At 75.9% G+C, this 115343-nt stretch carries 62 protein-coding genes (2 of these 62 cut by a window edge); 31 read left to right on the top strand and 31 right to left on the bottom strand.

All coding sequences use genetic code 11. The features are described 5' to 3' along the window. The 7 genes from OSB71_RS10845 to OSB71_RS10815 form a co-directional block, all read right to left on the bottom strand. Positions 1 to 902, bottom strand: the 5' portion of a protein-coding gene (locus OSB71_RS10845; protein WP_265946940.1) for a type VI secretion protein. It extends 667 nt beyond the left edge of the window; the window shows 902 of its 1569 coding nt (coding positions 1–902); it begins with the start codon at positions 900 to 902; its stop codon lies off the left edge, out of view. Between the two features lies 1 nt (position 903). After that, positions 904 to 2325: an ATP-binding protein gene (locus OSB71_RS10840; RefSeq protein WP_265946938.1), complete on the bottom strand. Its 1422-nt coding sequence runs from the start codon at positions 2323 to 2325 to the stop codon at positions 904 to 906. Then, positions 2322 to 3866 carry an SCO6880 family protein gene (locus tag OSB71_RS10835; protein ID WP_265946936.1) on the bottom strand — a complete coding sequence of 515 codons (1545 nt, stop codon included), beginning with the start codon at positions 3864 to 3866 and terminating at the stop codon, positions 2322 to 2324. The genes OSB71_RS10840 and OSB71_RS10835 overlap by 4 nt, the downstream gene beginning before the upstream one ends. Next, a complete protein-coding gene (locus tag OSB71_RS10830; RefSeq protein ID WP_265946934.1) occupies positions 3863 to 5182 on the bottom strand; it encodes a hypothetical protein in 1320 nt (439 codons plus the stop codon). The genes OSB71_RS10835 and OSB71_RS10830 overlap by 4 nt, the downstream gene beginning before the upstream one ends. After that, positions 5172 to 5996 (bottom strand): DUF8175 domain-containg protein, encoded by an 825-nt coding sequence (locus OSB71_RS10825; protein WP_265946933.1) that lies wholly within the window; start codon positions 5994 to 5996, stop codon positions 5172 to 5174. Before OSB71_RS10825 ends, OSB71_RS10830 begins: the two co-directional genes overlap by 11 nt. A 343-nt stretch (positions 5997 to 6339) precedes the next feature. Beyond that, positions 6340 to 6990: an O-methyltransferase gene (locus tag OSB71_RS10820; protein WP_265946931.1), complete on the bottom strand. Its 651-nt coding sequence runs from the start codon at positions 6988 to 6990 to the stop codon at positions 6340 to 6342. A 45-nt stretch (positions 6991 to 7035) separates the two neighbouring features. After that, positions 7036 to 7344, bottom strand: a complete 309-nt coding sequence (locus tag OSB71_RS10815) for a DUF8827 family protein (protein ID WP_265946929.1) — start codon at positions 7342 to 7344, stop codon at positions 7036 to 7038. A gap of 103 nt (positions 7345 to 7447) precedes the next feature. Between OSB71_RS10815 and OSB71_RS10810 the strand changes: the two genes are divergently transcribed. Together OSB71_RS10810 and OSB71_RS10805 are read left to right on the top strand one after the other, a co-directional pair. After that, a complete protein-coding gene (locus OSB71_RS10810) occupies positions 7448 to 8401 on the top strand; it encodes a C40 family peptidase (RefSeq protein ID WP_416237241.1) in 954 nt (317 codons plus the stop codon). A gap of 334 nt (positions 8402 to 8735) precedes the next feature. Then, positions 8736 to 9425, top strand: coding sequence for a phosphatase PAP2 family protein (locus OSB71_RS10805; RefSeq protein ID WP_265946925.1), 690 nt, complete (start codon positions 8736 to 8738; stop codon positions 9423 to 9425). Positions 9426 to 9446: 21 nt separating this feature from the next. Here OSB71_RS10805 and OSB71_RS10800 read toward each other — a convergent pair whose 3' ends face one another. Next, the gene (locus OSB71_RS10800; RefSeq protein ID WP_265946923.1) at positions 9447 to 9629 is read right to left on the bottom strand and encodes a hypothetical protein; all 183 of its coding nucleotides are present in this window, start codon (positions 9627 to 9629) and stop codon (positions 9447 to 9449) included. Between the two features lie 88 nt (positions 9630 to 9717). On the opposite strand from OSB71_RS10800, the gene OSB71_RS10795 reads away from it, so the two are divergent. Further along, entirely contained in the window at positions 9718 to 10638 is a 921-nt protein-coding gene (locus tag OSB71_RS10795) for a hypothetical protein (protein ID WP_265946921.1), read from the top strand. 179 nt (positions 10639 to 10817) lie between these two features. Then, on the top strand, positions 10818 to 10976 hold the full coding sequence (locus tag OSB71_RS10790) for a hypothetical protein (protein WP_265946919.1): 159 nt from the start codon (positions 10818 to 10820) through the stop codon (positions 10974 to 10976). Between the two features lie 109 nt (positions 10977 to 11085). On the opposite strand, the gene OSB71_RS10785 is transcribed toward OSB71_RS10790, so the two are convergent. Continuing rightward, positions 11086 to 11433, bottom strand: coding sequence for a metal-sensitive transcriptional regulator (locus OSB71_RS10785; protein ID WP_265946917.1), 348 nt, complete (start codon positions 11431 to 11433; stop codon positions 11086 to 11088). A 214-nt stretch (positions 11434 to 11647) separates the two neighbouring features. Here OSB71_RS10785 and OSB71_RS10780 point away from each other — a divergent pair, with 214 nt between their 5' ends. Further along, on the top strand, positions 11648 to 12268 hold the full coding sequence (locus OSB71_RS10780) for a DUF47 domain-containing protein (protein ID WP_265946916.1): 621 nt from the start codon (positions 11648 to 11650) through the stop codon (positions 12266 to 12268). Between the two features lie 5 nt (positions 12269 to 12273). Continuing rightward, a complete protein-coding gene (locus OSB71_RS10775) occupies positions 12274 to 13272 on the top strand; it encodes an inorganic phosphate transporter (protein WP_265946914.1) in 999 nt (332 codons plus the stop codon). Positions 13273 to 13388: 116 nt separating this feature from the next. Here the strand turns inward: OSB71_RS10775 and OSB71_RS10770 are convergent, their stop codons facing one another. Next, complete coding sequence (locus OSB71_RS10770) at positions 13389 to 14330, bottom strand: ScbA/BarX family gamma-butyrolactone biosynthesis protein (RefSeq protein ID WP_265946912.1); 942 nt, start codon at positions 14328 to 14330, stop codon at positions 13389 to 13391. Positions 14331 to 14487: 157 nt separating this feature from the next. Here OSB71_RS10770 and OSB71_RS10765 point away from each other — a divergent pair, with 157 nt between their 5' ends. From OSB71_RS10765 to OSB71_RS10755, 3 genes are all read left to right on the top strand, one after another. Then, positions 14488 to 15105, top strand: coding sequence for a ScbR family autoregulator-binding transcription factor (locus tag OSB71_RS10765; protein ID WP_265946910.1), 618 nt, complete (start codon positions 14488 to 14490; stop codon positions 15103 to 15105). Further along, positions 15105 to 16016 carry an NAD(P)H-binding protein gene (locus OSB71_RS10760; RefSeq protein WP_265946957.1) on the top strand — a complete coding sequence of 304 codons (912 nt, stop codon included), beginning with the start codon at positions 15105 to 15107 and terminating at the stop codon, positions 16014 to 16016. Before OSB71_RS10765 ends, OSB71_RS10760 begins: the two co-directional genes overlap by 1 nt. A gap of 130 nt (positions 16017 to 16146) precedes the next feature. Beyond that, the gene (locus OSB71_RS10755; protein WP_265946908.1) at positions 16147 to 16902 is read left to right on the top strand and encodes an SDR family NAD(P)-dependent oxidoreductase; all 756 of its coding nucleotides are present in this window, start codon (positions 16147 to 16149) and stop codon (positions 16900 to 16902) included. A gap of 442 nt (positions 16903 to 17344) precedes the next feature. Here the strand turns inward: OSB71_RS10755 and pstB are convergent, their stop codons facing one another. The 4 genes from pstB to pstS form a co-directional block, all read right to left on the bottom strand. Next, the gene (gene pstB, locus OSB71_RS10750; RefSeq protein ID WP_265946906.1) at positions 17345 to 18121 is read right to left on the bottom strand and encodes a phosphate ABC transporter ATP-binding protein PstB; all 777 of its coding nucleotides are present in this window, start codon (positions 18119 to 18121) and stop codon (positions 17345 to 17347) included. A gap of 51 nt (positions 18122 to 18172) precedes the next feature. Next, positions 18173 to 19252, bottom strand: a complete 1080-nt coding sequence (pstA, locus tag OSB71_RS10745) for a phosphate ABC transporter permease PstA (RefSeq protein WP_265946904.1) — start codon at positions 19250 to 19252, stop codon at positions 18173 to 18175. Next, positions 19249 to 20247, bottom strand: a complete 999-nt coding sequence (pstC, locus tag OSB71_RS10740; protein WP_265946902.1) for a phosphate ABC transporter permease subunit PstC — start codon at positions 20245 to 20247, stop codon at positions 19249 to 19251. Before pstC ends, pstA begins: the two co-directional genes overlap by 4 nt. A gap of 148 nt (positions 20248 to 20395) precedes the next feature. After that, a complete protein-coding gene (gene pstS, locus OSB71_RS10735; RefSeq protein ID WP_265946900.1) occupies positions 20396 to 21523 on the bottom strand; it encodes a phosphate ABC transporter substrate-binding protein PstS in 1128 nt (375 codons plus the stop codon). Positions 21524 to 21832: 309 nt separating this feature from the next. Between pstS and OSB71_RS10730 the strand changes: the two genes are divergently transcribed. Together OSB71_RS10730 and OSB71_RS10725 are read left to right on the top strand one after the other, a co-directional pair. Then, positions 21833 to 23068: a C40 family peptidase gene (locus OSB71_RS10730; RefSeq protein WP_265946898.1), complete on the top strand. Its 1236-nt coding sequence runs from the start codon at positions 21833 to 21835 to the stop codon at positions 23066 to 23068. Between the two features lie 230 nt (positions 23069 to 23298). Then, positions 23299 to 24513 (top strand): PP2C family protein-serine/threonine phosphatase, encoded by a 1215-nt coding sequence (locus OSB71_RS10725; RefSeq protein WP_265946896.1) that lies wholly within the window; start codon positions 23299 to 23301, stop codon positions 24511 to 24513. 185 nt (positions 24514 to 24698) lie between these two features. Here the strand turns inward: OSB71_RS10725 and OSB71_RS10720 are convergent, their stop codons facing one another. The 3 genes from OSB71_RS10720 to OSB71_RS10710 all read right to left on the bottom strand — a co-directional run bounded on the left by OSB71_RS10720 (position 24699) and on the right by OSB71_RS10710 (position 26238). Further along, positions 24699 to 25055: a DUF2516 family protein gene (locus OSB71_RS10720; protein WP_265946955.1), complete on the bottom strand. Its 357-nt coding sequence runs from the start codon at positions 25053 to 25055 to the stop codon at positions 24699 to 24701. 120 nt (positions 25056 to 25175) lie between these two features. Next, on the bottom strand, positions 25176 to 25847 hold the full coding sequence (locus OSB71_RS10715) for a hypothetical protein (protein WP_265946895.1): 672 nt from the start codon (positions 25845 to 25847) through the stop codon (positions 25176 to 25178). 19 nt (positions 25848 to 25866) lie between these two features. Beyond that, positions 25867 to 26238 (bottom strand): helix-turn-helix domain-containing protein, encoded by a 372-nt coding sequence (locus OSB71_RS10710; protein ID WP_265946893.1) that lies wholly within the window; start codon positions 26236 to 26238, stop codon positions 25867 to 25869. A 327-nt stretch (positions 26239 to 26565) separates the two neighbouring features. On the opposite strand from OSB71_RS10710, the gene OSB71_RS10705 reads away from it, so the two are divergent. Continuing rightward, positions 26566 to 26745 (top strand): hypothetical protein, encoded by a 180-nt coding sequence (locus OSB71_RS10705; RefSeq protein ID WP_265946891.1) that lies wholly within the window; start codon positions 26566 to 26568, stop codon positions 26743 to 26745. Positions 26746 to 26966: 221 nt separating this feature from the next. On the opposite strand, the gene OSB71_RS10700 is transcribed toward OSB71_RS10705, so the two are convergent. Together OSB71_RS10700 and OSB71_RS10695 are read right to left on the bottom strand one after the other, a co-directional pair. Beyond that, complete coding sequence (locus OSB71_RS10700) at positions 26967 to 27176, bottom strand: DUF397 domain-containing protein (protein ID WP_265946889.1); 210 nt, start codon at positions 27174 to 27176, stop codon at positions 26967 to 26969. Next, on the bottom strand, positions 27173 to 28012 hold the full coding sequence (locus tag OSB71_RS10695; protein WP_265946953.1) for a helix-turn-helix domain-containing protein: 840 nt from the start codon (positions 28010 to 28012) through the stop codon (positions 27173 to 27175). Before OSB71_RS10695 ends, OSB71_RS10700 begins: the two co-directional genes overlap by 4 nt. A 92-nt stretch (positions 28013 to 28104) precedes the next feature. On the opposite strand from OSB71_RS10695, the gene OSB71_RS10690 reads away from it, so the two are divergent. The 6 genes from OSB71_RS10690 to OSB71_RS10665 all read left to right on the top strand — a co-directional run bounded on the left by OSB71_RS10690 (position 28105) and on the right by OSB71_RS10665 (position 33132). Beyond that, complete coding sequence (locus OSB71_RS10690) at positions 28105 to 28356, top strand: hypothetical protein (RefSeq protein ID WP_265946887.1); 252 nt, start codon at positions 28105 to 28107, stop codon at positions 28354 to 28356. Next, the gene (locus OSB71_RS10685) at positions 28353 to 28622 is read left to right on the top strand and encodes a DUF7848 domain-containing protein (protein WP_265946885.1); all 270 of its coding nucleotides are present in this window, start codon (positions 28353 to 28355) and stop codon (positions 28620 to 28622) included. The genes OSB71_RS10690 and OSB71_RS10685 overlap by 4 nt, the downstream gene beginning before the upstream one ends. A 677-nt stretch (positions 28623 to 29299) precedes the next feature. Then, positions 29300 to 29533, top strand: coding sequence for a putative ATP-grasp-modified RiPP (gene tgmA / locus OSB71_RS10680; RefSeq protein WP_265946883.1), 234 nt, complete (start codon positions 29300 to 29302; stop codon positions 29531 to 29533). 1 nt (position 29534) lies between these two features. After that, the gene (gene tgmB / locus OSB71_RS10675; protein ID WP_265946881.1) at positions 29535 to 30482 is read left to right on the top strand and encodes an ATP-grasp ribosomal peptide maturase; all 948 of its coding nucleotides are present in this window, start codon (positions 29535 to 29537) and stop codon (positions 30480 to 30482) included. Further along, complete coding sequence (locus tag OSB71_RS10670) at positions 30479 to 31636, top strand: methyltransferase domain-containing protein (protein WP_265946879.1); 1158 nt, start codon at positions 30479 to 30481, stop codon at positions 31634 to 31636. The genes tgmB and OSB71_RS10670 overlap by 4 nt, the downstream gene beginning before the upstream one ends. Before the next feature lie 422 nt (positions 31637 to 32058). Next, positions 32059 to 33132, top strand: coding sequence for a methyltransferase domain-containing protein (locus tag OSB71_RS10665; protein WP_265946877.1), 1074 nt, complete (start codon positions 32059 to 32061; stop codon positions 33130 to 33132). 355 nt (positions 33133 to 33487) lie between these two features. Here the strand turns inward: OSB71_RS10665 and OSB71_RS10660 are convergent, their stop codons facing one another. Next, entirely contained in the window at positions 33488 to 34435 is a 948-nt protein-coding gene (locus OSB71_RS10660) for a methionyl-tRNA formyltransferase (protein ID WP_265946875.1), read from the bottom strand. A 247-nt stretch (positions 34436 to 34682) separates the two neighbouring features. Between OSB71_RS10660 and OSB71_RS10655 the strand changes: the two genes are divergently transcribed. Further along, the gene (locus OSB71_RS10655) at positions 34683 to 36029 is read left to right on the top strand and encodes a lysine N(6)-hydroxylase/L-ornithine N(5)-oxygenase family protein (protein WP_265946873.1); all 1347 of its coding nucleotides are present in this window, start codon (positions 34683 to 34685) and stop codon (positions 36027 to 36029) included. A 172-nt stretch (positions 36030 to 36201) separates the two neighbouring features. Beyond that, positions 36202 to 36411, top strand: coding sequence for an MbtH family protein (locus OSB71_RS10650; protein WP_265946871.1), 210 nt, complete (start codon positions 36202 to 36204; stop codon positions 36409 to 36411). A gap of 179 nt (positions 36412 to 36590) precedes the next feature. On the opposite strand, the gene argB is transcribed toward OSB71_RS10650, so the two are convergent. From argB to OSB71_RS10595, 11 genes are all read right to left on the bottom strand, one after another. After that, on the bottom strand, positions 36591 to 37520 hold the full coding sequence (argB, locus tag OSB71_RS10645; protein WP_265946952.1) for an acetylglutamate kinase: 930 nt from the start codon (positions 37518 to 37520) through the stop codon (positions 36591 to 36593). 319 nt (positions 37521 to 37839) lie between these two features. After that, complete coding sequence (locus OSB71_RS10640) at positions 37840 to 39240, bottom strand: MDR family MFS transporter (protein WP_265946869.1); 1401 nt, start codon at positions 39238 to 39240, stop codon at positions 37840 to 37842. Next, positions 39237 to 49259, bottom strand: a complete 10023-nt coding sequence (locus OSB71_RS10635) for a non-ribosomal peptide synthetase (RefSeq protein WP_265946868.1) — start codon at positions 49257 to 49259, stop codon at positions 39237 to 39239. The genes OSB71_RS10640 and OSB71_RS10635 overlap by 4 nt, the downstream gene beginning before the upstream one ends. A gap of 1 nt (position 49260) precedes the next feature. After that, on the bottom strand, positions 49261 to 50046 hold the full coding sequence (locus tag OSB71_RS10630) for an ABC transporter ATP-binding protein (protein WP_265946866.1): 786 nt from the start codon (positions 50044 to 50046) through the stop codon (positions 49261 to 49263). Further along, on the bottom strand, positions 50043 to 51038 hold the full coding sequence (locus tag OSB71_RS10625) for a FecCD family ABC transporter permease (protein WP_265946864.1): 996 nt from the start codon (positions 51036 to 51038) through the stop codon (positions 50043 to 50045). The genes OSB71_RS10630 and OSB71_RS10625 overlap by 4 nt, the downstream gene beginning before the upstream one ends. Continuing rightward, entirely contained in the window at positions 51035 to 52060 is a 1026-nt protein-coding gene (locus tag OSB71_RS10620; protein ID WP_265946862.1) for a FecCD family ABC transporter permease, read from the bottom strand. The genes OSB71_RS10625 and OSB71_RS10620 overlap by 4 nt, the downstream gene beginning before the upstream one ends. After that, entirely contained in the window at positions 52057 to 53055 is a 999-nt protein-coding gene (locus tag OSB71_RS10615) for an ABC transporter substrate-binding protein (RefSeq protein WP_265946860.1), read from the bottom strand. The genes OSB71_RS10620 and OSB71_RS10615 overlap by 4 nt, the downstream gene beginning before the upstream one ends. Before the next feature lie 137 nt (positions 53056 to 53192). After that, positions 53193 to 54041, bottom strand: a complete 849-nt coding sequence (locus OSB71_RS10610) for a siderophore-interacting protein (RefSeq protein ID WP_265946858.1) — start codon at positions 54039 to 54041, stop codon at positions 53193 to 53195. Further along, the gene (locus OSB71_RS10605; RefSeq protein WP_265946856.1) at positions 54038 to 54277 is read right to left on the bottom strand and encodes a phosphopantetheine-binding protein; all 240 of its coding nucleotides are present in this window, start codon (positions 54275 to 54277) and stop codon (positions 54038 to 54040) included. The genes OSB71_RS10610 and OSB71_RS10605 overlap by 4 nt, the downstream gene beginning before the upstream one ends. Positions 54278 to 54371: 94 nt before the next feature. Then, a complete protein-coding gene (locus OSB71_RS10600) occupies positions 54372 to 55979 on the bottom strand; it encodes a (2,3-dihydroxybenzoyl)adenylate synthase (RefSeq protein WP_265946855.1) in 1608 nt (535 codons plus the stop codon). Positions 55980 to 57317: 1338 nt separating this feature from the next. Then, positions 57318 to 57668, bottom strand: a complete 351-nt coding sequence (locus OSB71_RS10595) for a winged helix-turn-helix transcriptional regulator (RefSeq protein WP_265946853.1) — start codon at positions 57666 to 57668, stop codon at positions 57318 to 57320. A 56-nt stretch (positions 57669 to 57724) separates the two neighbouring features. Here OSB71_RS10595 and OSB71_RS10590 point away from each other — a divergent pair, with 56 nt between their 5' ends. The 11 genes from OSB71_RS10590 to OSB71_RS10540 form a co-directional block, all read left to right on the top strand. After that, a complete protein-coding gene (locus OSB71_RS10590; RefSeq protein ID WP_265946851.1) occupies positions 57725 to 58606 on the top strand; it encodes an NAD(P)-dependent oxidoreductase in 882 nt (293 codons plus the stop codon). Between the two features lie 141 nt (positions 58607 to 58747). Further along, positions 58748 to 59914 (top strand): hypothetical protein, encoded by a 1167-nt coding sequence (locus OSB71_RS10585; RefSeq protein ID WP_265946849.1) that lies wholly within the window; start codon positions 58748 to 58750, stop codon positions 59912 to 59914. 246 nt (positions 59915 to 60160) lie between these two features. Continuing rightward, positions 60161 to 60412 carry an MbtH family protein gene (locus OSB71_RS10580; RefSeq protein ID WP_265946950.1) on the top strand — a complete coding sequence of 84 codons (252 nt, stop codon included), beginning with the start codon at positions 60161 to 60163 and terminating at the stop codon, positions 60410 to 60412. 58 nt (positions 60413 to 60470) lie between these two features. Beyond that, positions 60471 to 61352, top strand: coding sequence for an aspartyl/asparaginyl beta-hydroxylase domain-containing protein (locus OSB71_RS10575; RefSeq protein ID WP_265946847.1), 882 nt, complete (start codon positions 60471 to 60473; stop codon positions 61350 to 61352). A 708-nt stretch (positions 61353 to 62060) separates the two neighbouring features. After that, positions 62061 to 71228, top strand: a complete 9168-nt coding sequence (locus OSB71_RS10570; RefSeq protein ID WP_265946845.1) for an SDR family NAD(P)-dependent oxidoreductase — start codon at positions 62061 to 62063, stop codon at positions 71226 to 71228. Beyond that, positions 71225 to 80521, top strand: coding sequence for a non-ribosomal peptide synthetase (locus tag OSB71_RS10565; RefSeq protein ID WP_265946843.1), 9297 nt, complete (start codon positions 71225 to 71227; stop codon positions 80519 to 80521). The genes OSB71_RS10570 and OSB71_RS10565 overlap by 4 nt, the downstream gene beginning before the upstream one ends. Before the next feature lie 108 nt (positions 80522 to 80629). Then, positions 80630 to 95989: an SDR family NAD(P)-dependent oxidoreductase gene (locus OSB71_RS10560; RefSeq protein WP_265946841.1), complete on the top strand. Its 15360-nt coding sequence runs from the start codon at positions 80630 to 80632 to the stop codon at positions 95987 to 95989. Further along, the gene (locus OSB71_RS10555) at positions 95986 to 99675 is read left to right on the top strand and encodes an amino acid adenylation domain-containing protein (RefSeq protein WP_265946839.1); all 3690 of its coding nucleotides are present in this window, start codon (positions 95986 to 95988) and stop codon (positions 99673 to 99675) included. The genes OSB71_RS10560 and OSB71_RS10555 overlap by 4 nt, the downstream gene beginning before the upstream one ends. Positions 99676 to 99731: 56 nt before the next feature. Further along, on the top strand, positions 99732 to 100865 hold the full coding sequence (locus OSB71_RS10550) for an adenine nucleotide alpha hydrolase family protein (RefSeq protein ID WP_265946837.1): 1134 nt from the start codon (positions 99732 to 99734) through the stop codon (positions 100863 to 100865). Positions 100866 to 100888: 23 nt separating this feature from the next. Continuing rightward, positions 100889 to 103522, top strand: a complete 2634-nt coding sequence (locus tag OSB71_RS10545; RefSeq protein WP_265946835.1) for a type I polyketide synthase — start codon at positions 100889 to 100891, stop codon at positions 103520 to 103522. A gap of 66 nt (positions 103523 to 103588) precedes the next feature. Beyond that, positions 103589 to 115343, top strand: the 5' portion of a protein-coding gene (locus OSB71_RS10540; protein WP_265946833.1) for a non-ribosomal peptide synthetase. 6893 nt of this gene lie beyond the right edge of the window; only the first 11755 of its 18648 coding nucleotides appear in the window; its start codon is at positions 103589 to 103591; its stop codon lies off the right edge, out of view.

Genomic DNA, 115343 nt, shown 5'->3' with positions numbered 1-115343 from the left:
GGGCCGCGCACCGGTGCGAGCAGGGCGGTGGCCCGGGCGCGTGCCGTGCCGGGGTGGGTGCAGCCGTGCTCCGGGGCCCAGCGCAGTCGTTCGGGAGCGTCGGTGCGGTGGGTGGGGTCGTAGACGTGGGTGGGGCCCAGCTTGGCGCGGGCTCCGACGGTCGTGGCCCACAGGCCGGGATCGGCGGTGACCACGACGGCGGCGCCCTCGGCCGTGGCGAGCACGGTGGCCGGGTCGGCGTCGCGCCGCAGGTACAGGCCGCCGGCAGCGCCCGGGAGGGGCGGCTCGGCGATGACCGACGCGACGGGGCGGGGAAGAGGATTCGTCAGTTCGGGTGGAGTGGGTGGAGCGGACGAGGAGTGCGCGGTGATCGCCGGGGGCGTTCCGGCGACGGTCGGGCGCGCGGACGAGCGCGGGCCGGCGGACGGGGGGCGTGTCGCCGTGCCGTCCGTCGTCGCCTGCGGTCCCGGTGCGTCCGTGGCCGGTGCGCCCTCCGCGAGTTGGCGGGCGGCGGTGCGGGCGCGGCGGCGGGTGCGGCGCCGCGCCAGGGCGGTCAGGGCGGCCAGGGCCACGACGCCCGCCACCATCGCCTCGCCGACGAGCAGGCCCCAGAACAGGCCGGGGCCGGAGAGCGTGGCCGGGTCGGCGTCGGGCCAGGCGGCGGCGAGGTCGGCCGGAGCGGCGACCAGCTCGCGGAGGGCCAGCGGGGTGCGGGCGAAGGACAGCCCCGCCGGCCAGGCGCCGTGGGACAGGAGCCCGGCGAGTCCGGCGGCCGTCCAGGTGAGCACCGTGCCGATCAGGAGCACGGCGAGCAGGCCGATGAGCAGGCCGTCCGGGACGCCGCCCCCACCGGGCCCGCGGGCGGGGCCGGCGGCCGGGCCGTGCGCGGTGCCGCCGGCCATCTCAGGCCACCGTTCCGTCGGCGTGGCTGAGCTTGTCGAAGGTGAGGGCGCGGCGTTCGGTCTCCGTCTCCAGGGCGATGTCCAGGTCGTCCAGTGCGGCCTCGCCCACCTCGGTGTTGTGCGCGGCGGCCTCCGTCATGGCACGGTCGGTGAAGACCAGAGGCCGCTCGGACTCCGTCACCAGGTGCTTGACCACCTGCACGTTGCCGTTGACGTCCCACACGGCGATGCCCGGGGTCAGGGTGGGGATGATCTCCACGGCCCAGCGGGGCAGGCCGAGCATCTGGCCCGTGGCCCGGGCCTCGTCCGCCTTCTGGGCGTAGATGGTCCGGGTGGAGGCCATCTTGAGGATCGCCGCGGCCTCCCTGGCGGCCGCGCCGTCCACCACGTCCGAGAGGTGGTGGACGACGGCGACGAAGGACAGGCCCAGGCGGCGGCCGAACTTCAGCAGCCGTTGGAAGAGCTGGGCGACGAACGGGCTGTTGATGATGTGCCAGGCCTCTTCCACCAGGAAGATGCGCTTCTTGCGGTCCGGCCTGATCCACGTGTGCTCCAGCCACACGCCGACGATGGCCATGAGGATGGGCATGGCGATGGAGTTGCGGTCGATGTGGGAGAGGTCGAAGACGGTCAGCGGGGCGTCCAAATCGATGCCGACGGTGGTGGGGCCGTCGAACATGCCGCGCAGGTCGCCGTCGACCAGCCGGTCCAGGACGAGGGCCACGTCCAGGCCCCAGGAGCGCACGTCGTCCAGCGCGACGTTCATCGCCCGCGCCGCCTCCGGTTTGGGGTGGCGGAGCTGTTCGACGATGTCGGTGAGCACCGGTTGCCGCCCGGTCACGGTGGCGTTGACGTAGGAGTGGGCCACCTTGAGCGCGAAGCCGGCGCGCTCGTCGAGGCCGTGGCCCATGGCGACCTCGATGATGGTGCGCAGGAGGGCGAGCTGCCCGGTGGTGGTGATGGCCGGATCGAGCGGGTTGAGGCGGATGCCCTGGTCGAGCGCGGCCGTGGGGTCGAGGCGGACGGGGGTGATGCCGAGCTGCTCGGCGATGAGGTTCCACTCGCCGACGCCGTCCTCGCCCTGCGCGTCGAGCACGACCACCTGGCGGTCGCGGAAGCGCAACTGGCGCAGCACGTAGGTCTTCTCCAGCGCGGACTTGCCGTTGCCCGACTCGCCGAGCACGAGCCAGTGCGGGGCGGGGAGCTGCTGGCCGTAGAGCTGGAAGGGGTCGTAGATGTAGCCCTTGCCGCTGTAGACCTCGCGCCCGATGATCACGCCCGAGTCGCCCAGGCCGGGGGCGGCCGTCGGGAGGTAGACGGCCTGGGCCTGTCCGGTGGAGGTGCGCACGGGCAGCCGGGTGGTCTCGGTCCTGCCGAACAGGAAACTGGTGAACGCGTCGGTGACGGCGGTGAGCAGGCTCATCGGCGGATGCCCGTCGCGAACGGCAGCGTGTTGACGAAGGCGCGGTGGTGCTCGCGGTCGCACCACTCCAGCTTGAGGTAGCTCTTGCCCGCCGCCGCGCGGATGGTGCGCTTGTCCCGGGCGAGGGCTTCGGGGGAGCGCGCGGAGACGGTGAGGTAGCCGACCAGGTTGACGCCGGCGGCGCCGCTGGCCAGGTCCTCGCCGCGTTGGTCGACACGGCCGGAGGCGGCGATGTCGCGCGGGTCGACGGTGCGGTTCATCTTGGCCTGGCGGCTGGCCTCGGCCGAGTCGTTGGTCTTCTCCGTCAGCATCCGCTCGATGGCCAGCTCTGTGGGCTCCAGGTCCATGCAGACGGCGACGGTGCGGATGACGTCGGGGGTGTGGACGAGCAGCGGTGCGAGGAAGTTGACGCTGACGGGCGTCATCGGCCACTCCTTGACCCAGGCCGTGGCGTGGCACCACGGTTCGCGGGTGGCCGACTCGCGGGTCTTGGCCTGGAGGTAGCCCGGCTCGGTGGCGTCCAGCTCGGCGGGCCAGGCGTTGCGCTCGGTCATGGCCTGGATGTGGTCGATGGGGTGGTCGGGGTCGTACATGGCGTGGATGAGCGAGGCGAGCCGGGCCTGGCCGAGCGGTTGGCGCACGCGGATGTCGGCCTCGGCCAGCCGGGCGCAGATGTCGGTGAGCTCGCGCGTCATGACGATGGCCAGGCCCTCGTCGCGGGAGAGCCGGCGGCCGGTGCGGCGGTTGGCGCGGGCGATCGTGGTGGCCTCCGCGGCCAGTTCGCGGCCGTGCTGCATGCAGGCGACGAGGTAGGCGCGGTGCTGCTCGCTGGAGGTGGAGACCATGGACTGCAACTGGTCGTAGGACTCCGCCAGCCAGGGTGGGGCGTGGGCGTCGCCGCGCTGGGCGACGTCCTTGGCGTGCGCGTCGGGGTCGGCGGGGAGGGTGCGGGCGAGCATCTGCAGCCGCGTGACGTAGCCGTCGCCGTTGGCCACGTGCTTGAGGAGGGTGCCGAAGCGGTCGACCAGCGCCTCCTGGTCCTCGCTGTCGCGCAGGCCGACGCCGGGGCCCTCGATCTCGATGGCGGCGGTGACGGTACGGCGGTCGGCGTGCAGGAGCACGGCGATCTCGTCGGGACCGAAGGGCGCCGTCAGCCAGGAGATGCGGCCGACGCCCGGCGGCGGCCCGATGGCGACCTCACGCCCGTCCAGGGCGACCCCCGCCTCCGGGGCGGCCGAGCGGTAGGTCGCGCCGTGGCGCAGCAGCCGCCGGTAGGAGCGGTCGATCTCGATCCAGCGGAAGTAGGTGCGACCCCGGTAGGGGACGTAGACGGCGGCCAGCGCGAGCATCGGGAAGCCCGCGAGCAGGGTGATGCGCAGGGAGAGCAGGGGGACCAGCAGGCCGCTCATCATGCCCAGGAACGCGCCGACGACGATCAGCGCGATCTCGCCCGTCTCCCGGTTCTTGCCGATGACGGCGTTGGGACGGGCCCGGCCGATGGTGTACGTGCGGCGCGGCGCGACGGCGTGGGGTGTCGTCACCTGCGGTCACCTCCGGTGCGGTTCTCTGGCCCGCGGGTGTGCGTGCGGGGCGGTGGGGGCGTGGCCGTGCGGGTGCTGTGGGCGGCGACGCCGCCGGCGACCGGGTTGGGCTGCTTGGCCTGGCCGCCCCCGGCTGCCTGGGCGCCGTTCTGGGCGCCGGTCGGTGCGCTGCCGCGGGTGCTGTGCGTGCTGATGCCCTGGCGCAGCATCGCGGCGGGCGTGGAGACGGCGGCGACGGCCTTGCGGGAGGCGGGGTCGGCGGAGGCGTTTCGGTGCTGGACGATGTCGTCGCCGAAACCGGGCACGAAGCGGTAGATCATCGCGGAGGCGAAGATGGCCAGCAGGATGATGGCGAGCCCGGCGACGATCGCGCCCAGCGCGCCCGGGCCCTCCTCGGCGGAGAGTGCTCCGGCCAGGCCCAGCACGATGACGATCACCGGCTTGACCAGAATGACGGCGATCATGATCCCGGCCCAGCGGCGCACGTGACCCCACAGGTTCCGGTCGACCAGGCCCGAGTAGACGACGACGCCCAGGAGCGCGCCGACGTAGAGCAGGGCGGCGCGGATCACCAGTTCCAGCCAGAGCACGCCCGCGGCGAGCACCGACACCAGCGAGACGACGATGAGCATGATCGGTCCGCCGCCGATGTCCTCCCCGGAGCGCAGGGCCTCGGCGAAGGTGCCGAAGAAGGTGTCGGTCTGCGAGCCGGTGGCGGAGGCGATGACGTCGGTGACGGCGTCGGTGGCGGAGACGAGCGTGTAGAGGATCAGGGGGGTGAAGGCGGACGCCAGCACGACGAGCCACAGGAAGCCGACGGCCTCCCCGATGGCGGTCACCAGCGGCACCCCGCGGACGGCGCGCTTGGTGACGGCCAGCAGCCACAGCACGAGCGTGAGGATCGTGGAGGCGGCGAAGACGACGGCGTACTGGCGCAGGAAGGTGGTGTTGGTGAAGTCGACGTCGGCGGTGGCCTCGACGGCTTCGGAGAGCTTGCCGACGATCCACGCGGCGGCGTCGGCGCAGCCGCTTGCCAGCGAGGCGAGCGGGTCCAGCGTGTCCAGCGTCTCCGCCCGCGACCCCCCGCCACTCCCGCCGGCCCCTTCGCCGCCTTCGCAGAGTTCACGTGCGGTGCCGGAGACCAACTCGCATTCCGGTTTGTTCTCTTCGGCGGTGGGGGAGGGCTCGGCTCCGGTCGGGGCCGGGGTCGGCTCGGCGGCGGCCGGGACCGCCAGCAGCAGCGTGGCGGCGGGCAGGAGCATGGCCAGCCCGGCCGCGCGCGGTGCCGGGAGCTGAGAGGAGCGCTTACCGGGCATAAGTGAAGCCTCCGTATCCTTCCACCGCTTCCGCGATCTCGTCCGCGCTCGATGCGCGCAGGTCACCGTTGACCGGGGCGGGGCCCGGCTGCTGGGTGAACTCGGCGACCTTCCAGTCGCCTTCGGACCACCGCAGCGTCAGGGTCATGGTGAACCAGTCCGTGGTGACCGGGGTGCGGGACTCGGGCCCGGCCATCCCGTACACACCCGTGCACCACACCTCCAACCGCGCCGTGTCCTCGGCGTAGTCGACGACCTTGGTGCCGACGGGCACGGTGCGCGAGACGTAGGTGTACCCCTGCGGGGCGTCGCCCTGTGCGTCGAGGCCGATCTGCTCCAAGAACTCCGGTGTGTAGGAGCGCTCCATCTGCTCCGTCATGGTGTCGACCTGGTCTGGCGTGAACACCTGCGCCACGATCGACCGGCGCTTCTCCGGTTTGATGATCTCGGCCGAGATGAGCGCCACGACGTAGTTCGCGGCGGCGCTCTGGGCGCCTTGGGGGGTTCGGGGGAAGCCGGAGGGGAGGGTGCCGGGGGGCGCGTCGACCGGGGTGGTGCCGGTGGGGGCGGTGGGGTTCGCCTGGGCGCCGCCCGCGCCGTCGTCCCCGCCGTCCCCGCCGCCACGGGTGGCGAAGGCGATGGCGGCGATGAGGAGCACGACGACGCCGACGACCGTCAGCAGGCTGCGGCCCGGCCGGACGGTCGGGGTGCGGGCGTCCGCCGGGAGCTCGTCGTTGGGCAGGCGGACGCGGGTGCCCGCGCGGCGTGGTGCGCCGTACGCGCGCTCGTCGCCGTAGCCGTCGCCGCTACTCATGGAAGGCCGCCCCTCGCCCCGTCGCCGTCAGTGTCAACCATCAACCGTCTTCCGCTTATTGTCCCCTCACTCGAAGGTAGCGGGGTCTCGCTGTCCACGGGCGGGGTGTGACGATATGACTGCAAAGTGACACGGGGGCGCCCAGCAGTGCGGGGCAAGGGCTGTGGTGTCCACACCTGTGGATAACTCGCCGGGAGTCTGCCCCGGGCGCGCGGGCGGGAATCCGCGAGGCGCGGGGAACCGCCGTCCGCCCGCGCGGCGAGGCCGCCCGCGCGGCGAAGTCGGCGAGGCCGCCCGCGCGCCCGCGGGTGCCCCGGAGGCCGGGCCGTGCGGGTGGGCCCGGTCAGCGCTTGCGCACGACCGTGACGCCGTCGCGCAGCGGCAGCATCACGGAGGTGACGCGCACGTCGGCCGCGATGGCGTCGTTGACGGCGCGGATCGCCTTCACCGGCTCGCTCTGCTCCGCCTCGTCGACCACGCTGCCGCCCTGCAGCACGTTGTCCAGGGCGATGACGCCTCCCGGCCGCAACCGGGTGACCAGCTCCTCGTAGTAGTCGGGGTAGCCGCCCTTGTCGGCGTCGATGAAGGCGAAGTCGACGTTCTCCTCGCGCGGCAGGGAGCGCAGGGTCTCCAGGGCCGGGCCGAGCCGCAGCTCGACGCGGTCCGCGACGCCGGCGCGCTCCCAGTAGCGGCGGGCGGTCGCCGTCCACTCCTCGCTGCGGTCGCAGGCGATGAGCTTGCCGCCGTCGGCCAGGCCGCGCGCGATGCACAGCGAGGAGTACCCGGTGAAGGTGCCGACCTCCACCGCCAGGCGCGCGCCGGTGAGCTGGGTGAGCAGGGTGAGGAACGCGCCCTCGTCCTGGGTGATCTGCATGGACGTCAGGTCGGGCACCGCCTGGCGCGTCTCCTCGGCGAGATCCCGCAGCACGTCGTCGGCCGCGGGGCTGCAGTGCTCGAGGAGGTAGGTGTCCAGGTCGGGGTGGACGATGTGCACGGAAGCTCCCGGTAGGGGCGGTGTGGTGCGGTACGGCCGGTTTCGCTAGATGGCCATACCGTAGACGATCGTGAACAGGGTTCCCAGCGAGCCGATGATGAAGACGCCGGTGAGCCCCGCGACGATCAGACCCTTGCCCTGCTCCGCGCTGAAGGTGTCGCGCAGCGCCGTGGCGCCGATCCGCTGCTTGGCCGCGCCCCAGATGGCGATGCCGAGGCAGATGAGGATGGCCACGGCCATGATGACCTCGATCATCAGCCGCGCCTCGGTGCCCAGGGAGCCGAACGGACCCCAGTCGGGCGCGATGCCACCGATGATGGAGGTGATGTCGCCTTCGTCAGCCGCGAGAAACATGTGAACTCACCGCCCGGGGTGGGATGTCGGTCATGATGATGCGCTGTCCTTCCCGAATTCTGCCATGGAATGGGATGGTTGGGACGTGCGGAAAGCGGGCTGGATGGCCGTGGGGGCCATGGGACTGGTGCTGGGGTTCATGGCGCTGCTGGTGGCGGGCACCTTTCTGTCGGCGTCCCGGTTCGGCGGAGTCGGCGGTGCGTCGGTGGCGCTCGCGCCCGGCTCGGTGCCCGCGCAGTACGAGCGGCTGGTGCGGGACTGGGGCGGGCTGTGCCCCGAGCTCAGCCCGCCGCTGCTGGCCGCGCAGCTCTACCAGGAGAGCGGCTGGAACCCGCAGGCGCGCTCCCCGGCCGACGCGATGGGGATAGGCCAGTTCATCCCCGGCACCTGGGCCACGCACGGCCTGGACGCCAACGGGGACGGGAAGGCCAACGTGTGGGACCCGGAGGACGCCATCCCCTCGGCCGCCTCCTACGACTGCGCGCTGGCCGGATACGTCGACGACGTGCCCGGCGACCCGGTGGCGAACATGCTCGCCGCCTACAACGCGGGCCCCTACGCCGTGATCAAGTACAACGGGGTGCCGCCGTACGCGGAGACGCAGAACTACGTCAAGCGCATCCGGAGCCTGGAGACGTCCTTCGCCCAGCAGCGCGAGCGGCTCTCCCCCTCGCGGCAGGCGGCCGGGGCCATCCACTTCGCGCAGGAGAAGCTGGGCACGCCGTACCTGTGGGGCGGTGACGGCACGCCGGAGGACGGCGGGCGCTTCGACTGCTCGGGGCTGACGAAGGCGGCCTACGCGTCCGTGGGCATCGAGCTGCCCCGGGTGGCGAACGACCAGTGGAACAGCGGTCCGCATCCCGCGCGGGACGAGCTGCTCCCGGGCGACCTCGTCTTCTTCGCGCACGACCGCGGCGACTCGCGCAGCATCCACCACGTGGGCATCTACGTCGGCGGCGGCTACATGATCGACGCGCCGTACACCGGCGCGGTGATCCGCTTCAGCCCGATCGACTCCCTTCCGGACTACTTCGGCGCGACCCGCCCCACGGCGTGAGCCCGCGCGCCGGGCGGCCGCCGCACGGCGCCGGACGCGTTACCGGCCCCGGGGACCGCACGGCCCGGGCCCGGAAGCCGCACGGCCCGGCGCGGGGACCGGACGCGGGCCCGCCCCGGGGCCGGAGGCGGGTGGCCCGACCTGTCGCCGGGCGCGTACCCTGAGTGAGACAGGGGCGTTGAGCTGCGCTGACCGGTCACCCTTCGGTAACGTCGCGGTGATCTTTCAGTGGAGAGCGGAACGGCGTGGCCTGTCCCGGCGTTTCCTGGCAAGGATCGGTTCGTCCGACACCACGGGGGCAGCGACGAAGACGCGTACGTAGCGAGTGAGTGGAATGCGAGGCCAGGACGCCATGGGTGACTGGGACAGTCCCGACGTCGACCTGCTCTACCGAGTCAACGGCTGGGCGGCGTCCGTCCCGGACTGGGCGAACTCCACGCTGGCGTTCCTCAGCGAGTACGGCGTGATCTTCGGCCTGATGGTGCTGGGCCTGTGGGCCTGGTGGACGGCCCGCCGCGGCGCGGACCCCGTGCACGCCGTCGCGGGGCTGCTGTGGGCACCGCTCGGGGCGTCCGCCGCGTACCTGGTCAACTACCCGATCCGCGAGCTCGTCGCCCGGCCCAGACCCTTTGTCGACCACGACGGCCTCCAGGTGCTGGTGCCCGGCAAGGACGGCTTCTCGTTCGTCAGCGACCACTCGGCGCTGGTCATGGCCCTGGCCGTCGGCATCTTCCTGGTCAACCGGCGGCTGGGCGCGCTGGCCGTGCTGCTCGCGCTCTTCCAGGGCTTCGGCCGCGTCTACACGGCTGTGCACTACCCGACGGACGTCGTGGGCGGTCTGGCGCTCGGCACGGCCGTGGTGCTGCTCCTGGCCCCGGTCGCGCTCGCGCTGCTCACGCCGCTGACCCGGGCGGTGGCCGCGTCGCCGCGCGCGGGCCGGCTGGTGTGCGCACCGCGCGTCCCGGCGGAGCCGGAGCCCCGCGAGGAGGAGCCGGCGCCCCACCGCCGCGATCTCGCGGCCTGATCCCCGGGCGGTCCGGCGGCCTCACGCCGGTGCGGCCGCGCGGTCGCCGTGGTGGGCGGTGGCGTCGTCCTGGGCGCGGGAGCGGGCCCGGCGGGCGGGTCCCCGCCAGCCGCAGTGGCAGTGGGCGCTGACGAAGGCGCCGCTTTCGCGCAGGGTCGTGCGGTGCTCGCCGGGAAGGGCCGGCGCGGTGAGCGTTTCGGGCACGGCACCACGCTACCGGGGCGTAACGGGCTTTGGGGACCCTCGTTAAGCGGAGCGGGTTCCACGAACGGTCTGTTGGGGGTCTGTTGCGATGGACAGGCGGAAGGCCGCGGGCGCCGGGCTCGCGGCGCTCGTGCTGACGGCCGTGGGTGGTACCGCGTGCACCCGGCGCACGGTCGCGGTGGAGGAGCCGCCCGGGAGCGATCCGGCCGCGGTGGTGCGGCGTGCCGCGCAGGCGCTGGTCCGGGCGGGGACGTCCGACGTGCGCACCGGGATGGAGCTGGTCAGCGGCGGCACCCGGCTGACGGTCCGCGGCGTCGGCGTCTTCGACTACGGGCGGCGGCTGGGCCGGCTGGAGGTCAGCCTGCCGGACGGGCGGCAGCGCCCGGTGACGCAGGTCATCGCGCCGGGCTCGCTCTACATGAAGCACCGGGGGGCGGGTGTGCCGGCGGACAAGTGGGTGGAGGTCGACCCGCGCCGCCTGGCGGACGGGAACCTGGTCGCCAACGGCGCCACGGACCCGTTGACGGCGGCCGAGCTGCTGCGCGGCGCCACGGCGGTGCGGTACGCGGGCGCGGGGGCGGCCGAGGGCGAGCCGGTCCGGCGCTACACGGGCACCACGGACGTGGCGGCCGCCGCCCGCTCGGCCACCGGGCGCACCCGCGAACAGCTCGCCGCCGCGGCGCGGGGCTTCCCCTCGGACGCCGTGCCCTTCGAGGTGTGGCTGGACGCCGCGGGCCGCCCCCGCCTGCTGCGCTACACCTTCGCCTTCTCCGGTGCCGGTGGTGCCGACGGCGGCGCACGTGGCGGCAGTGCGGGCGGTGCCGGCGGTGCGGGCGGTGCCGGCGGTGCGGGTGCGGTCGGCGGTGCTCCGGGGGAGGGCGGCGGTGGGCCGGTGGAGGTGGTCTCCACGACCGAGCTGCACGGGTTCGGGCGCCGGGTCGCCGTACGGCTGCCGCCGCCCGGGGACGTCTACACCGGCGCCATCGCGGTCCCGGGCCAGCGGCCGTAGCGCCCCGGCCGCGGCGGCCCGGGCAGGCGGTGCGGCCGCGGTGCGGGGTGCGTGAGTCGGCAAGTGCCCTGTGCGGCCGGGCGGATCGTCCTACTCTGGGGCGATGCGGGTGAGCGGCCGGGTGGCTCCTGCGCGGGAGCGCCCACCGTTCGTGGCCCAGCGGCGAGGAGGTGGCCAGGATGCCGAGGGAAGCGGCGGCCCAGGAGCGGGAGGCGCTCGCGGAGATCGAGCTCTACGGGGAACTGATGATCGCGGCGTCCGCGGCGCCGGAGGAGCGGCTCAGCGCGGACCGCATAGACGAGGTGCTCGGCACCCGGACCCCGGTGCGGGACGGGTGAGTCCTGCCACACGGGCGCCGGTGGGCCGCATGTTTTCGGCCAGTCGCCGACGCGCGGCGAGACCCGGCCGGACGCGGCGGTGTGCGCGGGATTGTCTGGTTGGTCCGGCTCAGGTGCGCAGGAGGCGGGCGATCGCGGCCGTGGCTTCCGCCACCTTGGCCTCCATCTCCTCGCCGCCGTCCAGCGCGGCGGCGGCCACGCAGTGGCGCAGGTGCTCCTGGAGCAGTTGCAGGGCGAAGGACTGCAGGGCCTTGGTGGAGGCGGAGACCTGGGTGAGAACGTCGATGCAGTACACGTCCTCGTCCACCATGCGCTGCAGGCCCCGGATCTGGCCCTCGATGCGGCGCAGCCGCTTCAGGTGCGCGTCCTTCTCCTTGGCGTACCCGTGCGGGCCGGGCGGTGCGGCCGCCTCGCCGGGCTCGGCGGGGGCCGTCGGCGTGGGCTCCACGGTCGTCATCGTCACTCTCCCTCGTCGCCGCGGGGTCATACCCCGTGTGGGTATATTGTACCGATTGCCCCGGCGGCGCCGCGACGCCACGGAACTGCCGGTTTCGGCCCCGGTGCCCGTGGCCGCGCACGATGGGCGACACTGGTGACCGCCGGTTCGCTGTGGCCGGATGATGCGCCTAGCATCAAGCAAACTGTCGCCCGAGCACCCCCGAGGACCTGAAGTGCGCTTTCGTCTGACCCCCAGGGAGACGAGCTTCTACGACATGTTCGCAGCGTCCGCGGACAACATCGTGACCGGTTCGAAGCTCCTCATGGAACTGCTCGGGGCGGAGACCTCCGCTCGGACCGAGATCGCCGAGCGCATGCGCGCCGCCGAGCACGCGGGCGACGACGCCACGCACGCGATCTTCCACCAGCTCAACTCCTCCTTCATCACGCCGTTCGACCGCGAGGACATCTACCGCCTCGCGTCCTCGCTCGACGACATCATGGACTTCATGGAGGAGGCCGTCGACCTCGTGGTCCTCTACCAGATCGACGAACTGCCCAAGGGCGTGGACCAGCAGATCGAGGTCCTGGCGCGGGCGGCCGAGCTGACCGCCGAGGCGATGCCGCATCTGCGGACGATGGAGAACCTCACCGAGTACTGGATCGAGGTCAACCGGCTGGAGAACCAGGCCGACCAGGTCCACCGCAAGCTGCTCGCCCACCTGTTCAACGGCAAGTACGACGCCATCGAGGTGCTGAAACTCAAACAGGTGGTGGATGTGCTGGAAGAGGCCGCGGACGCGTTCGAGCACGTCGCCAACACGGTGGAGACCATCGCGGTCAAGGAGTCCTGACCGCCGTGGACACGCTCGCTCTCGTCGTCGTGGTCGGGGTCGCCCTCTTCTTCACCTACACCAACGGGTTCCACGATTCCGCCAACGCCATCGCGACGTCCATCTCCACCCGGGCGTTGACGCCGAAGGTGGCGCTCCTGATGGCCGCCGTGATGAACCTCGCGGGCGCCTTCATGGGCAGCGGCATCGCGGAGACCGTCAGCGAGGGCCTGATCGAGACGCCGAGGGGCGACCACGGGATGATCATCCTGTTCGCCGCGCTCGTCGGGGCGATCGCGTGGAACATGATCACCTGGTATTTCGGCCTGCCCTCGTCCTCCTCGCACGCCCTGTTCGGCGGCATGGTCGGCGCGGCACTGGCCGGGGCCAGCACCGTCTACTGGGACGGCGTGCTGGAGAAGATCGTCATCCCCATGTTCGTCTCCCCGCTGGTGGGGCTGGGGCTGGGGTACCTGGTGATGACGGCGATCCTGTGGGTGTTCCGCCGCACCAACCCGCACCGCGCGCAGCGCGGCTTCCGGGTCGCGCAGACCGTCTCGGCGGCGGGCATGGCACTCGGGCACGGCCTCCAGGACGCGCAGAAGACGATGGGCATCGTGGTGATGGCCCTGGTCATCGCGGACGTGGAGGACTACGGCGACCCCATTCCGGTGTGGGTGAAGGTGGCCTGCGCCGTGATGCTCTCGCTCGGCACGTACGCGGGCGGCTGGCGGATCATGCGCACCCTCGGCCGGCGCATCATCGAACTCGACCCGCCGCAGGGCTTCGCGGCGGAGACGACGGCGGCGTCCGTGATGTACGCGACGGCCTACATCTTCCACGCGCCGATCTCCACCACGCACATCATCACCTCGGCCATCATGGGCGTCGGCGCGACGCGGCGGGTGAAGGCGGTGCGGTGGGGCGTCGCGAAGAACATCGTCGCGGGGTGGTTCATCACCATGCCGGCCGCGGCCGCGGTCGCCGCGCTCGCCTACTTCGCGACCCACCTGGTGTTCGGCTAGCGGCGCGCGGACGCCGTCCGGCTGGCGGCGCGCGGACGCCGTCCGGCTGGCGTGTGCGGTACCCGCGGCGTCCGGCCCGCGCGTGCCCGCCGTGTCCCGTCTCCGCCGGGGCCGGGTCAGCGTGTGCGCGGGTCGAGGACGGTGAGGGAGGAGAACACCTCCTGGTCGTTCTGCGTGCCGCGCACGCGCACCCGCTCGCGGCCGGAGGGGTCGCGCGGCTCGGGCCGGACGTCGAGCCAGCAGGGCGCGTCGAACTCGACGTAGCGCGAGAAGGTGCTGTCGAAGTCGACCGGCAGCACGCGGCGGGGCCGGGCCTCCGCCTGCGCGGCCTGTGAGACGGCCTCCAGGAGCACCATGCCGGGCACGTGGTCGTGCGGGTGGTCGAAGAGCACCGAGTGGGCGGTGTCGGTGCGGAGCTGGTAGCGGTGCCGGGTGGCCGTCGGCGCGATGACGACGTCCCGCGGGTCCGCGCGCCCCACCAGGCTGGGGGCGACGGGGGCCGGCAGCGGCAGCGCGTTGGCGAAGGCGCGCCGGGCGTCGGCGTACTCGCGGCGCAGCCGGTCGTAGATGGCCGGCGGGTGGGTGGTGTAGCGGATCTCGGCGGTGCCCAGGGGGTCGCCGTCGCGGGTGCCGGTGACGTGCGCCGTCAGGTGGACGGAGCCGCCGCGGCGGCGGGTGACGCCGGTGTGGGTCACCCGGAGTTCCACGGCCGGGGCCCGGGCCCCGTCGCGCAGGGCGGCGGTGGTGACGGTGGAGTGGACGTACTCCCAGCCCAGGCGGTGGCCGAGCGGGATCTCGTGCACGGTGTGCGACAGGACGGCCAGCGCCTGCCGCACCGACTCGGTGAACAGCAGCGGGCTGGTGAGCCCGGAGTCCAGGGTGTAGAAGGCGTGGGCGCGGGGCCAGCTCAACGTGACGACGTGGGTGTGCGCGGACACGGTGTGCCAGGCGCGGACGAAGACCTCGGCCGGCTCCGACTTGCGCACGTAACCCCCCAGCGCCGGGTCCGGTGGCGGAGTGACGGCGGGCGTGGGCGTGCGAGCGGTGCCGGTGTCCATGCGTTCTCTCCCCGTTGGAACGTGTCAACCTGCCGTGCTGTCGACGCGTGCTGAAATGCGAAAACCTTCCGTGCTGTCAATCGGAGGGCCGCCGATCATAAAATAGAGAACACTCTTTTCTTTGTCGAGGGAGATCGGACGAGCGGTGGCCGGAAGAATGGTGAAGCAGGACCGGGCGGTGCGCACCCGCGCGGCGCTGGTGCGCGCGGGGGCGGAGGAGTTCGCCGCCAGCGGGTTCGCCGGGGCGAGCGTGGCGCGGATCGCCGTCCGGGCCGGGCTGACCCTGGGCGCGATGTACTTCCACTTCCAGAACAAGGAGGACCTCGCCCGGGAGATCGTCCGCAACCAGCCGAACCTGGTGGTGACGCCGCACGCCTCCCAGGGGCTGCAACACGCCGTCGACATCACGCTGACCTGGGCCTGCCGTCTCCTGGACGACCCGGTGCTGCTGGCCGGGGCCCGCCTGGTCATGGACCAGGAGCACTTCATCGACCCGGCGGAGAACTCGCACCGGCAGTGGGCCGACGTGCTCGCCCGCGACCTGCACGTCGCGGACCGCAGGCGCGAGTTGCGTGCGGGCGTCGACGTGGACGCGATGGCCCGGCTGCTGGTGAACGCCTGTACGGGGGCGCAGATGCACGCCAGGATGGAGTCCGGCCACCAGGACCTGCCGCAGCGCGTCGCGGAGACCTGGCGCTGCCTGCTCCCCGCGCTGGCGGTGCCGAGCGTGATCAGACGGCTGGAGTTCGGCGAGGAGCGCGGGAGGTGCGCCTGATGGAACGGGCGGTGGAACCGGCGGCGGAGCCGGTGGCGGAACCGGTGGCGGGGCCCGGCGGGCGGCCGCGGATCGTCGTGACGGGGGCGACCGGCGCCGTGGGCCGCCACGTCGCGCGGCTGCTGGCGCCGGTGGCCCGGACCCGGCTGGTGGTGCGCGATCCGGCCAGGGCGGCGGATCTCCGGCTGCCGGGCGAGGTCGCGGTCGCGGACTACCGGGACGCGCCGGCGCTGGAGCGCGCGATGGCGGGGGCCGACGCCGTCTTCGTCGTGACGGCCGACCCGATGCGCCCCGCCGACGACGAGAACATCCTGGCCGCGGCGCGCTCGGCCGGGGCCCGGCACGCGGTCCGCCTCTCCTGGCTGGCGGTGGCGGACCCGGGCGCCGACGACCTGATCGCGCGCTGGAACCGGAACGGGGAGCGCCTGCTGCACGCCTCCGGCCTGTCCTGGACGGTGCTGCGGATGCGCACCCCCATGTCCAACGCGCTCTCCTGGGCCGCCTCCGTGCGGGCGGAGGGCGTGGTGCGGGCGCTGGGCGGCACCGCGCGCACCGCCTGCGTCGACCCCCGGGACGTCGCGGCGGTCGCGGTGCGGGCGCTGACCGAGCCGGGGCACGCGGGCCGCACCTACGCGCTGACCGGGCCGGAGCCGCTGTCCGCCCGGGAGCAGACGCGGGTGCTGTCCCGGGTGCTGGACCGGCCGCTGCGCTTCGAGGAGCTGACGGCGGAGCAGGCGCTGCGGCGGTGGCGCGCGCGGCTGCCCGAGCCGGTGGCGCAGGCGCTGCTGGAGGCGGCGCGGCGGCGTGGTGCGGGGGAGGCCGCCGCGGTGGCGCACACCGTGGCCGAGGTCACCGGGGAACCGGCGACGCCGTTCGAGACGTGGGCGAAGGAGCACGCGGAGCACTTCTGAGCCCGGCGGCTCGGTGCGCCGCCGGGGCGCCGCGGCCGAGGGCCGTCCGCCTCGGCGGCGCGGGGCGGCTGGCGTGGCCCGGGCCCGGTGGGGGCCGCGGGGAAGGCGTTCGACGAAGGGTGAGGGTGCTGTGCTGAGCGGCAAGACGGTGATGGTCACGGGGGCGTCCAGCGGCATCGGCGCGGCGGCGGCCCGGCTGCTGGCCGCCGAGGGCGCGGCGGTGGTGGTGATGGCGCGGCGCGCCGACCGCCTGCGGGAGCTGGTGGAGTCCGTCACCGCCTCCGGCGGGCGGGCGGTGGCGGCGGCGGGCGACGTCTGTTCCCCCGCCGACGTGGCGCGCGCGGTGTCGGTGGCGGTGGAGACCTTCGGCTCGCTGGACGCGGCCTTCAACAACGCCGGGTGGGGGACGCTGGGCACGCCGCTGCACGCGATGGACGACGCGGACTACGACCGGATCATGGACGTCAACGTGCGCGGGGTGTGGAACTGCCTGCGGCAGCAGATACCGGTGATGCTGCGCCAGGGCCGGGGCGGGTCCATCGTCAACACCTCCAGCACGGCGGGGCTGTTCGCCACCGGCGCGGCCGCGCCGTACGTGGCGGCCAAGCACGCGGTGGCCGGGCTCACCAAGGCCGCGGCCGCCGAGTACGGCGCGCGGGGCATCCGGGTCAACGCGCTGATGGTGGGCAGCACGCGCACCGAGATGCTGGCGGACGCCGCCACGCGGGTGCCGGGTCTTGAGGAGCACGCCGTGGCGCGGGCGATACAGCGGCGCCTCGCCGACCCGGAGGAGGTCGCGCAGGCGGTGGTGTGGCTGTGCAGCGACCGCGCCTCCTTCGTCACCGGCGCCTCGGTGCCGGTGGACGGCGGCTGCAGCGCCGTGTGACGGCCGCGCGCGGCCGGTGACGGGCCCGCACGCCGCCGACCGCCGGTTGGTCAGTCCGGGGGGCGGCGGCGCGCGGGGGTCGGGGGCCGACGGAGTGGGGGGCGCTGCCGCGCGCACGGCGCGGGCGGGGGCGGGGGCGCGGCGTGCGCGGTGCGGGCATACGTCCCCCTGGTCGGCAGCGTCCGTCGGCAGCGGAAAGATAGCATTCTTTTTTTTCTGAGGGCACCCCGCCGACGCCCCGCTCCCGTCCGGCACGCCGCTTCCGCCGCGTACGCCGCCCGGCGGGACGGGGCCGGGGCCGGGGCCGGGGGCCGGGGGCGCCGTCCCGAAGGGTTCCGCCTCCCCGGCCGGGCGCGGAATGGGGCGGGCCCGCCTCCGGGGCAACGGAGGCGGGCCCTTTCGTCCTGCGGTGGCACCGCCATGCAGCACCGCAGACGTCTGCTCAGCCGAAGCGGCCGGAGATGTAGTCCTCGGTGGCCTGCACCGAGGGGTTGGAGAAGATGCGCTCGGTGTCGTCGATCTCGATGAGCTTGCCGGGCTGCCCGATCGCCGCGAGGTTGAAGAACGCGGTGCGGTCGGAGACGCGCGCGGCCTGCTGCATGTTGTGGGTGACGATGACGATCGTGTACTGCTCCTTGAGCTCCCCGATCAGGTCCTCGATGGCGATCGTGGAGATCGGGTCGAGTGCGGAGCAGGGCTCGTCCATCAGCAGCACCTGCGGTTCGACGGCGATGGCGCGGGCGATGCACAGCCGCTGCTGCTGCCCGCCGGAGAGGCCGGAGCCGGGCTTGTTGAGCCGGTCCTTGACCTCGTTCCACAGGTTCGCGCCGCGCAGCGACTTCTCGACGACGCCGTCGAGCTCGCTCTTGCGGTACGCGCCGTTCAGCCGCAGTCCTGCCGCGACGTTGTCGTAGATGGACATCGTCGGGAACGGGTTCGGCCGCTGGAAGACCATGCCGATGGTGCGCCGGACGGCGACGGGGTCGACGCCGGGTCCGTACAGGGACTCGTCGTCCAGCAGCACCTTGCCCTCGACGCGGCCGCCGGGGGTGACCTCGTGCATGCGGTTCAGGGTGCGCAGGAAGGTGGACTTGCCGCAGCCGGAGGGGCCGATGAAGGCGGTCACCGAACGGGGTTCGACGGTCATCGAGATGTCCTCGATGGCCTTGTGGGAGCCGTAGTAGGCGGTGAGGCCGCTGACGTCGATGCGCTTGGCCATGTCAGATCACTTCTCTTCTGGTGCTTCGTCTACGTCGTGGGTCCGCCGGGATCAGCGACCGGCCTTGGGGGCCTTCCAGCGGGCGATGCCGCGGGCCAGCAGGTTGAGCAGCATCACGAGACCGATCAGCACGAGCGCGGCGGCCCAGGCCCGGTCGTACGCGTACTGGTTGCCGGCCTTGAACTGCTGCCAGATGAAGTACGGCAGCGAGGACTGCGGCCCCTCGAACGGGTTGTTGTTGATCGACGCGGCGCCGAACACCAGCAGCATCACCGGTGCGGTCTCGCCCGCGATGCGGGCGACGGCGAGCATGACGCCGGTGGTGATGCCGCCGATCGCGGTGGGCAGCACCACCTTGAGGATCGTCCGCCACTTGGGCACGCCCAGGGCGAGGGAGGCCTCGCGCAGCTCGTTCGGGACGAGCTTGAGCATCTCCTCGGTGGAGCGCACGACGATCGGCATCATCAGGATGGCCAGCGCCATGGCGCCCGCCCAGCCGGAGTAGCCGAAGTCCAGCAGGATGATCCAGAAGCTGAGGACGAACAGGCCGGCCACGATCGAGGGGATGCCGGTCATGACGTCGACGAAGAAGGTCACGGCGCGGGCCAGCTTGCCGCCGCCGTACTCGACCAGGTAGATCGCCGTCAGCAGGCCGATCGGGGCGGCGATCAGCGCCGCCAGGCCGACCTGCTGCACGGTGCCGATGAGGGCGTGGTAGACGCCGCCGCCGGGCTGGAGGTCGCGCAGGCCGCTCATCGAGTGCGTCAGGAAGTAGCCGTCGAGCAGCCCGATGCCGCGGACGACCGTCTCCCACACCAGGGAGGCGAGCGGGACGAGGGCGGCGATGAAGCAGACCCACACCAGGCTGGTCGCCAGCCGGTCCCGGGCCTGGCGGACGCCTTCGACGGCGGTGGTGAGGGCGAAGGTGATCCCCACGAACAGCAGCGCGGCGATCAGGCCCCACTGGGCCTTGCTGCTCAGGTCGGCGACCAGGCCGACGGCGCTGCCCAGCGCGGCGGAGAGCACGGCGATGCCCAGCGGCGCCCAGCGCGGCAGGCGGGCGTGGCGCAGGGAGTCGGACCCGCGGTCGGCGGAGTCGACGGGGGAGGTGTCCAAGACGGCGTTGCTCATGCGTTGGCCCCCGAGTACTCCTTGCGGCGAGCGATGATCATGCGGGCGCCGCCGTTCACCACCAGGGTGATGACGAACAGCACCAGGCCGGAGGCGATGAGGGCGTCGCGCCCGACGTCCCCGGCCTCGTTGAAGCCGGCGGCGATGTTCTGGGCGAAGGTGCCGCCGCCCGGGTCGAGCAGGCTGAGCTTGATGACGAAGCTGGGCGAGAGCACGGTGGCCACCGCCATCGTCTCGCCCAGCGCGCGCCCCAGCCCGAGCATCGAGGCGCTGATGACGCCGGAGCGGCCGAACGGCAGCACCGACATGCGGATGACCTCCCACCGGGTCGCGCCCAGCGCGAGCGCGGCCTCCTCGTGCATCTTGGGCACCTGGAGGAAGACCTCGCGGGAGACGTTGGTGACGATCGGCAGGATCATGATCGCCAGCACGATGCCGACGGTGAACAGCGAGCGGGCGGCTCCGCCGGAGTAGTCGAAGACGCCCGTCCAGCCCAGGTAGTCGTCCATCCAGTAGAACAGCCCCGACAGGTGCGGCACCAGGAAGAGCGCGCCCCACAGGCCGTAGACGATGGACGGCACGGCCGCCAGCAGGTCGATGACGTACCCGAGCGGGGTGGCCAGCCTGCGCGGGGCGTAGTGCGAGATGAACAGCGCGATGCCGACGGCGATCGGCACGGCCAGCGCCATGGCGATCACCGAGCTGACCACCGTGCCGAAGGCGAGGACGGCGATGCCGAAGACGGGCGGGTCGGCGTTGGCGTTCCAGTCGAAGGTGGTGAAGAAGTTGCCCTCGTTGACGGCGAGCGCGTTGGCCGTCCGCCAGGTCAGGAAGGCCGCGATGGCGGCCATGATGACCAGCAGCGCGATGCCGGAGCCCCGGGAGAGGCCCAGGAAGATCCGGTCACCGCGGTGGCGGGCGGACTTCGAGGGCTTCGGCGCCTGGGGCGGCAGCTCCTGCTGTGGGGGCGGGGCGATGGTGTCGGCTATTTTCATGATCTCTCCGGTCTGGTGCGGGGCCGGCCGCTGAGCGGGGCCGGTCCCTGGCGGCGGTGCACCGGATGGTTGACGAGCGGCTGCACGGGGCGGGACACGCCTGAGCCGGTGCGGCCCCCTTGGGCTGGGGAGCCGCACCGGCGTCAGGTCAGGAGAGGGAGTCGATCTTCTCGCGCACCTTGGTGATGACCTCGTCGGGGATCGGGGCGTACTCGATCTCGGCGAGCTGGTCCTGGCCCTCCTCGCTCGCGGCGTAGGTCAGGAAGGACTTCATCGCCTCCAGCTTGTCGGGCTTGTTGCCCTTGTCGCAGGCGATCTCGTAGGTGACGAGGATGATCGGGTAGGCGCCCTCCTCCTTCGTCGAGTAGTCCAGCTCCATGGCCAGGTCGCCGTCGGTGCCGACGATCTTGCCGGCGGCGATACCGGTGGAGGAGTTCTCGACGGTGGCCTCGACGGGCGCGCCGGCGCCGGTGTCCAGCTTGACGGTGTCGATGTCGTTGCCGGTGGCGTAGGAGAGCTCGAAGTAGCCGATCGCGCCGTCGGTCTGCGCGACGTTGGTGGCCACGCCCGCGGAGCCGTTGGCCGACTGGCCGCCCTTGGCCGCCCAGGCCTTGGCCGGCTCGTACGGCCACTCCTCGGGAGCGGCCTCGTTGAGGTAGGTGGTGAAGTTGTCCGTGGTGCCGGACTCGTCCGAGCGGTGGAACGCCTGGATCTTGGTGGCGGGCAGTTCCACGTCCGGGTTCAGCTTCTTGATCGCCTCGTCGTCCCACTGCGTGATCTTCGTGTCGAAGATCTTCGCGATGGTGGGCGCGTCCAGGACGAGCTCCTCCACGCCGGAGAGGTTGTAGCCGATGGCCACCGGGCCGCCGACCATCGGCAGGTTGATCGCCTTGCCGCCCTCGCAGACCTCCTTGGACTGCTCGACCTCGTCCTCCTTGAGGGCGGAGTCGGAGCCGGCGAAGGCGGTCTTGCCCTGCAGGAACTCCTGGATGCCGGCGCCGGAGCCCGTCGGGTTGTAGTTGACCTTGGTGTCCGGGCAGGCCCGCTGGTAGTTCTGCACCCAGGCGTCGACGGCGTTCTTCTGGGCGCTGGAACCCGAGGCCAGCAGGTTGCCCTCCCCCTGGCACTCGATGTTGCCCGAGGCGGCGCTCTCCGGGCTGTCCCCGCCCTGCGTGGTGTTGTCGTCCGAGCCGCAGGCGGACAGGACCAGAGCACTGGTGACCGCCAGCGCGCCGACGGACAGGGCGCGAAGCCGGTTCGTGCGCTGAAGCTTCACTTCGGTTCAGTTCCTTCCTGAGCCCGCCGGTGGGGGGATCGGCAAGCGATGGAGTGTGGAGTCTCTCTTGATCAGCTATGGGGGTGAACCCTGCGCCTCGCGAGGTGGCACACCCTCCGTACGGCCGAAATTAGGCAGGACAGGTGAAGCGCCCGACCGTCGAGAGTGAACGGGAGGTGAACCTCGCCCGGCAGAGCGGTGTCCGTGTTCGTCCCGTATTCCGGTCGTTGCCGGGGCGTGACCCTGTTACCACGGGTAGGGCCGTGGCATGATCTCGTGAGGTGCCCGCCGCAGGGGGAGGAAGCGCTGGTGATACGCAGGGGACGCGCCCGGACGGCGCTGTGCGTGCTGGGTGTGCTGGGTCTGCTGGCCGTGCCGGGCCCCGCCCACGCGGACCCGGCGCCCGCGCCGGGCGCTCCGGGCACCCCGGCCGCTTCGGCCCCTCCGGCTACTCCGGCCGCTCCCGCGCCGTCGGCGGAGGCCGAGCCGACGGGCGAGCCCGCGCCGCCGGACGCGTTCCGTGGCGCCCCCTCGGACGGGGCCCCGGCGGCGCCGTCCGACCCGGCGGCGCCCCCGGCCCCCGGCCCGGAGGGCGGCGCGCCGTCCGCGGCCGCCGACCTGGAGGCCGTGCGCCAGCGGATCGAGGACCTGCACGACGAGGCCGGGTCGGCCACCGACGCCTACAACGCCGCGGTCGGACGCGTCGCGGAGCAGGAGGAGGCCGTCGCGGACCTGGACCGCCGCATCGAGCGCAACGAGGAGAGCCTGCGCACCCTGCGCGACCAGGCCGGCGCCATGGCCCGCGCCCAGTACCGGGGCGGCGGCCTCCCGGCCGGCGCGCGGCTCGCCCTGGGCGACGACCCGGAGCGGTTCCTGCACTCGCTCAGCCTGTTCCACAAGGGCCAGCGCGCCGCCCTCGGCGTCCTGGGGGACCTGGACCGCGTCGGCGCGGAGCTGGGCGACGACGCCGAGGAGGCCGCGCGCACCATGGCGGCCCTGGAGGCCACCCGCACCCGGCGGGCCGAGGCCAGGGAGCGGATCGAGGCCCGGCTGGAGGAGGCCCGCGCACTGGAGTCCGAGCTCGCCGCGGACGAGCGCGAGCGGCTGCGCGAGCTGGAGGAGCGCACCGCCCGGCAGCGTCAGCTCCGGTGGCTGCGCACCGGGGTGCTCGACGAGATCGGGGACCGGGCGAGCGAGGCCGGCCAGCGGGCCATCGCGTACGCCACCCAGCAGCTCGGCAAGGACTACGAGTGGGGCGCGGAGGGCCCGGACACCTTCGACTGCTCGGGCCTCACCCAGCGCGCCTGGGAAGCCGCGGGCCGGGCCATCCCGCGCACGTCGCAGGAGCAGTGGCGGCGGCTGCCCCGCGTCGCCGTGGCGGACATGCGCCCCGGCGACCTGATCGTCTACAAGGAGGACGCCAGCCACGTCGGCCTCTACATCGGCGACGGCGAGATGGTGCACGCCCCGCGCACCGGCCGCCAGATCCGGGTGGAGGGCGCGGGCGCCCTGCCCATCCTCGGCGTCGTCCGCCCGGACGCGTGACGGCCCGCCCGCGCGGCCGGGCGGTCCGTGGCGCTCCGCCGGACGCGTGACGGCCCGCCCGCGCGGCCGGGCGTCCCGGCAGGCGGACGCGCGGCGGTGCGCGCCCGGGCTGTGATCCACGGCATACGCGGGGCCCGCGGGGGCGCGAGGCGTTCCGCACGGGCCCCCGGGGCGGCTAAGGTCACCTGCGGCGGCGAACGCCCTCGGGGGAGAGGGAAGAGGACGACGTGATGCCCGTACCCGTGGGCGAAGGGCGCGAGAGCGCGCCGCGGACGGCGCAGGCGGTCGTGCCGCGGCAGGCGGGCACGCTGCTCGTCATCGCCCCCGACCCCGCCCGGGCGCCGCTGCCGGAGCTGAGCGACGCCCAGGGCGTGCGCTTCCGCGTCCGCACCGCGCGCAATCTCACCGAGGCCGAGCGGCTGTTCACCGACGACGTCGACTGCATCCTGCTCGACCTCGCGCTGGCCGGGAACCAGGCGCAGGACCTGCTGCGCCAGGTGCTGCGCCTCGCCCCCGGGCACGCCGTGCTCGTCCTGGCCGGCGAGGACGACGCCGAGCGGGCCGCCGAGGCGGTGCGCTTCGGCGCGCAGGACTACCTCTGCCGCGACGAGCTTGACGCGCGTCAACTGGGCCGGGCCATCCGCTACGCCGTGGAGCGCAAGCAGGCCGACCGCGCGCAGCGCCAGCTCACCGAGTCCCGGCTGCGGGCCCAGGAGAACGCCCGGCTGGAGCGCGGGCTGCTGCCCACGCCGCTGCTGGCGGGCAGCCCGCTGCGGTTCGCCGCCCGCTACCGCCCCGGCCGCTCCCGCGCCCTGCTGGGCGGCGACTTCTACGACACCGTGCGCACCGCCGACGGCACCGTCCACGCCATGATCGGCGACGTCTGCGGACACGGCCCGGACGAGGCCGCGCTCGGCGTGGAGCTGCGCATCGCCTGGCGCGCGCTGATCCTCGCGGGCCTGTGTGGGGACGAGCTGCTGGCCACGCTCCAGCGGGTGCTGGAGCACGAGCGCGACAGCGACGAGCTGTTCGCCACGCTGTGCATGGTCGACATCGCCCCGGACGGCCGGCGCGCCGGGGTGTGCCTGGCCGGGCACCCGGCGCCGCTGGTGGCCCGCCCCGACGCGGCGCCGCGCCTGCTGCCGCAGACCGGCGCCGGGCCCGCGCTCGGCCTGCTCCCGCGCGCCCGCTGGGCCCGCACGGGCGTCGAGCTGGGCGGCGCGTGGAGCCTGATGCTCTACACCGACGGGCTGATCGAGGGCCGCACGGCCGCCGACTCGCGGGAACGGCTCGGCCAGGAGGGCATGCTCCGGCTGGTGGGCCGGGGCCTGGCGGCCGGGGTCACGGGCGAGGCGCTGCTGGACGCCGTCCTCGCCGACGCCCGCGACCTCAACGGCGAGGAGCTCGCCGACGACGTGGCGGTCGTGCTGCTGGACCGCGGCTGACCCGCGCGCCGCTCGCGCTGGCACGCGGCGGTGTGGCGGGCGCGGTACCGCTGGCGCGGCCGGCGCGGTACGCCGGCGCGACGCGGCCGGAGGGGGCGGGGTGCGGCCCGGGTGCCGGCGGCGAGTGGGCCGAGCGGGCGCTCAGCCGCCGTCCGGCCCGGGTCCGGGCGCCGCCCGGCCTCCGCTCAGCGTCCGCCGTTGTACGGACCGTACGGTCCGTCGCTGCTGCTGCCCCGGTACCCGCCGCCCCGTCCACCGCGTCCGCCGGTCACCTGGATCAGCGCCGGACGTACGTCGACCAGGTACACGATGTTCGCGATCACGACGACGATCGTGAGCAGGAAGCCCAGACCCGGTACCCCGACGAGGTGCACCGCGACGCCGACGCCCAGCAGGATCAGCCAGAAGTTCTTCGTGTTCTTGTCCGCCGCGCGGAAGGCGTCCTCGCGGCGCAGCACGGCGTCCACGAAGCAGAAGACGGCCAGCACCAGGAGGCCGATGTACACCAGCGACATCAGGGTGGTGAATCCGGACAGAATCACGCTGCTCATCCTCCTGGGTCAATGCCGTCCCGGCAGCCCACGCTACCGGCACGGGGGCCGGGCGGGTAACCGCGCACGGGGCGTGCCCGGCCGTGCCGTCCGCCACAGCGGTGCCGGCCGTCAGGAGGCCGGCGGCGGCGTGTTCCGGCGGGGGCCCGAGGGCTTGGCGTCGGCGGAGCCCTTGGCCGCGCCGCCCGCGGGCTTCGCGGTGGCGCTCTTCGCGGTGCCCTTGGCCGCCGACCCCTTGGCGCCGGACGCCTTCCGTTCCGAGGCCGCCGTCGAGGCCGCCTCCGAGGTCGCCGCGGAACCGGACGGCTCCGCCTTCCCGGTCTTCGCCGCCTCGGTCTTCGCGGCCTCGGTGTCCGCCGTCCCGCTCCGTGCCTCCTCGGCCGCGGGCTCCTCGACGCTCACCGGCTCGCGCTCCACCGTCGCCTCGTAGCCGAAGCCGCCGACGCCCTCCTCGCCGTCGGCGCGGCCGCGCCAGCCCTCGACGACGACCTTGCCCTGCTCGGCGAGCGCGTCGTAGCCCTCCTTGGCCTTCACCGCGGCCTCGGCGGCGTAGCCGACGCCCTGAAGCGCGAAGGTCTGGGCCTGCTCGCGCCACTTGCGCACGTCGGAGTCGAGCGAGGCGAGGACCTCCTGCACCCGGGTCTGCATCGCCCTGGTGTCGGTGTCGCGCAGCTTGGCGATCCGCTCGGGCGCCTCGGTGCGCAGCTTCTCGATGACCCCGGCGGCGAAGTACAGCGGCGTCGGGTCGGTCAGGACCTTGCGGAAGTCGGTGTTGGTCGGCATGTGCGTCCCTTTCGACGTCTCAGGGGGCGGCGTCGGTCACGCCGCCGCCGTCGTTCTGCGCACGGAACGACGCGTAGATCTGGAGCAGCGCCTGCCTCTGCTGTTCGGTGAGCGACGGGTCGGCCAGGATCGCGGCCGCCACGTCGATCTCCGCCCCGGCCCGCTCCTCCAGCATCCCCGCGCGCACGTACAGCGTCTCCGCCGAGATCCGCAGCGCCTTGGCCAACTGCTGCAGGATCTCGGCGCTGGGCTTGCGCAGCCCGCGCTCGATCTGGCTCAGGTACGGGTTCGAGACCCCGGCCGCCTCGGCGAGCTGCCGCAGCGAGAGCTGCGCGTTGCGCCGCTGCTCGCGCAGGAACTCCCCGATACCGCCCGGACCCAGCGAACCCATGCCCCCACCGTGCCCCACCCCGCTAACAATTGCAAGCACCCCGCTTGCAACCGTGTCGCCCGCCCGCCGGGACGCCCGGTCACGCGAGGACCTGTCGCGCGTCCTGGTGACGCGAGGGGGCGTGTGTCCCGGCTGCTGCGCAAGCGCGGACCGGCCGTGCGCGGCTTCCGGCCTCCGGCCCCGCGAACCTCGGACGTGCGCTCTGACGGGCATGGTCCGGCGGGTCCGCCAGGACTGCGGGTTGTGGGTGCGGCACGACGCCGCCGTGACCGCGTGCGGCTACGGGCGGCACCGCCCCGTGGGCTCCTGCCGGCTGGAGCTGGTCGCATGAGCGCCAGCCCCAGCGGACGGGCGTTCGTGGACGGAGCCCCGGACAGGAGCGCCGCGTACGCCTCGCCGCACGGATGGCCGACGTTCTACGCCGAGCCGGGATCACCGAACGCAACGGCGTGCCTGTCCGTCGCCTCCCCGCGTCCCGCGGTGACGAAGGTCGGGGCGTCCTCCTGACCGACCGGACGCCCTACGAGCCCCCGCCTGTCTGCCTGTCCTTGATGCTCTCGCCCGCCGCGCGGCGGACCACCAGGCCGCGTGACCATACGCTCCGCCATGCCTCCCGCCCCGGAAGCGTGGCAGGGTCGTCTTCTCCGTGTGCTTCGCACGCGGCGAAGCCCCACCATGCAGGGCACGATGGGGCAGCCTCTTGGCCGTGCGCGTATTCGGCCGGGGGCTCAGACGTTGCCCACCTGTCCGGCCTTGACGCCCGCCACGAACGTAGCGAAGGCTGCGGCGGGGACGTGCAGCACCGGACCAGCCGTGTCCTTGGAGTCACGGACAGGGACGACGCCACGGGACGCGGCAAGGTTGGCCGCAACCTCCACGCAGTCGCCGCCGTTGCCGCTGTAGGAGGACTTGAACCAACGGGGGGATTCGGTCGTCAAGGGGTGCCCTTTCGAAACTGATTGATCATGGCCACAGACGCTGCTGGAGACAGTGCCTCGCCCTGAAGTTGATGGTATGCCGTCAGCATGGGCAGCACGGACGTGCTGTCTCGGTCCAAGTGCCCCTGCGTCTGTGACTCGGCGTAGCAGAGCACGGAGCGGTCCGCAAGAGTGAGTAGGTTGACCGGAAGGTTGAAGGCACGCCGGGCGCCGAGGTCGGACGGCGCGACCTGGATGATCCAGTTCGGACGGGCGGCGACTTCGACGAGACGCTGAAGCTGCGCGTCCATGACCTCTGCGCCTCCAACTGCGTGGCGGAGACAGCTTTCATCCATGACGACGAACACCATAGGCGGCCGAGACCGCATTAGAGCTGCTTGGCGCTCCGCTAGGAACGAGACACGTTCCGCCGCCTGTTCGGGCGTGATGGCGCCACGCTCCACATGGCCGTCTTCTTGAGCCTGCGCGTACTCCGATGTCTGCAACAGTCCGGGGATGATCCCAACGTTGTAGAGCCGGATTTCAACCGCTCGCCCTTCATGTGTGACGTACTCGGGGAATCCCTGCAACAAGACTCCATGCTCGATCTCCCCCCACTCGCGTTCGAAGGAATCGGCCGTGCCTTCGAGTCCGAGCACGGAGTCAACAGCCGCCGAAAAGCGCCGAGTCGGCGGTTTGCGTCCGGTTTCCACCCCCGATACGTGCCGTCCGGAGTACCCGATCCGTGCGCCTAGATCATCTTGCAGCCATCCCCGCGATTCTCGCGCGCTGCGCAAACGCGCACCGTACGCCGCTTCCGGGCTTTCCGCGGGGTTCAACTCCTTGCGGTTTACCAATGTGTTCTCCGCCCGTGGAACGTTGATTGGCTGCCGACTGTAGGCCACGCTGGGCCGCCTTGGTAGTGGAGTCACTACGGAGAGGAGCGGTCGTGCCTGCGCAGAATCTTCCCGCAGACGGACTCACCCACGTACCGAAGCCCGGCACGCTGGTGGTGGACACCCACCGGGGCCAGGTCGCGGAGTTCCGCGGCGTCGCCGGGCCGTATTGGTCGCTACGCCCGGTCTGCGGCGGCGCCGAGTGGGACGCGGAACCCGCGCACGTTCGCCCCGCCGAGCCGATAGAGCGCCTGCGTGCCGAAGTGGCCCGAGCGAACGCCCGAGCTCGCGGGGAGCTGCTGTGACCACAGCGGCCCGTCGCGTGTTCCGGTACGTCAACTGGACGTTGCGGCCCGACCAGGACGACGACGCCCCGCCGCTCGCCTACGCCTTCCGGTGCCTGACACTCCGGGACGACGGCACCGAGTGCGACGCGCGCTCCAAGACGAGCACCGATCCGGCCGAGCCGCAGGAGTGGGCGTTCGGCCACATGCGCGAGCACCCGGACCACGTCAGTTTCGCCGAGGTCATCGAACGCCCGTGGGTCATGTGGCGGGGTGGGGCCGTATGAGCGGCCGACCGGTTCCGGCGGGCTACCGGTGTGAAGTGCTCGCCGAAGGGCTCGTGTACGGCACGGGCGAGACCGCGCCCTACGTCTTGGGGACGTTCCAGACCATTTCCCCGGTGCTCGCTCTTCGGTGGCTGCGCGGGGAGGCACGGCGCATCGCGGACCGACTCGACCCCGACCCGCAGCGTTCGGCGTGGGTGCGGCCGACCATGCGCAGAGCCGTCGTGCCCGTCCCCGACTGTCCCGCAGAACTCCGTGCGTGGGCCGCTGGGCCGGAGGGGCCACGGGCAGCACGTGAGCACCTCAAGGCCGGGCACCCGCTGTTCGCCGCGTTCACGGATGAGGACTGTACGTACACCCTGTCTGCCTGGCCGGTGCGGCTGCCCGCCGACGAGCCCGACCAGGTGCCGCCCGAGCCGGCAGCCCACCGAACCGGCGGACCGTCGCACTCCCTGTACGTCCTCGCCGCGGTCCCGAGGACGTGGCGCGCTGATACTCCCGCCCCCGCCACATAGGACCCGAACCAGGACAGCGCGGGTCCGCGATCCGCTCTGTGGCAGGGGGCGGGGTCCACACCCGGTCGGCCGTCGTGCGTGAGGGTCTGGCGGCCGACCGGTGCTGTAGGAGCACGACGAGCACCACGCTCACCGCGACAACCGACTACACAGGAGGAACGCAGCATGAGCACCGCAGCGGCTACACCCGTCCCCTTCGGGGTCCGGCACCTTGTATCACCGGCGCCGACGCACGGCGAAGCGCCCGTCATCACGTACAGCGAAGGGCTTCAGCTCAACGTGTCAGCCGAAGGCAACCCGTGGCACGCGCTCACGGCGGAGATGCCGGAGACGCAGACGGAGACCAGCAACGGCGACGGTAACGCACCGGGCTCCGACAGCGGGACCGACCTGTACTGACATGCGATCGATCCTCATCCTGACCGGCCGGGACGACCTCACGGCCGACGCGGTGGTTGAGGAGCTGGTGACACGCGGGGAACACGTCGTCAGGTACGACACTGCCGACTTTCCCACCGCTTCCCGTCTGGCCGTCTCCCTCACCGGGGACGGCTGGACGGGATCTCTCGCCGGCTCCCGCACGGTACGCCTGGAATCCGTCAAGTCGGTGTGGTGGCGTCGCCCCAACGAGTTCCGCACCCCCGACAACTGGCCCGGACACGCTCGCGCGCTCGCGGTCTCGGAAGCACGCTCCGGGCTGCTGGGCGTGCTCGGCTCGCTGCCCGTCCGATGGATCAACCATCCGAGCAAGGATGCCGCCGCGAACTACAAGCCCGTTCAACTCGCCGTGGCCGCCCGCTGCGGACTGCACGTGCCCCGCTCCGTGATTACGTCGGAACCCGAGCACGCCCGCACGTTCATGGGGGACGACGCGGTCGTCTACAAGGGGCTCGGCGGGGGTGTGCTCGGCCCGGAGGGGAGCCGGCAGTTCCTTCCCGTGGCGCTCGTTTCCGCGGACGAGGTGGACGACGGAGTGCGCGGCACCGCGCACCTGTTCCAAGAGCGCGTGGACAAGGCGTACGAAGTGCGCTTGACCGTGATCGGGGAGCGCGTGTTCCCCGTCGCCATCCACACCGACAGCGAAGCCGCGCGGCTCGACTGGCGGACGGACTACCGGTCCCACCGGTACGAAGTGGTCGACATGCCCCCGGCGGTCGAACAGGGGGTGCGTCAACTCATGGACCGGCTCGGCTTGTATTTCGGCGCGCTGGACTTCGCCGTCACGCCGGGCGGACGTTGGGTGTTCTTCGAGGTGAATCCCAACGGTCAATGGCACTGGCTCGCTGTTCGGGCCGGTGTGCCGCTCGTGGAAGCCATGGCCGATGCCCTGCAAGGAGACACAGCATGACCGAAGCGCCCCCCTGGACCGGAGCCGCCAAAGCGCTCGCCGACAAGGTGACGGCCGAAGCCCCCGCGTGGCATGACGCCGTGAGCAACACCCCCCGCCACCGGCTTGTCCCGCGCTGGTGGCAGCGCATCCCCGACAGTCCCACGCAGGAATGGGAGTTGGCTGACCTCCCCGAAAACTCCCCCGAGCGCCTGCACGCCGCGTACACGGACGAGACGCTGGTAACCCGTGTCGGCCCCACGCACGCCGACCACGCCACCCCCGGCGAGCACGGCAAGGGCGACCCAACGTCGTCGTCCACCCTGCCGGGACTCATCGTGTCCATGGCGCACCGACTCGACGCGAAGCCCGGCCACCATGTGTTGGACGTGGGCACGGGGTCCGGATACTCCGCTGGTCTGTTCGCCCGTCGCTTCGGAGACGACAACGTGACCAGTGTGGACGTGGACCCGTATCTAGTCGAGGTTGCCCGGACCCGGCTCGCCGAGTTCGGACGTTCGCCGCGCGTGGAAGTCGTCGACGCTACCGGGGAACTCCCCGAGCCGGAATACGACCGCATCATGGCGACCGTTTCCGTGCGCCCCGTCCCTCCGTCATGGCTCCGCGCGCTCCGCCCCGGCGGACGGCTTGTGACGACCATCGCCCAAACCGCCCTGCTGATCACGGCGGACATGGGGGCCGACGGCATCGCGCGGGGCACCGTCCAGCCCGACCCGGCAACGTTCATGGAAACCCGGCAGGGAGCGGACTACCCGGCAAAGCTGAACGACGTGTTCGTGTCCGCCCGCGTACGAGAGGGCGAGGACGTACGGCCCCCGGACGGGGCGATCCCCGATCTGTGGCAGGAATGGCCCCTCCGGTGGCTCTACGAGCTGGACACGCCCGGAATCGAGACCCGGGCGGCAACGTACCCGGACGACGGTGGGCGCGTGGTGTGGCTGCTCGCCGCTGACGGGTCATGGGCGCGAGCTGAGGACGGGAGGTCCCCCGTAGTCCACCAGGGCGGCCCCCGCCGGCTCTGGGACGACCTGGAACGCGTCCGCCGCAAGTGGGAGGAGAACAACCGATTCTCTCTCCACGCGATGCGCGCGGAACTCTCGCCCGAGGGCAGCCGCCTGCTGTCCCCGGACGACTCGTGGCGCTTCCCGATCTGACCCCGCCCTCCTCGGACGCTGGCAGGGCGGACGTGACGACTGTCCGATACTCCCCCCTGGCCGGCTTGGTGGCACTCCCGACCGGATCAGCCGTGAAGCACGGGCAGACGTGTCCGCACGAGTGGACGCGCTCGGCTTTTCGCCCCGGTCCGCCCCTTCACTGGGATGCCGCTCCCCCGCAGCGGCGAGGGTGCCACCACTTCGCCCCTCCCGTGTGCTGCCCCCGTAGCGCATGGGCGGGGCTCCCTCACACCAGGACCAGACGAAAGCCCTGTTCACGAACCAGTGCGCCGCCACCGCGCTCCTGCAACCGCCCGAAGCGGTGCAGCGCTCGGCCCCGCCGGAACGTGGTCATGGGTGGAGAACCGCACGGGGCTGCCTATCGCCGCAGCGCACGCAGATTACCTACAAGGGGAGTAGCCGTGACCGATCCCGAGAACACCCGCGCCAGGGAGTTCGCCGCACGTCTCACCGGTGCGGATACCAGCGCATGGGCCTCCACGTTCGCCCAAGTGCCGCGCCACCACTTCGTCCCGTCCTTCTACACCACTACCGGCGACGGTTGGAAAGAGGTCAGGGACGGTGATCCCGGCTACCTCGACGGTGTGTACTCGGATACCGCGCTCACCACGCAGACCGACGACAGGGGAATCCCGAACTCGTCGTCGAGCGAACCCTCACTCATGCTCGCCATGCTCGACGCCCTGGACGTGCGGCCAGGGAACTCCGTGTTCGAACTCGGCACCGGTACGGGCTACAACGCGGCACTTCTCTGCGCGCGTCTCGGCGATGAGAGAGTGGTCAGCGTCGACGTGGACGAAGAACTCGTCAGAGTCGCTCGTCACCGGCTGGCCGAACTCGGATACTCCCCGACTCTGGCGGCCGGGGACGGGGCAGCCGGTTATCCGGAGAAGGCGCCGTACGACCGTCTGATCGCCACGGCGAGGCTTCGGTACATCCCTCGCGCGTTCCTTGAACAGTCGGCGGACGGGGCGGTCATGGTGCTGCCGGTCGGCTTCGGTGTCGCCCGGCTTTCCGTGACCGGCAAGGCGGAAGCACACGGCCGCTTCCTGCCGGTACCCGCGTATTTCATGCCGCGCCGAGTGGAGGGTGTGGCACCACGCTTCGCTGAACTGGAGACCCGAGAAGCCCGCCCCACGTCGGTCGACGTCGCCGAAGTGCTGGATCGGTTGAGCTTCCCTGTGTCGCTCGCCATGCCGGACTACACATCCTGTACGTGGGTGGACGACGACGGCAGCCCGAACGCGCTCGGACTCTGGACCGGCGACGGGTCCACGGCTACGGCCACCATGACCGGGAGGGTTCGCCAGATCGGCCCGCGTCGACTGTGGGATGAGCTGGAACAGCTCGCCGTCACCTTCGGAGGCATCGACAGCGTGTCGCGGGAGGACTTCGGGATCACCGTCACCCCGGACGGTCAGCGCGTCTGGTACGGCACTGAAGACGGTCCTTCCTGGGCGTTGCCCGCGGAGTGACACGCGAGGGCCGCCCGTCCCCGCACTGCGCCGCTTCCGTGCACGCCGTGGAGGCGGCTGCCTACGGGCGAGCGGGACGGTGCGGGCGCGTGTGTCCCGCTCAGCCGTGAGTACAGCAGGGCGGCCCGCACCATGCCAGCAGTCGACCGGGTCAGGGCACCGGGCCCGGGGGATGACGGCGGGCCTGTGGCCCCCGACGCGGATGTCGGGGGACCGCAGGCCGTGGTGTGGGGCGGGGTGTCCCGGGTGGGGTGTGCGGTGGCGCGGGGCGGTGTGCGCGGCGCGCTTCGGTCGGACTCCGTGCCGGGGCGGGGGCCGGGTGGGGTGGCCGGGTGGGGTGGTGCTCGGTGCCGGCTCAGGGGTGGGTGGTGAGGTAGCCGCCCATGGAGGTGAAGTACTCGGTGGCGGGCAGCTCGCGGCCGTCGTCGGTCCGGACGCGGGTGATGGCGAGGCCCTTGTTGCGGCCGGTGCGGGCGTCGGCCCCGGCGACGATCACCACACCGTCGCCCTCGCGGTAGAAGACGCGGCCGGGCGTGCCGCCGTAGCGGCCGCGGGAGACGGTGGCGGTGAGGATCTCCAGGCGCCTGCCCCGGTGGAAGGTGAACGCGGCGGGGTAGGGCGCGGACTGGGCGCGGACCAGGCGGTCGAGGTCTTCGGCGGGCCAGTTCCAGTCGACGCGGATGTCCTCCTCGGCGCGCTTGTGGAAGAAGGTGGCCTGGGAGCGGTCCTGCGGGGTGAACTCGGTCTGTCCGGAGGCGATGAGGTCGAGCGCGCCGATCGTCACCGGGGCGATGAGGTCGACGGTCTTGTGGAACAGGTCGGTGGCCGTGTCCGTCGGTCCGACGGTGACCGCGCGCTGGAGCACGATGTCGCCGGCGTCCAGCTCCTCGTCCATCATGTGGGCGGTGACGCCCACTTCGCGCTCCCCGTTGACCAGCGCCCAGATCAGGGGGGAGAAGCCGGCGTACTTGGGGAGCAGCGAGTCGTGCACGTTCAGCGTGCCGTGGCGGGGGAGGGTGTAGATCCGCGGGGGTATCCACGTGCGCCAGTTGTTGGCCACGATGAGGTCCGGGTCGGCGTCCTTGAGGCGCGCGAACAGCTCGTCGTTGTCGGGCCGGTTGCGGATGACGACGGGGACGCCGTGCCGCTCGGCCAGCTCGGCGACCGAGTCGCTCCAGATCTTCTCGTAGGCGTGCTCGCTCTTCGGGTGGGTCACGACCGTCACCACGTCGTGTCCGGAGTCCAGGAGCGCTTGCAGGGTGCGGTGGCCCCAGGTCTGGTAGCCGAACATGACGACCCGCATGGAGGTTCCTCCTCGGAAGAGCGAATGACCGGGTTAGTAAAGCAAGCCTTACCTAACTTGGCAACGAGGGCGAGTGGCCCGCGCGCCGCTCCGGAGCTGCGGCTCCCGGGTCGCCCGGGCCGTCGACAGCGCCACGTTAATTAGGTTAGCTTTACCTAAGTTGCGCTCGGTGGTCCGTCGTCAGCGGCGTGCCGTGGTGCCCTGTTCCCGCGCCTGACAGGCGGCCGTCCCGCACGAGGGGAGTGACATGTCTCCGGTTCTTCCTGGCGACGCACCCGTGGTCCACGACCTCATAGGCATCGGCTTCGGGCCGTCCAACGTGGCCATGGCCATAGCGCTCAGCGAGCACAACGCGCGCGTCGGTCGGCGGGAGGCGGTCACCGCTCACTTCTTCGAGCGGCAGCAGGGCTTCGGCTGGCATCGCAACATGCTGATCGACGACGCCACCATGCAGGTGTCCTTCCTGAAGGACCTCGTGACGCTGCGGAACCCGGCCAGCGAGTTCAGCTTCCTGTGCTACCTGCAGAGCAGGGGGCGGCTGGTCGACTTCCTCAACCAGAAGAACCTGTTCCCCCTGCGGGTGGAGTTCCACGACTACCTCGAGTGGGCCGCCGCCAGGGTGGACGACATGGTCTCCTACGGCCACGAGGTCGTCGCCGTCGAGCCCGTGACCGTCGACGGCGTGGTGGAGTACCTGGACGTGACGGCTCGTTCGGGGCCGGAGGCGGTGGTGCACCGGGCGCGCAACGTCGTCATCGGCACGGGCCTGCGGCCCCGCATGCCGGAGGGCGTCGACAGGACGGACCGGATCTGGCACACCTCCGACCTGCTGGGCAGGGTGGAGGCGCTGCGCGGCCGGCCGTCCCGCTTCCTCGTCGTCGGCGCGGGCCAGAGCGCCGCCGAGAACGTCGCCTACCTCCACCGCCGCTTCCCCGACGCCGAGGTCTGCGCCGTCTTCTCCCGCTACGGCTACAGCCCCGCCGACGACAGCAGCTTCGCCAACCGCATCTTCGACCCCGCCGCGGTCGGTGACTACTTCTCCGCTCCCGACGCCGTCAAGCGCAGGCTGATGGACTACCACGGCAACACCAACTACTCCGTGGTCGACGTCGACCTCATCGACGCCCTGTACCGCGAGGCGTACCGGGAGAAGGTCCTGGGCACCGAGCGGCTCCGCTTCCTCAACGTCTCCCGGCTGACCGGGGTGGAGGAGGGCCGAGACGGGGTGCGCGCCACCGTCACGTCCCTGGTCACCGGCGAGGAGACACCGCTGGACGCCGACGCCGTCGTCTTCGCCACCGGCTACCGCCCCGCCGACCCGCTCGCCCTCCTCGGCCGGGTGGCGGACCACTGCCACCGCGACGACCAGGGCCGCGTCCGCGTCGAGCGCGACTACCGCGTCGCGACCGGCCCCGGGTTCCGCGGCGGGATCTACGTCCAGGGCGGGACGGAGCACACCCACGGCATCACCTCGTCCCTGCTGTCCAACACCGCCGTCCGCGTCGGCGAGATCCTGGAGTCCCTCCTCGCCCGGGGCCGGGGAGCGGCCCGCGCGGCGGGGCCCGTCCCCGACGAGGTCGGTTCGGCCCGCTAGGCCGCCGCGCCCCGCGCATCCCGTCCGACCACCCAGTCCCGACCACCCCGCCCGCGCCGCCGGGGCGCGACGACCCGCCGACGCACGCGGGGAGCGCCGCGCGCGGTGGCCGCCGAGCCGGCCCGCCGCGCCCGGCACCGCTCACCGCACCGCCCGCAAGGAGTGACCACGCATGGCCATCAATCCGTTCGACGACCCGCAGGGGCGCTTCCTCGTCCTGGTCAACGACGAGCACCAGCACTCGATGTGGCCCTCCTTCGCCGAGGTGCCGGACGGGTGGCGCCCCGTCTTCGGCGAGGACACCCGTGAGGCGTGCCTGGCCTACGTCGAGGCGCACTGGACCGACCTGCGGCCCGTGAGCCTGACCGGAGGGCGCGGCTGACCCCGCGCCGCCGACGCCCCCGCCGCGCCCACCGTGCGGCGTCCCAGGGGGCGGCGCGGCCCGGGACGCCGCCGCTCGGACGCCGCCGCTCGGACGCCGCCGCTCGGACGCCGCCGCTCGGACGCCGCCGCTCGGACGCCGCGCCGGGTGCCCCGCCACCGTGCCGGGCGCCGACGGCGTCAGGGCCGTGGGCCGCGCCGTGCCTCGTCCCGGTCCGCCGTCACGGTGGTGCCGGGCCCGGCGCCGTCGGGGGCGAGGACCCCCCTCAGCACCGAGTGCGGCACCCGTCCGTCCAGCACGTGTGCCGTGCGCACGCCCGCGCGGACGGCCCGCAGGCAGCCCTCCATCTTCGGGAGCATGCCGCTCGACAGCTCCGGCAGCAGCGTCGCCAGCTCACCGGCGGTCAGGCGGGTGATGATCTCGGTGCTGTGCGGCCAGTTCGCGTACAGCCCCGCGACGTCGGTGAGCACCACCAGCTTCTCGGCTCCCAGGGCGGCGGCCAGCGCCGCGGCGGCGAGATCGGCGTTGACGTTGTAGACCTGCCCGTCCGTTCCGCGCGCGAGGGGGGAGACCACCGGGACGCGGCCCTGCTCCAGCAGGGAGCGCACGGCGTCCGGGCGCACCGCGACGACGTCGCCGACCAGCCCGAGGTCCACCGGCTCACCGTCCACCCGGGCCCGCCTCCGTACGGCGGTCATGGTGTGGGCGTCCTCGCCCGTCATCCCCACCGCCCACGGGCCGTGGCGGTTGACGCGGCCGACCAGTTCGCGCTGTATCCGGCCCGCCAGCACCATCCGCACCACGTCGAGCACCTCCGGCGTGGTCACGCGCAGGCCCGCCGCGAAGCGGACCTCCAGGCCGAGCCGGTCGAGCAGGGCGCTGATCTGCGGCCCGCCACCGTGCACGACGACCGGGCGAAGGCCCGCGCGCGCCAGCTCCACCACGTCCTCGGCGAACGTCCGCTGCACGTCGTCGTCGGCCAGGGCGTTGCCGCCGAGCTTGATCACGACGGTCCGGCCCCGCAGCCGCCCCGGCCCGGGGAGCCCGTCGACGACCGGACGCGCGGCGGGGGCGGAGTGCGGCGCTCCCGGTGCGCCGGGCGGCCTCATGAGCGGCACGCGCCGTTCTCGTGCGCGGACGTGTTCCCGCGGCCGGAGCCGTGCCCGTGCCCGGAGCCTGGCCCGTGCCCGTGCCCGGCGGTGCGCTCGTGGACCGAGGCCACCGCCGGGGCGGCGCCGGGCCACCGTCCGGTGGTCCGCCCGCTCCGCGGCGGCGGCGCGGTGCGTGCCGCCGTCCCGCCCCCGCCCCCGTCCCCCGCGGTGGGCGAGGACGGCGGCGAGGGCGGCGCGGTGCCGGGCGGCGGCTCCGGCCGCCGCCGGGGCAGCGGGCGGGCCCCGGTCGGCTCGGCCGGTGCGGGCCGGGGGCGCATCACGGCCTCCCGGCGGGGGTGCGGGGCAGCCTCGTGGCCCCGGCGGCGGCGACCAGGCAGAATCCGAGCACCCACCAGAAGGTGTCGGCGAAGGCCCAGGAGACCTCCGCCCCCCGGGCGGCCAGCCGGCCCTGGAGGACGACGGCGAGCACCGCGGTGCCGACCGAACCCCCGACGGTGTTGAGCAGGCTGAGCGCTCCGGACGCGCGGGGGAGGTGCTCGGGCTCGATGCGGCTGTAGACGATGTTCATCACGGGAGCGCCGATCATGGCCATCCCGACGCCGCGGACCGCGAGCGCCGAGGCGATCACGGCGTCCGGCGGCGCGTGGCCGAGCTGGGTGAACGGGACCGTGCCCACGAGGATCAGCGCGATGCCGCCGACCACCAGGGTCCGGGGCGCGACCCGGTCGATGGTGCGGTTGACCAGCACCGAACCGGCCGCCGCGCCCAGCCCCTGGGGGGCGAGCAGCAGTCCGGCCTGCCAGGCCGACAGCCCGCGGCCGGTCTGGAGGTACAGCGGCAGCAGGAACATCGTGCCGAAGACCGACGCGCCCAGGACGAGCAGCGCGAGGGCGGCGGCGCCGAAGGGCGGCCTGGCGAACAGCCGGGGGTCGATGAGCGGTGTGCGGCGGGTCCGCAGCCCGTGCGCGGTGAAGCCGGCCAGCATCGCGATCCCCGCCGAGACGCCGATCGCGGCCGGGAGGGCGCGGCCGTGGGCCACCTCGGTCAGCCCGAGGACCAGCACGGCGAGGCCCGGCGAGAGCAGCGCGGCGCCCCGCAGGTCGAACGCGGTGCGCCGCGTCGACGGCGGCACCGCGGGCACGTGGCGGTGGGCGAGCAGGATCGCCAGCACCCCGACCGGCAGGTTGACCAGGAACAGCCACGGCCAGGGCGCCACGCCGAGGATGGCGCCGCCGGCCAGCGGACCGAGCACCGGCGACAGCAGCGGCACGACCGCGACGACGCTGAGCACCCGCCCGGTGCGCCCGGGCCCCGCCACGCGGGCGAGCAGCGCCTGCCCGGTCGGGGGCAGCAGCCCGCCGCCGAGCCCCTGGACCACCCGGAACGCGATCAGGCTCGGCAGCGACCAGGCCAGCGCGCACAGCGCCGAGCCGAGCACGAACACGCCCACGGCGACGAGCCACGTCCGGCGGCCGCCGAACCGGTCCGCGAGCCAGCCGGACGCGGGCACGGCGGTGACGACGGCCAGCAGGTAGGCGGTGGTGACCCACTGGACCCCGGTGACGTCGGCGCCGAACCCGTCGGCCAGGGTCTCGATGCCGACGCTGACGATCGTGGCGTCCACCGTGGCCATGAAGGTGCCCAGCACCAGGATGAACGCGACGCGCAGCAGCCGGCCGTCGACCCGCTCGGCCGGGGGCGCGGCCTTCCCGCTCACCGGCGCTCCAGGAGGTCGAGCACGTCGTCGTCGAGGTGGTCGCCCAGGGTGCGGAGCAGGTCGAGCAGCTCCTCGGCGAGCCCGTCGGCGTCCACCCCGGCCCGGTGGGCGAGCACGCCGGTCCACCCGTCGCCGTCCGGCATGACGGTCAGGGTCACCGGGTGGTGGGTGGCCTCGCGGAACCGGGTGCCGACGACGGTGAGCCCGGGCGCGGGTTCGCGGAGGCGGTCGGGGTCGACCGGGTAGTTCTCGAACACCACGAGGCTGTCGAACAGTCGCCGCCGCCCGGTCAGCCGCTCCAGGTCGGTCAGGGCGACGTGGTGGTGCTCGACCAGCGCCCGCTGCCGGGCCTGGAGCTCGGCGAGCGTGGCGGCGAGCGTGCCGCTGAGCCGGGCCCGGACGGGCACGGTGTTGGCGAGCAGCCCGATGATCTCCTCGACGCCCGCCAGCTCCGGGGGCCGGCAGGCGACCATGGCGCCGAAGCAGACGTCCGTGCGCCCCGAGCGCCGCGCGAGCAGCACCGCCCACGCCCCCTGCACCAGCGTGTTGCGGGTCAGGCCGCGCTGGGCGGCGAGCCGGGTGAGGTCGGCCACCAGCGCCGCGTCGAAGGTGAGGAGGCGCGGCTCCTGCCAGGCGGGGCCGGGCTCGCCGCCGCCCAGGTGGTCGCCGGGGGGCAGGCCGTCCAGCTCGGCGGCCCAGGCGGCGAGGTCGGGCTCGTGGTCGGCGCGCCAGCGCAGGTAGTCGGAGAACGGCACCGGGGCGGGCAGCTCGGGTGCCGCGCCGCGGACGCGCGCGGTGTACAGGGCGAACAGCTCGGTGAGCAGACGCGGGGCTGACCAGCCGTCGGAGAGCACGTGATGGCTGGTCAGCACCAGGTCGGCGCGTTCGGGACCGCGGCGGAGCACGGTCAGCCGCAGGAGCGGGCCGCCGGCGAGGTCGAACGGCTCGGCCAGGTCGGCCGCCAGCACCTCCTCGGCCGGCCCGTCGGACACCCGGCAGTCCGGGCGGGGCGAGACGGGGATCACCGCCAGGTCGGCGGGGAACACGGCGCCCAGGTTCGGGTGGCGGGCCAGCAGGTCGGCGCCCGCGGCGTGCAGGGCCGCCACGTCGAGCGGACCGGCCAGGGAGAACACTGACTGCACGGTGTACGGGTCGGGCCGCTCGGTGCGCGAGTGCCGCAGCATCACCTCCTGCAGCGGGGTGAGCGGCTGCACCTCGGCGACCGGGCGGCCGCCCTCCAGCGCCCTGGCCTCCGGCGCGGCGGCGGTGCGCAGGAGCGCGGTGCGCAGGTGCTCGGCCAGCTCCTCGACCTCGGCGGGGGCGAACAGCGCGCTCGGCCACGTGATGCGCACCCCGAGCGCGTCGTCGCGGACCAGGGCGCTGATCATCAGGCTGTGCGGCAGGGGCAGCGCGTCCGCGCCGCCCGAGCCGAGCGGGTCGGCGTCCGGGGGCGCCTGCCACGGCGTCTCCTGCGCCGGGGCGCCGGGGAAGTGGCCGAGGTAGTTCCAGGCGACCTCCGGCGCCACGGGCTCCAGCAGTCCGGCCGTGGTGAGGACGCCGTAGCCCAGGCCGTCGCCCTGGGCGCGCAGCCGCTCCGCGACCGCCCGCACGTCGTCGTCCGCGGCGAGCCGGACGGGGTGGACGGCGGTGAACCAGCCGACGGTCTGGGAGAGGTCGACCTGCGGCGGGCGGCCGTGGCTCTCCAGCGCGACCAGCAGCTCCGGCGTCCCGCGCCACGCCCGGACGGCCTTCGCCAGCGCGGTGAGCAGCACGGCGTCCGGGGTGGTGCGGTGGGCGGTGGGCAGGGTCGTGACCAGGGCGCGGGTCGCGTCGGCGGCGAGGTGGAACTCGTGGTGCGCGGCGGTGGCCACGGTGTCCCGGGCCGGGTCGAGCGGAGGGGCGAGGGCCGGGGTGGCGGTCACGCTTCGCCAGTGCGGCAGTTCGGCCCGCCGGTCGGCGGCGCGCAGGGCGCGAGCCCAGCCGAGGAACGACTGGCCGTGCCGGGCCAGCGACCCGCCGCGGTGGGCGTGCTCCACGTCGTCCAGCAGGACGCGCCAGGAGACGGCGTCGACGACCAGGTGGTGCGCGATCAGGACGAGCCTGCCCGGCCGCGCCGGGCCCGCGTCCACCCACACCGCGCGCAGCAGCGGACCGGTGCGCGGGTCCATGGTCGCGCGCACCTGGGCGGTGTGGGCGTCGACCAGGGGCCGCGGGTCGCCGGTCGCCCGCACGCGGGTCAGCACGTCGGCCCCGGTGACGGCGCCGACCGGCGGCACGCGCAGGGCGTCGTCGGCCAGGTGGGCCCGCAAGGCGTCGTGGCGGGCGAGGACCGCGTCGAGCACGGCCCGCCAGGCCGCCTCGTCGCCGCCCGGGGGGACGCAGACCTCCACCCACTGGCAGAACCCGTCCGCGGCGGCGCCGGCGCGGCGCAGCAGGTCGCGCATGACCGGGGTGAGCGGCGCGTCCCCGACGGCGGGGGCCTCGCCCCGGTCGAAGGGGCGGGCCCGCGCGGCGATCCCGGCGACCGTCTCGCCCTCGAAGACGTCCCGCGCGGTCAGGCCGAGCCCGTGGCGCCGGGCGCGCGAGACGACCTGGAGCGACACGATGCTGTCCCCGCCGATGGCGAAGAAGTCGTCGTCGGGGCCGACCGCTTCGGTGCCCAGGACGCCGCGGAACACCTCCAGGAGCACCGCTTCGGCCGGGGTGGCGGGCTCGCGCCGCGCGGCGGCCGCGGTCTCGGGGGCGGGCAGGGCGGCGGGGTCGAGCTTGCCGCTGGGGCTCAGCGGCAGCCGGTCGATCGGCACGAGCGCGGCCGGGACCATGTGGTCGGGCAGCTCGGCGGCCAGGTGGTCGCGCAGCCGCGCGGTGTCGGGGGCGGCGCCGTCGACCGGGACGACGTGTCCGACGAGCCTGCCCTCCCGCACGGTCACCGCGCAGGCGCGCACGTCGGGGTGGCGGTTCAGGGCGGACTCGATCTCGCCCAGCTCGACCCGGAAGCCGCGGATCTTGACCTGGTGGTCGGCGCGGCCGAGGAACACGAGCCGCCCGTCCGGCCGCCACCGCACCAGGTCCCCCGTGCGGTACATGCGCCGGCCCGGGGGCCCGAAGGGGTCGGCCACGAACGCCGCCGCGGTCAGGCCGGGGCGGCCGACGTAGCCGCGGGCCAGGCTCGGTCCGCCGAGGTACAGCTCGCCCGTCACGCCGACGCCGACCGGCTGGAGTCCGGCGTCCAGCACGTAGGCGCGGACGTTGGGGTCGGGGCGGCCGATCGGCAGCGGGCCGGGGTCGTCCGGCTCGTACCGCCAGGTCACGGCGTTGATGGTGACCTCGGTGGGTCCGTAGGCGTTGAACAGCGCCCGGCGTCCTTCACCCCAGCGCCGCGCCAGCTCCGGGTCGAGGCGCTCGGCGCCCACGACGAAGAACACCTCGGGGTCCACCGTGCGGTCGTCGGGCATCGCGGCCAGGAACGACGGCAGCAGGTTCACCCCGGTCACCCGGTGCTCGGCGATGTAGTCGAGCAGCTCGTCGCCGGGGACGCGCACCTCCTCGGGCGCGATCACGGACGTGCCGCCGGAGAGCAGCGGCACCATCGTCTGCCAGAACGCGACGTCGAAGCCGGTCGACGCGAAGTGCAGGTACCGGTCGTGCTCGGTGACACCGACGACCTCCTCCTGGAGGGCGATCAGGTCGGGCACGCCCCGGTGGGTCACGCCGACGCCCTTGGGCCGCCCTGTGGTGCCGGAGGTGTAGATGACGTAGGCGAGGGCGTCCGGTGTGAGACCGGCGCGGGCCTCGGCCGGGTCGGTGTCGGGCACGGAGGCGAGCGTGGCCGGGTCGTCCAGCCGCAGCACTGGGACCTCGCGTGCGCCGGGCAGCTCGGCGCCGGTCGTCACGGCGGCGGCCGGGGCGATGTCGTCGAGCATGTAGGCCAGCCGCTCGCGCGGGTAGCCCGCGTCCATCGGCACGTACACCGCGCCCGCCTTGGCGACGGCGAACAGCGCCACCGTCATCTCGACGTCGCGGCCGAGCAGCACGGCGACCGGGTTCTGGGGCCGGACCCCGCGCCGGATCAGCGCGTGGGCGAGCCGGTTGGCCCGCCGGTCCAGGTCGGCGTAGCTCAGGCTGCGGTCGCGGCAGACCAGCGCCTCGGCGTCGGGCTTGCGGCGCACCCAGGCGGCGAACTCCTCCAGCCAGTGCCCGCGGGTCCGGGCGGGGACGGCCCCGGCGCCGGTGCGCAGCATCCGCTCCCGCTCCCCGGCGTCGAGCACCGGCAGCCTGAGCACGGGCCGCGCGGGGTCGGCGACGAGCTCCCGCAGGAGGTGGTGCAGCCAGCGGCCGTAGTCGCGCACGGCCGCCTCGGTGAAGGCGCCCGGCTGGTAGCCGAGGCCGATCGTGATCGCGTCGTCGGGGAGCACGATCACGGTGAGCGGGTAGTGGGTGGCGTCGGTGATGTCCACCCCGGCGAGGTCGAGCCCGGGGGCGAGCGGGGTGCGCCCGCGGGTGGACAGCGGGAAGTTCTCCACTACCAGCATCGTGTCGAACAGCTCGCCGACGCCCACGGCGCGCTGGATCTCGGGGAGGCCGACGTGGTGGTGCTCGCTCAGCGCGACGCTCTCGGCGTGCACGCGGGCCAGCACGTCCCGCGCGGTCTGGTCCTGGGTGTGCCGGACGCGGACGGGGACCGTGGTGCCGAGCTGGCCGATCATCGACTCGACGCCGTCGACCTCGGCGGGCCGCCCGGACACCGGGCAGCCGAACACGACGTCACGGCGCCCGGTGAGCCGGCCCAGCAGCAGACCCCAGGCCGTCTGGAGCACCGCGGACAGGGTGACCCCCTGCTCGCGGGCGAACGCGCGCAGCCGGTCGCTGAACTCCCGGCCCAGCTCCACGGTGACGCGGCCGGGGCGCTCGACGCCGGTCCGCGCGCCCGCCGGGGCCAGCAGCGTCGCGTCGTCGACGCCGGCCAGCGCCTCCCGCCACCTGGCCAGCGACGCCGCGCGGTCCCGGCCCGCGAGCCACCGGAAGTACTCCGACAGCGGCGGGGCGAGCGGTGCGGCGGGGCCGCCGCCCAGCTCGGCGTAGAGGGCGAGCAGCGTGCGGCCGACCAGCGGCATCGACCAGCCGTCGAGCAGGGCGTGGTGGTTGGTGATCACCAGTTTGTGCTCGGCCGGGCCGATGCGGGAGAGCAGGAAGCGGATCAGCGGCGGCCTGGCCGGGTCGAACGGGCGCTCCAGCTCGGCGCGGGCGGCCTCGGCGAACCGGTCGTCCCGCCGCCACTCCAGGCGGACGTCGGCGGGCACCACCTGCACCACGTCGTCCCCGGCCGGGGTCAGGTACACGCGGAGCGCGGGGTGCCGGCGCAGGAGTTCCCGCGCCGCCTCGGCCAGCCGCCGCGGGTCCAGCTCGCCGACCAGCGTCGTCACGGCCTGGACGACGTAGACGTCGGTGTCCCGGTCGTCGCGGAGCAGGGTGTGGAAGGCCAGGCCCACCTGGAGCGGGGTGGCGGGCAGGACGTCGGCGACGGGGCCGGTCCGTTCGAGGGCGTCGATGGCGGCCTGGTCGAGTCCGACCAGTGCGAGGTCGGAGGGGGTGAGCCCGCCGACGGCGCCCGCCGCGTGGTCGGCCAGCGTCTCCAGCGCCGCCGCCCAGGCCGTCTGGAGGGCCGCCACGGCGTCCGGTCCGAGCACCCCGGTCGCCGCGGTCCACTCGACGGCCAGCCGGGGCCCTCCCTTCCCGGGCTCCCCGTGCTCCTCGGGCTTCCCGTGCTCCTCCCGCCCCTCGGGCTCCTCGTGGACGAAGCAGTTGAGGGCCAGCACCTGCTCCAGCGCCTTGGCCCGGGGCTCGATCACCGAGAAGGCGTCGCGCTCCGGCAGGCGCCACCCGGTGCCGGGCGGCGCGGTGAACCGGCCCAGGTAGTTCAGCAGCACGTCCGGTGGCGGGATGGCGGCCAGCTCGGCGCCGGCCCGCGGGTCCAGGTGGCGCAGGACGCCGTACCCCACGCCGCCGTCGGGCACCGCGCGCTTGGCCTCCTTGGCCGCGCGCAGCACCTCCCGCACGTCGCCGCCCGCCGGGACGCGCACCGGGTACTCGCTGGTGAACCAGCCGACCGTGCGCGACAGGTCGAGGTGCTCGCGGCCGTGGCCCTCCAGCGTGACGGTCACCGCGTCCCCGCCGGTTCCCCGGCTCCGCAGCGCGAGCACGAGCGCGGCCAGCAGCACCTCGTCGACCCCGGCGCGGTACGCCGCGGGCAGGGTGGTCAGCAGCGCCTCGGTGACCTCGGGGGTGGCCACGGTGACCGACCGGTGCGCGGTGGCCACCGTGTCCCGCGCCTGGTCCAGCGGCCGGGCGCCCAGGCGGGCGGCGGAGCCGAGCGCGGCCCGCCAGTGGTCGAGTTCGCCCCGGCGCGCGCCGCTCTCGCCCTGCTCGGCGAGCAGCCGCGCGTGGCGCCGCCACGACGCCCCGGCCGGCTCCAGGACGCCGCCCGTGCAGGCGGTGTGCAGGTCGGGCAGGAGGACGCGCCAGGACACGCCGTCCACGGCGAGGTGGTGCACCACGAGGACCAGCCGGTCCGGCGTCCCGTCGCCGGTGCGCACCAGGGCCGCCCGCACCAGGTCGCCCGAGCGCGGGTCGAGCTCCCCGGCCAGCCGCCGGGCCAGCGCGGCCACGTCCCGCGCCCGGCTCAGCCGGGTGACGGCGCGCACCGCGCCCCTGGGCAGCACGGTGAGGCCGTCGTCGGCCACCCGGAGCCGCAGCGCGTCGTGCCGGTCGAGCACGGCCCGCAGGCCCGAGGCGAGGTCGGCGGGGGAGAGCGCGCCGACCCGCAGGGCGGTCCACTGGGCGTACCCGGCGACGGTGGCCACGTCCGGGTGCGGGTCGAGCAGGCCGCGCACGATGGGCGGCGCGGGCACCGACCCGGTGGGGTCGTCCTCCGGCTCGGGGGCGTCCCCGAGCCACTCGGCGGAGGCGGCCAGGGCGGCGAAGCTGCGGCGGGCCAGCAGGTCCCGTGGCCGCAGTCCGACGCCCATCGCCCGCAGCCTGCCGCTGACGGTGATCGCGGTGATGCTGTCCCCGCCCAGGGCGAAGAAGTCGTCGTCCACGCCGACCCGCTCCACCTCGAACACGTCGGCGAGGGCCGCGCACAGCAGCCGCTCCCGCTCCGTGCCCGCCTCCCGGCCGCCCGCGGACACCGCGGGGGCGGGCAGCGCGGCGCGGTCGAGCTTGCCGTTGGGCGTGAGCGGCAGCGCGTCCAGCACGACCACCGCCGCGGGCACCAGGTGCTCGGGCAGCCGCGCGGCCAGGTGGGCGCGCACCGCCTCCCCGGTCACGGACGCGGCCACCACGTAGCCGACCAGCCGGGACGAGCGCAGTACGGCCGCCGCCGCGCGCACCCCGGGCACCGCGCCGAGCGCCGCCTCGACCTCGCCGGTCTCCACCCGGTGACCGCGGATCTTGACCTGCCCGTCCCCGCGGCCCAGGTACTGCAGGCCCCGCCCCGGCACCCACCTGGCGAGGTCGCCCGTGCGGTACATCCGCTCGCCCGGCGCGCCGAACGGGTCGGCGACGAACCGCTCGGCGGTCGCCCCGGGCCGGCCCAGGTAGCCGCGGGCCAGGTGGGGTCCGGCCAGGTACAGTTCGCCCGCCGTGCCGTGCGGCACCGGTTGCAGCGCGGCGTCCAGGAGGCGGACCCGGGTGCCCGCGAGCGGGTGGCCGATCGTCGGCTCCTCGCCGCCGATCCGGGCGGTGGTGCTGTCCACCGCCGCCTCGGTGGGCCCGTACATGTTGCGGGCGGTGACCCCCGACGCGGCGACGCGCCGCCACAGCGCGGGCGGTGTGGCCTCGCCGCCGAGCACCAGCAGCGTCGGCCGCAGGTCCAGCAGGCCGCCGTCCACCAGCGGTCCGGCCATCGACGGGGTGGTGTCGACGACGTCGATGCCGTCCCGGGCGTACGCGGCGAGCAGGGCGTCGGCGTCGCGGACCGTCTCGGCGTCGTAGACGTGCAGTTCGTGCCCGCACAGCAGCCACACCAGGTGGTCGAGTGCGGAGTCGAAGGCGAACGAGTAGGTGTGGGCGGCGCGCAGCCGCCGGCCCGCGGCCCGCTCGGCCTCGGCGACGACCGTCGACCGCTGGTGGTGCAGCAGCGCGGCGAGGCCGCCGGCCCGGCCGAGCACGCCCTTGGGGCGCCCGGTCGACCCGGAGGTGTGGATGACGTAGGCGAGGTGCTCGGGGTGGCGCGGCGCGGCCAGCTCGTCGGCCCGCAGCGGCGCGCCGGACCGCCCGGCCGCCTCGTCGACCAGGGTGTCCCAGGCCAGGCCGTCGACGGCGCCGGAGGTCAGCACCAGCGCGGGGCGGGCGTCGTCGAGCAGCTCGCGCAGCCGCTCGGCGGGGTGCGCGGTGTCCAGGGGCAGGAACGCGGCGCCCGCGTCCAGCACCGCCAGCAGGGCGGTGACCAGCTCGGCCGAGCGCGGCAGCGCCAGCGCCACCACGTCGTCCGGGCCGACGCCGCGGGCCCGCAGCGCCCGGGCGAGCCGGTGCACCCGGGCCGCCAGCTCGTCCGTGGACAGCCGGTCGGCGCCGCACACCAGGGCGGTGCGCCCGGGGTGGGCGGCGACCATGGCGTCGAACGCGGTGGGCACGTCCACCGGGGTGCCGGGCAGGGCGGGCGGCGCCCAGCCGGCCGGCAGCCGGTCCGCGTCGCCGGTCAGCGGGACGCGCCCCACGGCCAGGCCGTCCGTCAGCCCGGCCAGCAGGGCCCGCAGCCCCGTCAGCTTGCCGTCGACCGCGGCCTGGTCGTCGGTGCGGGCGTCCACCTCGAAGCCGAGCAGCAGCCCGCCGTCGCGGGTCGGCAGGACGCTCAGCCCCATGTCCTCCGGCGGGCCGCCCGCGACGTTGCGCAGCACCCCGGTGGCCCCGGCGAAGTCGATCGCCAGGTCGAACGCCTTGAGGTTGATCCCGCGGCCGTGCAGCAGCGCGCCCGCCCCGGGCACGCCGAGGTCCCGCGGCAGGTCCTCGCCCCGGTAGCGCTGGTGGTCGCGCATCTCCCGCATGGCGGCCGCGACCCGCGCGCTCAGCTCCCCGAGCCCGTCCTCGCCGCGTACGGTCACCCGCAGCGGCAGCACGTTGACCGCCATGGCGGGGGTGCGCAGTGCGGTCGCGCCCACCCGGCACATCAGCGGCAGCGCGAAGACCACGTCGGTGTGCCCCAGCACGCGGTGCAGGAACGCGGCGTAGCAGGCGATCAGCGCCTCGCCCCAGGTGACGCCGTGCGCGTCGGCGAAGGCGCGCAGCCGGGCCGTCTCCTCGGGCGTGACGACGGCACGGGCCGTCACGGTGCGCTCCGGCGGGCCCGTGGTCGTCTCCGCGTCGCCCAGGTCGGGCAGCGGGGTGAACCGGTCGACCCAGTACGCGCGGTCCTCGGCGAACCGGTCGCTGTCCCGGTAGGCCCGGTCGGCGGCGACGAGGTCGGCGAGCGTGCCGAACGTCGGCCTCGGCGGCTCGGTGCCGCGGACCAGCGCGGTGTAGCGGGCGGCGGTCCGGCGGGCGAGCAGCGCGGCCGTGTAGCCGTCGAAGACCAGGTGGTGGCCGAGCTGGGTGTACCAGACCTCGCGGTCGGACAGCCGGATGACGGTCCGCGCGTACAGGGGCCGGTCGGTCATCCCCCGGCACGCCTCGGCCGCCCGCGCCCGCTCCGCGTCGACGAGCGCGTCGGCCGCCGCCCTGGGGTCGGCCGCGCCGCTGACGTCGACCACCCGCGGCGGCGCGACGGGCTCGCCGCCGACCGCCTGGCGCGGGCCCGACGCGGTGTCGTACACCCGCAGCCGCAGGGTCTCGGCCTCCTCGGTGGTCGCCCGGACGGCCTCGGCCAGCGCCTCGGCGTCGACCGGGTCGCCGCCGGATATCTCCACCACGTCGCCGACCAGGTAGTACGGCGAGTCCGGTTCGAGGCGCTGCGCGTTCCAGATGCCCGACTGGGCGCTGGTGAGGGGAAGCAGTCCGTCCGTGGCACCACTCGCGCTGCTCAACTCATTCTCCTTGCAGTGTGGGGACGACCATCGGCGTGCCGGTCACCGGGTCCGGGACGATGACGCTCGGGAGGTCGAAGACCTCCGTGACCAGGGCCGCGTCGACGACGTCCGCGGGCACGCCCTCGGCCACCACCCGGCCGCCCTTCATGGCGACCAGGTGGTCGGCGAACCGGCACGCCTGGTTGATGTCGTGCAGGACGGCGATCACCGTGTGGCCCGCGTCGCGCAGCCGGGCCAGCAGGCCGAGTAGCTGGTACTGGTGGGTGATGTCCAGGAAGGACGTGGGTTCGTCGAGCAGCAGGTAGGGCGTCTGCTGGGCGAGCACCATGGCCATCCACACCCGCTGCCGCTGGCCGCCGGACAGCTCCTGGACCGGCCGGTCGGCCAGGTCGGCGACGCCGGCGGCGGCCAGCGCCGCGGCGACGGCCGCCTCGTCGCGGGGCGACCACATCGCCACCAGGGACTGGTGCGGGAACCGTCCCCGGCGCACCAACTGCCGGACCCGGATGTCGTCGGGGGCCAGCGGGTCCTGCGGCAGAAAGCCGAGCTCCCGGGCCAGCGCCTTGGTCGGGTAGCCGGCGACCTCGCGGCCGTCCAGTTCCACCCGCCCCGCCCCGGGGCGCAGCAGCCGGACGAACGCGCGCAGCAGGGTGGACTTCCCGCAGGCGTTGGGCCCCACGATGGCGGTGAACGCGCGGTCGGGGACGTCGAGGCTGAGCCGGGTGGAGACCACCCGGTCGCCGTAGCGCAGGGTGATGTCCCGCGCGGCCAGGCGTGCGGTCACGCGCGCCCCACCTCCTTGGTGAGCAGCCAGATCAGGTAGCAGCCGCCGATCGCGGTGCTCACCACGCCGACCGGCAGCGCGGCGGGCGCCAGCAGCATCTGGGCGAGCAGGTCGGCGCCTTGGAGCAGCACGGCCCCGGTGAGCGCGGCGGGGAGCAGCGGCACGCCGGCCGCTCCGGCGAGCCGGCGCCCGATCTGCGGGGCGGCCAGGGCGATGAAGGCGATGGGCCCGGCCACCGCGGTCACCGTGGCCGTGCAGCCGACGCCGATGAGCACCATCAGCAGCCGCAGCCGGCCCAGCCCGACCCCGGTGGTCACGGCGATCGCGTCGCCGAAGGAGGTCTGGTGCATGGCGTGCGCCCGGGCGGCCGTCAGGACCAGCAGCACGGCGATCACCGAGAACGGAAGCCGCACGTCCGCCCAGCCCACGCCGTTGAGCGAGCCCGCGCTCCAGCCGACGGCGGCGATGGCCACCTCCAGCTCGGCGCGCAGCACGATCCACGAGTTGACCGCCGTCACCATCGCGTTGACCGCGATGCCGATCACCACGAGCCGCAGCCCGGAGAAGCCGCGGTCGAGCGAGAGCAGGTAGATCGCGGCGGAGACGAGCAGCCCGCCCAGGACGGAGCCGGTCGCCAGTTGCGCGGAGGTGCCGGACAGCACGGTGATGGCGAACAGGGCGCCGGTGTAGGCGCCCGCGTCGAGGCCGATCACGTCCGGGCTGCCCATCGGGTTCCGGGTGAGGTTCTGGAAGATCGCCCCGGCCACGCCCAGGGCGGCGCCGAAGACGACCCCGGCCAGCACCCGGGGCAGCCGCCAGTCGGAGATCACCACGGAGCGCTCCGCCCCGGTCAGCACGGCGACCACCTCGCCGGGGCTGGACCAGGACGCGCCGAAGCACAGCCCCAGCAGGCCCAGGCCCGAAGCCAGGCCGACCAGCGCCGTGGCGAGCAGGACCGTCCGGCGTTCGGCCCGCAGCCGAAGGACGTTCACAGCGCCCCCGCCCCGTACCGGCGGACGGCCCAGATCAGCATGGGGCCGCCGAGGAACGCGGTCACGATGGCCACCGGCACCTCGCCGGTGGGCAGCAGCACCCGCGATCCCACGTCGGCGACCAGCAGCAGGATCGGGCCCAGCACCATCGTGTAGAGCAGCAGCCACGGCACCGAGCCGCCGGCGGGCCGGCGCGCCAGGTGCGGCACGATCAGGCCGACGAACAGGATCGGCCCGGCCACCGCCGTCGCCGCCCCGCTGAGCACGGTGATCAGCACCAGGGCGGCGGCCCGCACCCGGTGCACGCCCGCGCCCAGCGTGTGCGCCACGCTCTCGCCCAGCGTCAGGGCGTTGAGCGCCCTGCTCAGCAGCAGGGCGCCGAGCAGGGCGAGCCCGATCGCCGTCAGCGGCAGGGCCAGCGGCGCCTGTTCCCGGGCCGCCAGCGACCCGACCGACCAGAACCGGTAGGCGTCGAAGACGTCCGGCAGGACCAGCCGCAGGCCCAGCCCGACGCCGCTGAGCACGGCGGTCAGGGCCACGCCGGTGAGGACCAGGCGCAGCGGCGAGCGGCGGCCGACCGCCGCGACGAGCAGGGCCGCGGCCACCGAACCGAGGACCGAGAAGAGCAGCTCGCCCGCCTGCCCGGCGGCCAGGCCGAGCGCCGAGCCGAGGGTGATGGCGAACCCGGCCCCCGCGGTGACCCCGAGGATGCCGGGCTCGGCCAGCGGGTTGCGGGCCAGCGTCTGGATCAGCGCGCCCGCCACCGCCAGCGCGGCGCCCACCGCGACGGCCAGCAGCGCCCGGGGCGCCCGGACGTCCCGCACGATGACGTGGTCGTCGGTGCCCTGGTGGTCCAGCAGCGCCCGCACCACCTCGGCGGGCGGGACGGCGCGGGCGCCGACGCCGACGCTGAGCACGGCGACCACCGCGAGCAGCGCCACCGCGCCGACGAGCAGGGCGGACCGCGGGACGGTCCGCCCGCCGCCCGTCGTCGCCCCGGGTGCGGGGCCGGCGGCCGTCACCGGCCGAGCAGCGGCGCGAACGACTCGTCGATCGCGTCCAGGGTCTGCACGGCCTGCCCGTAGGTCGCGGCCTCGGTGTAGCGGACGGGGAAGACCTTCCCGGCCTGCACGGCGGGCAGGTTCCGCCACAGCGGGGAGTCCATGACGTACCGCACCGGCTCCGGGACGCTGCCGTCGGCCGCGACCGAGTAGGTGATGGCGTCGGCCTCACCGAGCGAGGCCGGCAGCTCCTCGATGGACGGGTACTCGCTGACCGCGCGCGAGCCGGGGCCTGGCTCCTTGACCTCGCCGTAGTACGTCGCGCCGAGGTCCTCGGCGACGTTGGTGCCCCACGAGCCGCTGAACTCCCGCTGGAAGGTGCCCTTGGCGACCTCGCCGTACGCGCCGACGTGGCCGAGCTTCAGTCCGGGCAGCACCTCCGCGTACTTCTCGGCCAGCCCGGCGGCCTTCTCCTCGTACGCGGCCTGCTGGGCGTCGAACCGCTTGAGCGCGCCCGCGGCGTCGGCCTGCTTGCGGGACAGCTCGCGCCACGCGGAGGGCACCGTCGGCCCGATCGCCACGACCGGGGCGATGGACTCCAGCCGTTCGACGTCGATGTCGCCGAGCACCGGGGCGGGCACGCCGATGACGATCAGGTCGGGCTCGGCCTCGGCGACGGCCTCGTAGTTCGTCTCGGCCGCCTGCTCGCCCGCCACCTTGGGGAGTTCCTTGTAGGTGGCCAGGTCCTCCTTGCTCATCATCGGCTCGCCGCGCTGCCACGACGAGATCCCGACCAGCGGCGCGTCGGCCTCGATCAGCGCGGGCACGGCGTAGCCGGTGGCCACCACGCGCTGCGGGTCGGCCGGGATGGTGACGTCGCCGTTGTCCGCGGCGAACACCCGGGTCTCGTCCGACCCGGCGGCGTCGGCGCCCGCTTCGGACGACGCGCCGCACCCGGTCAGCGCCAGGGCCAGGGCCAGGGTTCCGACCAGGCCCGAGGATCTACGTATCGACATGCGAGAACTCCCTTTCGAGTCAACGGACTCGACCTTGCTTGGTTAGGCAAGGCTTACCTTATTAGATGATCGGGTGGCGCGTGGCGCCGGGGGAACGGCACCGGGCCGCCCCGCCGCTCCCCGGGCCCGTCCGGCCGTCAGTGGCCGTCGTCGAAGTCGGCGACGCCGCGCTTCCAGTAACCGGTGATGTCGTGGTCGGCCTTCTCCAGCCGCAGCACGTCGCGGACCCACCGGCGCAGCGGCTTGACCTGCCCCGCCTCGCCCGCGGCCCACACGAACACCCGCTCGCCCGCGGGCACGCGCACCGCGGTCACCGCCCGCGCCAGCGCGTCACCGGTGCCCGCCGGGCGCTCGCCGCGGTGCAGCCAGCACACCTCGAAGCCCCCGGGCGCGGCCAGCGCGATCTCCTCCGTGGCGTCGGCGACCTCGACGAAGGCCCAGCCCCGCGCGCTCCCGGGCAGCTCCTCCAGCCACCGCGCGATCGCGGGCAGCGCCGTGATGTCGCCCGCGAGGAGGTACCGGTCGTAGGCGTGCGGGACGATCAGCCCGCCGGGCGGCCCGGCGACGTGCACGACGGCGCCCGGCCGGACCGCGCGCGCCCAGTCCCACGCCAGGCCGCCGTCGTGCCGGGCGACGTCGATGTCGATCTCGCCCGCCACCGGGTCGTGGCGCCGCACCGTGTACTCCCGCGTGGTGGGCGACGGCCGCGGCCAGCGCAGCATCGCCCCGTGCGGCTCGGGCAGGCGCAACGAGCCGTCCGGTTCCGGGAAGACCAGCTTCACGTGCTCGTCCGGCGCGTGCGCCTCGAACCCGGCGGCGCCCGCCCCGCCCAGGGTCACCCGCAGCAGGCCCGCGCCGACCTCGCGGGTGCGCACCACCTCGGTCTCCCGGATGCCGATCGGGTAGCCCACCTTCTCGGGCGTGCGCCCGGCCCGGACCTCCGCGATCCGCTCCAGGTGCCGGTGCCGGTGGTCGACCCGGGTCATGCGTCCTCCCCGGCCACGAGTGCCGTCCAGTGCGCCAGCACCGGCCGCTCGGCCAGGTCGGGGAACTCCAGCGTCGCCGCTCCGGCGGCCCGCCAGCGCTCGACCAGCGTCATCATCCGCACCGAGTCCAGGCCGCGGTCGACCAGGTCCTCCTCGGGCGTGATCTCGGCGGGCTCGACGCCCAGCAGCTCCGCGACGTCGGCACGGACTCGTTCGGGCGACAGGGACTGGCTCATCGGGGGGCTCCTGCGGGGGTCGTGGGCGGCTCGGCGGCCGCGGTCAACGGGTACGGCCGGCTCGCGGACCGGGTCGGGGGCGGGGGCACGCGCGTCACTCCTTCCGCGCGAGCGCGGCCAGGGCCGCCCTCAGCTCGCGCTTGCTGGTCTTGCCGACGCCGGTCGTCGGGAACCGCTCGACGACCCGGACCAGGTCCGGCACCTTGAACGCGGCCACCCCGCGCTCCCGCACGAAGGCGCGCAGCTCCGCACCGGAGGGGGACGCCTGCGCGGTGGGCACGACGTAGGCGCAGGTCCGCTCGCCCAGGTAGGGGTCGGGCACCGCCACGACGGCGGCGTCGAGCACGCCCGGGTGGGCCATCAGGTGGTTCTCGACCTCCTCGGCCGCGACCTTCTCCCCGCCCCGGTTGATCTGCTCCTTGGCCCGCCCGACCACTTCGAGCCGGCCCGAGGGCGTGCGGCGCACCAGGTCGCCGGTCCGGTAGAAGCCGTCCGGGGTGAACGCGGCGGCGTTGTGCTCCGGGGCCCGGTAGTAGCCGCGGATCGTGTACGGGCCGCGGGTCAGCAGGGCGCCCGGCTGCCCCGGTGCCACGTCGGCGCCGGTCTCCACGTCCACGACGCGGACCTCGTCGTCGGGGGAGAGGGGGCGGCCCTGCGTGCCGAGCACCACCTCCTCGGGGTCGTCCAGCCGGGTGTAGCAGACCAGGCCCTCCGCCATCCCGAACACCTGCTGGAGCCGGCAGCCCAGCGCGGGACCGATCCGCTCGGCCAGCTCGCGGCCGCACTTGGCCCCGCCGACCAGCAGGACCTCCAGGGAGGACAGGTCGCGGTCGGTGCGGGCCGCCGCCTGCACCCACGCGGCGGCCAGCGGCGGCACCACCCCGGTGATGGTGACCCGCTCCTCCTCGATCAGCCGGAACGCGGTGTCCGCGTCCGGCCGCGGCGCCATGACCGTCGTCGCCCCCGCGTGCAGGGCGCCGAGCACCCCCGGCGAGCTCAACGGGTAGTTGTGCGCCACGGGGAGCGTGGCCAGGTACACGCTCTCCGGGCGCAGCGCGCAGATCCGGGCGCTCTCGCGGACGCTGTAGAGGTAGTCGTCGTGGGTGCGCGGGATCAGCTTCGGCAGCCCGGTGCTCCCCCCGGAGAGCTGGAGGAACGCCACGCCCTCCGGATCGGGGTCGGGCAGCTCGCGCGGCGCCGTCGCGGCCAGGTCGGCGAACTCCGCCGAGTCGAGCGTCAGCACCCGCCGCACGGAGCCCACCTCGGAGGCGACGGCGCGGGCGGTCGCGGCGTGGTCGTGCCGCTCGTGGGTGCCGACGGTGACGATGGCGGCTGCTTCGCTGTGCGCGGCGAAGTGCCGCAGCTCGCTGTGCCGGTGCGCGGGCAGCGCGAACACCGGCAGCACGCCCGCGCGCCACATCCCGAACACCACCGGCAGGAACTCCGGGACGTTGGGCAGTTGCAGCACCGCCCGGTCGCCGGGCGCGAGCCCGGCGTCGAGCAGCCCGGCGGCGATCCGGTGGGCGCGCTCGTCGAGTTCGGCGAAGCTCCACCGGCGGTCCCCGCCCACCACGGCGGTGCGGTCGGCGTACGCGCTCGCCAGCGCCGTCAGCGTCGTCCCGAAGGTCCGGCCGCGCCAGTGGCCCGCCGCCCGGTAGCGCGCGGCGACCTCCGGCGGCCACGGCACGTGGTCCGCGCTCACGCCGCCCCCTGCCCGTCGAGGCCGCGCGGCGGGCCGAACGCCGCCGCGCCAACGGCTCGTTCGGCCGCCGGAGCGCGGCCCGCGGCGCTCCCCGCGACGGTGCGCGGGCGCACCGTCCGTCCGCGCTGGCCGGGGCCACGGAGCGGCACCGCCCCCGTGCCGTCGGGGCGCCGCGCGCCCCGGAGCGAGGAGGAGCGGAACGGGCGGGGCGGGGCGGGGGCCGGCAGGTCGGTCGCCTGGCACCCGGGGCCGGGGCGCACCGGAGCGGAGGGGGACACGTCAGCGTTTCCTTTCCGGCGCGGGGGTCGCGCCGCCGTCGTCGAACGGGTTCTGCGGGGCGGTGGGGTGGCGGGCGCGGAGGGTGCCCGGGGCGGCGTGGTGGGCGGGGCTCCCGGTGGGACGCCCCGCGGGGAACCGCTCGGGGTGCCCGCGAGGGCCCCGGGCGCGGTCGTCCTCCCCGGCCACGGCCGACGCCGCATCCGGTGGCGGTCGCACCGGGTGGGACCACCGCCGGCCGAGCCGCCGCTGCCGCCGTGACCCGCGGACCGGGGCGGGGGTGACGGGGCGGCCACGTCGCTGCCACCGGCGTACGCGGCCCTGCCCGGACGTGGCGCGCCCGCGGCGGTGGACGCGTGCGTCACCGGCGGTCCGTGCCCACCGCGGCGTGCGACACGTCGGCACCGGTCCTCCGGCCGCGCCGGCGACCGGCGTCACCGAGTCCGGTGACCCCGTGGACCGGGCCGGGATGCGCTCCCTCCTCCCGCTTGGCAAGGTAAGCCTAACCTAACCAGGTGGGAGGTTGCGTGGCAAGGGCGGGTGGTTTCCCGTGGCCTCGCACGGGCCGACTCCGCGCCGGGTGACGCCGCGTCACGTGACGGGAGGGCTCGGGGATCGGCCGGGAGCGAGGCGCGTGGCGGCCGGCGCGGTGGCCGACGGCTCCGGGGCGGCGGCTCCGGGTCGGCGGCGCGCCAGGTGGCTTAGGGGCCGCGTGGCGGGCGCGCGGCGGCGCTTCCGCGCGGGCCGCCGTCAGACCCCCGGGCACCGTCGCGGAGGTCTCCGCCGGGCGTCGGGGCGGGTCGTGTGGTCGCGGCCGGGATGGTTGGCCGAGGAGGCCGCCCGCCGCGCCGGGGCCGCCCGGACCGGGGCCCGGGGAAGGCCCCTCCCGCTCAAGGCGTCGGCCCGGCCCCGACGCGGCGGCCGCCCGGTGCGTCGGCGCGGTGGGCCGTCACCGGGGCGGCGTGGCGGGCCGCCCCGGGGTGGGGCACAGAACGCCGAGGTGGCCACTTTTTTGTGGGTACTTGGCGGGCGCGCGGGGGTGGGTCAGGGTGGAGGAGGCGGTCAGGAGGCCGCCGGGGGATCGGCAAGGCGTTCCAGGCGGCGGTGGCCCCAGTCCGAGAGGGGGGCCAGCGCGTCGGCCAGGTCCTGGCCGAACGAGGTGAGGGAGTAGACGGTCTTGAGTGGGAGGACGTCGTGCACCTCGCGGTGCACCAGGCCGTCGGCCTCCATCTCCCGGAGCGCCTGAGTCAGCACCTTCTCGGTGAGGCCGGGAATCTGCCGACGCAGGGCCCCGGGACGCTGCGGACCGGACTCCAGGAGCCACAGCAGTGTCGTCTTCCACTTGCCGTCGATCACGTCGATCGCGGCGGTGACACCGCAGACGTCCGGGTCCAGGGCGCGGCTGCGCGTCATGACCGGTCCCCTTGTCACTAGTCGTCAGTGCGTCACGAGTCGTCAGGAGTAGAAGTATGTCCGAACAGTCTGCCGTCACGGTGCTGGGCCTGGGACCGATGGGGCGTGCCCTGGCCGGTGCCTTCCTGGAGGCGGGGCTGCGCACCACCGTGTGGAACCGCACGCCCGGCCGGGACGGGGAGCTGGTCGAGCGCGGCGCGGTGAGCGCCGGCTCGGCGGAGGAGGCGGTCGCCGCCAGCCCGGTGACGGTGGTGTGCGTGGTGAACTACGACGCCGCGGACGCCGTGCTCCGGCGCGACGCGGTGACGGCGGCGCTGAAGGGGCGCACCGTCGTCAACCTGACGGCCGACCTCCCGGGGCGCGCGCGGGACAGCGCCGAGTGGGCGGCCGAGCACGGCATCGGTTACCTCGACGGCGCGATCATGACCCCGGCCGTCACCATCGGCACCCCGGACGCGGTGTTCCTGCACAGCGGCCCGGAGGAGCTGTACGCGGCGCACCGGCCCGTGCTGGACGCGCTGGGCGGCACCCACACCCACCTGGGCACCGACACCGGCCGGGCCGCCGCCTACGACATCGCCCTGCTCGACATCTTCTGGACGGCGATGGCGGGCTACGCCCACGCGCTGGCCGTGGCCCGGGCCGAGGGCATCACCGCCGGTGAACTCGCCCCGTTCGCCCAGGGCATCGCCGAGATCCTCCCGCCGGTGTTCGCGGAGGGCGCGGCGGACGTCGACAGCGGTGCCTTCTCGGGCCTGGACAACCCGATCAGTTCGGCCGTCTCCTCGATGACGCACATCGTGCACGCCTCCGAGGCACACGGGATCGACGCGGGGGTGATGCGCGCGGCCGAGGGTCTCGCGCGCCGGGCCATCGCGCACGGCAGCCCGACGGACGGCTTCCTGCGCATCACCGACCTGCTGAGCAGCCGCCGCTGAGCCGGGATTCGGACGCGCCCGGGTCCCGCCGGGCCGGGCGCGTCAACGCGTGGGCGGGGTGTCCCGCCCACGGGGCCGGTCCGGGGGCGGCGCGGTGCGGCGGGGCGGTGCGCGGCCGGGGGATGCGTAGGGTGCGGCGGCATGGTGAGGCTGTGGAGGCGGGAGCGGCGCGGCGACGCGGCCGGGCGGCTGGCCGGTGCCGTGCTGCGGCGGGAGCGGCTCGCGCGCGACCGGCTGCTCGGCGGCCGGGAGCCGATGGACCTGCGGTACGCGTGGACGGTGGCGGGCGCCGCGGAGCCCGCCGTGCCGCCGATGCGCTCGTGCGCCGTACTGGAGCGGTACGCCGGGCGGCGTCCGGCGCGGCTGCTGGTGACCGGCGCGCCGGGCAGCGGCCGGACCCTGCTGGCGGTGGACCTGGTGCTGCGCCTGCTGGAGCAGCGCGGCCCGGGCGACCCGGTGCCCGTCCGGCTGGCCGCGACCCCCGCCGACGCGGAGGCGGACGCGGCCGGGGACGCGGACGTCGCGGCGCGGTTGGCCCGGTCGGTCCGGGCGGCGTACCGGGTGCCGCGTGCGGCGGCCGAGGAGCTGGTCCGGGAGGGCCGCCTGGTGCCGGTGCTGGCGGCCGGAGCCGTGGCGGGGTGGACCGGCGCGGTCGGCCCGGAGGCGGAGGGGCCGACGCCCGCGGGGCGGAGACTGGAGGGTTCGGCGGCCGAGGGTTCGGCGCCTGCTGGTGCGGCGCCCGAGGGTCCGGCGGCCGAGGGGCGGGTGGCCGACGGCCCGGCGCCCGCGGGGCGGGTGGCCGAGGAGGGGGCGACGCCCGGGGGGAGCGCGGCCGCGGGGCTCGCGGCGTTCGACGCGTACCTGCGGGCGGTCGGGGCGCCCGGCGCCGTCCTCCTGCACGACGCGGGCGACCCCGAAGCGGCCCGCGCCGTCGGCGCCGTGCCGGCGTGGCGGGACGGCGCGGACCGGGTCGGCGTCCTGCCCCTGCGGGCCGTGGACGCCCGCTCCTACCTCCGCGCGCACGTGGCCGGCCCCGACCGATGGCGCGCGGTGTGCGACGCGCTGACCGCCGCGCCGGACGGCCCGTTGGCCGGCGCGCTGAGCAACCCGGCCCGGCTGCTGGCGGCCGTGCGCGCCTTCGAGGCCCGCACGGCGTCCGGCGGCTTCGCCCGTCACCCCCGGGAACTGCTGGACCCCGCGCTGGACGGCGTGGAGGCGATCTGCGGGCTGATCGCCGGGTGCCCGGTGGCTGATTCCCGCCCCGGGGCCGCGGCCCCGGCCGCCGCCACCGCCGGGAGCCGCGGGTAGGGCGGGCGGCCCCGGTCGAGGCGGCGCGGCGGGACCGCGACACGGCGGCCCACCTGCGTGCCTGGTGCCGTGCGGGTGTCGGGCGGGAGGCGCCGGGCCGACGCGTGTGTGGCGTAACGGTGATGTGCCGGACGTGTGTTGACCGCCCCCGAAGACCTGGCGTACGCTTTCGGCCATTCGATCATGGGTGCGAGCGCTCCTCCGGGTCGCGCCGACCATGGCGATCGAGTAACGGGGGTCGTGGACATGTTGCAGTCGTCGCGACAGGAAACAGAGCGCCGGCGTTCTCATCCTTTCGATGACGCCGAGGCCGCCTATCTCGTCCTGGTGAACGAGGAAGGCCAGCACTCGCTGTGGCCGAGCACGCTGGACGTGCCGGCCGGCTGGCGGGTCGCGCTGGCGGAGGCGAGCCGTGACGCCTGCCTGGCGTTCGTCGAGGAGAACTGGACGGACCTGCGCCCCCGCAGTCTCCGAGCAGCGACGGCCCCCGGCTCCTGAGGATCAAGCCGGCCGCGCGCGGCGAACAGCTCGACACGTCCGCGATCATGGAGGACACATGCGCTCCCGCATTCTCGGGAAGATCGAACTCGACCGGGCCCGCCTGGCGCCGGACCTGGAGTACCTCGCCGCGGTGCCCACCGTGGAGGAGGAGTACGACGAGTTCAGCAACGGATTCTGGAAGAACATCCCGCTGTGGAACGCGACCGGGGGCGGCGACGACCGGCTCTACCGCGACCTCGACGGCGCGGCCGCGCGGCCGACGCGGCACGCGGAGCGGGTGCCGTACCTGCGCGAACTCGTCACCACCGTGTTCAACGTCGAGCGGGTGCAGATGGCCCGCAGCAGGAACCTGAAGAACGCCGTCGTCATCCCGCACCGCGACTTCGTGGAGCTCGACCGGGACCTCGACAGCTACGTGCGCACGTTCATGGTGCTGGAGGACAGCCCGCTGGCCTTCCACTCCAACGAGGACACCGTCATCCACATGCGGCCCGGCGAGATCTGGTTCCTGGACGCGGCGACGGTGCACTCGGCCGCCAACTTCTCCGACGTCAGCCGCCAGTCCCTGTGCGTGGACCTGGCCTTCGACGGCGCGTTCGACGAGACGTACGAGAAGGAGGTCTTCGCCGACCCCACCGTCTACGCCCCCGGCGCCACGCCCGACCTGCCCGAGCGGCGGCCCTTCACCACCGAGCGCCGCGACGCCCTCCTGGGCCTGGCGGGCGTGATCGGCCGGGAGAACTTCCGCGACATCCTCTTCCTGCTCTCCAAGGTGCACTACACCTACGACGTCCACCCGGCGGAGACCTACACGTGGCTGGTCGAGATCGCCCGGCGCGCCGGGGACGACAAGATGGTCGAGAAGGCGGAGCGGATACGGGACTTCGCCATCGGTGCCCGGGCCCTGGGCGAGCGGTTCTCCCTCACCGCGTGGTGAGCGCGGGGGCCGCGCGGCGAGCGGGGCACGTCGTCGCCGGTGCGGAACCGCACGGCGAGCACGGCGCGTCGTGGTGAGTACGGAAGCCACGGTGCGGACGCGGTCGTGCGCGGCGGCCCGGCCGGGTGCGCCGGCCGGGTCCGGCGCGTGGCGGTTTCGGCACGGGCCGGAGCCGGTGCGGGCCGGCCCCGGCGCGAGGGGCGGGTGACGGGCGCGCGGCGCCGCTCGGAATAACGTTTCCGGAGTGGTCAACCGGTTTTTCCTTGCGTCTCGCGGAGCACGGCCGGTAGGCTTCAAGCAGTCCAGTAAGCGTTCGATAGGGCATCAGGTTTCCTACCGCGCAGGACTCGAAGATACGGGGCGACAGGCCGACGCATAGTCGGGAGATACTTCGAGGGAGAACGTAGTGAATTTCCGCGGGTTTTGACGAAACCGTTTTCGGTGCTGCACGACGCGCTGTGGCCGGGCTTCGCACCGCTGCCAGCAGGGGTTCGGTGAAAGCTCCCTCCATGAGCACACCGCCGAACTGTTCCGGAAGTGTGTATTCGGGCCTGCTTGTCGGCGAGCGGTGAGCTCCTTTTGCGGTGCTGTCCGACGTGCTTATCGAAACGCGTCTTCCGGTATTTTCCGTGAGGCCGGAAGAATCATTCGACGGGAGTCCCCTGCGGCCCCGTCGGCCCTTTCGACGCTGCTCTGGGATGGATATCGATGACCGCACCGTCCACGTTCACCGAGACCTTCACGGTCACCGCCGAGAATTCGCTGCTGCACGGTCACGTGGTGTACGGGCGCAGCCTTCTGCCGGGCGTCGGTTACGTGGACCTGGTGCTCCAGGTGCTGGCCCGGCACGGCCACGCGATGGCGGACGTCGAGCTGCGCAACCTCACCATCCTGGCCCCGCTCGTCGCCGCGCCCGGGGAGTCCGTGCTCACCACGGTCGAGGGCCGGCCCGCCCCGCGCGGGGGGTGGCGCGTCGAGGTGCGCAGCCGGCGCCCCGGGGACGCCACCGAGGTCGTCCACGCGGTGGTGGCCGCGCACCCCAGCCCCGTGCGGCCCTACGCCGAGCGGCTGGCGCTGCCGCTCGCCGGGGCCGAGCGGGTCACCCGGCTCACCGACATCTACACCTGGTGCCGGGAGAACGACCTGCGCCACTCGGGCCTGATGAAGATCGAGGGTGCGGTCCACCACCGGCCGGACGACTGGGTCGCGGAGCTGGCGCTCGCCCCGGAGTACCGGGGCAGCACGGACGCCTTCCTCTTCCACCCGGCGCTCTTCGAGGCCGGGCTGCTCGGCGGCGGGGTGGGCATCGGCATGCTGCACGACGGCAACGAGGGGCCGGGGCTCTACCTGCCGCTGATGTTCGAGTCGTTCCGGGCGGCGGGCGGGCTGGGCGAGCGCTGCTTCGTGCGGGTGCCGGCCGCCTCGGTGCGCCGGGACGACGAACTGGTGCGTCTGGCGGTGGAGTTCTACGACGCGTCCGGGGCCAAGGTCGCCGAGGTGGGGCAGTTCGTCGGCAAGCGGGTGCGGGAGGTGGCCTCGCTCGACGTGCGCGAGGACGCTCCGCGGGCCACCCCGGCGGCGCCGGGTGCGCCCGCCGCGCCCGTCGCGTCCGCCGCGCCTGTGGTGTCGGGTGCGCCGGGTGGCGGTGACCTGGTGGTGGTGTTGCGGGAGTTGGTGGGTGCGCGGTTGGGGTTGGCGGTCGGGCAGGTGGATGAGGGGTTGGGGTTTTACGAGTTGGGGTTGGGTTCGGCGGATTTGTTGGCGTTGGTGGGGGAGTTGGAGGATCGGTTGTCGGTGTCGTTGTCGCCGACGGTGATGTTCGAGCATCGGACGATCGCGGAGTTGGCGGGGTGGCTGGCGACCGAGGTCCCGGCGTCGGGTGCGGCGTCCGCCCCGGCCCTGGAACCCGCGCCCGCCGCGCCCGCCGCGCCTGTCGCGCCTGTGGTGTCGGGTGCGCCGGGTGGCGGTGACCTGGTGGTGGTGTTGCGGGAGTTGGTGGGTGCGCGGTTGGGGTTGGCGGTCGGGCAGGTGGATGAGGGGTTGGGGTTTTACGAGTTGGGGTTGGGTTCGGCGGATTTGTTGGCGTTGGTGGGAGAGTTGGAGGATCGGTTGTCGGTGTCGTTGTCGCCGACGGTGATGTTCGAGCATCGGACGATCGCGGAGTTGGCGGGGTGGCTGGCGACCGAGGTCCCCGCTTCGCGCGCGGCGTCCGCCCCGGCCCCCGCGACCGCTACCCCGGCACCGGCCCCCGCGTCCGCTTCCGCGTCGGCCCCGGCGTCGGCACCGGCTCCGGTGGAGGTTGACGCTCCCGCGGCGGCCCCGGCTCCGGCGCCCGCCCTGAGCCCGGCGCCCGCGCCCGCCCCGGCTCCCCGGCCCGCTCCCGCGTCCGCTCCCGTCTCCGCTCCCGTGTCGCGGCTGCCGGAGGGGGTGGAGGAGGTGTGTGCGGTGCTCACCGAGGAGGTCGCCGGGCTGCTCGGGGTGCCGGTCGGTGAGGTGCGGCCCGAGGTGGGGCTCGCGGAGTTCGGCCTCGACTGGGCCGCCACGGCCAAGCTGGCCGAACGGCTCGGTGACCGCTACGGCCTGACGCTCGACTCCGGAGCACTCGGCGGCCACCAGACCGTGCGGGCGCTGGCCGAGCACCTCGCCCGGCCCCACGGTGGCGCCGCCCCGCACCCGATGCTGCACCGCGTGGTGGCCGAGGACGGGACGACGACGTACGCGGCGCGTTTCGTGGGCGACGAGCCGTTCCTGCGCGACCACCAGGTGCGCGGCAGCCGCGTCCTGCCGGGAGTGGCGCAGTTGGAGATGGCGCGCGCGGCGGTCGTCCGCACGCTGGGCGGCGCGCGGCCGGAGCGGGTGTCCCTGGTGAACGTGGTGTGGCTGCGCCCGGCGGTCTGCGGTCCCGCCGGGCTGGAGCTGCGCGTGGACGTGCGCCCGCTGTCCGACGGCGACCTGGAGTACACCCTGTGGGAGCCGGGTGCGGAGGGCGAGCGGGCGGTGTGCGGGCAGGGCCGCGCGAGCGTGCGCCCGGCCGCCGCCCCGGGGGCGCCGGGCCTGGCGGACGTGCGGGCGGCCTGCGGGGACGCCGCGCACCGCCCGGACCGTCTCTACGCCCTCTACGCCCGCCTGGGACTGGACTACGGCCCGGCGCACCGGGCCCTGGCGGAGCTGGCCGTGGGCACGGACGCGGCGGGCCGCCGGCAGGTGCTGGCCGAGTTGCGGGTACCCGCCGAGGCGCGGCACCTCGACGGCTGCGAGCTGCACCCGAGCATCCTCGACGGGGCGTTGCAGGCGACCGTCGGCCTGTGGCTGCCCACGGACGGCACCGAGGGGGCGGACGGCCGACTGGCGCTGCCGTTCGCGGTCGACCGGGTGCTGGTGTGCGCCCCGGTCCCGGAGCGGGCGTACGCGTGGGTCAGGTACCAGCCCGACAGCGGGACGGACGCCGCGGCGGCGCGCCTGGACGTCACCGTCTTCGACGCCTCGGGCGGCGTGTGCGTCGAGCTGACCGGTCTGACGACGCGCGCCCTGCCGGGGCCCGCGGCACCCGAGCCGTCCGCGCCCGCCCACGACACCCACGAGCCCCGCGCGACCCACGGCGCCGACCGGCCCGCCGAGGTCGGGGACATCGCGATCGTCGGGGTCGGCGGCCGCTACCCGCAGGCCCCGGACCTCGACGCGTTCTGGCGCAACCTGCGGGCGGGCCGGGACTGCGTGCGCGAGGTCCCGGCGGAGCGCTGGGACCCGGCCCGGCACGCCGGAGCGGACGGCGCGGGCACCACCCGGTGGGGCGGTTTCCTGGACGAGATCGACCGCTTCGACCCGCTGTTCTTCCAGATATCCCAGCTTGAGGCCGAACACCTCGACCCGCAGGAGCGGCTGTTCCTCCAGTGCGCCCACCACACCCTGGAGGACGCCGGGTACACCGGTGCGCGGCTGGGCCGGTCGGCGAAGGTGGGCGTGTTCGTCGGCGTGATGTACCAGGAGTACCAGCTCTACGGCGCGCAGGCGCAGGAGCGCGGGGAGCCGGTGGCGCTGTGGGGCAGCGCCTCCACGGTCGCCAACCGGGTCTCCTACTTCTACGACTTCCACGGGCCGAGCCTGGCCGTGGACACCATGTGCTCCTCCTCGCTGACGGCCATCCACCTCGCCTGCGAGGCCATCCGCGGCGGCCAGTGCGACGCGGCGCTCGCGGGCGGCGTCAACCTCACGCCGCACCCGAACAAGTACCTCGTCCTGGGGCAGCGCCGGTTCCTCTCCAGCGACGGCCGGTGCCGCAGCTTCGGCGCGGGCGGGGACGGGTACGTGCCCGGCGAGGGCGTCGGGGCGGTGCTGCTGAAGCCCCTGCACCGGGCGGTCGCGGACGGCGACCAGATCCACGGGGTGATCAAGGGGACGGCCGTCAACCACGGCGGCCGGACCACCGGGTACTCGGTGCCCACGCCGGTGGCGCAGGGCGAGGTCATCGCGGACGCGCTGGCGGCGGCCGGGGTCGAGCCGCGCGCGCTCAGCTACCTGGAGGCGCACGGCACCGGCACCTCGCTGGGCGACCCGATCGAGATCGACGGACTGGGCAAGGCGTTCGACCGGCTCGGTGGTGCGCCGCCGAGCTGCGCGATCGGCTCGGTGAAGTCCAACATCGGGCACGCCGAGAGCGCGGCGGGCATCGCCGGCGTCACGAAGGTGCTGCTCCAGCTCCGCCACGGCGAGCTGGTGCCGAGCCTGCACGCGGAGCCGCTCAACCCGCACATCGACTTCGCCGCCACCCCGTGGCGGGTGCAGCGGCGCACCGAGCCGTGGCGGCGGCCGACGCTGGAGGCCGACGGGCGGCGGCGGACGTACCCCCGGCTGGCCGGTGTCTCCAGCTTCGGGGGCGGCGGCTCGAACGCGCACGTCGTCATCGAGGAGTACGTGCCCGAGCCCGCGCCGCAGGCCGGGCCGGACGGGCGCCCCGCGCCGCTGGTGCTGTCGGCGCAGAGCGAGGGCCAGCTCGTCGAACTGGCGCGCCGGACGGCGGACCGGCTGGCCGAACTGGACGAGGGGCGGCTGCACGACGTCTCCTGGACGCTGCGGACGGGCCGGGAGGAGCTGGACGAGCGGCTGGCGTTCGCCGCGACCTCCCTGGCGGACGCGCGCGCCCGGCTGACCGCGTTCGCGTCCGACCCCGGGCGGCCGGGCGCGTGGCTGCGCGGGACCGTGCGCCCGGGGCGGCGGCCGGACGCGGCGGCGGTCCGGGCGGCGCGGGCCGACTGGGCGGCGCACGGCACGGGCGACGCCCTGCTGCGGCTGTGGGCCGAGGGGGCCGCGGTGGAGTGGGAGCCGCCGTCCCCGTCCGCCGGGGCGCGGCGGGTGAGCCTGCCCGGCTACCCCTTCGCCCGCGAGCGGTGCTGGCTGGACACCGGCGCGTCCGCACAGCCCGCCCCGGCGCCCGCGCAGCCCGCGCCCGCGCCGGCTCCGTCCCCCGCCCCGGCTCCGTCCCCGGGCGCGCCTTCGACCCCGCGCGCGGAGGGCGACGCCCTGGTGCTGCTGCGCCCCGGGTGGACCGCCCGGGACGGCGGGCCCGCCGCGCCGGAGTACGCCGAGCACCACGTGGTGGTGGTCGGCCCGCTGGGCGACGCCGGGTGCGACGCGCTGCGCGCGGCCCTGCCCGACGGCGCCGCGTGCCACGTCCTGCCGTCCGCCGACGGCTCGCCGGACCAGCGCTACACCGAGGCGGCCCGGCGCCTGTTCACGGTGGTCCGCGGCGTCCTGGCGGCCGGGGTGCGGCGGCCCGCGCTGCTCCAGGTGGTGTGGGCGGGCGCGCCCGGCGCGGACACCGGCGCCGAGCGCGCGGCCTGCTACGGCGCGCTGACCGGCCTGCTGCGCACCGTCACCCTGGAGGAACCCCGGCTGCGCACCCAGTACCTGGAGTGCCTGGACGGCGCGGAGCCCGCGGCGGTGGCCGCCCGCCTGCGGGCGGAGGCGGCCGTCGAGGGCGCGCCGGAGGTCCGCTACCGCGGCGGTCGCCGGTACGTGCGGGAGCTGCGCGAGGTCGCCCCCGCCCACCACGCCCCGGCGGCGTGGCGGGAGGACGGCGTCTACCTGATCACGGGGGGCGCCGGCGGGCTCGGGCTCGTCCTGGCGCGGGACATCGCCGCGTCGGTCGCGCACGCCACCGTGGTGCTCACCGGACGCTCGCCGCTGGACGAGGCGCGGCGCGGCGCGCTGGCCGCCCTGCGGGGCGCCGGGCTGACGGTGGAGTACCAGCGCGTGGACGTGACCGACCGTGCCGCCCTCGCCCGGCTCCTGGACCACGTGGCCGACCACCACGGCCCGCTGACGGGCGTGGTGCACGGGGCCGGGGTCGTCGACGACGCCTACGCCGTGCGCAAGACCCCCGAGGCGTTCGCGGCCGTCCTCGCGCCCAAGGTGACCGGGCTCGTCCACCTGGACGAGCTGACGCGGGACCAGCCGTTGGACCTCTTCCTGTGCCTGTCCTCCCTGGCCGGTGCCTTCGGCAACCCGGGCCAGGCCGACTACGCCGCCGCCAACGCGTTCCTGGACGCCTACACCGTCCACCGCGCGGACCTGGTGGCCGCCGGGCTGCGCGGCGGCACCACGGTGTCGGTGAACTGGCCGCTGTGGGACGAGGGCGGCATGGGCGGCACCGCGCGGGTGCGCGAGCACCTGCGCGACGCCGGGCTGGCCCCGCTGGACACCGCGCGGGGGCTGCGGGCCCTGCGGTGCGCGCTGGCGCCCGAGGCCAACGGCCTGGACGAAGGCCGCCTGCTGGTCGCGGTCGGCGAGCGCGCGGGCCTGCTGGACCGGCTGACCGGACGGGCCCCGCACGCCGAGCCCGCCGAACCCGCCGCCGAGCCCGCCGCCGCGGAGGCCGGGCCGCGTGCCGACGCCGGGCCGGGGGCCGCCGTGCCCGGCGCCGGGGCGGAACCGGCGCTGGAGGAACGGGCGGTCGGCCACCTGCGGCGGCTGCTGGCGTCGGCGCTCAAGCTGGACGCCGGACGCGTCGACGCCGACACGCCGCTGGAGCGGTACGGGATGGACTCCGTGCTCGCGGTGAACGTCACCGCCGAGCTGGAGCCGGCCTTCGGGGCGCTGTCGCGCACGCTGGTCTTCGAGCGGCCGACGGTCCGCGAGCTGGCGCGCTACTTCGCCACCCACCACACCGACGCCCTGCGCACGCTGCTCGGCGACCCGGCCCCGGCGGCCCCCGCCCCGGCGGCCCCGGCCTCCCCGGCCCCGGCCGCCGCGGCCCCGGCCTCCCCGGCCCCGGCCGCCCCGGCCCCGGCCGCCCCGGCCCCGGCCGCCCCGGCCCCGGCCGCCGCGCGGACCGAACCCCCGGCCGGGCCCACCCCCGTCCCGGCCCCGTCCGCACCGGGCACCGGGCGGCCCGAACGCGCCGGTGACGTCGCGATCGTCGGCGTCAGCGGACGGTACCCGCAGGCGGCGGACGTGGACGCGTTCTGGGCCAACCTCCGGGCGGGCCGGGACAGCGTCACCGAGGTCCCGGCCGACCGGTGGCCGCGCGAGGCGCTCCCGGCGTCCGAGGGCGCGCCGTCCGACGGCCCCTGGGGCGCCTTCCTCGACGGCGTCGACCGGTTCGACCCGCTGCACTTCGGCGTCTCCCCGCGCGAGGCCGCCGCGATGGACCCGCAGCAGCGGCTGTTCCTGGAGACCGTGTGGCACCTGCTGGAGCGCGGCGGTGTGACCCAGGAGGTCATCGAGCGGCGCTACGGACGCCGGGTGGGGGTGTACGTCGGCGCGGCGTACCAGATGTACCAGGCGGACGCCGCGGACCCGGCGCTCGCGGCGCTGACCGCCTCGGCCTCCTACAACCTGATCGCCAACCGCGTCTCGCACTTCTTCGGCCTGGAGGGTCCCAGCCTGGCCGTGGACAGCATGTGCACCTCCTCGGCCATGGCGATCCACCTGGCCTGCGCCGACCTCCGGCGCGGCGAGGCGGAGCTGGCCGTGGCCGGCGGCGTCAACCTGACCGTCCACCCGGACAAGTACCGGGCCCTGGCCGAGATGGGGCTGCTGGGGACGGGGCCGGGCGCCCGCAGCTTCCGCGACGGGGACGGCTACCTGCCCGCCGAGGCCGTCGGGGCCGTGCTGCTGAAGCCGCTGGAGGCGGCGCTGCGCGACGGCGACCCGGTGCTCGCCGTCGTCCGGGGGAGCGCCTCCCTGCACGGCGGCCGGTCGAACGGGTTCATGACGCCCAGCCGCCGGGCCCGGGCGGAGGTCATGCGGCGGGCGCTGGAGCGCGCGGGTGTGGCGCCGGAGTCGGTCGGGTACGTGGAGGCCGCCGCCAACGGGGCCGCGTTCTCCGACGAGATCGAGGTCGCCGCGCTGCGCGAGGTGTTCGGCGGCGTGGCCGACCCGGTGGCCGTGGGCACGGTGAAGTCCAACCTCGGGCACCCCGAGGCGGCCGCGGGGATCGCGCAGCTCACCAAGGTCGTGCTCCAGTTGCGCCACGGCGAGCTGGCCCCGCTGGTGGCGGTCGGCGCGCCCAACCCGCACCTGGCGGTCGACGGCGGCCCGCTGCGGCTGTGCGACCGGCTGACACCGTGGGAGCCGCGCGGCGCCGGGTCCGCGCCGCCGGTCCGCCGGGCCCTGATCAACTCGGTGGCCGCGGGCGGCAGCCACGTCAGCCTGGTCGTCGAGGCGCCGCCCCGGCAGCCGGCCGACCCGGCGGGCGAGCCCGACGCGGGCCCGCAGGTGGTGCTCGTCTCCGCCCGGGACCGGCGGCGGCTGCGCACGGCGGTGCGGCGGCTCCACGACTTCCTCGACGGCGACGCCGGGGCGGCGGTGAGCCTCGCCGACGTGGCCTACACCTCGCAGGTGGGCCGCGAGGCGCTGCCCGAACGCCTCGCCGTCGTCGCCGACTCGCCAACGGAGCTGCGCGGCGCGCTGGCGGACCTGCTGGCCGACGACCTGGAGCCGGCCGGCGGCGCGGAGGAACGTGCCGCACGCGCGGGCCGGGTCCACCTCGGGAACGCCGAGGACGACGCGGGGCCGCTGGGCGCGGTGCTGACCGGGGCCAGGGGCGAGGCGTTCCTCGCCGGGCTCGTCGAGGACCGGGACCTGGAGCACCTGGCACACCTGTGGGTGCGCGGCGCCCGGGTGCCCTGGCGCGGCCTGCACCCCGCGCGGCGCGCGCTGGTCGCGCTGCCGGCGACCGCGTTCGAGGCGGGCCGCTACTGGGTCGGCCGCGACGCCTCCGGGGCCCCGGCCGCACCCGTGCCCCCGGCCGCGCGGGAGCCGGACGCCGGGCCGGAGCCGGAGGCCGACCGGGCCGCGGAGGCCGACCCGGCCCCCGGGGCGGGCGCGCGTCCCGGCGCGTCGCTCGGTGCGGCCGAGCGGACGATGGCCCGGGCCTGGGCCGCCGTCCTCCACGTCGACGCCGGTGACCTGACGGGCCGGAGCGACTTCTTCGCCCTCGGCGGCACCTCGCTGATGGCCACCCGGCTGATCAACCACCTGACGCGGGAGACCGGGGTGGAGCTGCCCGTGCAGGCCGTCTTCAGCGCGCCCCGGCTCACCGCGATGGCCGCGGAGCTGACCCGGCGCGGCGCGGCCCTCGACGGCGCCCCGGACGGCGGCGTCGCCGACGGCACCCCCGCCGACGGCACCCCCGCCGACGGCACCCCCGACGGCGGCGCCCCGGCCGACGGCGGCACCGAAGACGGCGGCACCGAAGACGGCGGCACCGAAGAGGGCGGCACCGAAGACGGCGGCGGCGGTGACGGCGGTGCGCTCGACGTGGAGCGCATCCTCCGGGGCCTTGAGCTGATCGAGGGCATGAGCGACGAGGAACTCGACGCGCTCGGCGCGCTGGACGCGCCGGACACGCGGGACCGGACGAGAGGGCGAGGATGACCACCACGCGTCGGGACGGCGGAGCCGAACTGGTCCGCAGGGTCCGCGCGCTGCCCGCCAGGCGGCGGCGCGCGCTGCTCACGCTGCTGCGGCAGCAGGGCGTGGACCTGTCCGCGCTCGACACCGTGCCGCCCCGCGACCTGCCGGACGGCGAGCCCGTCGCGCTCTCCTTCGCCCAGCAGCGGCTGTGGTTCCTGGCGCAGCTCGACGGGTCCAGCGCGGCCTACAACATCCCCGTGGCGATGCGGATGCGCGGTCCGCTGGACCGTCCCGCGCTGCTGCGGGCCCTGACCGCGGTGGTGCGCCGCCACGAGGCCCTGCGCACCCGCTTCGTGGAGCGCGACGGCGTCCCCTACCAGCTCGTCGGGGACGCCGGGGACCTCACCGTCGAGGAGGAGGACCTCGACGACCCGGCGGAGCTGCCCGAGCGCTGCGCGCGGGAGGCGGCCACGCCGTTCGACCTGACCCGGGACCCGCTGCTGCGGGTGCGGCTGCTGCGCCACTCCGAGCGGGACCACGCCCTGCTGGTGACGATGCACCACGCCGTCTCCGACGGCTGGTCCGTCGGCGTGTTCGTGCGCGAGCTGGGGGAGTGCTACGCGGCGTTCAGCGCCGGGGAGCCCGCGCCGCTCGCGCCGCTGCCCATCGGGTACGCCGACTACGCCCACTGGCAGCGGCGGCGGCTGGACGCGCCGGGGCGGGACCGGCACCTGGACTTCTGGACGGAGCGGCTCGCCGGCGTCGACCCCCGGCTGACGCTGCCGACCGACCGGCCGCGCCCGGCCGTCAAGACCTACCGGGGGGCGCGGGAGCGGTTCCGCTGCCCGGCCGCGCTGCTGGAGCGGCTGCGCGCGGTCGGCAAGCGGTACGACGCCACCGCGTACATGACGCTGCTGGCCGCGTACCAGCTCGTGCTGCACCGCTACACCCACGCCACCGACATCGCCGTGGGCACCGTCGTGGCGGGGCGCAACCGGGCCGAGCTGGAGGGGCTGGTCGGCTTCTTCGCCAACACCCTGGTGATGCGCACCGACCTCTCCGGGGACCCGGACTTCCCCGAGCTGCTGGACCGGGTCCGGGCGGGCGCGCTGGCCGCCTACGAGCACCAGGACGTGCCCTTCGAGGCCGTGGTGGACGCCCTGGGCCTGGAGCGCAGCCTCAGCCACGCCCCGGTGTTCCAGACGCTGTTCGTGCTCCAGGAGGCGCAGCGCGAGCGCACGGCGCGCGTCGGCGGGCTGGAGGTCACCCCCGTCGAGTCCGACGTGGACGCCACCAAGTTCGACCTGACGCTCGACCTCACCGAGACCCCGGACGGGCTCGTGGGCACCGTCGAGTACAACACCGACCTGTACGACCGGGAGACGATCACCCGCTTCGTCGGCCACTACACCCGGCTGCTGGACGCCATCGCACAGACCCCCGACGCCCCGCTCTCCCGGCTGGAGATGCTGCCGGACGAGGAGCGCCACCGGGTCCTGCGGGAGTGGAACGACACCGAGCGCCCGTTCGCCGACGACCGCTGCCTGCACGAGATCTTCGAGGACGCCGTGCGGCGCCACCCGGAGCGCACCGCCCTGGTGACGGAGGACCGCTCCTGGACCTACGCCGAGCTCAACGCCTGGGCCAACCGCGTCGCGCACGCGCTGCGCGGCGCGGGGATCGGCCCGGACGGCCTGGTGGGCCTGTGCGCGGAGCGCTCCGCCGAGATGGTGGCCGGCATCCTGGGCACCCTCAAGGCCGGGGGCGCCTACGTGCCGGTCGACCCGGCCTACCCGGCCGAGCGGATCGGCGGCCTGCTCGGCGGCTCCGGCACCGAGGTCGTGCTCACCCAGCCGCACCTGGACGCCGCCCCGCTCGCCGCCGTGCCGCACGTGCTGCTCCTGGACCCCGGGGGCGCGGTGCGCGACCGCGAGGGGCGGAGCCTCCACCCGCTGCCCGAGGACGACCTGCCGGCCGCCGGGCTCGGCCTCGGCCCGGCGCACCTGGCCTACGTCATCCACACCTCCGGCTCCACCGGCCGCCCCAAGGGCGTCATGATCGAGCACCGCGCTGCGGTCAACCGCGTGGAGTGGATGCAGAACGCCTACGGGCTGACCGAGGACGACGTGGTCCTCCAGAAGACGCCGTTCAGCTTCGACGTCTCGGTGTGGGAGTTCTTCTGGCCGCTGCTGTACGGGGCCCGGCTGGCCGTCGCGGCGCCGGGGGGCCACCAGGACCCGGCCTACCTGGTCGCGGCCGTCCGGCGGTTCGCGGTGACCACGCTGCACTTCGTGCCGTCCATGCTCCGGGCGGTCGTGGAGGACCCGGGCTGGCCGGAGTGCACCTCCGTGCGCCGGGTGTTCGCCAGCGGGGAGGCGCTGCCGCCGGAGCTGTGCGCGCGTCACGCGGCCCGGCACCCGGCGCCGCTGCACAACCTCTACGGGCCCACCGAGGCGGCCGTCGACGTCAGCCACTGGACCTGCCCGGCCGACGAGGTGCCGCGCGTCGTCCCCATCGGGCGGCCCATCCAGAACATCCGCCTCTACGTGCTCAACGACGCGCTCCGGCCGCAGGGCGTGGGCTGCGTCGGCCAGCTCCACATCGCCGGGGTCGGCCTCGCGCGCGGCTACCTGCACCAGCCGGAGCTGACCCGCGAGCGGTTCGTCCCCGACCCGTTCGGCGGCCCGGGGGAGCGCCTGTACCGCACCGGCGACCTGGCGCGCTGGCGGGCCGACGGCACCCTGGAGTTCCTGGGCCGCGCCGACGACCAGGTGAAGCTGCGCGGCTTCCGGATCGAGCTGGGCGAGATCGAGCACCGGCTGGCCGCACACCCGGGGGTGCGCGCCTGCGCCGTCGTGCTGCGGGAGGACCGGCCGGGGCAGCCCCGGCTGGTGGCCTACGTCGTCCCGGCCGACGCGGACGGGGCGGCCGTCCCGGCCGACGCGGGTGACGCGGCCGACGCGGGCCGGGCCGCCCCGGGCGCCCTGGGCGACGACCCCCGCGCCGCCCTGCAACGACACCTGGAGCGTGCCCTGCCGGAGCACATGGTGCCCGGCGCCTACGTGCTGCTGGACGCCCTGCCCGTCACCGCGCACGGGAAGCTGGACCGCAAGGCCCTGCCCGCCCCGGGCGTCGACGCCTTCGCCCAGCGCGCCTACACCGCACCGCGCACCGGCACCGAGCGGCTGCTGGCCGGACTCTGGGCCGAGCTGCTGGGCTTCCCCGCCGACCGCGTCGGCGCCGAGGACGACTTCTTCGCGCTGGGCGGCCACTCGCTGCTCATCACCGTGCTGGTGGCACGGCTGCGGGAGAGCGGGCTGCGCGCCACGGTCCGCGACGTGTTCGGCGCCCCCGTCCTGGCCGAGCTGGCGGCCCGGCTGGACCAGGCGGAGGACGGACCGGAGTTCACGGTGCCGCCCAACCTCGTCCCGCCCGGCTGCACCCGCCTGACCCCCGCCATGCTGCCGCTGGTCGAGCTCACCCAGGAGCAGGCCGACACCGTGGCGGACGCCGTGCCCGGCGGCGCGGCCAACGTCCAGGACGTCTACCCGCTGATGCCGACGCAGGAGGGCATCCTCTTCCACCACCTGCTCGACCCGGACCACGACCCCTACCTCGTGTCCACCCTCTACGTCGCCGACGACGAGGCGGCGAGCACCGCCTTCGTCCGGGCGCTCCAGAGCATCGTCGACCGGCACGACGCCATGCGCACCGCCGTCCTGACCGACCGGCTCCCGGCCCCCGTGCAGGTGGTGCACCGCACCGCCCGCCTGCCGGTCGAGCACGTCCGCCTGGACCCGGACCGGGACGCCGAGGAGCAGGCCCGCGCGCTGCTGGACCGGCCCGGCCGCCTGGCGCTCGACCAGGCCCCGCTGCTGCGGCTGGTGGTCGCCGAGGACCCGCGCTCCGCGCGCCGCTACCTGGTGCTCAACGCCCACCACCTCATCGAGGACGCCACCTCGCTGCGGCTCACGCTGCGCGAACTGGCGCTGCGGCTGGCGGGCCGGGCGGAGCTGCTGGCCGACCCGGCGCCCTACCGCGACTTCGTCGCCCACACCCTGCACCAGCAGGACCTCGCGGACACCGAGGCGCACTTCCGGGCCGTGCTCGGCGACGTCACCGAGCCCACCACCCCGTTCGGCCTGGACGACGTGCGCGGTGACGCCCGCCGGGTCCGGCAGCTCCGCCGCACCCTGCCCGAGCCGCTGACCGCCGGGCTGCGGGAGCAGGCCCAGCGGCTGCGGCTGAGCCCGGCCTGCCTCTTCCACGCGGCGTGGGCCCGCGTCGTCGCCGCGACGAGCGGACGCGACGACGTGGTGTTCGGCACCGTGATGTCCGGCCGCCTCCAGGGCGTGCCCGGCGTGGAGCGCATGCTCGGCAACTTCATCAACACCCTGCCCATGCGGGTGCGGCTGGCCGGGCGCAGTGTGCGCGAGCTGGTCGCCGACGTGGACGCCGGGCTGCGCGAGCTGCTGCCGCGCGAGCTGAGCCCGCTCGGCCTGGTGCAGCGGTGCAGCGGCCTGGACGGCGACGCCCCGCTGTTCAGCGCGGTGGCCAACTTCCGGCACTTCGAGCCCGAGCACGGCCCGGCCGCCGGCGTCCGCACCGACGACCACGGCGTGCGCTTCCTGGCGGCGGCCGACGGCATCAACTACCCGGTGTCGGTGTCGCTGGACGACTTCGGCACCCAGATGTCGCTGGACGTGCAGGTCGACGACGCGATCAGCGGCGAGGCCGTCACCGACTACGTGCAGACGGCGCTGGCCGGGGTCGTCGCGGCCCTGGCGGCCGACGACGGCCGGACCACCGCCGCCCTGGACGTGGCGGTGCTGCCCGAGGACGAGCGGCACCGCCTGCTCGTGGAGTGGAACGACACCGCCGCGCCGGTGCCCGCGCCGACGCTGCCGGCCGCCTTCGCCGCCCAGGTCGCGCGCACCCCGGACCGCACCGCGCTCGTCCACGAGGACGCGACGCTCAGCTACGCGGAGTTCGACGCCCGCGCCAACCGGCTCGCCCACTGGCTCATCGAGCGCGGCGCCGGCCCCGAGGTGCTGGTGGCCGTCCGCATGCCGCGCTCGTTCGACCTGCTCACCGCGATCTACGGCGTGCTGAAGTCCGGCGCCGCCTACCTGCCCGTCGACACCGACCTGCCCGACGAGCGGGTGGAGCGCATGCTGGCCGACGGCAGGCCGCTGCTGGTCCTGAGCGAGCTGCCGGACACCGCGGAGTACCCGGACACGGCCCCGGACGTGGCCGTGCTGCCCGACCACCCGGCCTACGTGCTCTACACCTCCGGGACGACGGGCCGCCCCAAGGGCGTCGTCATCACCCACCGGGCGAGCATGAACTGGCTGGCCTGGGACCAGCAGGCGTTCGCGATGGCCGAGGGCGAGCGGGTGCTGCTGAAGACGTCGGTCAGCTTCGACGTCTCCGTCAAGGAGCTGTTCTGGCCGCTCCAGGTGGGCGGCAGCGTGGTCATCGCCCGGCCGGGCGGCCAGAAGGACCCCGAGTACCTGGCCTCGGTCATCCGCGACCAGGGCGTCACCGACGTCGACTTCGTGCCGTCCATGCTCGCCGAGTTCCTCTCCGAGCCCGCCGCCGCCCAGTGCACCGGGCTGCGCCGCCTGGAGGCCACCGGCGAGCCGCTGCCCGTGGAGCTGGCCGAGCGGGTGTGGCGGGTGCTGCCGGACGTGGCGCTGTTCAACATCTGCGGGCCCACCGAGGTCGGCGCGGCGCTGGGCTGCCGCTACCACCCCGAGCCCGGGGCGCGCCGGGTGCCCATCGGCGCACCGGTGTGCAACACGCAGGCCTACGTGCTCGACGGGGACCTGCGCCCGCTGCCGCAGGGCGTCCCCGGCGAGCTGTACATCGCCGGCGACCAGCTCGCCCGCGGCTTCCTGGGCCGCCCCGCGCTGACCGCCGAGCGCTTCGTCGCCAACCCGTTCACACCCGGCACGCGCATGTACCGCACCGGGGACCTGGCCCGCTGGCGTCCCGACGGGCTGATCGAGCACCTGGGCCGCGTGGACGACCAGCTCAAGGTGCGCGGCTTCCGCGTCGAGCCCGGAGACGTGGAGAACGCGCTGCACACCCACCCGGCGGTGCACCGGGCCGTCGTCGTACCGCGCGCGTCGGGGGCCGAGCGGGCGCTCGTCGCCTACGTCAGTCCGACGCGGGAGTGGCTGGTGGACGCGGCCGAGGAGGAGAGCGCGGCCCACCTGGAGCGGTGGGAGCGCCACTTCGACGGTCAGCGCGCCACCGCCACCGCCGAAGGGGAAGCCGACGCCGACGCCGACGCCGACGCCGGGACGGAGCCCGGGGCGGGGGCCGGCGCCGAGGCCGGTGCCGGCGCGGACCCGCTGGGGACGCTGCGGCCCAAGCGGCTGCTGGTGATCGGCTGCGGCCCCGGCTCGCTGCTGTTCCGGTACGCCGAGGAGTGCGCGTCCGTGCACGCGGTCGACCTCTCCGCCGCCGCGCTCGACGCCACCCGGCGCCGCGTGGCCGCCCGCGGCTGGACGCACGTCACCCTCCACCGGGCCGACGCGCTGGCCGCCGTGCAGGAGCTGGCCGGAACCACCTTCGACACCGTCGTGCTCGACTCCGTCGTGCGCTGCTTCCCCCACGAGCGCCACCTGGACGCGGTGCTGGCCGGGCTGCTGCCGCTGCTGGCGGACGGCGGCCGCGTCCTCGTCACCGACGTGGGCAACCTCGACCTGCTCCCGGCCCGCGCGTGCGCAGCCGAGCACCGCGCCGCCGCGGGGCCGCTCACCGCCGCCGAGCTGGCCGCCCGCACCCGCGAGGCCGTCCGCGCCGAACCGCACCTGCTGGTGAGCCCCACCCACTTCGCGCGGCTGCCCGAGCGCTTGACCGAACTCGGCTCCGTGGAGCTGCCGGTGCGGCGCGGCGACGGCATGGAAGGCGCCGGCGGAGCGTCGGACTACCGCTACGACGTGCTGCTCACCAAGGGTCCCGCGGCCCCGGCCGAGCCGCACCCGTGGCTGGCGGCCACCACCGCGGCCGGGCTGCGGGAGCTGCTGGACGGCGACCCGCCGGCGCGGTTCGGGGTGAGCGGTCTGGCCCACCCCCGCGTCGCCGACGCCCTGCGCCTGCACGCCGACCTGGCCCGCTGGGCCCCCGGCCGCGAGGTCCCGGCCCCCGGCGACGCCCGTGCCGGGGAGACCGGGGCGTCCGAAGCGGCGGCGCGGGAGCTGGAGTCCGCGCTGCGGCACGCCGAGTCGCTCGGCTACCAGGTGGCGCTGACCTGGTCGCAGGAGACGCCCGGCGCGCTGGACGCGGTGTTCGGCCTGGGCGAGCTGCCGCCGGTGCGGGCCCGCGGCGCCTACCGGGCGCCACGGTCGGCCAACGTCCCGCAGCTCGGCCGGCTCGGCCCGGCCACCGCCCGGACGCTCAAGGAGCACCTGGCGGCGCGGCTGCCGGAGTACATGGTGCCCAGCGCCTTCGTGGTGCTCGAACAGCTCCCCGTGACGCCCAACGGCAAGGTCGACAAGCGGGCCCTGCCGGAGCCGGGCGAGGACGACGTGGCCAAGGAGACCTACGTCGCGCCCCGCACCGAGGCGCAGCGCACGCTGTGCCGCCTGGTCGGCGAGGTGCTCGGCGTCGGCCGCGTCGGCCTCCAGGACACCTTCCTCGACCTGGGCGGGCACTCCCTGCTCGCCACCCGTCTCACCCTGCGGGTGCGCAAGGAGACGGGCGCCGAGCTCCCCCTCGCGGCGATCTTCGCGGGCGCCACGCTGGAGGAGCTGGCCGCCGCCCTGGAGCGGGAGCCCGAGGCCGCGCCGGAGGTGCCGCTGCCGGCGGGCGACCTGGTCCGGGAGGGCCAGGAGGCGCCGCTGAGCCTCCAGCAGCGCGACGCGCTGTGGTTCCTGCACCGGCCCGCGCACCTGGGCAGCGGGCACGAGAACGTCCAGCTCGCCTTCCGGGTCGACGGCCCGCTCGACCGCGACGCCTTCGCCGGTGCCGTCCGGACGCTGGTCGAGCGGCACGCCGTCCTGCGCACCGGCTACGTCCGGCGCGCGGGTGGCGAGTGGGTCCAGCGCGTGGGCTCCGCCGAGGGGTTCGAGGTGGCCGTCACCGAACTGACCGGGGACGCCGGGCACGCCGAGGACACCGGGCCCGCCGACGGCGCCGTGGATACCGACGACGCCGTGGGCGCCGAGGTGACGCAGTGGCTGCGCGCCGAGCGCACGCTGCCCTTCGCGCCGGAGGGACCGCATCAGCTCCGCGCCCACCTGCTCGCCCTGTCCGACGACGCGCACGTGGCCGTCCTCACCCGCCCCTGGGGCGTCTTCGACGGCTGGTCGGTGCACCTGGTGCTGGGCGAGCTGATGGCCGGGTACGAGGCGCTGCGGCGGGGCGAGGCACCCAGCGTGGAGCCGCCGCCGCTGGGCTACGCCGACTTCGCCCGCTGGCAGCGGCGCGCGGTCGGCACCGCCGAGCTGCGCCGCCAGCTCGGCTACTGGCGCCGCGCCCTGGCGGGCCTGCCCGCCCGCCCGGCGCTGCGCACCGACTTCCCGCGCGGCCCGGTGAAGTCCTACCAGGGCTCCTCGGCGGAGTACGCCGTGCCCGAGGAGCTGCTGACCCGGCTGCGGGCGGTGGGCCAGGAGCGGGGCGCCACGCTCTACACGACGCTCCTGGCCGCGTTCGCCGTGCTGGTGGGCGGGCAGTCCGAGGACGACGACCTGGTGATCGGCTCGGCCGTCTCGCACCGGCCGCGGGCGGAGCTGGAGCCGGTCGTGGGCTACTTCGTCACCCTGGTCGCGCTGCGGCTGGACGTGGCCGGGGACCGGCCGTTCGGCGAGGTCCTGGAGCGGGCCCGGCGCGTGACCACGGAGGCGCACGAGCACAAGGACGTGCCGTTCACCGACGTCGCGCGCGCCGTCGGCCCCACCCCCGACCCCGCCCACACGCCGGTGTTCCAGACGATGTTCAACCTGCTCCCGCCCGAGGAGCCGCCACCGGCGGCCGCCGGGGAGACCGGCGGCACCGGGACCGCCGGGACCGCCGGGACCGCCGGGGAAGCCGCCCCGGCGGTGCGGCAGCTCACCGTCGACCACGGCACCGCGCGGTACGACCTCAACCTCGTCGCCCGGGAGACGGCCGGCGGGCTGCGGGGCTACCTGGAGTACAGCACCGACCTGTTCACCCGGCGGACGGCGCAGCGGCTGGCGCGGGGCTTCCCGGCCCTGCTGGCGGAGATCGCGGCCGACCCGGCGGCCGACGTGGCGGCCCTGCGGTCCCGGGCGGCCCGCCCCGCCCCGCCCGGGCGCCCCGCGGGCCCGGAGCCCGCGGACTGAGCCGGCCCCGGGCGACGAGCGCCCGGCGGCCAGGCGTCCGCACCGACGCGCAAGCACGCCGCCGCACCCCGCAGGGGCGCGGCGAACGGAAGAGGAGAGTTTGGGCCAGTGAGCAGCCCCGACGGCCACAGCGGCCAGGAGATCACCGGGCCGGGAACCACCGGGCCGGAGAGCGCCGAGACGGCGATCGCCGACCTGGAGGTCGCCGACACGGACATCGCGATCGTCGGCATGGCCGGCCGCTTCCCCGGCGCCGACGACCTGGACGCCTTCTGGAGCCTGCTCAGCGAGGGCCGCGAGGGCATCCGGCGCTTCAGCCGCGCGGAGCTGGCGGCGGCCGGGGTCCCCGCGGCGCTGCTGGACGACCCCGGCTACGTGCCCGCGCACGGCGTCATCCCCGACGTGGACCTCTTCGACACCGGGTACTTCGAGTTCACCCCGGCCGAGGCGGAGTTCACCGACCCGCAGCACCGCGTGCTGCTCACCGCGGGGCACGCCGCCCTGGAGCACGCGGGCTACGACCCGGCCCGGTTCGACGGGCTGATCAGCGTCTACGCGGGCGCGGCCATCAACACCTACCTCCAGCAGCAGGTCCTGCCGAACGTCGACCAGACGACCACCTCCCGCCACTTCGCGGTGATGGTCGGCAACGACAAGGACTTCCTGGCCACCCGGCTGTCCTACAAGCTCGACCTCAAGGGCCCCAGCTACACCGTGCAGACCGCGTGCTCCACCTCCCTGGTGGCGCTGCACCTGGCCTGCCAGGGGCTGGTCAACGGCGAGTGCGACATGGCCCTGGCCGGTGGCGTCACCGTCAAACTGCCGCAGACCAAGGGCTATCTGTACGAGGACGGGGCGATCCTGTCCCGGGACGGGCACGTGCGCACCTTCGACGCCGAGGCCAGCGGCACCGTGCTCGGCAACGGCGTGGGCGTGCTCGTCCTCAAGCCGCTGCGGGACGCGCTCGCCGACCGGGACACCGTGCACGCGGTGATCAAGGGCACGGCGACCAACAACGACGGCTCCGGCAAGGTCAGCTTCGCCGCCCCCGGCGCGGCCGGGCAGAGCGCCGTCATCCGCGAGGCGCACGCGGTGGCCGGGATCGACCCCCGCACGATCACCTACCTGGAGGCGCACGGCACCGCCACCCGGCTGGGCGACCCGGTCGAGGTCTCGGCGCTGACGAAGGCCTTCCGGGCCGCCACCGCCGACACCGGCTTCTGCGCCATCGGCTCGGTCAAGTCCAACATCGGGCACCTGGACGCCGCCGCGGGCGTGGCCGGCGTCATCAAGACCGCGCTGATGATGCGGCACGGCACCCTGGTGCCCACGCTCAACCACCACACGGCCAACCCGGCCATCGACTTCGCGCGCAGCCCCTTCAGGGTGAGCACGGACACCGCGCCGTGGCGGGCCCCGGGCCCGCTGCGCGCCGGGGTCAGCTCCTTCGGCATCGGCGGCACCAACGCGCACGCCGTGCTGGAGGAGGCGCCGCCCGCCCCGGCCACCGGCGACTCGCGTCCGGCGCAGGTCCTGGTCGTCTCCGCCCGCACGCCCAGCGCGCTGCGCACCGCCGCCGACGAGCTCGCCGACCACCTCGGCGGCGCCGCCCCGGCCGACCTCGCCGACGTCGCCTACACCCTCGCCGTCGGCCGCCGCGCCCACGAGTACCGGCTCGCCGTCTACGGCGGCGACCCCGCGGCGCTCGCCGACGCGCTGCGCGCCGCCCCCGCTCCCGGAGCGCCGACGTCCCGGCCGCCGGTGTTCGCCTTCACCGAGCGGGTGGCCGACGCCGCGGAGCTGGCCGCCCGGTGGTGCGCCGCCGAACCGGCCTTCGCCACCCACCACGCGGCGGCGCTGGCCGCGGGCGCGGACGCGCACGGGGAGCGCGGCCAGGCGTTCGCGCTCCAGTACGCGCTGGGCCGGTGCTGGCTGGGCTGGGGCCTGCGTCCCTCGGCCGTCCACGGCGACGGGGCCGCCGCCCTGGCCGCCGCCTGCGTCACGGGGGCGCTGCCCCTGGCCGACGGTGCCGCCCGGCTCGGGGCGGACGAGCCCGCGACCGGCCCCGGACGCCCGGCGGACGGCGGGGACGCCGCGCGCGGGGACGCCGTGCGGGGGGACGCCGCGCGCGGGGACGGCATCGCGCTGCGCGGCGCCGCGGAGGAGCCGCACGGCCTGGTCCTGGGCGCCGCCGACGGGCTGTGGGAGGCCGTCGGCCGTGCCTGGGCCGCCGGGGCCGACGTGGACTGGGTCGCCTGGTTCGCCGGCGAGGAGCGCGGCCGGGTGCCGCTGCCCACCTACCCCTTCGAGGGCCGCCGCTGCTGGATGACCGGCGCGGAGGCCCGGGACACGGCGGCCGCCCCGGCCGCGGGGGCCGCCCCGGCCGCCCCGGCTCCCGGCGACGGGCACGGGCCGCACCCGATGCTGGACGAGAACGTGTCCACCCTGGACGCGGTCGCCTACCGCAGTGCCCGCACCGGCACCGAGTTCTACCTCGCCGACCACCGGGTCGCCGGTGAGCCGGTGATGCCGGCCGTCGGCTTCCTCGAACTGGCCAGGGCGGCCGGGGAGCTGGCCTGCGGCGGCCCCGTCCACCTGCGCGACGTCTCCTTCGACGCCCTGCTCTCCTACGCCGGGGGGCCGCGCACCGCGCTGGTCTCCGTGCGGCGCGCGGGCGACGGGGTCGGCTTCGAGGTCACCGAGGGCGAGCGCGTCCACGCCGCCGGGCGGCTGCGCACCGGAGCCGCCGAGCGGCCGGAGCCCCGCGACGTCGGCGCGGTGGCCGACCGCTGCGCCGACACCGTGCCGCACGACGCCTGCTACGCCGCGCTGCGCGCGCGGGGCCTGGACTACGGGCCGCGCATGCGGGCGCTGACCGAGGTGGCGCTCGGCGAGGACGAGGCGCTGGCCCTGCTGGCGGTGCCGGACGGCGCCGCGCTGGACGGCGCGGTGCTCCACCCCGCCCTGCTGGACGGCGCCCTGCACGCCCTGGTGGTGTTGCTGGACCGCTCCTACGGCCCGGCCGCCGACGGCTTCCTGCCGCTGGCGCTCGGCGAGCTGACCGTGCACGCCCCGGTCACCGGGGCCTGCTGGGTGCACGTGCGCACCGGACGGCTCGGCGCCCGCTCGGCCCGCGCCGAGCTGACCGTGCTGGACGCCGACGGAGCCGTGCTGGCCCGGCTGGGCGACCTCACCGTGCGGGTGCTGGGCGGCTCCACCGGCCCCGCCCTGCTGGCCCGCCGCTGGTCCGCCGCCCCGGCGCACCCCGACGGCGCCGGGGCCGACGGCGCGGGCGCCGCGCGGTCGGTCACCGTGCCGCGCGCCGCCGTCGTCGCGGCCGACGCGGAGCGCCGGACCCGGCTGGCCGACACGCTCACCGCGCTGGGGGCCGAGGAGGTCACCGCCGTGCCCCCGGAGGCCGAGCCGCCCGCGGACACGGCCCTGTTCGTGGTGGACGAGCCCGGGCCCGCCCAGGCGCTCGCCCTGGTGCGGCGGCTGCTGCGCGCGCGGGTGACCCACCCGGTGCGGGTGCTGCTCCTGCACCGGCACGACCCGGCCGGAGCCCACCCCGAGCGCGCCGCGCTGGCCGGCTTCGCCCGCGCCGTGCGCGCGGAGAACCCGCTGCTGGCCGTGCAGGCCGTCGGACTGGCCGACGGCGTGGCCGAGGCCGCCGCGCTCGCCGCCGAACTGGCCGCCCCGGGCGCCGAACCGGAGGTGCGGCACACCGCGGCCGGGCGGGAGCTGCCCGGCGTCGCCCCGCTGCCGTCCGCCGCGCCGGTGGCCGTCCGCGACGGCGGCCACTACCTCGTCACCGGGGGAGCGGGGGGCCTGGGCCGCCGCGTGGCCGAGTGGCTGCTCGGCCGGGCGGACGCGCGCGTGGTGCTGCTCGGGCGCGGCGCGGAGCCGGGCGGCCCCGCGCTGGACGAGCGGCTGGTCTACCGCGCCGTCGACGTGTCCGACGCCACAGCGCTCACCGCGTGCCTGGACGCGGTGCGGGAGGAGTCCGGCCCGCTGCACGGCGTCGTCCACGCCGCGGGGGTGCTGCGCGACGGCTTCGCGCTCACCAAGTCCGACGCGGACCTCGACGCCGTGCTGGCCCCCAAGGTGGCGGGCCTGCGCGCGCTGGACGCGGCCACCGCCGACGACCCGCTGGACTTCTTCGTCGCCTTCTCCTCCATCGCCGCGCACGTCGGCAGCGCCGGGCAGAGCGACTACGCCTACGCCAACGCCTTCCTCGACGCCTACGCCGAGCGGCACCGGGCGCCGTCCGGGCACCGGGCCGGGCTGGTCTCCGTCGCCTGGCCGATGTGGGCCGAGGGCGGCATGCGCCAGACCGCCGAGGCCGCCGAGGACCTCGCCGCCCGCACCGGCTTCGGCGTCCTGCCCACCGAGACCGGCCTCGACCTGCTCGGGCGGGCGCTGGGCGCCTCGGGCGCCCTCGTGGCCGCCTACGGCGACACCGCGCGCATCACCGACACCCTCACCGCTCCGGTCACCGCCCAGGCGGCTCCGGCGCCGACGGCCCCCGCGCCCGGCGGCGCGGCCGAGGGCGGCGGCTCCGGAGCCGGTGCCGACGCGGACCCGGACGCCGGGGCCGACCCGCACGCCGACGCCCTAGGCATGCTGGGCGAGCTGATCGCGGCCGAGACGGGGCTGGCGGCCGGGGAGCTCCTGCCCGACGCCCCCTTCGAGCGCTACGGCATCGACTCGCTGATGATCACCCGGCTCAACCGGGAGCTCGAACGCCGCTTCGAGGGACTGTCCAAGACGCTGTTCTTCGAGTACGCCACGCTCGCGGAGCTGGCCGCGTACTTCGCCGAGCACCACGCCGCCGCGCTGCGCCCCGCGCCCGTCCCGGCCGGCCGGTCCGGCACCGCGGCCCGCGCCGCCGCGCCGGAGTCCGCTCCCGCGCGCCCCGCCGCCGCGACGGCCGCCGCGCCGCGCGAGGCCGGGTCCGCGGCGGACGCCGGCTTCGCGGCGGACGCCGGCTTCGCGGCGGACGCCGGCTTCGCGGACACCCCGGCGGGCGAGGAGGCCGTCGCCGTCGTCGGCATCGCCGGGCGGTACCCGCTCGCCGACGACCTCGACGAGTTCTGGGCCAATCTGCTCCAGGGCCGCGACTGCGTCACCGAGATCCCCGACGACCGCTGGGACGCCACCCGCTGGTACGACCCCGACCCGGCCACGCCCGCCCGGGCGCACACCCGCTGGGGCGGCTTCCTGCGCGACGTGGACCGCTTCGACCCGCTGTTCTTCGGCATCTCCCCGCGCCAGGCCGAGGTGATGGACCCGCAGGAGCGCCTGTTCCTGCAGAACGCCTGGCACGCGGTGGAGGACGCCGGGTACCGCCGCGCGGAGCTGGCCGGCCGCCCGGTGGGCGTCTACGTCGGCGTCATGTACGGCGAGTACCAGTTCCACGGGGCGCTGGACGTGCTGCGCGGCGGCCGGGCGCTGACCGGTTCGTCGTTCGCCACCATCGCCAACCGGGTCTCCTACGCGCTCGACCTGTCCGGGCCCAGCCTGGCCCTGGACACCATGTGCTCCTCCTCGCTGACGGCGATCCACCTCGCCTGCGAGAGCCTGCGGCGCGGGGAGAGCGAGCTGGCGATCGCGGGCGGCGTCAACGTCTCCCTGCACCCCTACAAGTACGCCTTTCTCAGCCAGGGCCGGTTCCTGTCCTCCGACGGCCGCTGCCGCGCGTTCGGTGAGGGCGGCGACGGCTACGTGCCCGGCGAGGGGGTCGGCGCCGTCCTGCTCAAGCCCTACCGCCGGGCGCTGGCCGACGGCGACCGCATCCACGGCGTCATCCTCGGCAGCGCCGTCAACCACGGGGCGAAGACGAACGGCTACACCGTCCCCAACCCGCGCGCGCAGCAGCGCGTCGTCACCGCCGCCCTGGAGCGGGCCGGGGTCGCGCCGGAGGAGATCGGCTACGTCGAGGCGCACGGCACCGGGACCGCGCTGGGCGACCCGATCGAGCTGACCGGCCTCACCGCCGCCTACCGCGCCGCCGGGGCCGGCCCCGGCCACTGGCCCATCGGCTCCGTCAAGTCCAACGTCGGCCACCTGGAGTCGGCGGCCGGCATGGCCGGACTGACCAAGGTGCTGCTCCAGTTCGAGCACCGCACCCTGGTGCCGTCGCTCCACGCCGACCGGCTCAACCCCAACATCGACTTCGACCGCTCGCCGTTCCGCGTGCAGCGGGAGCGCGGCGCCTGGGCCGACGGCGAGCGGCCGCGCCGGGCCGCGCTCAGCTCCTTCGGCGCGGGCGGCGCCAACGCCCACCTGGTCCTGGAGGAGTCCGCGCGCCGCGATCCGCGCGCCGCCGCGCCCGCCGCCGAACAGCGCGCCGCCGAACCGGTGCTGTTCCTGCTGTCCGCCCGCGACGAGGAGCGGCTGCGCGCCTACGCCGACCGGGCGGCGCGGTTCCTGACCACCGAGCACGTGCCGCTGGCCGACCTCTGCTACACCACGCAGGTCGGGCGCGAGCCGCTGGAGGTTCGGCTCGCGGTGCTCACCGACGACGGCGCCGAACTGCTGGCCGCCCTGCGCCGCTACGCCGACGGCGGCCCCCCGCCCGAGCCGCCGCGGGCGCCCGGGGGCGGACCGCTGGCCGAGCGGGCCGAACGGTGGCTGGCGGGCGCGGACGTGGACTGGGCCGCCTGGCACGCCGACCGGCCGGGCCCCGCGCCGCGCCGGGTCCGCGCGCCGCTGTACCCGTTCGCCCCGGAGCGGTACTGGATTCCGCTCGACCCCGACCGGCTGCCCGGCGGCGCCCCCGCCGCACGGCCGGCCTCCGGGGCCGCGCCGGAGCCCGCCGGCCCGCACCCGCTGGTGGACGCCAACGAGTCCACGGTCGACGGGCTGCGGTTCCGCACGACACTGCGCGCGGACGACGCCCTGCTGCGGGACCACGTGATCGAGGGCAGGCCGCTGCTGGCCGGCGCGGCCACGCTCGCGTTCGTCCGGGCCGCCGCCCACCTCGCCGAGCCGGGCGTCCGGCACGCGCTGCGCGACGTGGTGTGGGGCCGTCCCGTCGAACTCCCGGAGGGACGGCTCGACCTGCGCGTCTCCTTCCGCCCCGGGGCCGGCCGACTGGCCTTCGAGGTGTTCACCGGGGCCGACGGCGCCCGGACCGTGCACGCCAGGGGCGCCGCCGTGCCCGCGCCCGACCCCGGGCCCGCCGCCGACCTGGCCGCGCTGCGCGCCCGGCTCGCCCCCGTCCGCGACCGGAGCGCCGTCTACGCCGACTACGCCGCGGCCCACTTCGCCTACGGCCCGTCCTTCCAGGTCGTCGACGAGGTGCGCGGCGGCCCGGGGGAGGCCCTGGTGCGGCTGACGGCGCCGCCCGGGGAGCCGGCGTCCGACCTGCCGCCCGCCCTGCTCGACGGGGCCCTGCGCGCCTGCCACTGGGCCGGGCGCGAGACCGCCCCGGCGCCCGGCGAACTGGCGGTGCCCTTCAGCCTGGGCGAGCTGACCGTGCACGCCCCGCTCCCCGCCGCCTGCTGGGCGCACGCCCGCCTGGTGGGCGAGGCGGGCGGCGTCCGCCGCTTCGACCTGACGGTGTACGACGAGCACGGGGCGGTCCTCGCCGTGGCCCGGGACTTCGCCGGACGCCCGCCCGCCGCCGCGCCGGAGCACGCGACCGGGTCCGCCGCGCCGGAGGACGCGACCGGGTCCGCCGCGCCGGAGGACGCGACCGGGGCGGGCACGCCGGAGGGAGCGCGGTTCTACGCGCCGTACTGGCGCCCCGCCGCCGAGCCGGAGCCCGGCCCGGTCGCCGCGACGCTCGCCGTGCTCGGCGGGACGCCCGAGCTGCGCGCGGCCCTGGCCGAGAGCGGGGTGTGGCGGCGGGTCGTCGCCGTGCCCGGGGACGGCCGGGCCCGGGGCGCGGCGCTCGCGGACCTCGCGGACGCCGACGGCCTGGACGTGGCCTACCTGGACCCGCTCACCGCACCGCCCGCCTGCCGCCCGGACGGCACCGGCACCGCCGCCCTGGACACGAGCCTGGACGACGCCTGCTTCACCCTGCTCGACGTGGTCCGCGACGTGGCATCCGGCGCCCTGCCGGGCCGGGTGCGGTGCCTGCTGGCGCACCCGGGCGGGGACGGCGAGGACCGGCCCGAGTGGGCGGCGCTGGCCGGATTCGCCCGGTCCACCGCCGCCGCGGCCCCGCGCCTGGAGCTGCTGACCCTCGGCGTCGACGCGGCGGCCCCCGCCGCCGCGCTCGCCGCGGCGCTCACCGCCGAACTGCGCGCCGCCGCCCGGGCGGCGGGCCGGGAGGTGCGCCGCACGGCGGACGGCCGCCGGGAGGTGCGGGCGCTGTGCGCGGTGCCGGCAGCACCCGACACCGACACCGCCCCCGCCGCCGCCGGGCCGCCGCTGCGCGAGGAGGGCGTCTACGTCGTCACCGGCGGCGGCGGAGCCCTCGGCCGTCTGCTGGCCGAGCACCTGGCCCGCACCTGCCGGGCCCGGCTGGTGCTGGTCGGCCGCTCCGCGCCGGACGAGGCGGCCCGCTCCTGGCACCGCGCGCTGGAGCGGGACGGGGCGCGGGTGCTGGCGGTGCGCGCCGACGTCACCGACGGCACCGCGCTCGCCGCCGCGCTCGCCCGGGCCCGCGAGCGGTTCGGCGCGCCGCACGGCGTCTTCCACCTGGCCGGCGTGGCCGACGACGGCCGGGCCACCGACGGCGACCGCGAGCGGTTCGCGCGGGTGCTCGCCGCCAAGGCCCGCGGCCTGGTGCTGCTCGACCAGCTCACCCGGGACGACACGCTCGACCTGTTCTGCGTCTTCTCCTCCGTCTCCTCCCTGGTCGGCGACTTCGGCGCCGCCAGCTACGCCACCGCGAACCGGTTCGCGGACCTCTACACCGTCCTGCGCGACTCCTGGGTGCGGCGCGGCGAGCGGCACGGGCGCAGCCTCGCGCTGGCCTGGCCGCTGTGGTCGGCGGGCGGCGTGGACGGACTGGTGCGGGAGGCCGAGCTGACCGCGTACACCCGGCGCACCGGCATGCGGGCGCTCGGCACGGACGCCGGGCTGGAGCTGTTCACCCGCTCCTTCGACGCCGCGACGCCGTGGCTGGTGCCCGCCTGGGGCGACGCGGCGACGCTGGACGCCGCGCTGACCGACGCCGCGGCACCCGACGCGCCGCCCCCGGGCGCCGCGTCGGCCGTGCCCGCCGTGTCCGCGTCCGCCGGCTCCGCGTCGGTCGACGTGGCGGAGGCCGGGGCGTCGGACGCCCGGGCGCTGGCGGAGCGCCGGGAGCGGCTCGTGGAACACCTGCGCGGCGCGCTCTCGGAGGTGCTCAGGCTGCCCGTCGCCCGGCTGGACAGCCGGGCCCCGCTGGACGGCTACGGCATGGACTCGGTGCTGGTGATGGAGGCCAACACCGTGCTGGGCCGGGACTTCCCCGACCTGCGCGGCACCGTGTTCTTCGAGTACCGCTCGGTCGCGGAGCTGGCCGACCACCTGCTCGCCGAGCACGCCGAGGACGTGGCCCGGCTCTTCCCCGCGCCCGTCACCGCCCCCGGCGGGGCGGGGACCGGCGCGGCGCGGACCGAGCCGGAGCCGCCCCCCGCCCCGCGCGCCCCGGCGCCGCCCGTGCCCCGCTCCGCGCCCGCCGTGGCCCCGGAGCGCCCCGCCGACGAGCCGATCGCCGTCATCGGGCTCAGCGGGCGCTACCCGCAGGCCGGCGACCTGGACGAGTTCTGGCGCAACCTGGCCGCCGGGCGGGACGCGGTCGGCGAGGTCCCGGCCGAGCGGTGGGACGCCGACGCCCTGTTCGACCCCGACCCCGCCGCGCCGGGCCGCAGCTACGGCCGCTGGGGCGGGTTCCTCGACGACGTCGACGCCTTCGACTCGCTGTTCTTCCAGATCTCCCCCAAGCAGGCCCGCTCGATGGACCCGCAGGAGCGGCTGTTCCTGGAGACCGCCTGGTCGGCGCTGGAGCACGCGGGCTACCCGCCCTCGCGCATCCCCGCCCCGCGCTTCGGCGGCCAGGGCCACGACGTGGGCGTGTTCGTCGGCGTGATGTGGGACGACTACGCCGTGCTGGCCGCCACCGAGTCGGCGCGCGGCAACCACCAGGTGGTGCTGGCCAACCGGTCCGCCATCGCCAACCAGGTCTCCTACTTCGGGGACTTCCGCGGACCGAGCGTCGTCGTCGACACCGCCTGCTCGGCCTCCCTGGTGGCCCTGCACCAAGCGTGCGAGAGCATCCGGCGCGGCGAGTGCTCCTACGCGCTGGCCGGTGGCGTCAACGTCGCGGTCCACCCGGACAAGTACGTGCACCTCAGCCGGAAGTCCATGCTCTCCACCGACGGCCGCTGCCGGGCCTTCGGGGCGGGCGGGGACGGCTACGTGCCCGGCGAGGGCGTCGGTGCCGTGCTGCTCAAGCGGCTCTCGGAGGCCGAGCGGGACGGCGACACCGTGCACGCCGTCATCCGGGCGACCGCCGTCAACCACGGGGGCCGCACCAGCGGTTACACCGTCCCCAACCCGCACGCCCAGCAGGCGCTGATCGAGCAGGCGCTGGCCGCCGCGGGCGTCGACGCCCGCAGCATCGGCTGCGTCGAGGCGCACGGCACCGGGACGGCCCTGGGCGACCCCATCGAACACACCGCGCTCGCGCAGGCCTTCGCCGGACACACCGGCGACACCGGGTTCTGCTCCCTGGGCTCGGTGAAGTCGGCCATCGGGCACCTGGAGGGCGCCGCCGGGATCGCGGGCTTCACCAAGGCCGTGCTGCAACTGCGGCACGCCACGCTGCTGCCCACCCTGCACGCCGACGAGCCCAACCCCGTCATCGACTTCACCCGCTCCCCGTTCACCCTCCAGCGCACCACCCGGGACTGGCCGGAGCCACGGGACGCGGACGGCCGGCCGCTGCCGCGCCGGGCCGCCGTCAGCTCCTTCGGCGCGGGCGGCACCAACGCCCACGTGATCGTCGAGGAGTACCGGGCCCCCGGGCCCGCCGCCGCCCCGGCCGCCGCGCCCGAGCTCCTGGTCCTCTCGGCCCGCGACGAGCGGCGGCTGCGGGAGTACGCGGACCGGCTCGCCCGGGCCCTGGCCGAGCCCTCCGGCCCCGAGCCGCTCCGGCTCGCGGACGTCGGCCACACCCTGCGCGTGGGCCGCGAGCCGCTGGCCGAGCGCCTGGCGTTCACGGCCGCCGACGTGGCGCAGGCCGCCGAGCGGTTCGCCGCCGTCGCCCGGGGCGAGGACGGCCCGTGGCTCCAGCGCGGCCGGGTCGGCCAGCACCCGCCGCTCGCGGAGCTGTTCACCCAGGGCGTCGACGGCGAGGAGTTCCTGGCGGCGCGCATACGCGCGGGGGACGACGGCCTCCTGGCGCGGCTGTGGGTCTCCGGCATCACCGTGGACTGGGACCTGCTGCACCGCCTGCGCCCCGGCACGCGCCGCCGCGTACCGCTGCCCGGCTACCCCTTCGAGCGGGTGCGCCACTGGCTGGAGCCGTCCCCCGCACCGGCGACCGGCTCGGCCCCGGCGGCTGCCCCGGCCCCGGCGGCTGCCCCGGCCCCGGCGGGCGGATCGACCCCCGTGGCCGCTCCGGCGGCCCCGGCGGCCCCCGCGCCGGGCTCCGGTGAGCCGTGGCGGTGCACGCTGCCGGCCGACGCGCCGGTGCTCCGCGACCACGTCGTCGACGGCCGCCCGCTGCTCCCCGGCGTCGGCCACCTCGACCTGGTCGCCCAGGCGTGCGGCGACCTGACCGGGCGGGCCTTCGCCGACGTGCGCTGGGTCGCGCCGCTGGCCGGGGAGGGCCCGGCGACCGCCGTCTCGGTGCGCCGCGACGGCGAGCGGTACGAGGTCGCGGGCCCGGACGGCACGGTCCGCTCGCACGGCCGCCTGGTCGCCGCGCCGCCCGCGCCCGCGCCGGTGGACGTCGCCGCGCTGCGGTCCGGCCTCGACGCGGGCCAGGACCACGCGGCGTTCTACCGCCTGCTGACGGGCCAGGGCCTGCCCTACGGACCGTTCTTCCGCCGCGTCCACCAGGTGTGGACCGGCCCGGACCAGGCGCTCGCCCGCCTCACCGCGCCCGCCGACGACCGCGCCGCCGGGAGCGGCGGGCACCCGCTGCACCCGGGCGTCCTGGACGCCGCGCTGCACACCGTGGCCGCGCTGCTGGCGCGGCGGCGCGGGGAGGGGGCGCGGCCGATGCTGCCCTTCGCCGCCGACCGCGTCGAGGTGTTCGGACCGGTCCCGGAGAGCGGCTGGTCCCACGTCCGGGAGACCGGCCGGGACCGCTGCGACGTCGCGCTCCTGGACGACGCCGGGGCCGTGCGGGTCCGCGTCGTCGGGCTCGCCTACCGCGAGGCCAAGCCGTCGCCCGTCGTCGGCCACCGCCCGGCGTGGACCGCGCGGAGCGCCGAGGGCGCCGGGGACGCCGGGGGCACCGCCCCGCACGCCGAACGCGTGCTGCTGGTGGGCGCCCGCCCGGACGGCGAGCTGGCCGACGGCATCGCCCAGGCCCACCGCGCCGCCCGGGTGCGGCGGCTGCCGGTCGGCACCGGCCCGGACGGCGGCCTGGCCGACGCCGAGCTGGACCGGGCGCTGGCCGACCTCGGGAGCCCGGACCTGGTCTACTTCCTCGGCACCGGCGACGACCCCGAACCGGGTGACGCCGCGGCCGTGCGCACGGCCCTGGACCGCACCGCGGTGTCCCTCTTCCGCCTGCTGCGCGCCCTCGACCGGCACGGCGCGCTCCACCGCGAGCTGGGCCTGAAGGTCGTCACCACCGACGTGTACCCGCTGGAGCCGGACGAGGACTCCCGCCCCTGGGCGGCCGCGCTGGCCGGACTCGCGATGGTCGCGGACAAGGAGTACCCGCACCTGCGCACCGCGCTGGTGGACGTGCGCGCCCGCGAGGCGGCCGACGCCGCGCCGCTGGTGGCGGCCGAGCCGTTCGCGGCCCGCCCCGAGCCCGTCTCGCTGCGCGCCGGCGTGCGGCGCGTGCGCACGCTGGAGCGCGTCGAACTGCCCGCCACCGCGAGCCGGTTCCGGCACGGCGGCACCTACCTGGTGATCGGCGGGCTCGGCACCGTCGGCCGGGACCTCTGCCGGCACCTGGCGCGGACCTACCGGGCCCGGCTCGTCGTCGTCGGACGCGCCCCGCTGGACGCGCGGCGGCGCGCGGCGCTCGCGGAGCTGGAGGCGGCCGGGGCGCGGGCGCACTACGTGTCCGCCGACGCCACCGACCCGGCCGCCCTCGCCGCCGCCGTGCACCGCGCGAAGCGGGAGTTCGGCGCCCTGCACGGGGTGGTCAACGCCGCGATGGTGCTCGTCAACGAGCCGCTGCGGGAGCTGACCGAGGCCGGGCTGCGCGCGGCGCTGGACGTCAAGGCCGACACCGCCTGGAGCGTGCTGCGCGCCGTCCGCGACGAACCGCTGGACTTCGCGCTGTTCCTCTCCTCCGGCGTCGCCTTCGGCGGCAACCACGGGCAGGCGGGCTACGCCGCGGGCTGCACCGCCGCGGACGCCTACGCCCTGCACGCCGCGCGCACGCTGCCCTTCCCGGTCCGGGTGCTCAACCTCGGCTACTGGCACGCGGGCGGCGACCCGGAGCGCGAGCGGGCGCTGACCCGGCTGCGCGCGGCGGGCGTCCGGCCGCTGAGCGCGGAGCGCGGCGCGGCCCTGGTGGAACGGGTGCTCGGCGCCGAGTTGCCGCAGGTGCTCGCCCTGGAGGCCGACCAGCGCGTCCTGGACACCCTGGGTGTGCGCCCGGACCGGACGCTGACCGTGCTGCCCGGCGCCCGTCCGGCCGCGCTGCCCGCGGTGCGCTCGGGCCACGCCGCGGAGGCGGACGGCGCGCTGCGGGACCACCAGCGGGCGGTCGCGCGGGCGGAGGAGCTGGCCCCGCGCCTGCTGGCGGCCGCCCTGGAGCGGGCCGGGCTGTTCGCGCGGGTCGCCGGGCGACCGGACCGCGCACGCCTGGGCGGTCTGCTGGGCGTCGTGCCCGAGCACGCCGCGCTCTTCCAGGCGCAGCTCGACATCCTGGCCGACTCCGACCACCTGCGGATCGAGGACGGCCTGGTCGGCCCGGGGAAGCGGCCCGTCGACGCCGAGGCGGACCTGCTGCGGTCCGTCGACGCGCTGGCCACCGGGCACCCGAGCGTCGCCCCGGCGCTGACCCTGCTGCGCGACTGCCTGACCGCGCTGCCCGAGGTGCTCACCGGGCGGCGGGGCGCCATGGAGATCCTGTTCCCCGACGGCTCGCCCGACCGGGTGGCGGCGGTCTACCAGGGTGACCCGGTCACCGACCGGTGCAACGCGGAGGTGGCCCGGCTCGTCGTCGAGCAGGTCGAGGCCCGGCTCGCGGCCGACCCCGGCGCCCGGGTGCGGGTCCTGGAGATCGGCGCCGGCACGGGCGGCACCAGCGCCGCGGTGCTCGCCGCGCTGGCTCCCCACGCGGCCCGGGTGGAGTACACCTTCACCGACCTCTCCCCGAGCCTGCTGCGCCGCGGCCGGGCCCGGTTCGCGGCCGACCACCCGTTCGTGCGGTTCGCGCCGCTGGACGTCGAGGCGGACCCCGCCGGGCAGGGCGTGCCCGTCGGCGCCCACGACGTGGTGTTCGGCACCAACGTCTTCCACGCGACCCGGCGGCTCGGCGACACCGTGGCGCGGGCCAAGCGGCTGCTGCGCGGCGGCGGGGTGCTGCTGCTGACCGAAGGCACCCGGGCGCGTCACCAACTCGCCCTCGTCTTCGGCCTGACGACGGGCTGGTGGCTGTTCGCCGACCCCGAGCAGCGGCTGCCGCGCTCGCCGCTGGCGAGCGAGCGGCAGTGGCGCGACGTGCTGGCCGCCGCCGGCTTCCACCACATCAGCGTCGGCACCCCGGCCGACGCCCCGGGGACGGGGTTCCAGAGCGTGTTCGCGGCCGTCAGCGACGGCGTGGTGCCCGCGGGGGAGCGGGGGGACCGGACGGCGGCCACCGCACCAGCGGCACCGAGCGCACCGGCCGCGCCGAGCGCCCCGGCCGCACCGCCCGCGCCGAGCACCCCGGCCGCCGCGCCCGGGGCCGGACCCGAGGGCCCGGACGACGTACTGGCCCACGTCACGGGCGTGTTCGCCCGCGTCCTGGAGATGGACCCGGAGCAGCTCGACCCCGATCTCACGTTCGAGAACTACGGCGTGGACTCCCTGCTGGTGCTGGAGCTGACCCGGGCCCTGGAGCCGCGCTACGGGCCGCAGCCCGCGACGCTGCTGTTCGAGCGCATCACCATCCGCAAGCTCGCCGAGCACTTCCGCGCCACGTCCACCCCGGCCGTCGCCCCGCAGCCGCAGCCGCAGCCGCAGCCGCAGCCGGAGCCGGAAACGGCGCCGCAGCCGGAGCCCGGGGCGGCGCCGGGTGGCGGCGAGGTGGAGCGGCTGGTCGCGGGCCTGTCCGACGCGGCCGTGGACGAACTGCTGGCCGAACTGCTGCCGCGGCACGGGCAGCCCGAAGGAGGCGCACAGTGACCGCCGAACCGTTCCACTGCGTGGTGGTGGGCGAGGAAGCCCTGCTCGTGGAGTGCACCAGGCTCCTGCTGGAGCGCGGGCACACGGTGGTCGCCGTGGTCTCCCCGGCGCCCGACCTGCTCGCCTGGGCGGAGGGCGAGGGCCTGCCCACCGTGCCCCTCGGCCCGGACCTCGCCGACCGCCTCGCCCCGCTGCGCTTCGACTACCTGTTCAGCGTGGCCAACCTGCGGATGCTGCCGGAGGCGGTGCTGGAGCTGCCCGCGCGGCTGCCGGTCAACTTCCACGACGGCCCGCTGCCCCGGCACGCCGGGCTCTTCGCCACGAGCTGGGCCATCCTGGACGGCGACAAGCGGCACGGCGTCACCTGGCACGTCATGACCGGCGAGGCCGACACCGGTGACGTGCTGGTGCGCCGCACGGTGCCCGTGGACCCGGCCGCGACGGTGCACGACCTGGACGTGGCGTGCTTCGACGCGGGCATCGAGTCCTTCGCCGAGCTGATCGACGCCCTGGCGGCCGGCACCGTCACCCGCGTCCCGCAGGACCTCGGGCTGCGCACCTACCACGGCCGCTACGACGGGCCGCCCCGCGCGGGCGTGGTCGACTGGCGCCGCCCGGCCGCCGAGCTGGACGCGCTCGTCCGGGCGACCGCCTTCGGGCGCAGGCGCAACGACTTCGGCACCGCCCTGCTGGCCGTCGGCGACGACCTGGTGGCCGTGGGGGGCGCCGAGGTGGTCGACCGGCCCTCGACCGCCGAGCCCGGGACGGTCGTGGAGGCAGGGCCGCACGCGCTCACCGTCGCGACGGCCGACCGCGACGTCCGGCTCACCGCGCTGTCCGCCCTGACCGGCGAGCGGCTCGACCCGGCCGCGCTCGCCGACACCGTCGCCCGCCGCCACGGGGGCCGCTTCCCGACGCTGACGGACGAGCAGGTCGCCGACCTCGTGGCCATCGGCCGCGCCGCACACCGCCAGGAGGGCCGCTGGCTGCCGCTGCTGGCCGAGCCGCGGCCCGTCCTGCCGCCCCGGCTCGGCCCCGTGGACGCGCCCGCCGCGCCGACCGGGCCCGTCCCGCTCCCGCCCGGGCTGCGCGGTGCGCACCCGGCGCCCGAGCGGACGGCGCTCGCCGCCGTGCTGGCCTTCCTCGCGCGGCTCTCGCGCACCGGCGAGCGGGACGTGGCCCTGCCCACCGGCGCCCCGGCGGCGGACGGCCCCGCCCGCGCCCTGCTCGCGGCCGAGGTGCCGCTGCGGGCGCCGGACGGGCTGCTGGAGCGCACCCTGCCCGACCTCGCCCGGTTGCTGGACGAGCAGGTCACCGCGGTCCGCGCGCGCACCCCCTACCGCCGCGACGCCCTGCTGCGCCACCCGGCGCTCGCCGCCACGGCCGCCGCCGCCCTGCCGGTCGCGGTCCTGCTCCCCGACGCCGCGAGCGCCGAGGCCGCCCCGGACGCCGTCACCGCGGGCGGGGATCCCGCCGCGGGCCCGGAGCCCACCGGGGGCGCCACCGGGGGCGGTGGGCGCGCGCTCGCCGTGCGGGTCGGGGCCGACGGCGCCGTGGCGTTCGACGGCGGCGTCCCGGCCGCCCAGCGCGCCTGGCTCGCCGCCCGCTTCGCGCGGTTCCTGGACGCCGCGGCCGCCGAGCCGGAGCGCCCGCTGGCCACCCTCCCGCTTCTCACGGCCGAGGAGCGGGACCTGCTGGACGGCCGGTGGAACGACACCGCCGAGGACTACCCGCGCGAGCGCACCGTGACCCGGCTCGTCACCGACATCGCCTGCGCGGCCCCCGACGCCCCGGCCGTGCGCTGCGCGGAGCGCACCCTGACCTACGGCGAGCTGGACGAGGCCGCCGACCGCCTCGCCCACCGCCTCATCGGCCGGGGCGCGGGGCCGGGCACCCTGGTCGGGGTCTTCCTGGAGCGCTCGCCCGAGCTGGTCGTCGGTCTGCTCGCGGTGCTCAAGACCGGCGCCGCCTACGTGCCGCTCGACCCCGTCTACCCGCCCGCGCGGATCGGCCACATGCTGGCGGACTCCGGCGCCCGCCTGGTGCTGACGGACGCCGCCTCGCACGCCGCGGTGGCCGACTTCCCGGTGACCCCGCTCCTCGTGGACCGACCCGGCGCGCCCGAAGGCCACGGCGAGGGCGACGGCGAGGGCGAAGGCGGAGGCGACCGCGCCACCGGGCAGGCGGCCCCGGCCGCGCCCGTGGACCGCTCGGACCCGGGCGCACCCGCCTACGTGATCTACACCTCCGGCTCCACCGGCGTCCCCAAGGGCGTGCAGGTGGGCCACCGGGCGCTGGTGAACTTCCTGTGGACGATGGCCCGGCACCCCGGCTTCGGGTCCGGCGACTCGCTGCTGGCGCTCACCACCGTCTGCTTCGACATCGCCGGTCTGGAGCTCTACCTGCCGCTGGTGCGCGGCGGCACGGTGGAGGTGCTGCCCGCCGAGGTCTGCGCGGACGGGTTCGCGCTGCGGGAGCGGATCGAACAGGCCGCGCCCACCGTGCTCCAGGCGACGCCCAGCACCTGGCGGATGCTGCTGACCGCCGGCTGGGCGGGCGCCGCGGGGCTGCGCGCGCTGTGCGGCGGCGAGCCGCTGCCCTCGGACCTGGCCGACGCGCTGGCCTCGCGCGTCGGCGAGCTCTACAACATGTACGGGCCCACCGAGGCCACCATCTGGTCGACCGTCGAGCGGGTGCTGCCCGGCGCGCCGGTCACCGTCGGACGGCCCGTCGGCAACACCGGCTGCCACGTCGTCGACGAGCGCGGGGTGCCCGTGCCGCCGGGGCTGCCGGGGGAGCTGTACCTCTCCGGCGACGGCCTGGCCGACGGCTACCTGGGGCGTCCGGAGCTCACCGCCGAGCGCTTCGTCACCGGCCTCGACGGCGTCGCGCGCGCCTACCGCACCGGCGACCTGGTGCGGTACCTGCCCGACGGGCGGCTGGAGCACCTGGAGCGCGTCGACGGCCAGGTCAAGCTCAACGGCTACCGGATCGAACTGGGCGAGGTGGAGGCCGTGCTGCGGCGCCTGCCCGGGGTCACGGCCGCCGTCGCCGTGGTGCGCGAGGACCAGCCGGGCGACCGCCGCCTGGTGGCCTACGCGACGACGACGGCGCGGGCGGCGGACCCGGCGGGCCTGCGGGCCGCGCTGCGCGCGGAGCTGCCCGGCTACATGGTGCCCGCCGCCGTCGTCGTCCTGCCGAGGCTGCCGCTCACGCCGAACGGGAAGACGGACCGCGCGGCGCTGCCCCGGCCCGGCGCGGCCCGGGTCGCGGGGAGCGCCGCCGCGGTGCGCACCGAGCTGGAGCGCGGGGTCGCCGCCGTCTGGTGCGAGGTCCTCGGCCTGGACTCGGTGGGGGCGGAGGAGAACTTCTTCGACCTGGGCGGCGACTCCCTGCGGCTCACCGCCGTCGTGGCCCGCCTGCGCGAGCGGCTGGGCCGGCCGGTGACCCGGCTGGACATGTTCGGGCACCCCACCGTCCGGGCCATGGCCGCGCACCTGTCCACCGGCGCCGCCGCCGACCGCGCCGCCCCGGGAGCCACCGCCGCCCCGGGAGCCCCAGCCGCCCCCGCCGCCACCGCTCCCCACGCCGACGCGGCTCCGGCCCCCGCTCCGGCCCCGGAGCGCCGCGGCCGCAACGTCGCGGCCCTCGCCCAGCGCCGCGGCCGCCGCAGGGGGCGCACGTGAGCGTCCCCGTCCCGCCTTCCGCCCATCGATTCCCGTCAGGTACCACAGGGGGTTCCGTGTCCCGTTGCCGGATCTGCTCACTCAAGGCCACCCACCCGGGGGTGGTCCTCGACGACCAGGAGGTGTGCAACCTCTGCAACCTGGACTTCGCCGAGGACCTGCTCACCAACTACCGCTACACCAGTGAGGTGTTCACCGAGTTCGAGCAGGCGCCGCCGGCCGCCGGGGAGTACGACTGCCTGTTCATGTACAGCGGCGGCAAGGACAGCACCTACATGCTGGACAAGTTCGTCGGCGAGTACGGCAAGCGGGTGCTGGCCTTCACCTTCGACGTGCCGTTCGAGAGCGTCCACGCGGCGCAGAACATCGCCCTGGCCCGGGAGAAGATCCCCGCGACGTTCGTGCTGGACGCCGACGACGACAACATCAAGCTGATGATGCGCGAGGTGTTCAACCGGCCCGCGCCGAAGAAGCCCGGCGCGTACCTCGACGAGAAGCTGCCCTGCGTCTCCTGCCGGACGTTCTTCGTGCTGCGCGCCATCCTCATGGCCTACCGCCGCAAGATCCCCTACATCGCGCTCTGCGCCGACCCGCAGCAGATCCTCACCATGGAGTCCAACGTCCGCGAGATCGTGCGCGGGTTCTACAAGACCTTCGGCGAGCGGCTCACCGACACGCTGTTCGGCGGGGAGCTGGAGGAGCTGCTCTTCGACGAGGACGAGAACCTCCCGAAGATCGTCTTCCCCTTCATCGCCATGCGCCACGACTACGACCCCGACCGCATCGTGGCCGAACTGCGCGAGAAGGGGCTCTACCAGTCCTCCCCGATGGAGACCCACTGCACGCTCTTCCCGCTGCTGAACTACTACTCGTTCCGCAACTGGGACTGCATGTTCTACAAGCTCAACGCGGCCAGCCACGTGCGGTCGGTCAAGCGCAACGCGGACTTCGACCGCAACACCTTCAGCATCAAGTTCCCCCGCTCGCTGGACCTGGCCGACGTCGAGGAGCGCCTGGGGGACGTGGTGCTGGCCATCGCCGCGGGCGAGGGGGACCGGGCGGAGCACGAGGCCACCCTCGTCGACCTGTTCCAGCGCATGGACGCCTCCGAGGACGCCGCCCGCTTCGTCGCCCAGAGCTTTCTGGACATGCGCTCCGTCGCCGCCGACCTCGGCATCCGCCTGAGCTGAGCCCCGCCGTAGGGAGAACCACCATGACGCACTCCGACTCCGACATCGCCATCATCGGCATGGCCTGCCGCTTCCCCGGGGCCGACTCCGTCGAGCGCTTCTGGGAGGTGCTGCGCGACGGCCGCGAGACGCTGACCCGGTACACCGACGAGGAGCTGCTGGCCGCGGGCGTACCCGCCGAGCGCCTGGCCGACCCGCGCTACGTGAAGGCCGGGCAGCGGCTCCAGGACGTCGACATGTTCGACTCCGAGCTGTTCCGGTTCACCCACGACGAGGCCGAGATCCTCGACCCGCAGCACCGGGTCTTCCTGGAGTGCTCGCTGGAGGCGCTGGAGCGGGCCGGCTACGACCCCGACCGCACCGACGGCCACATCGGCGTGTACGCGGGCGCGGGCATGAACACCTACCTGCTGCACAACCTCGGCGACCGCTACCGGGCCGCGTCCTCCGTCGACCACTACCGGCTGATGCTCGCCAACGACAAGGACTTCCTGGCCACCCGGGTCTCCTACAAGCTCAACCTCCGCGGCCCCAGCGTCAACATCAACACCGCCTGCTCCACCTCGCTGGTCGCCGTGCACACCGCCTGCCTCGGCCTGCTGGGCGGCGAGTGCGACGTCGCCCTGGTCGGCGCCGTGCACCTGGGCCCGCAGGGGCAGGGGTACCAGTACCAGGAGGGGATGATCTTCTCCCCCGACGGCCACTGCCGGGCCTTCGACGCCCAGGCGCGCGGCACGGTCATCGGCAGCGGCGCGGGCGTCCTCGTCCTGAAGCGACTGGGGGAGGCGCTCGCCGACGGGGACTGGGTCCACGCCGTCATCAAGGGCTCCGCGGTCAACAACGACGGCGCCCACAAGACCGGGTACACCGCGCCGAGCATCGCCGGGCAGGCCGCGGTGATCGCCGACGCCCAGGAGGTCGCGGACGTCGAGCCGGAGAGCGTCACGTACGTCGAGGCGCACGGCACGGGCACCCCGCTGGGCGACCCCATCGAGGTCGCGGCGCTCACCGAGGCCTTCCGCCAGGGCACGGACGGCACCGGCTTCTGCGCGCTCGGCTCGGTGAAGACCAACGTCGGCCACCTCGACACCGCCGCCGGGATGGCCGGGCTGATCAAGACGGCGCTGATGCTGGAGCACGGCACGCTCGTCCCCAGCCTCCACTACAACGAGCCCAACCCGGACATCGACTTCGCGGCCGGCCCCTTCTTCGTCAACACCGAGACGACCAAGTGGCCCGCCGGGTCCGGACCGCGCCGGGCCGGGGTCAGCAGCTTCGGCATCGGCGGCACCAACGCCCACGTCATCGTCCAGGAGCCCCCCGCCCGCCCGGCCGCCCCCGAGGCGGCCGAGCGCGAGCTGCTCGTGCTCTCGGCGCGCTCCCCGGCCGCGCTGCGCCAGGCCACCGCCGCGCTCGCCCGCCACCTCAAGCAGCACCGCGACCTCGACCTCGCCGCCGTCGCGCAGACCCTGGGGCTGGGCCGGCGCGGCCACCCGCACCGGCTGGCGCTGGTGGCGCGCAGCACCCGCGACGCGGCCATGGCGCTGGCCCTGGGCGACGAGGAGCGGCTCCGCCAGGGCGTGGCCGCCGCCGAACCCAGCGCCCCGGTGCTGGTGCTGACCCCCACCGCGGCCGACCCGGCCGACGCCGCCGAGCTGTACCGCACCACGCCCGCCTACCGGGACGCCGTCGACTCCTGCGTCGCCGCCGCGGGGCAGGCGGAGCGCGGGGCGGACGCGCTCGCCCTGCCGGGGCCGCGCGCGGACTTCCTCCACGCCTACGCCCTGGCCGGCACGCTGACCGGGTGGGGCGTGCGCCCGGCCGGGTACGCGGCCACCGGAACCGCCCTGGCCGTCGTCGCCGCCCTGACCGGAGCCCTCTCGCCCGCGGACGCGCTCGCCCTGGCCGAAGGCACCGTGCCCGAGCGGTTCGCCCCGCCCCGGGTGCCGGTGCTCACCCCGCGCACCGGACGCTGGCTGACGGAGGACGAGAGCGGGCACGCCGAGCACTGGACCGCCACCGGCGAGCTGCCGCCCCTGGCGGCGCCGCTCGCGGAGGAGGGCCGCCACCCGGTGCCCCTCGCCCCGGCCGAGGACGCCCCCGGCGGCCTCGCCCACCTGCTCGCGCTCGCCGCCGACCAGTGGGTGCTGGGCGCCCCGCTGGACTTCGCGGCCGTGCACGCGGGCCGGGAGGTCCGCCGCGTGCCGCTGCCCACCCACCGCTTCGAGCGGCGCCGCCACTGGGTCGAGCCCGGCGTCCAGGACCCGGCACCGGCCGGGCGGGACGGCGAGCGGCTCCTGGACCGCTTCGACCCGGCCGACCACTGCGGCAACGTGGAGCTGGTGACGGACCACCTCGTCGGCGAGATCGGGCAGGTGCTGGGCGGCCGCGACCGGGTGGCGCTGGACACCAACCTGTTCGACCTGGGCCTGGACTCGCTCGTGCTCATCGAGGTCGTCGCCAAGCTCAGCGAGGAGCTGGACCACCCGGTGCCGGCCACCGCCTTCGTGGAGTTCCCCACCATCCGCGCCTTCGTGGACAACCTCGCCGAACTGATGGGCCTGGACCCGGCCGCTCCGGCGGCGGACCCGGCCGACGCCCGCACCTCCCGCCGGGCGCGGCGGGCCGCGGCGCGGCAGGGCGGCAGCCCGGCCTGACCGGCCTCCCCGCGGCGGTACCACCCGGCCCGTGCGGGCCGGCCGAAGACCTGAGAGAGAGCAACTGTGGACGACAAGCGCAAGCTGCTGCTGAGCCTGCTGGCCGCCCGGGCCGCGGCGCAGGACCCGGCGCCCGCGGGGGGCGCCGGGCGGCACCCGGAGGCGGCGGCGGCCGGGGCCGCGCCGGCGGCCGGGAGCGCGCCGGGCGCGGGCGGGAGCGCGGGCGCGGGCCAGGACGCCGCCGCGGGCGCCGACGCGGGCGTGGCGATCGTCGGCGTCGCCGGGCGGTACCCGCTGGCCGGGACGGTGCGCGAGTTCTGGGACAACCTCGTCACCGGACGGCACTGCGTCCGCGAGGTCCCCGCCGACCGGTGGGACGCCGACGCGCACCACGACCCGTCCGGGGTGCGCGGCGGCTACAGCAAGTGGGCCGGGTTCATCGACGACGTGGCCGCGTTCGACCCGCTGTTCTTCCAGATCTCCCCCGCCGAGGCGGAGGCGATGGACCCGCAGGAGCGGCTCTTCCTCCAGACGGCGGCGGCCACCCTGGAGGACGCCGGGTACCCGGCGGCCACGCTCGCCGCACAGGGCCCGGTCGGCGTGTTCGTCGGCGTCATGAACAGCAACTACGAGTGGATGGGCGGTGAGGCGAGCGCCCGCGGCGTGCACACCGACGCCCACTCCAGCCACTGGTCGATCGCCAACCGGGTCTCCTACGTCTTCGACTTCACCGGGCCGAGCCTGGCCGTGGACACCGCCTGCTCGGCCTCGCTCACCGCGCTGCACCTGGCCTGCGAGAGCCTGCGCAACGGCGAGTGCGCCGCCGCCGTGGCCGGGGGCGTCAACCTCATCCTCCACCCCATGCACCTGCGCATGCTGGCCGACCGGGGGATGATCTCCCGCGACGACCGGCTCAAGGCGTTCGGCGCCGGGGCCGACGGCTTCGTCGACGGCGAGGGCGTGGGCGCCGTCCTGCTCAAGCCGCTGCCGGCCGCGCTGGCCGACGGCGACCGGGTGCTCGGCGTGATCCGCGGCACGGCCGTCAACTCCGGTGGCAAGACCGGCGGTTACACCGTGCCGAGCGCACAGGCGCAGGCCCGGGTGATCCGCGCCGCGCTGCACCGGGCCGGGGTCGCGGCGGACACCGTCGGGTACGTCGAGGCGCACGGGACCGGGACGCCGCTGGGCGACCCGATCGAGATCGCCGGGCTAACCGAGGTGTTCGGCGCCCGCACGGAACGGGCGGGGACGGCCGCCCGGCCGACCGTGGCCGTCGGCTCGGTGAAGTCCAACATCGGCCACCTGGAGTCGGCCGCCGGCATCGCCGGGCTGACCAAGGTGCTGCTCCAGCTCCGCCACCGGACGCTGGTGCCCTCGCTGCACTCCGCGCGCCGCAACCCGGACATCGACTTCGCCGCGACGCCGTTCGCCGTGCAGCAGACCGTCCAGCCCTGGACCCCGCTGCCCGCGGCCGGTGCCGGTGCCGGTGCCGGTGCCGATGCCGGTGCCGGGGCCGGGGCCGACGGGGGCGCGCTGCCGCTGCGCGCCGTCGTCAGCTCCTTCGGCGGCGGCGGCGCGAACGCCTGCGTCGTCGTCGAGGAACCGCCCGCCGCGCCCGCGCCCCGCCCGGCGGACCCGGGGGGCGACCACCTGCTGGTGCTGTCCGCGAAGAGCGAGGACCGGCTGCGCGCCCAGGCGGCCGCGCTGGCCGCCTTCCTGCGCGCGGCGAAGCCGCGGGCCACCGCGCCCCGGCCGGACGCCCTGGCCGACGCGCAGCGCCTGTGCCTGCGCCTGGCCGCCGAGACGCTCGGGGTCGCCCCGCGCGACCTCGACCTCGGCACGGACCTGGCCGACTGCGGGTTCGGCGTGCGCGAGCGCGCCCGCTACCACGACCTGCTCGCCACCGCGCTGGGCGCCGAGCCGCCGGCGGCCGCGACCGCCGCGCACACCGTGGGCGCGGTCGCCCGCGCCGTCGCCCCGGCGCTGCCCGCCCCGCCGGAGGCCGCCGACGCCCCGTCCGCCGACGCCCCGTCCGCTGACGGCGGCCTGCGGTTCGTCGACGTCGCGCACACCCTCCAGGCGGGCCGCACCGCCCACCCGGTCCGGCTCGCGCTGGTCACCGGCTCGCTGGAGGAGGCGGCGGACCTGCTGGACGCCTTCGCCGCCGGAACGGCCGGCGCCCGCGTCGCCACCGGCCGGGCGGCCCACGTCCGGGCCCGGCTGTCCGAGGCGGAGACCCGTGCCCTGGCGGACGCCGTCGCCCGCCGCGACCTCGCCGCCGTCGGCGCGCGCTGGGTGACCGGCGCCGAGGTGGACTGGCGCCGGGTCACCCCGGCCGGGGCCCGCCGCGTCGAGCTGCCCGGCTACCCGTTCGCCCGCGAGCGGTACTGGATACCGCAGCCCCCGGCCGACGCCGCCCCCGCCGCCGCGCCGGCCGCGTCCGCCGGCGCCCCGACGCCCGCCACCGGCGCCGCGCCGCCGCCCGTCCCGGAGGAACTGCCCGACTTCTACCGCCCCCTGTGGGTGCGGGAGCAGGCGCCGACCCGCGCGCCGGCACCGCCCGCGCGGCACGTCGTCGCCCTGGTGACCGACGCCTCGCGCTGGCTGGGCGAGGCCGTCGCCGAGCGGTGCCCGCAGGCCCGCACCGACCTCGTCGCACTCGACGGGCCGCTGCCCGCCGACCTCACCGACCGGATCGCCGGGGCCGACCTGGTCCTCCACCTCGGCGGCGTGGGCGCGCGGGTGGGCGCGGGCGTGGGCGCCGAGGAGGCCGCCACGCACCTGCGACACGGCGCGCTGTCCCTGTTCGCGCTGCTGCGGACGGGCGCGGCCGACCGGGTGGCCGTGGTCACCAGCGACGTGCACCCCGTCGCCGGGAGCACGCCGCACAACCCGTTCGCCGCCGGGATGCACGGGCTCCTCCAGGTCGCCCCGGCCGAGCGGCCCGGACTGCGCGTGGCGGGCGTGGACTTCGCCTCCGCCGAGGTCACCGACGCCGCCGACGTGCGGCGGCTGGCCGACGCCGTCCTGGCCGAGCCGCTGGACGGCGCGGGCCGCACCGTGGCGCTGCGCGGCGGCGTCCGCTACGTGCGGCGGCTGGGCCGCGTCGAACTCCCCGAGGGCGGCCCGGTCTTCCGCGACGAGGGCGTCTACCTGCTGGTCGGCGGTACGGGCGGCATCGCCCGGGAGCTGAGCCGGGAGCTGGCCCGGCGGCACCGGGCCCGGCTCGTCTGGTTCAGCCGCGGCCCGCTCACCCCCGAGCAGGAGGCCGCCGCCACCGGGATCCGCGCGCTGGGCGGAGACGTCGCCCACGTCCGCGGCGACGCCTGCCGCGCGGCGGACCTGACGGGCGCGGTGGCCGAGGCGCACCGCCGGTTCGGCGCCCTGCACGGCGTCGTGCACGCGGCCATGGTCTTCGACAACCGCCGGCTCGCCGACCTCGACGACGCCGCCTTCACCTCGGTGACCCGGGTCAAGACCGAGGGCGCGGCCGCGCTGGCCGCCGCCGTCGCGGACCAGGAGCTGGACTTCCTGACCTACTTCTCCTCGGCCGGTGCCTTCGGCGGCTTCGCCGGGAACGGCGCCTACGTCTGCGCGTCGGCGACCGAGGACGCCTACGCCCACTTCCTGCGCACCCGGCTGGCCTGCCCGGTCACCGTGCTCAACCAGGGCTACTGGGGCCAGGTCGGCTCCGGGGCGCAGCCGGGACTCGCCGAGATCTTCGCGGGCCTGGGCATCTCCGCCTTCCAAGCCGCCGCCGGGGTGGCCGCCGTGCGGCGCGCCCTGGGCAGCGGCCTGCCCCAGCTCATGCCGATCCGCGCCGGGCGGCGCGCGCTGGAGGCCATGGGCCACGACCCGGCCCTGGACGCCCGCCTGCTGCCGGGCCCCCGCACCGGCGCGCCCGTGGCCGCCGCCGACCTGGACGTCGTCGCGGAGCCGGACCCGGCCGTCACGGCCGTGCTGGACGGCTACGCCGAACTGGAGGCCGTCGCCCTGCCCGCGCTGCTCGGCGCCTACCAGCGGATGGGCGCGCTGCGCCGGGCGGGCGAGCGCCACGACGCCGCGGAGCTCGCCCGCCGACTGGGCGTCCTGCCCCGGTTCGACCGGCTGCACCAGGCACTGCTCGCCCTCCTGGCCGACGCCGGCTACCTCACCCGCGAGGGCGACGGCGTCACCACCACGGCCGCCGTCGAGGCCGTGGCCGCCGCCGACGCCGACGACGCCGCCGACGACGAGGCCGACGACGAGGCGGCGCGCGAGCGCTGGGAGGCGGAGTGCGACCGGCTCGCGGCCCGCTACCCCGACATCGAGCCCACCATCACCCTCAACCGGCTCTTCCTCCAGGCGTACCCGCGCATCCTGCGCGGCGAGGTCGGAGCCACCGAGATCATGTTCCCCGGCACCTCGATGAAGCTCGTGCAGAACTTCTACAAGGGGAACGCGCTCACCGACTCCTGCAACCTGCTGGTCCGCGAGGCCGTCCGCCGCTACCTGGACACCCGGACGCCCGGGCGGGCCGACGGCGCGGACGCGGGCGTGGAGGTCGTGGAGCTGGGCGCCGGGACGGGTGCCACCAGCGAGCGGGTGCTGCCCGTGCTGGCCGACCACCCCGGACGCGTCGGCTACACCTACACCGACATCTCGCCGCGCTTCCTGGAGCACGGCCGGGAGCGCTTCGCCGACCGCTACCCGTTCACCCGCTTCCAGACGCTCAACCTGGACCGCCCGCTCGCCGAACAGGGCTTCCCGCCCGCCGCGGCCGACCTCGTCCTGGCGACCAACGTCGTGCACGCCACCCGCGACCTGCGCGCGACGCTGCGCACGGCCAAGGCCCTGCTGCGGCCCGGTGGGCGGCTCGTCCTGAACGAGCTGACCGCCGTGCGGCCGCTGCTCACCCTCGGCGGCGGGGTCCTGGAGGGCTGGTGGGCGTTCGACGACGCCGACCTGCGCATCCCGCACTCCCCGCTGGCCTCGCCCGAGGAGTGGGTGCGCCTGCTGCACGAGGAGGGCTACGCCCCGGTGCGCGCGCTGCGCGGGGCGGGCGGCGAGCTGGGCCAGACGGTGCTCGTCGCCGAGAGCGACGGCGTCCTGCCGCACCCGGGCCCGGCCGCCGCCCCGCCGAGCCCGCGGCACGCCGTGTCGGCGGCCACCGGGCCGGCTCCCGAGGCCGCCACCGCGCCCGCCGCTTCCGCCGTGCCCGCCGCGCCCGCCGCCGTCCAGCCCGGCGGGGCGCGGGCGGCCGGGGGCGGGGTCGAGGCACGGCTGCGCACGCTCGTGGAGCGGGTGCTGAAGCTGTCGGAGCGGATCGACGCCGACCGTCCGCTGGCCGACTACGGCTTCGACTCGCTCAGCGGCATGAAGATCGTCTCCGCCGTGGACGAGGCGTTCGGCGTCACCGTGCCGCTCACCGAGTTCTTCGAGCACCCGACGCTGCGCGAGCTGGCCACCCACCTGTCCGCCCACTGGCTCACCGACGCCACCGCCGCGCCCGACGCCACGGCCGCCCCGGCGCCCGCGCCCCCGGCCTCCGGCGCCCCGGAAGCCACCCACCCGGCGTCCCCCGCGCCCGCCGCGCCCGCGCCCGCGCCCGCCGCGCCCGCCGCCGCCCCGGCGTTGCGGGCGGCGGCGGAGGCCGTGCTGCGGCCGCGCGCCGCCGCGGAGGCCGGCGGCCACCCGCTCTCCGCGGGCCAGCGCGCCCTGTGGGTGATCGAGCAGGTCGCGCCCGGCACCTACGCCTACAACCTCCCGCTGGCCCTCTGGCTCACCGGGAACGTCGACGTCCTGGCCCTGCGCGTCGTCCTCCAGGACCTGCTGGACCGGCACGAGGAGCTGCGGGCCACCGTGGTCCCGGGCGCGGACGGGCCGCTCGTGCGGATCGCGGCCGAGCCCGAACTGCCGTTCACGCAGGTCTTCCTCACCTCCGTGACCGACGCGGAGCTGCGCGACCGCATGCGCGACGACCTGCGCCGCCCCTTCGACCTGGGCACCGGCCCGCTGCTGCGCGCCACGCTCTACCGCCTCGGCGACGGCCGCCAGGCCCTCCTGCTGACCTTCCACCACCTGGTCTTCGACGGCGTCTCCATCGCCCGGCTGCTGGCCGAGCTGGAGGAGGGCTACCGCGCGCTCGCCCAGGGCCGCCCGCTCCCCGCCACCCGGCCCGCCCGCACCTACGCCGACTTCACCGCCTGGCAGCGCGACCTGCTCGCGGGACCCGAGGGCGAGCGGCTGCGCGCCTACTGGACCGAGCGGCTGCGCGGGCGGCGCACGGCCGTGCCGCTGCCGCTGGACCGGCCGCGCCCGGCCGTGCCGGGCTTCCGCGGGGCCAGCGTGGACGGCCGCGTCCCGGCGGCGGTCGCCGACCGGGCCCGCGCCCTGGCCGGGGCCGAGCAGACCTCGCTCTTCGCCGTCCTGCTCGCCGCCTACTTCGCGGTGCTGCACCGCTACAGCGACCAGGCGGACCTGGCCGTCGGCACCCCGACCGCCGGCCGGCCGCCGACCGGGTACGACGACGTGCTCGGCTACTTCATGAACATGGTCGTGCTGGCCGAACGGGTCGACGCGGGCGAGGACTTCCGCGAGCTGGTCCGCCGCGTGCACCGCACCGTGCTCGACGCCCTGGCACACAGCGCCTACCCGCTGCTCACCCTCGCCGACGACCTCCGCCGGGAGGCGCCGGGTCCGGCCGCCGCGCCGTTCAACGTGGCGTTCTACTTCCAGAACTGGGTGCGCGGCACCGCCCACGGGGACGGGGACGGCGTGGTGACCGGCGCGGTCGACGGCGTCCACCAGGAGGGCGAGTTCGAGTTGACGCTGGAGGTGGTCGAGGAGGCCGAGGGCTGCCGCTACACGCTCAAGTACGACCCGGACCTCTTCGACGCCGCCACCGTCGAGCGGTTCGGCGCCCACTTCGTCACCCTGCTGGGTTCCGCCGTCCAGGCGCCCGGCACCCCCGTCGGCGCGCTGGAACTGCTCACCCCGCCGGAGCGCGCGCTGCTCGCCGCGCCCGCGCCCCGCGACTACCCCGCCGACACCCTGGTGTGGGAGCTGGTGCTGCGGCAGGCCGAGGCGCGCCCGGCCGCCGTGGCGGTGCGCCACGCGGGCACCGAGCTGACCTACCGGGAGCTGGCCGACCGCGTCACCGAGCTGGCCGCCCGGCTGCGCGACGCCGGGGTCGGCCGGGGCCGCACCGTCGGGGTGCTCCTGCCCCGCGACGCCGGGCTGCCCGTCGCCCTGCTCGCCGTGCAGGCCGCCGGCGGCGCCTACGTCCCGCTCGACCCGGAGTACCCGGCCGAGCGGCTCGCCTACATGGCCCGGGACGCCGAACTGCACGTGCTGCTGACCCACTCCGCCGTCACCGGCGGCCCCGGCGGCGTCCCCCGGCTGCTGGTCGACGGCGCCGGGCAGCCGCCCGCCGCCCCGTCCCCCGGCCCGGCCGGACCCGGCGACCCGGCGTACGTCCTGTACACCTCCGGCTCCACCGGCCGCCCGAAGGGCGTGCGGGTGCCGCACCGGGCGCTGACCAACTTCCTGTGGTCGATGGCCCGGGAGCCCGGCTTCGGTCCCTCCGACACGCTGCTGGCCGTCACCACCGTCTGCTTCGACATCTCGGCGCTGGAGCTGTACCTGCCGCTGATCTCCGGCGGCACGGTGGAGGTGCTGCCGACCGCGACGGCGCGGGACGGGCTGCGGCTGCGGGAGGCGGTGGAGCGCGCCGCGCCCACCGTCATGCAGGCCACCCCGGCGACCTGGAGCATGCTGCTGGCCGCCGGATGGCGCGGCAGCCCCGGCCTGACCGTGCTGTGCGGCGGCGAGGCGCTGCCCGGCGACACCGCCGAGGCGCTGCTCGCCGGGAACCGCGCGGTGTGGAACCTCTACGGCCCCACCGAGACCACGATCTGGTCGACGGCCGCCCGCCTCGCCCCGGGCGAACCGGTCACCCTCGGCGCACCGATCGCGAACACCTCGGTGTACGTGCTGGACAGCGCGCGGCGGCCGGTGCCGACCGGGGTGCCCGGCGAGCTGTGGATCGGCGGCCACGGCGTGGCCGACGGCTACGTCGGCCGCCCCGAGCTGACGGCCGAGCGCTTCCTGCCCGACCCGTTCGCCGCGCCCGGGGCGCGCATGTACCGCACGGGCGACCTCGTGCGGCGCCGCGCCGACGGGCGGCTGGAGTACCTCGGCCGCCTCGACGCACAGGTCAAGGTGCGCGGGTTCCGCGTGGAACTGGAGGAGGTCGAGGCGACCCTGCGGCGGCTGGACGGCGTCCGCGAGGCCGTGGTGGTGGCCCGCCGCCGCCCGGGCGACCCCGGCGGGGCCCACCACTCGCTGCTCGCCTGCTACGTCCTCGCTGACGACGACAACGGCGCCGCCGCACCGGACCGGGAGCGGCTGGCCGCCTGGCTGCCGGAGCACATGGTGCCCGACGCCCTGCTGCGGGTGACCGGTTTCCCGCGCACCCTGAACGAGAAGGTGGACCGCACGGCGCTGGCCACGGCACCCCTGGCGGAGCTGCGCGAACGCTTCGGCGCCGCGCCGACCGGGCCCGGCGGCGAGCCGGACGCGGACGGTCTGCCCGGTGCGCCCGGCCCGTCCGGGGCCGCGCCGGGCGACGGCGGCGGGGCGGGCGCCCGCGTCGAGGCGCTGCTGACCGACCTCACCGCCGTCGTCGCCCGGCTGGCCGGGCTGCGCCCGCAGGAGGTCGCCCCCCGCACTCCGCTGGGCGAAGTGGGCCTGAACTCGGTGGACTTCACCGCGCTCAGCACCGAACTGCGCTCCGCCTACGGCATCGAGGTCTACCCCACGCTGTTCTACCGCCGGGGCACCCTGCTCGCCCTGGCCGAGCACCTGTGGGAGCACCACCCCGCCGAACTCACCGCGCGCTACGGCGCCGTCCCCGCCGCGACGACCGCCGCAGCGCCGCCCGCCGTCGCGGAGCCCGGCGGTGCGGGGCCCGTCGCCGAACCCGCCGCCGGTGCGGCACCGGCCGGGCGACCGGGGGAGGAGGGCGTCGCCATCATCGGCATGGCCGGGCGGCTGCCCGAGTCCACCGACCTGGACGCGTTCTGGGACCACCTCGCCGCCGGCCGGGACCTCGTCCGGGAGATCCCGGCCGACCGCTGGGACTGGCGCGAGCAGCCCGCCGGCGTCTCGCGCTGGGGCGGCTTCGCCCCGGACGTGGACCGCTTCGACGCCGCGTTCTTCGGCATCTCCCCGCGCGAGGCGGAGCTGATGGACCCCCAGCAGCGCGTGGTGCTGGAGCTGGTCTGGGCCGCCCTGGAGGACGCGGGCTACCGCCCCTCCGACCTGGCCGGACGCCGCGTCGGGGTCTTCCTGGCGGCCACCAACTCCGACTACCTGGAAGTGCAGCGGGCCGCCGGGCGGGGCAGCGAGGGCCACACCCTCACCGGCGCCGCGCTGTCGGTCATCCCCAACCGCGTCTCCTACCTGCTGGACCTGCGCGGCCCCAGCATGGCCGTGGACACCGCCTGCTCCGGTTCGCTCACCGCCGTCCACCAGGCCTGCGCCGCCCTGCGCGCGGGCACCTGCGACCTCGCCCTCGCGGGCGGCGTCAGCCTCATGCTGGGCCCGGCCGTCCACGAGGCGCTGAGCCGCGGCGAGATGCTCAGCCCGGACGGCCGCTGCAAGACGTTCGACCGCCGGGCCGACGGCTACGTGCGGGGCGAGGGCGCGGGCGTGGTGCTGCTCAAGCCGCACCGGGCGGCGACGCGCGACGGCGACGCGGTGCACGCCGTCGTCCGGTCCGTCGCCGTGGGCCACGGCGGCCGCACCACCTCGCTGACCGCGCCCAACCCGGACGCCCAGGCCGACCTGCTCGTCGACGCCTACCGCGCGGCCGGGGTGCCGCTGGAGAGCGTCGGCTACATCGAGGCCCACGGCACCGGCACGGCGCTCGGCGACCCCATCGAAACCTCCGGGCTGAGCACCGCCTTCCGGCGGCTGCGCGCGGAGTCCGGCGCGGCGGCGACGCCCTGCGCCATCGGGTCGGTCAAGACCAACATCGGACACCTGGAGGCGGCCGCGGGCGTGGCCGGGCTGTTCAAGGTCGTCCTCGCGCTGCGCCACGGCACCGTCCCGGCCAGCCTGCACTTCACCGAGCAGAACCCGTACCTGGAGCTCGACGGCGGCCCGTTCGAGGTGGCCGCCGCCGCCCGGCCCTGGCCGCGCCCGCGCGACGCGGCCGGCGCCGAGCTGCCGCGCCGCGGCGGGGTCAGCTCCTTCGGCTTCGGCGGGGCCAACGCGCACATCGTGCTGGAGGAAGCGAACATGCCCGACGCCCAGGACCGCCCCGCCGCCGAGCGGGCCGAGCACCCCGAACAGGGTGCCGAGGAGCTGTTCGTGCTCTCCGCGCGCGACGCCGACGCCCTGGAGCGCTCGGCGCGCCGGCTCGCCGACCACCTGGCGGCGCACGACGTCCCGGCGGCGGACCTCGCCCACACCCTCCAGGTGGGGCGCGAGCCCATGGCCCACCGCCTGGCCGTCGTCGCCAGGGGCACCGCCGCGCTGCGGGCCGCGCTGGAGGCCCACCTCGCGGGCCGCCCGTCGGCCGTGCGCACCGCGCGCGTCGCCCCGCGTCCCACCGACCGTCCGGCCCCGGCCTCCGGCGAGCTGACCGCCCTCGCCGACGCCTGGCTCGCGGGCGCCGACGTGGACTGGGCCGCCCGGTACGCGGGCGCCCCCCGCCGCCGCGTGCACCTGCCCACCTACCCGTTCGCCCGCACCCGGCACTGGGTCGACCCCCGGCCGGACGCCGCACCGGCGGTCCCGGCCCCGGCCGCTTCGGCCCCCGCGCCGGTGGCGGACCGGCTGCACCCGACGCTGCTGGACGCCAACGTCTCCACGCTCGGTGCCACCGCCTTCGCCAAGACGCTCACCGGCGAGGAGTTCTTCCTGCGCGACCACGTCGTGGGCGGCGAGCGGGTGCTGCCCGGCGTGGCCTACCTGGAGATGGCCCGGCTGGCTGGCGAACTCGCCGCCGACGGCCGCCCCGTCCACGCCGTCGAGGACCTGGTGTGGGCCGCGCCGGTCCGCCTGCCCGCCGGGACGGACGCCCACCGGCTGCTGGTCCGCCTCACCGGGACGGCGGACGCGGCCGCGTTCGAGGTGGTCAGCCCCGGCGCCGCCGGGGAGCGGCCGACCCCGCACGCCCACGGCACCCTGCGCTGGGGCGACCCGGCCGACCGCCCCGCCCGCGTCGACCCGGCCGCGGTGCGCGCCCGGTGCACGTCCCACCACGCGGGCGCCGACTGCTACGCGGCCTTCGCCGGCCTCGGCTTCGCCTACGGCCCGGCCTTCCAGGTGATCGAGGAGCTCGCGCAGGGCCCCGGCGAGGCCCTGGCCACGCTGCGGCTGCCGGCCGAGCGGGCCGCCGACGCGGGGGCGTACGTCTTCCACCCCTCGCTGCTGGACGCCGCGCTCCAGACGGCCGGACGGCTCGCCCCCGGGGCCGGCGACCCGGCGGGCCCGGTGCCGTACCTGCCGTTCTCCCTCGGCTCCGTGCGCCGCTACGCGCCCCTGCCCCAGCGGCTGTACGCCTACGCCACACCCGCCGCCGGACCGGCCGGGCCGGGCACGCTGCGCTTCGACGTGGCCCTGCTCGACGCGGACGGCGAGGTGGTCGCCGCGCTGGACGGCTTCACGCTGCGCGCCGTGCCCGACACCGACGCGGTGACCGCCTTCGCTCCCGCCTGGCGGCCCGCACCGCGCGTGGCCGGGCCCCGGCCGGACGCGGTGCTGGTGCTGGACGCCGGAGCGCACGGCGACGCGGTCACCGCCGCGCTGGCGGAGCGGGGCGCGCGGGTCC

It is taken from the genome of Streptomyces marinisediminis, from assembly GCF_026262575.1.
In the GTDB taxonomy this organism is placed as follows: Bacteria; Actinomycetota; Actinomycetes; order Streptomycetales; family Streptomycetaceae; genus Streptomyces; species Streptomyces marinisediminis.
The sequence above is the reverse complement of the archived record's forward strand: the minus strand, read 5'-3'. Positions and strand labels throughout refer to the sequence as shown.

Excerpts from the sequence above, each read along its gene's own strand:
- OSB71_RS10570 (WP_265946845.1), top strand. The coding sequence starts at position 62,061 with ATGACCGCACCGTCCACGTTCACCGAGACCTTCACGGTCACCGCCGAG.
- pstC (WP_265946902.1), bottom strand. The coding sequence starts at position 20,247 with ATGAAAATAGCCGACACCATCGCCCCGCCCCCACAGCAGGAGCTGCCG.
- OSB71_RS10655 (WP_265946873.1), top strand. The coding sequence starts at position 34,683 with ATGTCTCCGGTTCTTCCTGGCGACGCACCCGTGGTCCACGACCTCATA.
- OSB71_RS10770 (WP_265946912.1), bottom strand. The coding sequence starts at position 14,330 with ATGGACACCGGCACCGCTCGCACGCCCACGCCCGCCGTCACTCCGCCA.
- OSB71_RS10590 (WP_265946851.1), top strand. The coding sequence starts at position 57,725 with ATGTCCGAACAGTCTGCCGTCACGGTGCTGGGCCTGGGACCGATGGGG.
- OSB71_RS10545 (WP_265946835.1), top strand. The coding sequence starts at position 100,889 with ATGACGCACTCCGACTCCGACATCGCCATCATCGGCATGGCCTGCCGC.
- OSB71_RS10815 (WP_265946929.1), bottom strand. The coding sequence starts at position 7,344 with ATGTTTCTCGCGGCTGACGAAGGCGACATCACCTCCATCATCGGTGGC.
- tgmB (WP_265946881.1), top strand. The coding sequence starts at position 29,535 with ATGCGATCGATCCTCATCCTGACCGGCCGGGACGACCTCACGGCCGAC.
- OSB71_RS10605 (WP_265946856.1), bottom strand. The coding sequence starts at position 54,277 with ATGAGCCAGTCCCTGTCGCCCGAACGAGTCCGTGCCGACGTCGCGGAG.
- OSB71_RS10715 (WP_265946895.1), bottom strand. The coding sequence starts at position 25,847 with ATGCCGACCAACACCGACTTCCGCAAGGTCCTGACCGACCCGACGCCG.
- OSB71_RS10795 (WP_265946921.1), top strand. The coding sequence starts at position 9,718 with ATGGACAGGCGGAAGGCCGCGGGCGCCGGGCTCGCGGCGCTCGTGCTG.
- OSB71_RS10830 (WP_265946934.1), bottom strand. The coding sequence starts at position 5,182 with ATGCCCGGTAAGCGCTCCTCTCAGCTCCCGGCACCGCGCGCGGCCGGG.
- OSB71_RS10610 (WP_265946858.1), bottom strand. The coding sequence starts at position 54,041 with ATGACCCGGGTCGACCACCGGCACCGGCACCTGGAGCGGATCGCGGAG.
- OSB71_RS10790 (WP_265946919.1), top strand. The coding sequence starts at position 10,818 with ATGCCGAGGGAAGCGGCGGCCCAGGAGCGGGAGGCGCTCGCGGAGATC.
- OSB71_RS10785 (WP_265946917.1), bottom strand. The coding sequence starts at position 11,433 with ATGACGACCGTGGAGCCCACGCCGACGGCCCCCGCCGAGCCCGGCGAG.
- OSB71_RS10725 (WP_265946896.1), top strand. The coding sequence starts at position 23,299 with ATGCCCGTACCCGTGGGCGAAGGGCGCGAGAGCGCGCCGCGGACGGCG.
- OSB71_RS10805 (WP_265946925.1), top strand. The coding sequence starts at position 8,736 with ATGCGAGGCCAGGACGCCATGGGTGACTGGGACAGTCCCGACGTCGAC.
- OSB71_RS10575 (WP_265946847.1), top strand. The coding sequence starts at position 60,471 with ATGCGCTCCCGCATTCTCGGGAAGATCGAACTCGACCGGGCCCGCCTG.
- OSB71_RS10670 (WP_265946879.1), top strand. The coding sequence starts at position 30,479 with ATGACCGAAGCGCCCCCCTGGACCGGAGCCGCCAAAGCGCTCGCCGAC.
- argB (WP_265946952.1), bottom strand. The coding sequence starts at position 37,520 with ATGAGGCCGCCCGGCGCACCGGGAGCGCCGCACTCCGCCCCCGCCGCG.
- OSB71_RS10595 (WP_265946853.1), bottom strand. The coding sequence starts at position 57,668 with ATGACGCGCAGCCGCGCCCTGGACCCGGACGTCTGCGGTGTCACCGCC.
- OSB71_RS10760 (WP_265946957.1), top strand. The coding sequence starts at position 15,105 with ATGGAACGGGCGGTGGAACCGGCGGCGGAGCCGGTGGCGGAACCGGTG.
- pstA (WP_265946904.1), bottom strand. The coding sequence starts at position 19,252 with ATGAGCAACGCCGTCTTGGACACCTCCCCCGTCGACTCCGCCGACCGC.
- tgmA (WP_265946883.1), top strand. The coding sequence starts at position 29,300 with ATGAGCACCGCAGCGGCTACACCCGTCCCCTTCGGGGTCCGGCACCTT.
- OSB71_RS10705 (WP_265946891.1), top strand. The coding sequence starts at position 26,566 with ATGAGCGCCAGCCCCAGCGGACGGGCGTTCGTGGACGGAGCCCCGGAC.
- OSB71_RS10710 (WP_265946893.1), bottom strand. The coding sequence starts at position 26,238 with ATGGGTTCGCTGGGTCCGGGCGGTATCGGGGAGTTCCTGCGCGAGCAG.
- OSB71_RS10615 (WP_265946860.1), bottom strand. The coding sequence starts at position 53,055 with ATGTCGATACGTAGATCCTCGGGCCTGGTCGGAACCCTGGCCCTGGCC.
- OSB71_RS10840 (WP_265946938.1), bottom strand. The coding sequence starts at position 2,325 with ATGAGCCTGCTCACCGCCGTCACCGACGCGTTCACCAGTTTCCTGTTC.
- OSB71_RS10765 (WP_265946910.1), top strand. The coding sequence starts at position 14,488 with ATGGTGAAGCAGGACCGGGCGGTGCGCACCCGCGCGGCGCTGGTGCGC.
- OSB71_RS10825 (WP_265946933.1), bottom strand. The coding sequence starts at position 5,996 with ATGAGTAGCGGCGACGGCTACGGCGACGAGCGCGCGTACGGCGCACCA.
- OSB71_RS10810 (WP_416237241.1), top strand. The coding sequence starts at position 7,448 with ATGGCCGTGGGGGCCATGGGACTGGTGCTGGGGTTCATGGCGCTGCTG.
- pstB (WP_265946906.1), bottom strand. The coding sequence starts at position 18,121 with ATGGCCAAGCGCATCGACGTCAGCGGCCTCACCGCCTACTACGGCTCC.
- OSB71_RS10580 (WP_265946950.1), top strand. The coding sequence starts at position 60,161 with ATGTTGCAGTCGTCGCGACAGGAAACAGAGCGCCGGCGTTCTCATCCT.
- OSB71_RS10585 (WP_265946849.1), top strand. The coding sequence starts at position 58,748 with ATGGTGAGGCTGTGGAGGCGGGAGCGGCGCGGCGACGCGGCCGGGCGG.
- OSB71_RS10660 (WP_265946875.1), bottom strand. The coding sequence starts at position 34,435 with ATGCGGGTCGTCATGTTCGGCTACCAGACCTGGGGCCACCGCACCCTG.
- OSB71_RS10650 (WP_265946871.1), top strand. The coding sequence starts at position 36,202 with ATGGCCATCAATCCGTTCGACGACCCGCAGGGGCGCTTCCTCGTCCTG.
- OSB71_RS10565 (WP_265946843.1), top strand. The coding sequence starts at position 71,225 with ATGACCACCACGCGTCGGGACGGCGGAGCCGAACTGGTCCGCAGGGTC.